General features: G+C 39.0%; 100 protein-coding genes, 4 tRNA genes, 3 pseudogenes and 1 riboswitch. Of the genes and pseudogenes, 62 read left to right on the top strand and 45 right to left on the bottom strand.

Going from position 1 to position 105,948, the window contains the following annotated elements:
• Positions 1-150: 150 nt before the first annotated feature.
• Complete coding sequence (gene cysK, locus KTI78_RS13305; protein ID WP_262446364.1) at positions 151-1,149, top strand: cysteine synthase A; 999 nt, start codon at positions 151-153, stop codon at positions 1,147-1,149.
• 56 nt (positions 1,150-1,205) lie between these two features.
• Here the strand turns inward: cysK and KTI78_RS13310 are convergent, their stop codons facing one another.
• The 4 genes from KTI78_RS13310 to KTI78_RS13325 all read right to left on the bottom strand — a co-directional run bounded on the left by KTI78_RS13310 (position 1,206) and on the right by KTI78_RS13325 (position 3,406).
• Positions 1,206-1,814, bottom strand: a complete 609-nt coding sequence (locus KTI78_RS13310; RefSeq protein ID WP_262446365.1) for a lytic transglycosylase domain-containing protein — start codon at positions 1,812-1,814, stop codon at positions 1,206-1,208.
• A gap of 282 nt (positions 1,815-2,096) precedes the next feature.
• Positions 2,097-2,330: a DUF2798 domain-containing protein gene (locus KTI78_RS13315; protein WP_262446366.1), complete on the bottom strand. Its 234-nt coding sequence runs from the start codon at positions 2,328-2,330 to the stop codon at positions 2,097-2,099.
• Positions 2,331-2,334: 4 nt separating this feature from the next.
• A complete protein-coding gene (locus KTI78_RS13320; protein ID WP_262446367.1) occupies positions 2,335-2,901 on the bottom strand; it encodes a flavodoxin family protein in 567 nt (188 codons plus the stop codon).
• A gap of 19 nt (positions 2,902-2,920) precedes the next feature.
• Entirely contained in the window at positions 2,921-3,406 is a 486-nt protein-coding gene (locus KTI78_RS13325; protein WP_262446368.1) for a DUF2938 domain-containing protein, read from the bottom strand.
• An 81-nt stretch (positions 3,407-3,487) separates the two neighbouring features.
• On the opposite strand from KTI78_RS13325, the gene KTI78_RS13330 reads away from it, so the two are divergent.
• The 4 genes from KTI78_RS13330 (at position 3,488) to KTI78_RS13345 (ending at position 8,706) form a co-directional block, all read left to right on the top strand.
• Positions 3,488-3,892 carry a helix-turn-helix domain-containing protein gene (locus KTI78_RS13330; protein ID WP_031999558.1) on the top strand — a complete coding sequence of 135 codons (405 nt, stop codon included), beginning with the start codon at positions 3,488-3,490 and terminating at the stop codon, positions 3,890-3,892.
• A gap of 147 nt (positions 3,893-4,039) precedes the next feature.
• Positions 4,040-5,299: an esterase-like activity of phytase family protein gene (locus KTI78_RS13335; RefSeq protein ID WP_262446369.1), complete on the top strand. Its 1,260-nt coding sequence runs from the start codon at positions 4,040-4,042 to the stop codon at positions 5,297-5,299.
• Positions 5,300-5,512: 213 nt separating this feature from the next.
• Complete coding sequence (locus KTI78_RS13340) at positions 5,513-7,891, top strand: YgiQ family radical SAM protein (protein ID WP_224993584.1); 2,379 nt, start codon at positions 5,513-5,515, stop codon at positions 7,889-7,891.
• Between the two features lie 314 nt (positions 7,892-8,205).
• The gene (locus KTI78_RS13345) at positions 8,206-8,706 is read left to right on the top strand and encodes a DUF2726 domain-containing protein (protein ID WP_262446370.1); all 501 of its coding nucleotides are present in this window, start codon (positions 8,206-8,208) and stop codon (positions 8,704-8,706) included.
• A 141-nt stretch (positions 8,707-8,847) separates the two neighbouring features.
• On the opposite strand, the gene KTI78_RS13350 is transcribed toward KTI78_RS13345, so the two are convergent.
• Positions 8,848-9,201: a RidA family protein gene (locus KTI78_RS13350; RefSeq protein WP_005065666.1), complete on the bottom strand. Its 354-nt coding sequence runs from the start codon at positions 9,199-9,201 to the stop codon at positions 8,848-8,850.
• A 194-nt stretch (positions 9,202-9,395) separates the two neighbouring features.
• Between KTI78_RS13350 and KTI78_RS13355 the strand changes: the two are divergent.
• Positions 9,396-9,512, top strand: a pseudogene (locus KTI78_RS13355) (hypothetical protein).
• A 4-nt stretch (positions 9,513-9,516) separates the two neighbouring features.
• Here KTI78_RS13355 and dinB read toward each other — a convergent pair.
• The 4 genes from dinB to KTI78_RS13375 form a co-directional block, all read right to left on the bottom strand.
• Positions 9,517-10,572: a DNA polymerase IV gene (gene dinB, locus KTI78_RS13360; RefSeq protein WP_262446371.1), complete on the bottom strand. Its 1,056-nt coding sequence runs from the start codon at positions 10,570-10,572 to the stop codon at positions 9,517-9,519.
• Between the two features lies 1 nt (position 10,573).
• Positions 10,574-11,332, bottom strand: coding sequence for a glycoside hydrolase family 25 protein (locus KTI78_RS13365; protein WP_262446372.1), 759 nt, complete (start codon positions 11,330-11,332; stop codon positions 10,574-10,576).
• Between the two features lie 77 nt (positions 11,333-11,409).
• The gene (mdtD, locus tag KTI78_RS13370; protein WP_262446373.1) at positions 11,410-12,801 is read right to left on the bottom strand and encodes a multidrug transporter subunit MdtD; all 1,392 of its coding nucleotides are present in this window, start codon (positions 12,799-12,801) and stop codon (positions 11,410-11,412) included.
• An 82-nt stretch (positions 12,802-12,883) separates the two neighbouring features.
• Positions 12,884-13,507 carry a TIGR00730 family Rossman fold protein gene (locus KTI78_RS13375; protein ID WP_016142476.1) on the bottom strand — a complete coding sequence of 208 codons (624 nt, stop codon included), beginning with the start codon at positions 13,505-13,507 and terminating at the stop codon, positions 12,884-12,886.
• 326 nt (positions 13,508-13,833) lie between these two features.
• On the opposite strand from KTI78_RS13375, the gene KTI78_RS13380 reads away from it, so the two are divergent.
• The 6 genes from KTI78_RS13380 to KTI78_RS13405 all read left to right on the top strand — a co-directional run bounded on the left by KTI78_RS13380 (position 13,834) and on the right by KTI78_RS13405 (position 22,406).
• Positions 13,834-15,426, top strand: a complete 1,593-nt coding sequence (locus KTI78_RS13380) for a TerC family protein (protein ID WP_262446374.1) — start codon at positions 13,834-13,836, stop codon at positions 15,424-15,426.
• Positions 15,427-15,497: 71 nt separating this feature from the next.
• Positions 15,498-15,965: a YchJ family protein gene (locus tag KTI78_RS13385; protein ID WP_016142474.1), complete on the top strand. Its 468-nt coding sequence runs from the start codon at positions 15,498-15,500 to the stop codon at positions 15,963-15,965.
• Positions 15,966-16,010: 45 nt separating this feature from the next.
• Entirely contained in the window at positions 16,011-16,655 is a 645-nt protein-coding gene (locus KTI78_RS13390; protein ID WP_002121256.1) for a trimeric intracellular cation channel family protein, read from the top strand.
• 82 nt (positions 16,656-16,737) lie between these two features.
• On the top strand, positions 16,738-18,057 hold the full coding sequence (locus KTI78_RS13395) for an MFS transporter (RefSeq protein WP_002121171.1): 1,320 nt from the start codon (positions 16,738-16,740) through the stop codon (positions 18,055-18,057).
• 152 nt (positions 18,058-18,209) lie between these two features.
• On the top strand, positions 18,210-20,429 hold the full coding sequence (gene parC, locus KTI78_RS13400) for a DNA topoisomerase IV subunit A (RefSeq protein ID WP_016142473.1): 2,220 nt from the start codon (positions 18,210-18,212) through the stop codon (positions 20,427-20,429).
• A 297-nt stretch (positions 20,430-20,726) separates the two neighbouring features.
• On the top strand, positions 20,727-22,406 hold the full coding sequence (locus KTI78_RS13405) for a long-chain-fatty-acid--CoA ligase (protein ID WP_016142472.1): 1,680 nt from the start codon (positions 20,727-20,729) through the stop codon (positions 22,404-22,406).
• A gap of 40 nt (positions 22,407-22,446) precedes the next feature.
• Here the strand turns inward: KTI78_RS13405 and KTI78_RS13410 are convergent, their stop codons facing one another.
• Entirely contained in the window at positions 22,447-22,836 is a 390-nt protein-coding gene (locus KTI78_RS13410) for a hypothetical protein (RefSeq protein WP_016142471.1), read from the bottom strand.
• Between the two features lie 106 nt (positions 22,837-22,942).
• On the opposite strand from KTI78_RS13410, the gene KTI78_RS13415 reads away from it, so the two are divergent.
• Together KTI78_RS13415 and ppa are read left to right on the top strand one after the other, a co-directional pair.
• Positions 22,943-23,341 (top strand): MAPEG family protein, encoded by a 399-nt coding sequence (locus KTI78_RS13415; protein ID WP_016142470.1) that lies wholly within the window; start codon positions 22,943-22,945, stop codon positions 23,339-23,341.
• 127 nt (positions 23,342-23,468) lie between these two features.
• Positions 23,469-23,993 carry an inorganic diphosphatase gene (ppa, locus tag KTI78_RS13420; RefSeq protein WP_002121243.1) on the top strand — a complete coding sequence of 175 codons (525 nt, stop codon included), beginning with the start codon at positions 23,469-23,471 and terminating at the stop codon, positions 23,991-23,993.
• Between the two features lie 106 nt (positions 23,994-24,099).
• On the opposite strand, the gene KTI78_RS13425 is transcribed toward ppa, so the two are convergent.
• Positions 24,100-25,389: an OprD family porin gene (locus KTI78_RS13425; RefSeq protein ID WP_262446376.1), complete on the bottom strand. Its 1,290-nt coding sequence runs from the start codon at positions 25,387-25,389 to the stop codon at positions 24,100-24,102.
• A gap of 961 nt (positions 25,390-26,350) precedes the next feature.
• On the opposite strand from KTI78_RS13425, the gene KTI78_RS13430 reads away from it, so the two are divergent.
• Positions 26,351-27,163, top strand: coding sequence for a TorF family putative porin (locus KTI78_RS13430; RefSeq protein ID WP_224993565.1), 813 nt, complete (start codon positions 26,351-26,353; stop codon positions 27,161-27,163).
• Between the two features lie 42 nt (positions 27,164-27,205).
• Here KTI78_RS13430 and KTI78_RS13435 read toward each other — a convergent pair whose 3' ends face one another.
• Together KTI78_RS13435 and KTI78_RS13440 are read right to left on the bottom strand one after the other, a co-directional pair.
• Positions 27,206-28,084: a dihydrodipicolinate synthase family protein gene (locus KTI78_RS13435; protein ID WP_262446377.1), complete on the bottom strand. Its 879-nt coding sequence runs from the start codon at positions 28,082-28,084 to the stop codon at positions 27,206-27,208.
• Between the two features lie 15 nt (positions 28,085-28,099).
• On the bottom strand, positions 28,100-28,876 hold the full coding sequence (locus KTI78_RS13440) for an aldolase (RefSeq protein WP_262446378.1): 777 nt from the start codon (positions 28,874-28,876) through the stop codon (positions 28,100-28,102).
• Between the two features lie 111 nt (positions 28,877-28,987).
• Here KTI78_RS13440 and KTI78_RS13445 point away from each other — a divergent pair, with 111 nt between their 5' ends.
• Entirely contained in the window at positions 28,988-30,421 is a 1,434-nt protein-coding gene (locus tag KTI78_RS13445) for a PLP-dependent aminotransferase family protein (RefSeq protein WP_262446379.1), read from the top strand.
• A 15-nt stretch (positions 30,422-30,436) separates the two neighbouring features.
• Here the strand turns inward: KTI78_RS13445 and KTI78_RS13450 are convergent.
• Positions 30,437-31,087: pseudogene (locus tag KTI78_RS13450) on the bottom strand (ATP-binding protein); the annotation flags it as partial.
• Positions 31,088-31,201: 114 nt separating this feature from the next.
• Here KTI78_RS13450 and KTI78_RS13455 point away from each other — a divergent pair.
• The 5 genes from KTI78_RS13455 (at position 31,202) to KTI78_RS13475 (ending at position 37,183) form a co-directional block, all read left to right on the top strand.
• Positions 31,202-31,891 (top strand): TnsA endonuclease N-terminal domain-containing protein, encoded by a 690-nt coding sequence (locus KTI78_RS13455; RefSeq protein ID WP_262446380.1) that lies wholly within the window; start codon positions 31,202-31,204, stop codon positions 31,889-31,891.
• 1 nt (position 31,892) lies between these two features.
• Complete coding sequence (locus KTI78_RS13460; protein WP_262446381.1) at positions 31,893-33,782, top strand: Mu transposase C-terminal domain-containing protein; 1,890 nt, start codon at positions 31,893-31,895, stop codon at positions 33,780-33,782.
• Positions 33,779-34,630, top strand: a complete 852-nt coding sequence (locus KTI78_RS13465) for a TniB family NTP-binding protein (RefSeq protein WP_262446382.1) — start codon at positions 33,779-33,781, stop codon at positions 34,628-34,630. Before KTI78_RS13460 ends, KTI78_RS13465 begins: the two co-directional genes overlap by 4 nt.
• 16 nt (positions 34,631-34,646) lie before the next feature.
• On the top strand, positions 34,647-35,732 hold the full coding sequence (locus KTI78_RS13470; RefSeq protein ID WP_262446383.1) for a TniQ family protein: 1,086 nt from the start codon (positions 34,647-34,649) through the stop codon (positions 35,730-35,732).
• 596 nt (positions 35,733-36,328) lie between these two features.
• Positions 36,329-37,183 (top strand): hypothetical protein, encoded by an 855-nt coding sequence (locus KTI78_RS13475; RefSeq protein WP_262446384.1) that lies wholly within the window; start codon positions 36,329-36,331, stop codon positions 37,181-37,183.
• A gap of 82 nt (positions 37,184-37,265) precedes the next feature.
• On the opposite strand, the gene KTI78_RS13480 is transcribed toward KTI78_RS13475, so the two are convergent.
• From KTI78_RS13480 to KTI78_RS13510, 7 genes are all read right to left on the bottom strand, one after another.
• A complete protein-coding gene (locus KTI78_RS13480; RefSeq protein ID WP_262446385.1) occupies positions 37,266-39,071 on the bottom strand; it encodes a hypothetical protein in 1,806 nt (601 codons plus the stop codon).
• 51 nt (positions 39,072-39,122) lie between these two features.
• Entirely contained in the window at positions 39,123-40,724 is a 1,602-nt protein-coding gene (locus tag KTI78_RS13485) for an SAVED domain-containing protein (RefSeq protein ID WP_262446386.1), read from the bottom strand.
• A gap of 2 nt (positions 40,725-40,726) precedes the next feature.
• Entirely contained in the window at positions 40,727-41,221 is a 495-nt protein-coding gene (locus tag KTI78_RS13490; protein WP_262446387.1) for a Mov34/MPN/PAD-1 family protein, read from the bottom strand.
• Positions 41,214-42,944, bottom strand: a complete 1,731-nt coding sequence (locus KTI78_RS13495) for a ThiF family adenylyltransferase (protein WP_262446388.1) — start codon at positions 42,942-42,944, stop codon at positions 41,214-41,216. The genes KTI78_RS13490 and KTI78_RS13495 overlap by 8 nt, the downstream gene beginning before the upstream one ends.
• Positions 42,941-43,981 carry a nucleotidyltransferase gene (locus KTI78_RS13500; protein WP_262446389.1) on the bottom strand — a complete coding sequence of 347 codons (1,041 nt, stop codon included), beginning with the start codon at positions 43,979-43,981 and terminating at the stop codon, positions 42,941-42,943. The genes KTI78_RS13495 and KTI78_RS13500 overlap by 4 nt, the downstream gene beginning before the upstream one ends.
• Positions 43,982-44,090: 109 nt before the next feature.
• Positions 44,091-44,219, bottom strand: coding sequence for a hypothetical protein (locus KTI78_RS13505; RefSeq protein ID WP_262446390.1), 129 nt, complete (start codon positions 44,217-44,219; stop codon positions 44,091-44,093).
• 239 nt (positions 44,220-44,458) lie between these two features.
• On the bottom strand, positions 44,459-45,529 hold the full coding sequence (locus KTI78_RS13510) for an XRE family transcriptional regulator (protein ID WP_262446391.1): 1,071 nt from the start codon (positions 45,527-45,529) through the stop codon (positions 44,459-44,461).
• A 311-nt stretch (positions 45,530-45,840) separates the two neighbouring features.
• On the opposite strand from KTI78_RS13510, the gene KTI78_RS13515 reads away from it, so the two are divergent.
• Positions 45,841-46,824: an Abi family protein gene (locus KTI78_RS13515; protein WP_262446392.1), complete on the top strand. Its 984-nt coding sequence runs from the start codon at positions 45,841-45,843 to the stop codon at positions 46,822-46,824.
• A gap of 10 nt (positions 46,825-46,834) precedes the next feature.
• On the opposite strand, the gene KTI78_RS13520 is transcribed toward KTI78_RS13515, so the two are convergent.
• From KTI78_RS13520 to KTI78_RS13530, 3 genes are all read right to left on the bottom strand, one after another.
• On the bottom strand, positions 46,835-47,539 hold the full coding sequence (locus KTI78_RS13520; protein ID WP_262446393.1) for a metallophosphoesterase: 705 nt from the start codon (positions 47,537-47,539) through the stop codon (positions 46,835-46,837).
• A gap of 60 nt (positions 47,540-47,599) precedes the next feature.
• Complete coding sequence (locus KTI78_RS13525) at positions 47,600-47,881, bottom strand: hypothetical protein (protein WP_262446394.1); 282 nt, start codon at positions 47,879-47,881, stop codon at positions 47,600-47,602.
• A gap of 171 nt (positions 47,882-48,052) precedes the next feature.
• Positions 48,053-48,535, bottom strand: a complete 483-nt coding sequence (locus KTI78_RS13530; protein WP_262446395.1) for a hypothetical protein — start codon at positions 48,533-48,535, stop codon at positions 48,053-48,055.
• 69 nt (positions 48,536-48,604) lie between these two features.
• On the opposite strand from KTI78_RS13530, the gene KTI78_RS13535 reads away from it, so the two are divergent.
• Complete coding sequence (locus KTI78_RS13535) at positions 48,605-48,853, top strand: helix-turn-helix domain-containing protein (RefSeq protein WP_262446396.1); 249 nt, start codon at positions 48,605-48,607, stop codon at positions 48,851-48,853.
• 130 nt (positions 48,854-48,983) lie between these two features.
• Here the strand turns inward: KTI78_RS13535 and KTI78_RS13540 are convergent.
• Positions 48,984-49,823: pseudogene (locus KTI78_RS13540) on the bottom strand (YifB family Mg chelatase-like AAA ATPase); the annotation flags it as partial.
• A gap of 65 nt (positions 49,824-49,888) precedes the next feature.
• Complete coding sequence (locus tag KTI78_RS13545) at positions 49,889-50,116, bottom strand: accessory factor UbiK family protein (protein WP_239968116.1); 228 nt, start codon at positions 50,114-50,116, stop codon at positions 49,889-49,891.
• A gap of 278 nt (positions 50,117-50,394) precedes the next feature.
• Here KTI78_RS13545 and glnK point away from each other — a divergent pair, with 278 nt between their 5' ends.
• From glnK to KTI78_RS13575, 6 genes are all read left to right on the top strand, one after another.
• A complete protein-coding gene (glnK, locus tag KTI78_RS13550; RefSeq protein WP_000780326.1) occupies positions 50,395-50,733 on the top strand; it encodes a P-II family nitrogen regulator in 339 nt (112 codons plus the stop codon).
• A 56-nt stretch (positions 50,734-50,789) separates the two neighbouring features.
• Positions 50,790-52,184, top strand: coding sequence for an ammonium transporter (locus tag KTI78_RS13555; protein ID WP_239968117.1), 1,395 nt, complete (start codon positions 50,790-50,792; stop codon positions 52,182-52,184).
• Between the two features lie 164 nt (positions 52,185-52,348).
• On the top strand, positions 52,349-52,807 hold the full coding sequence (gene nrdR, locus KTI78_RS13560) for a transcriptional regulator NrdR (protein ID WP_004795187.1): 459 nt from the start codon (positions 52,349-52,351) through the stop codon (positions 52,805-52,807).
• Positions 52,808-52,822: 15 nt separating this feature from the next.
• A complete protein-coding gene (ribD, locus tag KTI78_RS13565; RefSeq protein ID WP_262446397.1) occupies positions 52,823-53,908 on the top strand; it encodes a bifunctional diaminohydroxyphosphoribosylaminopyrimidine deaminase/5-amino-6-(5-phosphoribosylamino)uracil reductase RibD in 1,086 nt (361 codons plus the stop codon).
• Positions 53,905-55,197 (top strand): DNA adenine methylase, encoded by a 1,293-nt coding sequence (locus KTI78_RS13570; RefSeq protein WP_002121221.1) that lies wholly within the window; start codon positions 53,905-53,907, stop codon positions 55,195-55,197. The genes ribD and KTI78_RS13570 overlap by 4 nt, the downstream gene beginning before the upstream one ends.
• 43 nt (positions 55,198-55,240) lie before the next feature.
• Positions 55,241-55,900, top strand: coding sequence for a riboflavin synthase (locus KTI78_RS13575; RefSeq protein WP_002121149.1), 660 nt, complete (start codon positions 55,241-55,243; stop codon positions 55,898-55,900).
• A gap of 58 nt (positions 55,901-55,958) precedes the next feature.
• Here the strand turns inward: KTI78_RS13575 and KTI78_RS13580 are convergent, their stop codons facing one another.
• From KTI78_RS13580 to KTI78_RS13595, 4 genes are all read right to left on the bottom strand, one after another.
• Positions 55,959-56,177 carry a hypothetical protein gene (locus KTI78_RS13580; protein WP_016142459.1) on the bottom strand — a complete coding sequence of 73 codons (219 nt, stop codon included), beginning with the start codon at positions 56,175-56,177 and terminating at the stop codon, positions 55,959-55,961.
• Between the two features lie 132 nt (positions 56,178-56,309).
• Positions 56,310-56,948: a hypothetical protein gene (locus tag KTI78_RS13585; RefSeq protein WP_262446398.1), complete on the bottom strand. Its 639-nt coding sequence runs from the start codon at positions 56,946-56,948 to the stop codon at positions 56,310-56,312.
• A gap of 38 nt (positions 56,949-56,986) precedes the next feature.
• Positions 56,987-57,394 (bottom strand): DNA polymerase III subunit chi, encoded by a 408-nt coding sequence (locus KTI78_RS13590; protein ID WP_239968122.1) that lies wholly within the window; start codon positions 57,392-57,394, stop codon positions 56,987-56,989.
• Entirely contained in the window at positions 57,387-58,835 is a 1,449-nt protein-coding gene (locus KTI78_RS13595) for a leucyl aminopeptidase (RefSeq protein WP_262446399.1), read from the bottom strand. The genes KTI78_RS13590 and KTI78_RS13595 overlap by 8 nt, the downstream gene beginning before the upstream one ends.
• Positions 58,836-58,978: 143 nt before the next feature.
• Here KTI78_RS13595 and lptF point away from each other — a divergent pair, with 143 nt between their 5' ends.
• From lptF to KTI78_RS13615, 4 genes are all read left to right on the top strand, one after another.
• Positions 58,979-60,079, top strand: coding sequence for an LPS export ABC transporter permease LptF (gene lptF / locus KTI78_RS13600; RefSeq protein ID WP_002121169.1), 1,101 nt, complete (start codon positions 58,979-58,981; stop codon positions 60,077-60,079).
• Entirely contained in the window at positions 60,079-61,149 is a 1,071-nt protein-coding gene (gene lptG / locus KTI78_RS13605; protein WP_016142455.1) for an LPS export ABC transporter permease LptG, read from the top strand. The genes lptF and lptG overlap by 1 nt, the downstream gene beginning before the upstream one ends.
• 126 nt (positions 61,150-61,275) lie before the next feature.
• Positions 61,276-62,823: a 2,3-bisphosphoglycerate-independent phosphoglycerate mutase gene (gpmI, locus tag KTI78_RS13610; protein ID WP_017400161.1), complete on the top strand. Its 1,548-nt coding sequence runs from the start codon at positions 61,276-61,278 to the stop codon at positions 62,821-62,823.
• 15 nt (positions 62,824-62,838) lie between these two features.
• Positions 62,839-64,023: a S41 family peptidase gene (locus KTI78_RS13615; RefSeq protein ID WP_262446400.1), complete on the top strand. Its 1,185-nt coding sequence runs from the start codon at positions 62,839-62,841 to the stop codon at positions 64,021-64,023.
• A 3-nt stretch (positions 64,024-64,026) separates the two neighbouring features.
• On the opposite strand, the gene KTI78_RS13620 is transcribed toward KTI78_RS13615, so the two are convergent.
• The 3 genes from KTI78_RS13620 to KTI78_RS13630 are packed head-to-tail and all read right to left on the bottom strand — an operon-like array spanning position 64,027 to position 67,681.
• Positions 64,027-65,442: a sigma-54-dependent transcriptional regulator gene (locus KTI78_RS13620; protein WP_262446401.1), complete on the bottom strand. Its 1,416-nt coding sequence runs from the start codon at positions 65,440-65,442 to the stop codon at positions 64,027-64,029.
• Between the two features lie 24 nt (positions 65,443-65,466).
• The gene (locus tag KTI78_RS13625) at positions 65,467-67,035 is read right to left on the bottom strand and encodes a sensor histidine kinase (protein ID WP_262446402.1); all 1,569 of its coding nucleotides are present in this window, start codon (positions 67,033-67,035) and stop codon (positions 65,467-65,469) included.
• A 10-nt stretch (positions 67,036-67,045) separates the two neighbouring features.
• Positions 67,046-67,681, bottom strand: coding sequence for a response regulator (locus KTI78_RS13630; protein ID WP_002121174.1), 636 nt, complete (start codon positions 67,679-67,681; stop codon positions 67,046-67,048).
• Positions 67,682-67,893: 212 nt separating this feature from the next.
• Between KTI78_RS13630 and pbpG the strand changes: the two genes are divergently transcribed.
• Complete coding sequence (gene pbpG, locus KTI78_RS13635) at positions 67,894-68,940, top strand: D-alanyl-D-alanine endopeptidase PBP7/8 (protein WP_155237659.1); 1,047 nt, start codon at positions 67,894-67,896, stop codon at positions 68,938-68,940.
• Between the two features lie 106 nt (positions 68,941-69,046).
• Here pbpG and thrC read toward each other — a convergent pair whose 3' ends face one another.
• The 4 genes from thrC to xerD form a co-directional block, all read right to left on the bottom strand.
• Positions 69,047-70,186, bottom strand: a complete 1,140-nt coding sequence (gene thrC, locus KTI78_RS13640; RefSeq protein WP_262446404.1) for a threonine synthase — start codon at positions 70,184-70,186, stop codon at positions 69,047-69,049.
• Positions 70,187-70,240: 54 nt separating this feature from the next.
• Positions 70,241-71,542, bottom strand: coding sequence for a homoserine dehydrogenase (locus KTI78_RS13645; protein ID WP_016142448.1), 1,302 nt, complete (start codon positions 71,540-71,542; stop codon positions 70,241-70,243).
• A gap of 244 nt (positions 71,543-71,786) precedes the next feature.
• Positions 71,787-72,599: a DsbC family protein gene (locus KTI78_RS13650; RefSeq protein WP_262446405.1), complete on the bottom strand. Its 813-nt coding sequence runs from the start codon at positions 72,597-72,599 to the stop codon at positions 71,787-71,789.
• Between the two features lie 146 nt (positions 72,600-72,745).
• Complete coding sequence (gene xerD / locus KTI78_RS13655; protein ID WP_004795152.1) at positions 72,746-73,666, bottom strand: site-specific tyrosine recombinase XerD; 921 nt, start codon at positions 73,664-73,666, stop codon at positions 72,746-72,748.
• A gap of 143 nt (positions 73,667-73,809) precedes the next feature.
• Here xerD and KTI78_RS13660 point away from each other — a divergent pair, with 143 nt between their 5' ends.
• From KTI78_RS13660 to ftsW, 5 genes are all read left to right on the top strand, one after another.
• A complete protein-coding gene (locus tag KTI78_RS13660; protein ID WP_001991212.1) occupies positions 73,810-74,073 on the top strand; it encodes a ferrous iron transport protein A in 264 nt (87 codons plus the stop codon).
• Positions 74,070-75,923 carry a ferrous iron transporter B gene (locus KTI78_RS13665; protein WP_224993542.1) on the top strand — a complete coding sequence of 618 codons (1,854 nt, stop codon included), beginning with the start codon at positions 74,070-74,072 and terminating at the stop codon, positions 75,921-75,923. Before KTI78_RS13660 ends, KTI78_RS13665 begins: the two co-directional genes overlap by 4 nt.
• A gap of 20 nt (positions 75,924-75,943) precedes the next feature.
• Positions 75,944-76,195, top strand: a complete 252-nt coding sequence (locus KTI78_RS13670; RefSeq protein WP_224993540.1) for a DUF6587 family protein — start codon at positions 75,944-75,946, stop codon at positions 76,193-76,195.
• A gap of 160 nt (positions 76,196-76,355) precedes the next feature.
• Entirely contained in the window at positions 76,356-77,702 is a 1,347-nt protein-coding gene (murD, locus tag KTI78_RS13675) for a UDP-N-acetylmuramoyl-L-alanine--D-glutamate ligase (RefSeq protein ID WP_224993538.1), read from the top strand.
• A gap of 24 nt (positions 77,703-77,726) precedes the next feature.
• Complete coding sequence (gene ftsW, locus KTI78_RS13680) at positions 77,727-78,923, top strand: putative lipid II flippase FtsW (RefSeq protein ID WP_016142441.1); 1,197 nt, start codon at positions 77,727-77,729, stop codon at positions 78,921-78,923.
• Between the two features lie 54 nt (positions 78,924-78,977).
• Here ftsW and gluQRS read toward each other — a convergent pair whose 3' ends face one another.
• The 6 genes from gluQRS to KTI78_RS13710 all read right to left on the bottom strand — a co-directional run bounded on the left by gluQRS (position 78,978) and on the right by KTI78_RS13710 (position 85,365).
• A complete protein-coding gene (gene gluQRS, locus KTI78_RS13685) occupies positions 78,978-79,874 on the bottom strand; it encodes a tRNA glutamyl-Q(34) synthetase GluQRS (RefSeq protein ID WP_262446406.1) in 897 nt (298 codons plus the stop codon).
• Between the two features lies 1 nt (position 79,875).
• Positions 79,876-80,412, bottom strand: coding sequence for an RNA polymerase-binding protein DksA (gene dksA / locus KTI78_RS13690; RefSeq protein ID WP_002121205.1), 537 nt, complete (start codon positions 80,410-80,412; stop codon positions 79,876-79,878).
• Positions 80,413-80,623: 211 nt separating this feature from the next.
• Positions 80,624-81,436, bottom strand: a complete 813-nt coding sequence (gene cpdA, locus KTI78_RS13695; protein ID WP_016142439.1) for a 3',5'-cyclic-AMP phosphodiesterase — start codon at positions 81,434-81,436, stop codon at positions 80,624-80,626.
• Entirely contained in the window at positions 81,433-82,068 is a 636-nt protein-coding gene (locus KTI78_RS13700; RefSeq protein WP_262446407.1) for an NUDIX domain-containing protein, read from the bottom strand. Before KTI78_RS13700 ends, cpdA begins: the two co-directional genes overlap by 4 nt.
• Positions 82,069-82,143: 75 nt before the next feature.
• The gene (gene thiC / locus KTI78_RS13705; protein ID WP_016142437.1) at positions 82,144-84,021 is read right to left on the bottom strand and encodes a phosphomethylpyrimidine synthase ThiC; all 1,878 of its coding nucleotides are present in this window, start codon (positions 84,019-84,021) and stop codon (positions 82,144-82,146) included.
• 89 nt (positions 84,022-84,110) lie between these two features.
• Positions 84,111-84,245: riboswitch (TPP riboswitch) on the bottom strand.
• A 34-nt stretch (positions 84,246-84,279) separates the two neighbouring features.
• The gene (locus tag KTI78_RS13710) at positions 84,280-85,365 is read right to left on the bottom strand and encodes a hypothetical protein (protein WP_262446408.1); all 1,086 of its coding nucleotides are present in this window, start codon (positions 85,363-85,365) and stop codon (positions 84,280-84,282) included.
• 107 nt (positions 85,366-85,472) lie between these two features.
• Between KTI78_RS13710 and KTI78_RS13715 the strand changes: the two genes are divergently transcribed.
• The 4 genes from KTI78_RS13715 to phoU all read left to right on the top strand — a co-directional run bounded on the left by KTI78_RS13715 (position 85,473) and on the right by phoU (position 89,207).
• Positions 85,473-86,054 (top strand): TetR/AcrR family transcriptional regulator, encoded by a 582-nt coding sequence (locus KTI78_RS13715; RefSeq protein WP_239975921.1) that lies wholly within the window; start codon positions 85,473-85,475, stop codon positions 86,052-86,054.
• A complete protein-coding gene (locus KTI78_RS13720) occupies positions 86,047-86,952 on the top strand; it encodes a DMT family transporter (protein ID WP_262446409.1) in 906 nt (301 codons plus the stop codon). Before KTI78_RS13715 ends, KTI78_RS13720 begins: the two co-directional genes overlap by 8 nt.
• Before the next feature lie 95 nt (positions 86,953-87,047).
• Entirely contained in the window at positions 87,048-88,379 is a 1,332-nt protein-coding gene (locus tag KTI78_RS13730; protein WP_262446410.1) for a TolC family outer membrane protein, read from the top strand.
• Between the two features lie 105 nt (positions 88,380-88,484).
• Positions 88,485-89,207: a phosphate signaling complex protein PhoU gene (phoU, locus tag KTI78_RS13735; RefSeq protein WP_003654470.1), complete on the top strand. Its 723-nt coding sequence runs from the start codon at positions 88,485-88,487 to the stop codon at positions 89,205-89,207.
• 307 nt (positions 89,208-89,514) lie between these two features.
• Here phoU and KTI78_RS13740 read toward each other — a convergent pair whose 3' ends face one another.
• Positions 89,515-89,784, bottom strand: coding sequence for an oxidative damage protection protein (locus KTI78_RS13740; protein ID WP_000089995.1), 270 nt, complete (start codon positions 89,782-89,784; stop codon positions 89,515-89,517).
• 9 nt (positions 89,785-89,793) lie between these two features.
• Positions 89,794-91,227, bottom strand: a complete 1,434-nt coding sequence (gene argH, locus KTI78_RS13745) for an argininosuccinate lyase (protein WP_002121138.1) — start codon at positions 91,225-91,227, stop codon at positions 89,794-89,796.
• Here argH and KTI78_RS13750 point away from each other — a divergent pair.
• The 19 genes from KTI78_RS13750 to KTI78_RS13840 form a co-directional block, all read left to right on the top strand.
• On the top strand, positions 91,218-92,357 hold the full coding sequence (locus KTI78_RS13750) for a sensor histidine kinase (protein ID WP_224993529.1): 1,140 nt from the start codon (positions 91,218-91,220) through the stop codon (positions 92,355-92,357). The two genes, argH and KTI78_RS13750, sit on opposite strands and share 10 nt — an antisense overlap.
• Before the next feature lie 60 nt (positions 92,358-92,417).
• Positions 92,418-93,158: a LytR/AlgR family response regulator transcription factor gene (locus KTI78_RS13755; protein ID WP_262446411.1), complete on the top strand. Its 741-nt coding sequence runs from the start codon at positions 92,418-92,420 to the stop codon at positions 93,156-93,158.
• A gap of 100 nt (positions 93,159-93,258) precedes the next feature.
• Positions 93,259-94,176: a hydroxymethylbilane synthase gene (gene hemC, locus KTI78_RS13760; protein ID WP_262446422.1), complete on the top strand. Its 918-nt coding sequence runs from the start codon at positions 93,259-93,261 to the stop codon at positions 94,174-94,176.
• Positions 94,177-94,180: 4 nt separating this feature from the next.
• Positions 94,181-94,948 (top strand): uroporphyrinogen-III synthase, encoded by a 768-nt coding sequence (locus KTI78_RS13765; protein WP_262446412.1) that lies wholly within the window; start codon positions 94,181-94,183, stop codon positions 94,946-94,948.
• 8 nt (positions 94,949-94,956) lie between these two features.
• Complete coding sequence (locus KTI78_RS13770; protein ID WP_262446414.1) at positions 94,957-95,799, top strand: hypothetical protein; 843 nt, start codon at positions 94,957-94,959, stop codon at positions 95,797-95,799.
• Positions 95,800-95,808: 9 nt separating this feature from the next.
• Positions 95,809-97,002 carry a heme biosynthesis protein HemY gene (locus tag KTI78_RS13775; protein WP_262446416.1) on the top strand — a complete coding sequence of 398 codons (1,194 nt, stop codon included), beginning with the start codon at positions 95,809-95,811 and terminating at the stop codon, positions 97,000-97,002.
• Positions 97,003-97,009: 7 nt separating this feature from the next.
• Entirely contained in the window at positions 97,010-97,450 is a 441-nt protein-coding gene (locus tag KTI78_RS13780; RefSeq protein ID WP_016142425.1) for an acyl-CoA thioesterase, read from the top strand.
• Between the two features lie 194 nt (positions 97,451-97,644).
• The gene (locus tag KTI78_RS13785; RefSeq protein ID WP_000801427.1) at positions 97,645-97,971 is read left to right on the top strand and encodes an H-NS family nucleoid-associated regulatory protein; all 327 of its coding nucleotides are present in this window, start codon (positions 97,645-97,647) and stop codon (positions 97,969-97,971) included.
• 332 nt (positions 97,972-98,303) lie between these two features.
• The gene (gene gspN, locus KTI78_RS13790; RefSeq protein ID WP_239968156.1) at positions 98,304-99,047 is read left to right on the top strand and encodes a type II secretion system protein N; all 744 of its coding nucleotides are present in this window, start codon (positions 98,304-98,306) and stop codon (positions 99,045-99,047) included.
• Positions 99,047-99,883, top strand: coding sequence for a type II secretion system protein N (locus tag KTI78_RS13795; protein ID WP_262446417.1), 837 nt, complete (start codon positions 99,047-99,049; stop codon positions 99,881-99,883). Before gspN ends, KTI78_RS13795 begins: the two co-directional genes overlap by 1 nt.
• 41 nt (positions 99,884-99,924) lie before the next feature.
• A complete protein-coding gene (gspD, locus tag KTI78_RS13800) occupies positions 99,925-102,195 on the top strand; it encodes a type II secretion system secretin GspD (RefSeq protein ID WP_262446418.1) in 2,271 nt (756 codons plus the stop codon).
• Between the two features lie 40 nt (positions 102,196-102,235).
• A complete protein-coding gene (locus KTI78_RS13805) occupies positions 102,236-102,862 on the top strand; it encodes an FHA domain-containing protein (RefSeq protein ID WP_239968159.1) in 627 nt (208 codons plus the stop codon).
• A gap of 65 nt (positions 102,863-102,927) precedes the next feature.
• The gene (locus tag KTI78_RS13810) at positions 102,928-103,596 is read left to right on the top strand and encodes a phosphoglycolate phosphatase (RefSeq protein WP_262446419.1); all 669 of its coding nucleotides are present in this window, start codon (positions 102,928-102,930) and stop codon (positions 103,594-103,596) included.
• A gap of 109 nt (positions 103,597-103,705) precedes the next feature.
• The gene (gene trpE, locus KTI78_RS13815) at positions 103,706-105,199 is read left to right on the top strand and encodes an anthranilate synthase component I (protein WP_262446421.1); all 1,494 of its coding nucleotides are present in this window, start codon (positions 103,706-103,708) and stop codon (positions 105,197-105,199) included.
• Positions 105,200-105,297: 98 nt separating this feature from the next.
• Positions 105,298-105,373 (top strand) — tRNA-Thr (locus KTI78_RS13820).
• A 54-nt stretch (positions 105,374-105,427) separates the two neighbouring features.
• A tRNA-Tyr gene (locus KTI78_RS13825) sits at positions 105,428-105,511 on the top strand.
• A gap of 37 nt (positions 105,512-105,548) precedes the next feature.
• A tRNA-Gly gene (locus tag KTI78_RS13830) sits at positions 105,549-105,624 on the top strand.
• Between the two features lie 13 nt (positions 105,625-105,637).
• Positions 105,638-105,712, top strand: a tRNA-Thr gene (locus KTI78_RS13835).
• 147 nt (positions 105,713-105,859) lie between these two features.
• Positions 105,860-105,948, top strand: an 89-nt coding sequence (locus KTI78_RS13840; protein WP_072292276.1) for a GTP-binding protein, incomplete at its 3' end; no start/stop codon positions are given.

The raw sequence follows: 105,948 nt of genomic DNA on the forward strand, positions 1-105,948 counted from the left end.
TTACCCATGTGAGAGTAAGTCATCGCCAGCTCATTATTCTAAACACCCCCACAATTAGTGGGGGTGTTTTTTTATGCGCGGAATAATATATTCAATTCTTTATATGATTATAATGGAATAAATTCATATCAAATCTAATAAGGATATAACATGTCTACCGATCAGCAATTCCCAACACCCAATAATTTAGGTATCGCAGTTTATTCAAATAATGCAGAAGCTATTGGTAATACTCCTTTAGTTCGCATCAACCGATTAATTAAAACTAGCGCAACTGTATTAGCAAAAGTAGAAAGTCGTAATCCTGCCTTTTCTGTGAAATGTCGTATTGGAGCAGCACTTATTGCAGATGCAGAAAAACGTGATGTGTTAAAAAAAGGCATGCATATTGTTGAACCAACTAGCGGTAATACAGGGATTGCATTGGCTTTTGTTGCGGCAGCAAAGGGTTATCCAATTACTTTAACTATGCCAGCAAGCATGAGTCTTGAACGTAGAAAAGTATTAAAAGCTTTAGGTGCCAATTTAGTTTTAACTGAACCTGCGAAAGGGATGAAAGGTGCGGTTGATGAAGCTGTACGATTAGCAACTGAACAGCCCGATGTTTATTTCTTGCCACAACAATTTGAAAATCCAGCCAATCCACAAATTCATGTGGACACAACTGGTCCAGAAATTTGGCAAGCAACAGGTGGGCAAGTTGATATTTTAGTTGCTGGCGTAGGCACTGGCGGTACGATTACGGGTATTTCTCGTTATTTTGAACAAGTCCAAAATAAGCCATTATACTCAGTAGCTGTTGAACCTGCTGAGTCTCCAATTATTACTCAGACTAGAAATGGTGAGAACATTACTCCTGCACCTCATAAAATTCAGGGGATTGGTGCAAACTTTATTCCAAAAAACCTTGATTTAAATCTGGTTGATGAAGTCTTACCAGTGAGTAGTGAAGAAGCAATTCAGTGGGCGAGAAACTGTGCAACGCAGGAAGGTATTTTGGTAGGTATCTCAAGTGGAGCTGCCTTGGCTGCTGCTGCTAAAATTGCAGAGCGTCCTGAGAATGCTGGTAAAACAATAGTCGTTATTCTTCCTGATAGCGGGGAGCGTTATTTATCTTCTGTTTTATTTGAAGGTTTATTTGACGAATAAAATTAACTAGATAAAAAAAGCCCATTTATTAATGGGCTTTTTTATTTGATTTCAATTTATAAGGCACTTTTTAAATTTTTCTGATGCCGCTTCACAGATCGAGCATATTTTTTTGCTTTGTGACGTGTCCAGAAGCTTCGCTCATAACCAGTTGGTCCTACATTATAATAAGCTGTTGCCTTGAACCAACTATCAGCTGACTGATAATAGTGGTTTAAGATATAAGCACCACATTGGATATTAGTAGTTTCATCATATAAATTCCCTGTACAAGTTTGTTGCCAATAGCTCGGAATAATTTGAGTTAAACCGACTGCACCAGTAGGAGAGCGAGCATTACTATTGTAACTAGACTCTTGTCTAATCACTGCTGCAAGTAAAAGGGGGGGTACATTATATTGGTCAGCACTTTGAATAATCATGGGAGATAAACGATTGGCTGTGCTCGGCGGGACAGAATAAGCTTTTTGTAAGCCTGATGAGAGCTTATTAGAGCGCCAAGAAAAAGAGCCACTATTAGGTCCTAAGCTGGTGCACCCCGTCATTATTGTCATCAACGCAATAATAAAAAATTTGAGACTAAGGCGCTGTAATTGTGATGGTTCAAAATGATCTTGAGCTAAAGATGAGGTAAACAAAATACAAAACCAATAATCAAATTTCAAATGAAATGATGGTATTCAGCTGCACTTATTGGATCAATATAAGTTCTGTTGCTCCGCGCATCTAAAAAGTAAGATTTTTGTATTATTGAAATGAAAAAACCCCGACATCCTGTCGAGGTTTCTTCGTATTCAGCTTTATATGTAGTTAACTCCTGTCAACTACCGCTTCCTGCGTTCTTATTCTTCTTCAATGAGACATCCTGTCTCTCTATGTTTCATATATTATGAAAAAATACTAAAGATGAATATCCGCAAATCACCGCAAGCTTTGTACGTTTTAACTTACAGTCGGCTTTTTTCAACTTTCTTAAATACAATGTCGGCCAGTTTTTGAGCTAGAGGTGCACAAATCAATACACTTGGGAAAGCTAATATCCATGCAATAATCCAAGCTGATACCCATAATGAAACGAAGTGATGATTTAGTCCCACTATTTTAAAAGTTGAAATGCCTGAAATTATAAAAGACATCATTCCTGATAAAATTAAGAGGAATAAAAGTTTCTGTGCTTTCATAGTCTTATCTTCCTTGATAAGCATTTAAGGTCAATGCAAAATTTTCTCCAAATTGTTGAGCAGTTTTAATATCTCCTTCATCAAACCTATCGGCATTACTGCCATGTTCAGCTTGAACCATTAAGCCTGACCATGAACCGAGACGGTTAGCTGCTTTTGCATAAGCAACACCTTGATGTTGTTCTGGCAGAATTGGGTTGCCGACCCATAACATGCCGTGTTGCATGCAAAAGGTAAAAAGTGAAATTAGTGTCGATTGTTTATCACCTGCAGGAAGAGAGGAAACAGTAAACCCAGCTGCTAATTTTCCTTTAAAACTCTGTTTTTTCCATAAAGGGCCTGTTGCATCCATGAGTTGTTTTAACTTAGAAGATACACCCCCTAAATAAGTGGGAGATCCCCAAATTAATCCGTCATATTGGATAAGAATTCCTGGGCGCTCGATAAGATCCTCGGCATTGAGTAAATCTACTTTAATATTGTGATGGCTCAAGACGCCAATTTGAATTTGCTGAGCAATAAATTGAGTATGACCTTGGCGGCTATGGTAAATAATGGCAACAGTTTTCATGAGCAGTTTCCTCTTTTATTTAAATTTGAAATAGTTTTACAGTGAGATATAAGCCACAGCCAAAAACACTATGGTTCATTAAACTTTTTAGACAGTTCAAAAAAGGATGGGGTGTTTTTGATGAAGCAAAGCCATTACCCATGGCAGGTTGCATAATAAAAGAAGGAATGAGAACGGTGACCACACCAAACAGTAGAGCTGAGTAAAACTGAGGTTGAATCAGCCAAGTTGACCCAACAAAGAAAATAAAAATTAATGCGAAGATAATTCCAACACTGTAGTGTGCAATCCAGCCCAATAAATATTCACCCTTAATTTGAGGGCTTTGTGCAATAGTTTGATGGATGAGTTTCCCTTGAAATATCCAGCCGATCCAGCGTCCGAGAAAGGAAAAATTTAAGGTCGGAATTTTGAATATCTTTAATATTAACAGCCAGATATCCATAAAAATAGTTGCACCAACACCAAGAAATAAAGCTTGAAAGAATATTGTGGAGGTATTCATTTTTACACCTTGCTTTTATACGCCTAAAACGTGATAAATTTATTGTGCAAGTTCAAGTTCACTTGAAGTCAAGAGGTTGTTATGGATATTGGTGAAGTCGCTAAAAAAGCAAAAGTCACAACGGCCACGCTACGCTTTTATGAAGAGAAAGGATTAATTAAATCAATAGGGCGGCAGGGTTTACGGCGGCAATATGGCAAACAAGTACTTGATCAATTGGCACTCATTGCTTTAGGTCGTGCCGCAGGTTTTTCTTTAAATGAAATCGCCACAATGTTTGGACAAGATGGTAAACCAGAGCTCGATCGGCAAAAACTGAAAGATAAAGCTGAACAGTTAGAGCATATGGCAAAGCGACTGCATTTTATTAGTCAGGGATTACAACATGCGGCAGTATGTCCTGCTGAAAATCATATGGAATGTCCAACTTTCCAGAACTTTTTGAAAGCAGCAATTGCTGGAGAATATCAGCCAACGAAACTTTAATTATTTTTGATGAGGTCATTTAGTTTGTGTTGGTATTGAATAGTTGGGTTTGTCATATTTTCGCCATAAAGATTTCATCTTTTTGAAGTAAAAACTTCATATAAGCTTGATTAAATTTGCTTAATTTTTTACCAACTGTATAAAACTATGAGCAAAAAAACATTAGCGGCATTATTATGCTGCGCCAGTTTAGGATTGACGGCATGTAATGATGATAACGATCAAGAACAAACCACGCCTACTGAGAACGTTGCCGAACCAACCTTAATTTCTTTTGCCAAATCACCTGTAGAAACTTATTCTGCTGGCCCAGACTCTGGCGCATATGTAAAAGGTGCAAATGGAATTTATCCTCCATTTAAAGGTCAACCTGTACAGGGGTTTTCTGCTGCATTAAAAAATGAAGATGGCAGTTATATGGCAATGGCTGATAACGGTTTCGGAACTCAAGATAATTCAGCAGACTTTTTACTTCGTATTTATAAACTGAAGCCTGATTTCAAAACTAAAGCTAAAGGCACCGGTCAAGTGACTGTGCAAAACTTTATCCAGCTGCGTGATCCGAACAAATTAATTCCGTTTAATATCGTGAATGGTAATACAGCTGATCGATTATTAACGGGCGCTGATTTTGATCCAGAATCTATGCAACGTACTAATGATGGAACTTACTGGATTGGGGATGAGTTTGGGCCTTATTTACTTCATTTTTCAGCAGATGGCGTGTTATTAGATGCACCGATTGCTTTGCCAAATCCGTTAAACCCGACTCAAGAGCTACGTTCACCACAAAATCAGTTTAATAAAGCACAAATTAATTTTGTAGAACCTCTAGTTCAGCAAAGTGGTGGTTTTGAAGGAATGGCGATTTCGCCAGATGGGCAGTATCTTTATCCTCTTATAGAAAAGCCAATTAAATCAATTCGGGAAACGGAAAGACAATTGCTGATTTCGCAATTTGACCTGAAGAAAAAAGCGTATACAGGAAAATATTATTGGTTCCAGTTAGACAGCAAGGCAACTAATATTGGTGACTTCCAACTCTTTAATGATAAAGAAGGCATTATTATTGAGCGTGATGCGACTCAGAATAATTTAGGCGGATATAAAAAGTTAATTCGTATTAAATTAAATGAGTCAGGTCAGCTAGTAAGCCGTGAAGATTTAGTCGATTTAATTAAAATCGCTAACCCGAATTTGTTGTATAGCACAGCTAGAGCAGGGGATATTGGTACGGGACAGGTTTTTGCTTTTCCATTTGAGACGATTGAAGATGTGATCATTGAAAATGGCACAACGCTTACTGTTTTCAATGATAATAACTTCCCTGGGTCGACAGGGCGTAACGCAAAACTGGCTGATGATAATGAGATTATTCAGATTCGTTTGCCAAAAGCTTTGTTCTAAGCTTTACAAATAAAAAATTAAAAATGCGGCGGATTTTATTCTGCCGTATTTATTCCAAGAATAAAATATTGAGTAAACTTTAATCAAATTAATTTCTATATTATTGTTTTCGCATGTTTTATAAACAGGGAAAATGAATGAAATTCATGTTAAAATGATCGGCTTTCATCTTTAGATGTCTCTCCTCCATCTGCTAGCCGAGATTCGCAAGCTATGTCTACTGCCTACACCATGCAGACTGCGCCAAAAGCGCTGTTTGATTACGACAAATATTGGGCGTCGTGTTTTGAACCCGCACCATTTTTGCCGATGTCACGAGAAGAAATGGACCAACTCGGCTGGGATGCATGTGACTTTATTTTAGTCTGTGGCGATGCTTATATTGATCATCCATCGTTTGTATCGGGTGTGATTGGACGTGTACTTGAAGCACAAGGTTTCCGTGTCGGAATTATCGCGCAGCCAGACTGGACCAATGTTGAAAGCTTCCGCGTTTTAGGTAAGCCAACGATTGCTTGGGGTGTGACCGCAGGTAATATGGATTCGATGATTAACCGTTATACGGCAGATCGTAAAATCCGTTCTGATGATGCTTATTCTCCTAATAACGAACCGAACAAACGTCCTGACCGCGCAGCAACAGTTTATTGCCAACGTTGTCGTGAAGCCTTTCCAGACGTACCTGTATTATTAGGTGGTATTGAAGGTAGTTTACGTCGCATTGCGCACTACGATTATTGGTCGGATAAGGTTCGTCGTTCGATTTTGATGGACTCAAAAGCTGATTTGCTGATGTACGGTAATGGTGAGCGGGCCATTATTGATGTGATGCATCGTTTGGCCAAAGGTGAAAAAATCCACGAGATTACAGATGTTCGTGGTACAGCATTTATTATTAATAAACATAACAAAGCATCAAAAGCAAAGTTTGTTGAAGTTGCGAGTAATGATGTAGATACGGTTGGGCGTGTTGATCCAATTATTAACCCATATGTCATGACTGAAGATATTGATGGCTGTGAGGTTGAAAAAGAAAAGGGTAACTCTTTAGCTCAATATCAAAATTTCCAAAAAGAGATTGTTGCTAACCCGATTGTGCGTGAAGGCGATAAACTCGATGACGACACTCAAATCGTTCAATTAAAGCCAGCGCCATCAAAAGCGATTAAACACAAATTACCTCCACGAGAATTGGCGGTAATTCGTTTACCTTCTTTTGAAGAAGTAGCGAATGATCAAGTGCTTTACGCGCATGCAAACCGTATTTTGCACCTTGAAACCAACCCAGGTAATGCCCGCGCACTCGTTCAACGTCATGGTGAGCGTGATGTTTGGATTAACCCACCTCCAATTCCTCTAACGACTGAGGAAATGGACTATGTGTTTGATTTACCTTATGCACGCTTGCCACATCCTACTTATGGTGACGCTCGTTTCCCTGCATTTGATATGATCAAATTCTCGGTCAACATTATGCGTGGCTGTTTCGGTGGTTGTACATTCTGTTCAATTACAGAACATGAAGGGCGTATTATTCAAAACCGTTCGGAAGATTCGATTTTACGTGAGATTGAAAAAATCCGTGATACGGCACCAAACTTCACCGGCATTATCTCAGATTTAGGTGGCCCAACGGCAAACATGTACCGTTTGCATTGTAAAGATCCTGAAATTGAGAAGAACTGCCGTAAACCTTCTTGTGTATATCCGGGTGTTTGTCAAAACTTGCATACCGATCATGCCCCTTTAGTGCAGCTTTACCGTAAAGCACGTGCCATTAAAGGTGTGAAGAAGATTCTGATTGGTTCGGGTTTACGTTATGACCTTGCTGTACTCAACCCTGAATATGTCAAAGAGCTGGTACAACATCACGTTGGCGGTTATTTAAAAATTGCTCCAGAGCATACTGAACAAGGCCCGTTATCTAAGATGATGAAACCGGGTATTGGTACGTATGATCGTTTCAAACAAATGTTTGACCGTTTCAGTAAAGAAGCAGGAAAAGAGCAATATTTAATTCCTTACTTTATTGCAGCACATCCGGGTACTTCAGATTATGACATGATGCATCTTGCAATTTGGTTGAAAAAGAATGGCTTCCGTGCCGATCAGGTACAGACGTTCTATCCATCGCCAATGGCAACAGCAACGACCATGTATTATTCGGGCAAAAACCCGCTCGCTAAAGTAGCTCGTTATACTGAAAAAGTTGATATTGTAAAAGGTGAAAAGCGCCGTCGTTTGCATAAAGCATTCTTACGTTACCATGATCCAAATAACTGGCCATTACTTCGTGAAGCCTTAAAAGAAATGGGCCGTGCCGATTTAATTGGTAATTCGAAGCAGCATTTAATTCCAACTTATCAGCCAAAAGGCACAGAAGGGGAATACAAATCTGCACGTAAGAAAAATTCGACTACTGCAGGCGATTCAGTTAAACGAAATAACCAGCAAACGAATAATCATTCAAATCAGAAGCGTCCACAAAAGGGTCAGGTACTTACTCAGCATACAGGCTTACCTCCCCGTGAAACAGGCGAAAAGAGACCATTTGGTGGTAAAAGTAAACCAAAGTCGAAAGCTCGTGGATAATGATAAAACAGGCTCTTAAACAGAGCCTGTTTTGTTTTTAATGTGACGATTTAAATCGTATAATGAGATTTTTGAAGATTTAAAGTACAAAAAACGTAACGAATAATGATAAATACTAAAAATCTGACGAGCTGCACTTGATTGTTGAAGACTCTATGATTATAAATAATGTGAGGGTGGCTAAATTTAAGCCAAGCTTGATAACTACAAGTGAAATTACTAAGAGAACCTTTTAAAAAACGGCTGTGTCGTTATCAATTACAACAAAGTGTGATCTAGCAAAATCATTATAAAAAACCTAAAGGATTGGACCCATGTACTATTTAATCACGATCTTATTATTATTTCTGGCTGTTGTGATGGCCGTGAAAAGTCTTTCACGAAGGAATCAACACGATAGCGCTTTAAAGCGCCGTGCAGTCTTAACAAGTCATGAGCAAATGACCTTAACCCGACTACAAACAGTTCTACCCAAATTTACCGTGTTGGCCCATGTATCTTTTGATGCACTTTTAACTACAAAATATGCGCATACTCGCCGTAAATACCAAAATATGGCAGCTGATTTTGTTGTACTTGATCAAAATTATCAGGTAGTTGTAATCGTTGTTCTGGGGGAAAACGGTTTACGTCGAGCGCATCAACAATATGAACGTCGCCTATTACAATTGGCTGGTTATCGTGTGCTGCATTATAGCGATGTGCCTGATTATGATGATTTAAGAAGAGATTTATTAAGTCCTGAATCAGAGCTAGCAACTTTGCATGTAACGCCCCAGCTAGAAAGAATGTCAAATGCTTTTGTGAAGTCTTAAAAAATGAGTCACTATAGCAATTGATAGGAGAATTTATTAAAGAAGATCTTGGTAATATGCTGATATTAAAGATTTTAAAACCACTAAAAAAATGAGCAATATCAAAAAATATTGCTCATTTTTATTTAGATTTATATAAAACTATGGAAGTACCGCAACAACTGTCATTTCTACAAGTACATCTGGCGCATAGAGTTTTGATTCTACGCAAGTGCGTGCGGGTGGATGTCCTTCGCTAATCCATGCATCCCAAACGGCATTCATTGCTGCATAATCTTTTTCGATATCTTTTAGAAAAATCATGACAGAAAGAATATGAGTTTTATCAGTTCCTGCTTCTGCCAATAAACGATCAATATTGTCTAAAGTTTGTTGAGTCTGTCCTGTAACATCTGCGCTTGTATCGTCTGCGAGTTGTCCAGCTAAGTGAACCAAATTACCTGAAATCGCGACTTCGCAGTAGCGTGAAGTAACGTGTAAACGCTTTACCGTCATAAAAAATGCTCTAGAGTGACTTTATTTAATAGTTTTGATTTTATGAAGAGTTACTAGGTCGGTGCAAGCAAGTAAAAAGGAATTTCAGTAGATTATTGTGATGAGGGGATAGTTAAGCCATGTATCAGAAGAGCCCTGCAATATTCGGATTTGGTCGTCACGCCAATCACAGGACGATATGCCGAAAGTAAAGGTTGCTTTGGCATGTTGCAAATACATGGGTAATGAATATGCGTTGATTAGGTTACTCTAAAGTTTGGGTAAAAGGGAGCCTGTTTTGTTCAAAAGTTGTTCTTTTGGGTGAAAATTAATCAATTACCACAGGTTAAGCTGGAAGTCATCGGCTTGGGTCTGTAATTGATAAACCCCTATACCAATCAAGCGAAATTGGAAATGTTCAGGTATTTGCATTTCATTTAATAATAAAAATAAAACTTGGATTAAGTCCTGTAGCGACTGGATCGGTCTTTTAAAGCTTTTACTATGTTGTAATGTCTGAAAATTCTTAAGTTTAAGCTTAATATTTACACCACGTGCATTGAGTTGTTTTTTCTCTAGAGTTTGCCAGACTTTTTCAGCTAATCCCTGCCAATAGGGCTGGCATTGAGCCAAAGTAAAATCATTATCGAAGGTGGTCTCTTTGGAAATTTGTTGGCGAGCTCTTTCAGCTTGAACAGGCCTATGATCAATGCCTTGTGCATATAAATAAAGCTGTTGACCGTATTTGCCAAAATGATGAACTAAAACGGCTTCTTCAATTTTCTGTAAATCACCTAAAGTATGTAACTGAAGCTGTTGTAATTTTTCCTGAGTGACTTTACCCACCCCAGGAATCTTTTTTAGTGGGAGGTCTTGAATAAAAGTAGCAACTTGCGAAGGTTTAATTACACATAAACCATTCGGTTTGTTCCAGTCGGAAGCAATTTTTGCCAAAAATTTATTTGGTGCTACACCAGCCGATGCAGTAAGTCCCGTTAATCTAAAAATATCTTCCCGAATGTGCATAGCTACTTCAGTTGCACTTGCCATCTGTTTTAGGTTTTCAGTGACATCTAGATAAGCCTCATCTAAAGATAACGGTTCAATAAGCAGCGTATATTGCTGAAAGATCGAGTGAATTTGCGCGGAAACTGTACGGTATTTTTCAAAATTTGGCTCAATAATAACGACCTGAGGGCATAGTTTTCTTGCCTGAGTCATCGACATGGCTGAACGTAAACCAAATTCGCGGGCAGGATAGGATGCAGCAGCAATCACAGCTCGGGGATGATGAGATGAGATAACAACGGGTAGATGTCTTAATTCAGGACGTTCCCGTAATTCGACCGATGCATAAAAGGCATCCATATCGATATGAATGATTTTGCGCATATTATTGTGCTTTCACGATGCCTTGCTGCTGTAAAAATTGGTGCCATTCTTTGACTGAACCCTCATAAACATTTAAGTCTACTGGTTTTGTCATGCCTTCAATTTTACCCTGATTACTATGCTGCCAAAAGAGCCATTTTCTTTTGTCTTTCAACTCAGGTTTACCTTCGTAATCTCTGACCCAAAGCGGTGTATTGGGAAAATTACCTATTAATACAATGTGGTAAAAAGTTTTAGAAATATAAAAAATAGGCTGTTTGCCATAATGCTGTTTTAAGCGGTCATGCATGATGCCTATTTCTTTAAGTAATTGTTCTTTTGTATGCGCATTAATACAGTTGCCGTCATATTCCAGATCAATGACCGGAGGAAGAGCATCTAACTTTTTAGGTACAGTCGCAATAAAGTTATCTGCTTGTGTCTTTCCATCACGACACAGGCGATAAAAGTGGTAAGCCCCTACATGAAACCCATGTTCACGAGCTTTTAACCAGTTTTCTTGAAATTTTGGATCTTTATAATCCCCGCCTTCGGTCGCTTTTAAATAGACGAATTGGAACTTTTCAAGTGATATTTTTTTCCAGTTAATATCACCCTGATGGTGAGAAACGTCAAAGCCCTGAACTGCATAATCTTGTGCAACGGCTTTTTGTTGATAGAACAAACCAAAATAAGCCAAGACTCCCATAACACAAGCCAAGCCAATTCCAATTAAGGCATTGTGCCGTGCTGTGAAAAAGGGTTTAGCCAGTTTGGTCATGCAAAACTCATTAAAAATATGAAGTAAACATCATAGCGTGATTTATGAACGAGAAACTACGCTAAAAATACAACCGCTTAAACAGACGTATCCTTTGGAATTTGCCAGAAAATAAATGCAGTAATAACATTGATACAACCGAGACAAATGAGGGTGACATGAAACGCTGTTGTCACATGGTCTGTACCATAATAATGGGTAAAGATATTAATAAGGGTGCCTGCCAGCGCTACCCCAATACTCATTGAAAGCATCATAATCATCGACAAAAAACTATTACCGCTACTCGCATCTTGTTGAGGCAAATCTTTCAAGGTCAATGTGTTCATGCCAACAAATTGCAGGGAATTTAATGTGCCAAATAAGAAAAAGTGTAAGGCTCTAAACCAAGTTGGAGTGTCGACTGTCATGATGGCAAAAGAGGCAATACACAGCCCAACTAGTGTTGTGTTAATGAGTAAAAAACGTCGATAGCCAATTTTTTGAATAATAGGTCTGACAATTGGCTTTGAAAATAATGAACCCAAGACCAAGGGAATCATCATTAAACCTGCAATAAAGGGTTCAAAACCAAAAGCGACTTGTAGCATGAGTGGTAAAACAAAAGGAAGGGCATTACCACCAAAGCGTGCAAAGAAATTACCTAAAATACCAATCGCGTAAATCTTGTTTCTAAAGAGTCGGCTACGAAATAATGCATTTTGATGAGTATGTGAGTGATAGGCATACCAAAGTGTTGCGATTATGCCGACGACTAATAGCGAAATGCTGAACCATTTTGAATATTCAGGCGAGGCTAAATGTTCGATACCCAAAGACCAGCCAATCATGGCTACTACTAATAAAATGAAGCCGCCCAAATCAAAGTTTTTGACTGAGGGTTCTTTTACATTTGGCATGACTTTTAACGTCATTAATATACCTAGGATACCCATAGGAATATTAATCAGGAAAATCCAATGCCAAGTTGCAACTTCAACTAACCAACCGCCTAAGGTGGGGCCAGCCAAAGGCCCGAGTAAACCTGCAAGGCTCATTAGACTCATTGCAGCTAAAAATTGAGTTCGAGGAATAATTTTTAAAAGTGATAATCGGCCAACAGGAAGTAGCAAGGCTCCACCCACACCTTGGATGACGCGGAAAAATAAGAGTTCATTGAGACTCTGAGAAAGACCACATCCTAAAGATGCCAGAGTAAAAATTACAATTGCCGACAAGAAAATATTTCTGACACCAAAGCGGTCTGCTAACCATCCACTTAAAGGAATACAGGCAGCAACCGATAATACATAGGCCACCACTACGCTGTGCATGCGTAAAGGATCTTCATTGAGATGATGAGCCATTGCAGGAATAGCGGTATTTACAATCGTTGTGTCCAAGGCCTGCATAAAAAAGCCAATAGAAACCAAAAGAACGAGTAAGCGATATTCGGGTTGCAAGGCTTGGTGAGTGGGCGTGGCATTCATAACATTTAAAAATTAACGTTTTGATCTAGTGTAAAACAAAAAAAGCGGCAGAACCGCTTTTTTATAGAGTGTAGATAGACAACTAGACAACAAATCTTTTCGGCATTTTTAAATTTTTAATAACGTTATAAATTTGATCGACCTCTTCACATACAATTAATTTAGCTCGGTGCTGAAGGGGTAGAAAACCTTCTTGAACTGCATGGTCTAATTGGGCGATCAATGCATTATAAAAGCCATTTACGTTATATAAAATCATGGGCTTTTGATGTTGGTTGAGTTGGCCCCAAGTGGCTATTTCCAATATTTCTTCAAATGTTCCTAAACCACCTGGTAACGCAATAAATGCACTTGCACGTTCCGCCATCATGGCTTTACGTTCATGCATGGTTTCTACGACATGTAATTCAGTTAGTCCTGCATGTGCGACTTCATAATCAAGCATAAATTCAGGGATCACCCCGACAGCTTCTCCGCCGTTTGCGAGAACACTATCTGCGACTTGTCCCATTAAACCGATACTGGCACCGCCATAGACTAAACCAAAGCCTTGTTCAGCAATTCCATGAGCAAGTTCAATTGCTTTTTCTCGGTAGATTGGGTTATTTCCTGCACGTGAACCACAATATAATGCAATAAGAGGTTGTTTTGTTTTTACAGCTGTTATTGGTAAATCATTTACTGCCATTGTTAATACGCTATTCATTGCTTTATTTTCACCTTATCACGTTCACATTTCTTGTCTACACTAAGCAAAAGATATGACAACTTTATAAGCAGATTTATAAGAAAGATTCATGTTTTGTATGGGTTTGGTGAATGCTGGTTATGTACAAATAAAAATGATGAATTTATGTTAAATCTTGCCTATACTAAAAAATCGTTTAACAACATATGAACAAATATGGGTAGTGGTTGTAGTCGCTCCGTTTTAATTTCTTGTCCTAAAAAAACATTTTCCGCACTTTGTGTAGGCGCGCCTGTTGTGTTGCCAAATAAAGATAAAATTCAAACAACACAGGAGCAGGATCAATGATCTTTGAATGGATGTCTGATCCCTCTGCTTGGGTAGGCTTAGCGACCTTAATTGTTCTTGAAATTGTATTGGGGATCGATAACCTCGTTTTTATCGCTATTTTGGCTGAGAAATTGCCGCCGGAGCAACGAGCTAAAGCGCGTATAGTCGGTTTAGTGCTCGCCTTGGGAATGCGTCTTATACTCTTAGCCTCGATCGCTTGGGTTGTGACACTAACTGAACCACTTTTCCATATTTTTGATCATCCTTTCTCTGGTCGTGATCTGATTTTGTTATTCGGTGGTGTGTTCTTACTCTTTAAGGGCACCATGGAATTGCATGAACGAATGGAAGGAAAACAGCTTCATAAAGAAGATAATCCTGTTCATGCTGCGTTCTGGATGGTCATTGTTCAGATTGTCGTACTTGATGCGGTATTCTCACTAGACAGTGTGATTACAGCTGTAGGTATGGTGAAAGAGCTGTCAATCATGATGGTTGCGGTTGTAATTGCTGTCGGAATCATGTTGTGGGCATCTAAGCCACTCATGGACTTTGTCAATAAACATCCAACAGTTGTTATTCTGTGTCTTGGCTTCTTGATGATGATCGGTTTCTCTCTGGTCGTGGAAGGGTTTGGTTTCCATATTCCGAAGGGCTACTTATATGCTGCAATTGGTTTCTCGGTTTTGGTGGAAATTATCAATCAAAGCATGCGCCGCAATCAGGAAAAGATGGTTACAACCACAGATTTACGTTATCGCACAGCTTCTGCAGTTTTACGTATGTTAGGCAATAAAAATAGCGGTTCTAGTTCAGATGCCCAATCAGCTGATAAAGAAGATGTACTGGCTACACAAGCGTTTGCAGATGAAGTTTTTGACGAAGAAAACGGCGCTTATCACAGTGTGCTTGTACAAGGCGTACTTGGCTTATCAGAGCGTCCAGTAAAGTCTGTTATGACTCCACGTCCTGAATTAGAGTGGATTGACTTAGACGATGAACCTGAAGTTTTAAAAGAACGTTTAATGTCAATGACTCACTCTCGTTTGATCGTTGCACGTGGTGAGCTTGATAATATTGAAGGTATTGCGCTTACGCATAAAGTTTTAAATAACTTTATTGAAACAGGTGTGATTGATTTCCAAAAGCATTTACGTGAACCTGTGATTGTGCATGAAAATGCTCAAGTACTTATGGTTATGGAACAATTACGTCAAGCTCCTTTACAAATGGCCATCGTATTAAATGAATATGGTTCTATCGAAGGTATCGCAACGCCAATTGATATCTTAGAAGCAATTGCGGGTGAATTCCCGGATGAAGATGAATTAGATGCTGCTGCCGAAAGTTTGGCAGATGGTTCATTAATGCTTGAAGGTTCAACTGACATTCGTCACGTATCACTTTTATTAGGTCGTGATCTCGTTGATGAAAGCGAGCAGTATTCAACTTTATCGGGTTACTTGTTATTCCATTTAGGTCGTTTACCAGAAAATGGTGAAGCTGTTGAGGCAGACGGTTACCGCTTTGAAGTGATTACCATGGAAGGTCATAAAATCGAGAAAGTTCATATTGTTTCTATTGAGCAAGATGAACCAAAAGATTAAATAACGTTTTAAGTCTAGAAACATCATAAAATAGCTCAACTTTGAGCTATTTTTTATTTGAGAAGTACCAAATGACTCAACAAAATTGTCCATGTGGAAAAGGCAGCTATATAGAATGCTGTGAGCCTTTACATTTAGGTGCAGCAAAAGCACTAACAGCAGAGCAGCTTATGCGTTCACGTTATAGCGCTTTTGCATTACAGCAAATCGATTATATTGTGCAAACCACTGCTTTAGGTCAGCAAACAGCTCTTGATAAAGAGGCGATTGCTGAGTGGAGTAAACAAAATCAGTGGTTGGGTTTAGAGGTGGTTAACACCAACGAAAAATTAGATAAAACCCATGCACAGGTTGAGTTCAAGGCTCATTATCATGATGGACAAAAAGCCCAAATTCATCATGAGGTTTCACATTTTGTATTTCATCAGCAACAATGGTTTTTCCTTGATCCAACGGTCGATATGCATGTCACGATGAAGCAACCTTGTATATGCGGTTCTGGAAAAAAATTTAAGCAATGCTGTGCACAATACCTATAACTTTATCTTAAAATACGCCCACTGTTTGGCCTGAGGGAAAGGGCGATGTTACTCACCGTTATTTATATTATTGCGATTACTGCGGAAGCGATGACAGGCGCATTGTCTGCTGGGCGACGGAGTATGGACTGGTTCGGTGTCGTACTGATTGCCTGTGTAACTGCTTTAGGTGGTGGTTCGGTACGTGATGTATTGCTTGGTCACTATCCTTTAACTTGGGTGAAACATCCTGAATACTTGGTTCTGACTTGCTGTGCTGCCTTTGTCACAATCATTATTGCCAAATGGATGCGTCATTTACATAACATCTTTTTGGTACTCGACGCTTTAGGCCTAATTGGGTTTACCATTATTGGTTGTCAGATTGCCCTACAAATGGGGCACGGTTTTGTCGTATCGGCAGTAGCAGGGGTGTTAACTGGAGTATCTGGCGGTATTTTACGTGATATTTTATGTAACGATGTCCCATTCGTTTTCCGCCGCGAACTCTATGCGAGTATCTCTTTTGTGGCAGTCATCTGTTACTGGGTTTGTCAGGACTTAGGATTAAGTTTAGAGTTAACTGTCATTTCAACCCTAATTTTCGGCTTTACCTTGCGTCTGATTGCAATTTATTTCGGTTTAGAAATGCCTAAATTTATTTATAAAGATGATGATGCAGAATCGGCTTCTTCAACCGACGAACATTAATCATGCAGAATTCGATGTGAGCATGCTATAACAATAAAATATATTGTCTTGCTCACTTATTTTTTCCAGTAGAGTTTTTCCTATGGATCTGGTTTCACGTATACAAAATCTTCCAATTGGCAAATTCCACTACACACTATTGTGGGTGGTTGGGTTAGGTTGGATGTTTGATGCGATGGACACAGGGATCATTGCTTTTATCATGACAACGCTTGTTAAAGACTGGGCATTAACACCAGCCGAAAGCGGTTGGATTGTGAGTATCGGTTTTGTAGGAATGGCTATTGGAGCTGTTTGCTCGGGAGCTTTAGCAGACCGCTTTGGCCGAAAGACAATATTTGCAGTGACCATGGCGATCTATAGCATCGCAACTGCCTTATGTGCTTTTGCACCAGATCTAAAGTGGTTATTAATTTTCCGTTTTATTGTTGGTCTTGGACTTGGTGGACAGTTACCCGTTGCAGTGACATTGGTGAGTGAATATATCCCTGCACATGTTCGTGGCCGTTTTATTGTACTACTCGAAAGTTTTTGGGGTTTAGGCTGGTTAGTTGCCGCACTCATTTCTTATTTTATTATTCCTAAATTTGGTTGGCATATTGCCTTTCTTATGGGCGGCCTTCCACTGATTTATATTTTAGTGATTTGGAAAAAACTCCCTGAATCGATACCGTACCTGATTAACCGTGGACGTGTTGAAGAAGCACACGCATTAGTTCAAAAATTAGAAGCTCAAGCAGGTGTACAAATTGTTCACCATATTGAAGTTGTGCCTGTTGCCATGCGACAAAAAGTCTCTTTTAAACAACTTTGGAGTGGTCAATTTGCTCGCCGTAGTTTAATGCTCTGGCTCATCTGGTTTGGAATTGTGTATTCCTACTATGGCATCTTTACGTGGCTACCAAGTTTATTGGTGAAACAGGGCTATGACATCGTTAAATCTTTTGAATATGTTTTGTTGATGATTTTGGCGCAGCTACCTGGCTATTTAGCAGCGGCATGGTTTGTAGAGCGATTGGGTAGAAAAATTACACTTGCTGCATTTATCGGATTTTGTGCGTTGTCTGCATATTTCTTTGGACAAGCCGATAGTGTAAATAGCATTATGTTTTGGGGCTGTCTCATGTCCTTCTTTAATTTGGGTGCATGGGGTGTGTTATATACCTATACACCAGAGCAATATCCGGCCAACATTCGCGCTTTTGGTTCGGGCTGGGCATCTGCAATGGGCCGTCTGGGCGGAATTTTGGCGCCGATCGTCGTCACTCATATGATGGTTTCCAAAAATGGCTTTAGTCATGTTTTTATGATGTTCACTATTGTTTTACTCTTGGTTGCAGCTGTAATTTTAATATTAGGTGAAGAAACTCAAGGTAAAAGACTAGAGTCGATCGGTCTCTAGTTTTGCCTAACTTTATAGCAAGTAACTAAAAATATAGAGAGATGAGACATAATTTGACGCTCAGGTGACAGAGTCCCTCTTGTGTCTGTAACATAGCCCACTTAGCATAAGACTCACTTAAAATAACGACTGATTTGGAAGATAAGCTGACTATGACCAGCCTTGCGCATCAAGCGACAGAAAACCGCTCTGTAGCCGAATTTACTGAACAGGCTTACCTGAATTATGCCATGTACGTCATCATGGACCGTGCATTGCCACATATCAGTGATGGCTTAAAACCTGTACAGCGCCGTATTGTCTATGCCATGAGCGAGTTGGGCTTAAAAAGCAGTGGTAAGCCAAAAAAATCGGCCCGTACTGTGGGTGACGTACTCGGTAAATACCATCCACATGGCGACTCGGCATGTTATGAAGCTATGGTGTTAATGGCTCAGCCATTTAGTTATCGCTATCCTTTAATTGAAGGTCAAGGGAACTGGGGCTCACCAGATGACCCTAAATCGTTTGCTGCGATGCGTTACACCGAGGCAAAACTTTCTGCCTACAGTGAGTTATTACTAAGTGAGTTAGGACAAGGCACGAGTGAATGGCAAGATAACTTTGATGGTTCTTTAAAAGAGCCGATTACGTTGCCGGCACGAGTTCCTAATATTCTGCTTAATGGTACAACTGGTATTGCGGTTGGTATGGCGACCGATATTCCGCCACATAATTTGCGTGAAGTGATTAAAGGAACAATTGCTTTAATTCGTAATCCGCAAACATCAGATGAAAAATTGGCTGAATATATTCCAGCGCCAGATTTACCAACCAAAGCTGAAATTATTACGCCGCCAGAAGAATTACTCAAAATCCAGACGACTGGACGTGGTAGTTACCGCATGCGAGCGGTTTATACCATCGAAAAAAATGAAATCGTGATTACCGAATTGCCGTATCAAGTATCGGGTTCTAAGGTGATCACTCAAATTGCCGACCAAATGCAGGCCAAAAAACTGCCATTAGTCGTTGATATTCGTGACGAGTCGGATCATGAAAATCCAACACGACTCGTGATTGTACTGCGTTCTAACCGTATTGATGCAGAAGCGGTGATGAGCCACTTATTTGCGACTACCGATTTAGAATCGAGCTACCGTGTTAATTTAAACATGATTGGTGAGGATGGCCGTCCTCAAGTTAAATCGATTCGTCGTATCTTGCTTGAATGGATTGAGATCCGTAAAAAAACGGTAACTCGCCGCTTAGAATATCATTTAAACCGAATTGAAAAGCGCCTGCATATCTTGGCAGGTCTTTTAATTGCTTATCTTGATATTGATACAGTCATTCGTATTATTCGTGAAGAAGATCAGCCTAAACCTGTATTGATGGAACATTTCAAAATTGATGAGATACAAGCAGAAGCAATTTTAGAACTCAAGTTGCGTCATTTGGCAAAACTTGAAGAGATGGAAATCCGTCATGAACAAGATGAGCTTGCTGCAAAAGCTGCCATTATCCGTGAACAATTAGAAAATCCAGAATCTTTAAAGAGTCTGATTATTGGTGAATTAAAAGAAGACGCGAAAAAGTTTGGTGATGAACGCCGTTCTCCAATTGTCGCGCGTGCTGAAGCTGTTCAAATTAGAGAACAGGATTTAATGCCAGCTGAAGCAGTAACAGTGGTTTTATCCGAAGCGGGATGGATTCGTGCTGCAAAAGGTGCGGATGTTGATGCAGAGAATTTAAACTATCGCGCTGGCGACCAATATTTAAGTCATGCGGTAGGTAAAACCAACCAACGAATTTATTTCCTTGATGAGACGGGGCGTAGTTATGCCTTACCTATTAGTAGCTTGCCATCAGCAAGGGGATTAGGTGAGCCACTCAGTTCGAAATTGGCACCTGCAAGTGGAGTCGCGTTTATTCAGGTCTACTTAGATGATGAAGACTCAGAACTTATTGCTGCTAGCTCATCAGGTTATGGTTTTAAAACTCAAGTTAAACAGCTAGATACTAATGCCAAGGCCGGAAAAAGCTTCTTGTCGGTACCTGAAAAATCAAAAGCTCTACCATTAATCTCTGCCCAAAATATGACACATTTGGCTGTACTCAGCTCAGCAGGTCGACTCCTGATTATTGATTTGTCAGAACTGCCAAATTTAAATAAGGGTAAAGGTAATAAGTTGATACAACTTGAAGCGAAAGAGCAGATTTTATCCATGACAACCTTGAACTTAGATGAAATAATTCAGGTGGTTGCAGGTCAACAACATCTAAAATTAAAAGGTGATGATCTACAAAAATACATGGGTAAACGAGCTTCAAAAGGTCATCTCTTACCACGTGGATATCAAAAAGCAAATAAACTGTTGATTCAGAGATAAAGCTAGCGTCGGGCAACATAAATACGCTATATATGGCAACATGTTCAAGCAATGAACTGAACTTGTTGGTATTGGATAACGATTAAAAGGACAGCAATTTGGAGTACGTAATTTGTACTCCATGCAAAAAATTTGACAGGGTCAAATTGTCAAAACTTCTGTCTCATAATCTTGTTCGAAAGTGTCATGAATGTGCCAATAAGTTTTAAATATGTTCTGGCACCAAGAAGCTAAAGAATAGCTGGGGCATTGAATAACAGTTATTACTAAGGATTACGAATCGGAGATAATGGCATTATGGAAAAGATTTGGTTTGCAGAATACCAAAAAACAGGGATTCCAGAAACAGTAGCATTGCCTGCGGAAAATACTTCTCTTGTTGATATTTTTGAGAGTAATTTCCAAAAATTTGGTTCTCGTGATGCCTTTATCTTCATGGATAAGGCAATGTCATTTAACGAGTTAGAACTTGCAAGCCGTAAGTTCGCGACCTATTTGCAAAATTTGGGGTTAGCAAAGGGAACTCGTGTGGCAGTAATGATGCCGAACGTATTGCAATATCCTGTAGTTGCATTAGCTGTGTTACGTGCAGGTTTAGTGCTGGTGAATGTAAACCCGCTTTATACTGCACGTGAGCTTGAGCATCAATTAAATGACTCGGGTGCAGAAGTACTCGTGATTATTGAAAACTTTGCCAGTGTTTACCAAAGTATTTTAGGTAAAACTCCTGTGAAGCATGTTGTAGTTGCGACAGTAGGGGATATGCTTGGTACACTTAAAGGCACATTGGTAAATTTTGTATTACGTAAAGTACGTAAGCAAATTCCTGCTTGGAATATTCCTGGGCACGTTAAATTTAATACAGCATTAAATAAAGAAAGTCCGAGTAATTATAAGCGCCCGAACTTAACTTTAAGCGATACTGCCGTACTTCAATATACAGGTGGTACAACGGGTGTTTCAAAGGGTGCTGAGCTGACTCACCGCAATTTGGTTGCCAACCTTTTACAGTGTGATGGTATTTTCCAAAGTAAATTTGGTGCAAATGATGGGGCTAAAGGCGACCGTATTGTTTGTGCATTACCGCTTTATCATATTTTTGCGTTCATGGTTTGCGCAATGTACGGTATGTATAAAGGTCAAGCAAATATCTTGATTCCGAACCCACGTGATTTACCTGCTGTAATTAATGAATTACGTAAATATCAGCCATCATTCTTCCCAGCAGTAAATACATTATTTAATGCGTTAGTGAATAATGAAGAATTTAAACAGCTTGACCATAGCAATTTAAAAATGGCGATGGGCGGTGGTATGGCAGTATTACCTTCTACGGCAGAAGCTTGGAAGAAAATTACAGGCACAACCATTATTGAAGGTTATGGCTTATCTGAGACTTCTCCGGTAGCGACTGCAAATCCTCCTGCATCTACTGAATTTAGCGGCACAATTGGTATTCCATTACCTTTAACAGAAGTTGCTATTTTAGATGACGACGGTAAAGAAGTTGCTTTAGGTGAGCAAGGTGAAATCTCAATTCGCGGTCCTCAAGTCATGAAAGGCTATTGGAACCGTCCTGATGAGACAGCTAAAGTCATGACAGCGGACGGTTTCTTCCGTACGGGCGATATCGGTGTGATGGACAGCCGTGGTTATACAAAAATTGTAGACCGTAAAAAAGATATGATTTTGGTTTCTGGCTTTAACGTTTATCCAAGCGAAATCGAAGAAGTGATTGCTAAACATCCAAAAGTATTGGAAGTTGCTGCAATTGGTGTTCCAGATGAAAAATCAGGTGAAGTGCCGAAACTCTTTATCGTGAAAAAAGATCAAAGCTTAACGACTGAAGAAATTTTGAACTTTGCTAAAGAGAACTTAACAGGTTATAAACGCCCTCGTTATGTTGAGTTTATGGATGAGTTACCTAAATCAAACGTAGGTAAAATCTTACGTAAAGACTTACGTAAACCAGCTTAAAAAGTTAGTGAAAAAGCGCCTTAGGGCGCTTTTTTTGTTTTTATATTTTGTGACTTTTCATAAACCAGCGGTCTATGTAGGGACGGCCAATTCCTACCATTCCAACAAAAACAAGCATTGTGCCAAGTTGTAAGCGTAGATGAGTCAAATCAAGTTGACCATAACTTAAATAATTATCAACAAGGCAATATAGAGCAATCACAATTAACCAATGCCATAAAGGAAGCCGTTTAATACCGACCGCAATAAAGGTAATTGTTAAAATGACAAAGGTGCCTAGTGTCGATTGCCAATTCAAATTTGCACAAATCACACTCAATAAAAAAGCGACAATCGGAAGTACGATTTTTAATACACGATCTACCTGAAGTTGATTCTGTTTTTGCTTATCTAAGACTTCAAACAATTCTTTTTGATCAGGTTGTTGCATATATGGCCCTATTAATCAGTGATGACAAGTGATTGCATAAAATTTCAGGTAAAAACGCAATGTTATGATAGCATGATCAACAGTATTTTCAGTGATGGATGGCACTATGCAGGGCATCAGCGGCATTATCTATATTATTTTAGTGGCATGTTTGCTGCCATACGCATTTACCGTAATTGCAAAGTTTACGGGCGGTTTTCAGCCTAGTGACAATCAAAACCCGAGAGCCTTTCTTGCGAAAACAACAGGTCTTGCTGCTCGCGCTAATGCCGTACAACAAAATAGTTTTGAAAGCCTACCATTATTCTTAACAGCTATTTTAATGGCTGAATATATGGTTGTTCCGGAATATTTCATTCTAAGGTTAGGTTGGGCTTATATTATTTTAAGAGTTATTTATGGCATCTGCTATTTAAGTAACTGGGCAACTTTACGTTCGATTGTCTGGTTCTTATCTATATTGTGTCCAATCTTTTTATTAGTGGTCACGATAAAACTGACTTGAGTGTCATTCTGTCACCATTCATATCAACTTTCGCGTGTGCCCATTGTATAATCGGCATCATTTTGATGATATCCACGCTATAATCGAGTGGATTTTACATCTGACTTCATAACGAAAGAGTATTGATATGAGTTACAGCAATATCCCAGCAGGTAAAGATGCACCAAATGACATCTATGTCATCATTGAAATTCCTGCAAATGCAGCACCAATTAAATATGAAATCGACAAAGATTCTGATGCATTGTTTGTAGACCGTTTTATGGGTACAGCAATGTTTTACCCAGCGAACTATGGTTATGTTCCAAATACTTTGTCTGAAGATGGCGACCCGTTAGACGTACTTGTTGTAACTCCACATCCTGTTGCTGCTGGTTCTGTAATTCGTTGCCGTCCAGTGGGTAAATTAAACATGGAAGATGACGGTGGTATTGATGCGAAATTAATCGCTGTTCCACACGAAAAATTATCTCCACTTTACAAAGACGTGAAAGAATATACAGATCTTCCTCCGTTATTGATTAGCCAAGTTGAGCATTTCTTCAGTCACTATAAAGATTTAGAACCTGGTAAATGGGTAAAAATCAGTGGTTGGGAAGGTGCTGATGTTGCTAAAGCAGAAGTATTAAAAGCAATTGAAGCTGCTAAATAAGCTTTAATTTATAAGCTCAGAATTTCTCAGTTGATATTCTGAGCTTGATAAAAAACCTACATCTGTTGCCAGACGTAGGTTTTTTTATGCTTGATAGATGTGTGAATTAGAATAATTTCACAGGAATATCAAGGAATAAACGCCATTCGTTTGTATCGCCAATATAGGCTTTCGATTGGTAAGCATCACTCGCACGGTAGTAAGAGTTACGAATACGAAGGCTTGCATCTTTAGCAAAACCACTTTGAACTGTGTATTTCACTTGGTTAAAGAACTCACGTTCTTCAGCATCATCAGTTAAGCCTTTAACTTTGATGTCCCAACCGTATACAAATGCAGTGGTCCAGTTCAGACCAGGTAATACGCCTAACTTACCAAAATCAACATTGTACTGAATTTGTGCAGATTTTTCATCGTTACCGATGAAGTCTGACATGTAAGAGTTCGGTAAATAGATACTTTGGAAACCATCAGCATTTTGACCATAGTCATAACCGACATTACCACTGTTTTGTTGGTAAGCTAACATCACACTATGTGGGCCAGTTGCATAAGTTCCTGAAATTGCCCAAATATTGTTTTTACGGTTAGATTTGTCATCAGTAGTTTCTGAATATGTAATAGCATTTTCATCAAACTTAGTATGATAACCACTGAAATCATAAGTTAATGAACTGTCATTAGCCAATGGCTGTTTAAAGTTCACATTTATATAATGACGTTCAAGTGCATTTTTGCTGTCTAAACCATAGTAAGATGCATTTAAATTATCATCAAACTTGTATTTAGCACCCCAAACAATTGCACGATCAAGACCATTACCATTTACGTCAGCATCGGTATTGATTTGATCAGACATTTGGTCTTTAGTAAATTTACCAGCAACCAATTCAAGGTTTTTAATTTCATGGCTAGTTAATAAAGTACCTGTAAAGTATTCAGGAACCATACGTCCAGTATTACTTGCAAGAACAGGTAGATCGAGTACTTGAGTACCGTAACGTACTGTTGTATTCGAGAAACGTGCTTTAACGCTACCACCACCACGAGCCCAGTGATCATAAGCGGAGCCATCATTATGTAATGGGATCATTTGGTTACCGGCATTTTTATTTTCACCGATCTTAAATGAACCATCACCCACAGCGCCAACACCGAAACCAACAATACCAGGGGTAAAGCCAGAATCAATACTTACAATTGCTGATTGAGCAAATGAGCTAGTATCTTTTGCGCCCTGTTTTTTGTCACGGTTGATGTAACCTGTACGGAAGAGAATAGAACCGTTCGCATCTTCAACAAATCCTTTTGCCTCACTTTGCTCGCTTGCCTGAGCTGAGGAAATTATTGCCGCAGAAATGAGAACTGCTAATGTAAGTTTTTGTGCTTTTAGCATATTTAAAGAACCTCATAAAAACGATAAATCCTGTGCCTTGTTATTGTTCAGGGCCTAGGATTTCCATCAATTGTATAAGTAATCTATAAAAAAGATATATTTTTGTTCATTTTATTTTATATATGCTATGCAGGATTTAATTAATGTGTTAGGAGTTATCTAGTAGTTTTATAGCCAGATTTTTACACTTAATATATTGTTTAAAATAAAAAAAGTAATTTATTTTTTAGTGGATTTTTACCATTTATTTTTTATTAATAGACCAAAAAAAAGTTGATTTTTGTGTTCATTTTTTGCGCTTTTTTGTTGGATATGTTTACTTTTTAATCTTCTCTTAAGCAGCTTTTTTCACCAATTTATTTTAAAGTATAGCTAAATTGTTACTTTATAACATTATTTAAAAATAAAGGTGTATGAAAATAGATCACTATAGTAGGCCGACAGAATATCGTTGAGTTGGTCACATTTAGTGCGCTAGATTGCTTGGATTTTGTGCATTATTATTTTTTCTCAAAATATTGTTTAAAAAAGACCCAATATGGTTCATTGTTTTAAATTAGAAAATAAATAAAAAAATCTAACGAGTAGAAATGCTCACTCACAGACCATGTAAGCACTGTCTTTAAAAATTTACGGAGTTTTTATAGCTCGGCTCTAGGTTTAAATAGAGAATTTACATCTATCACATGAACACTTCTCATCTCGGTAATGAGTTTCCGATAAGGGGTTTTCTTATATTTATTATTTTTAATACCACAAGAATTTTATTTTTAATTTATTGTTTTTTATTAATATATTTTAATGAAAAATAAGCGAAAATTTAATTGTAGAATAAATCTGATCTCAAAATTAATGAAGTGCATCGATAGCAAATATGGAATTGGCACAGCAATTGCTAAAGCTTAACCAACACAATTTGTTAATTCATATAAATCGTGCATTCATTGTGGGGGAGATCAAAATGATGAAATTTGCACTTAAGGCCGTGAGTCTTAGTATTTTTGCAGCAAGTTCAACCATGGCTATGGCTGAAGATGCACCATCTTTTTATGGAATCACGGCAACGGGTAGTGTGGCAGCAACCACAGACTATCGCTTTCGTGGTGTGACACAATCATCAAATAACCCAGCCATTCAAGGTGGTTTTACTTTTTCTCATAAGTCAGGTGCTTATGTTGCGCTTTGGGGTTCAAGCGTTGACTTTAATACACCGGGTGTTTCAACTGAAACTGATATTTCTTTAGGTTATACCAACACCTTAAAATTGTCAGACACACTTGCGCCAACTTATGATGTTGGTGTGATCCGTTATGGTTACATTGGCTCTGACTCAAAATTTACTAACCCATACAATGGTGATACTGGTTTTGACTTTACCGAGTTTTATGGAAAATTAACGTTTGCAGACTCTTTATTTAAAGGTGATGCACTTAGTGTCGGTGTGAACTATTCTAACGATTACTGGGGCCACTCTGATGAGTTCTGGTATTTTAACGTTGGGTACTCAGCACCAATTGCAGACACAGGATTTACTGGACTTGCTTCAGTGGGTTATAACAAACTCAAAAACAAAGACTCTTTACTTGTCGTTGCGGGCGGACCAGGTGAAGACGATAGCTATATCGATTATAAAGTGGGCGTAAACTATAACATTTTGGGTATTGTTGCTGAGCTAGATGTAGTTGGTACAGATATTAGTACTTCTGGTATGACTGATGCTCAGAAAAAACCTTATGACACAGGTTTAGTATTTAGTTTGACTAAAACATTCTAAGTTTTGAGTTATAAAAAGCGGGTAAATAAACCCGCTTTTTTATTAGTTTTCTATTTCCGAAATTAGCTGTTTTAATTGGCTAACCTCAATATCCGCAGCTTTGGACAGAGGCTTGCGTGGTGCCCCCGCAGCGATACCTTTTAGTTGTAAACCTGCTTTAATCGTTTTGGGTAAACCACCAGTTACAATAAAGCGTAGTAGAGGAAGCTGCTGATAAAATGACTTCTGGGCTTGTTCTAATTCTCCATTTTTTACATATTCAATAAGCTGTTGAGGTCGTTTACCTAACAGGTTTGGTGCAGCCGTACACCAACCGCTTGCCCCAGCACATAGAGCTTCTAAAGCTAAAGGGTTACAGCCGTTATAAAACGGAAGTTCTCCTTTTGATAATTCATAAATTTTATGCATACGCTGAATATCGCCGCTACTTTCTTTCACCATCGTAATATTTGCAATGTTATTAAACATACGCACGATTAGTTCTGGAGACATATCAACACCACTCGTTGCAGGGTTGTTATAAATCATAATTGGTAAAGTCGTTGCTTGGGCAATCGCTTGGTAATATTCAAAAATTTCTTGATCTGTTAGCTTCCAATAAGATACAGGAATCACCATAAGTGCATCTGCACCATAGCTTTGCGCGATTTGCGCCTTTTTGATGGCTTGATCTGTCGTGAGTTCTGAAATCCCAATAATGACAGGTAAGCGTTTATTAATGCTTTCAATTGAAGTCTTAGCGACTAAACACCACTCATCCCATTCAAGATAAGCGCTTTCGCCAGTACTGCCTAGAGGCGCAATTGCATCGCAACCGTTTTCAATAAGCAAATCCAGCATTTGCTTTAGAACAGGAAGGTTAATGGTGTTGTCATCAGAAAATGGGGTAACCGGGTAGCCAATAATGCCGTTTAGTTTCATGGTCGAAATCTCTTTTTAAATACAGTCAGAATGTTTTTTCAAAGCTTTACGTGCGTAGTAAGCAAAGTTCACTTTGTTACGTTTATCGGTAGATACCCAGTCATGAGCTTCTATTGCTAAATCGTGTGGGATCGGCTGAATTTGCCCAGCAGACATGGCTAGTAGTTGCAGTTGAGCTGCGCGTTCAATTAAAAGAGCCAAGTTGCATGCTTCTTCAATAGTTTTTCCTGTGACTAGTTGACCATGGTGAGATAATAAAACAGCACGGTTTTTACCCAGAGCAGAAGAAATTAAAATGCCTTCTTCGTTACCTACAGGAACACCTGGCCAATGGCCTACAAAAGAGCAATCTTCATAGAGTGCACAAACATCCATTTGAGAAATCATGAGTGGAATCTGAAGCATCGACAGTGCAGCTACATGAGTCGGATGCGTATGGATAATGCAGTTCACCTCTGGGTGCTCTTTATAAATCCATGTGTGAAAACGGTTGGCTGGGTTGGCCATTCCTTCTTGATTGACGGGTTCTAAGTCTTGATTCACCTCAAGTAAGTTTGAAGCAGTAATTTCATCAAAACCTAAACCGAAACGTTGGGTAATAAAGGAATCTTTATTTTCACTACGGCAAGTAATTTGGCCTGCTAAACCAGCATCATGGCCATGGTCAAATAAAATACGACAAGTGAGTGCAAGCTTTTGACGATCAGTTAAGTCTGAGTCGCTAATCCACTTTTGCATGTCTTGTTGTGCGTATTGCATTAAGTCGTGTTTGTTTAAAGAAGCTGTCTTCATCTCTTCTCCAGTCCAGTTGACCAAATTAAGTAAGTGAAGGCAGAATAGAAAACAACTGGATGAATCAATACATCCAGTTTTTATAAGTTATATGGTCCAGATGGGGCAAATATGCTAAGGCCTTGGCAAGTACATCTCCGTATTGATGAAAGAGAAGAAAAGACGGTTTTTCTAAAACTGACCAACTTGATTAGTCAGGAAATTTTAAGTGGTCGTTTAGTGCAGGGGACTATGCTACCCGGGTCTCGTAGCCTTTCAAAAGAATTGGGAATTAATCGAAAAACGGTACAAGCAGTCTATGAAGAATTGGAAGCACAAGGTTGGCTTGTGACTCGGCCTCGAAAAGGCACATTTGTGGCAGATGTTTTACCGGAAAAAAAGCTTCAAATAAAATCAGGATCTGTTCGAAAAGTTAGTGATAAACCAATAATTCAACAAGTTGCCCAGCAGCCCCATAACGATGGTGTGCCAGATCCGAGGCTTATTCCCTATGAGTTATTTTCGAGGGCCTATCGGCACGCACTCATTAAAATTACGCAAAACCAATACATGGGTTATGGTGACCCACGAGGTATGGCTGAGTTAAGGCTGGCGTTACAACAAATGTTGTCGATGGAGCGTTTTATGAATGTTGCCGATGATGAGATTTGTATTGTACGTGGTAGCCAGATGGGAATTTTTCTAGCCTCACGTGCATTACCCAATCGGCAAGGCGTGATTGTTGTTGAAGAGTTATATTATCCATCTGCTTTTAAAGCTTTTCAGTCAAATGGCTTTCAAGTGGTTTCTGTCAAATTAGATGAACAGGGTATTGTCATTGACGATATGGAACGGATTTTACAAGAGCACTCAGTTGCTGCAATTTATACAACTCCGCATCATCAATATCCTACAACCGTTACCATGACAATGAACCGCCGTCTTCAACTCTTAGAGCTTTCAAAAAAATGGGGCTTTTATATTATTGAGGATGACTATGATCATGAATTCCACTATGACAGTCGGCCTATGCCACCCTTAGCGAGTTTGCCTCATTCTGAATTAGTCATTCATATTGGCTCATTGTCTAAAGTTTTTGCACCTGGTATTCGCTTGGGTTACATCGTGGCATCGTCATCAGTAATACAATCGATTACTGAAGATATTTTATTGATTGATCGACAAGGTAATAACATTACTGAACTTGCTTTAGCAGATTTAATGCAACGGGGTGAAATTAAAAGACACATCCGCAAAATGAAAAAGATTTATCAGTTACGCCGTGACCATGCATTAGCTGAGTTTCAAAGAGTTTTTGCTGAGAGTATTCAGATACAACCGCCTGCGGGTGGAATGGCTTTATGGGTAAAATTCCAGAAGCCATTTACTCAGGAACAGCTTATAAAATTAAAAGAACTCAACATTGATACAGAGCATAAGTTTAAACAAATCGAGTCTTCTAATCATTGTATCCGCTTTGGTTTTGCCGCTTTATCAGAGCAGGAAATTACTTCTTTAATCGAGGCCTTAAATGACGCTCTTAATAAAAGAACAGCGGACTTATAATCCGCTGTTTTATTTTTAAGAATGATTTCCTCTATAAGAGAGCGCCTCTGTAAGGTGTGGACTTTGAATGACCTCACTTTGAGCTAAATCTGCAATGGTCCGCGCTACTCGTAAAACACGATGATAAGCACGAGCTGATAGATTTAAACGTTGCTGAGCCATTTCAATCATTCGCTGTGAAGTACTATCGAGAGTCGCGTATTGCTCAAGTTGTTTTGGTGAGAGCGCCTGATTCAAACAATCCTGTCTTTGCATTTGTTGTTTATAAGCATAAATCACACGTTGGCGAACACTGCTTGAGTCTTCAGCAGGGGTTGGATCTTGCAGTTCTTGAGCTTTTAATGGCGGTACATCAATATGTAAATCGATACGGTCGAGTAACGGTCCCGATATACGGTTTTGATAACGTTTAATACTCTCAGGTGAACATTGGCAACGGCTGTCCTGATTAAATGCGTAGCCACATGGGCAGGGGTTCATCGCTGCAATGAGCTGAAAGTTTGCAGGGTAGGTAATTTGCCGAGCTGCTCGTGAAATAATGATTTCTTTTGACTCAAGTGGCTGGCGTAAGACTTCTAGCACTTTTCTGTCAAACTCAGGAAGTTCATCTAAAAACAAAACCCCTAAGTGAGATAAGGTAATTTCACCTGGTTTAGGATGAGATCCGCTGTCATTTACAAAGAACTATGCGACAATTTAAACAAGTGTCAATAACTTAGGCCCCTTTTTACAAAGAAATATGCGACAAATTTTATAAAGAACTATGAGACGGAACTAGGAATGTACAATCAATCATGCGACACAGTTAAGATAATACCTGCTAGAAGAAAGATTGGTAATACACGCATTAGTGTATCTGGCCTTTATCCTTTTAAAAAAGATTCTGCTGTTGCTTTTGAATCTACATTGGAACGAGATTTCCTCATTCGTTTAGAAGTTAACCCTAATGTCCTGGCCGTTGAATCTCAACCATTTACTATTGAATATTTTGAAGATGGGAAAAAACGGGTTTACACCCCTGATTTTCTTGTAACGTATAAACATGATAATTTTCTTCCATTTATTCCTCCAAAATTAGTTGAAGTAAAACCCATAGAAGAATTACGTATTAATTTGCATTTATGGAAAGCAAGATATCGTGCTGCTATGTTGATCTGTAAAGAAGAAGGTTGGAAATTTCATATCGCTCATGAAGGACGTATCCGAGATCAATTGTGGATGAATGCCATGTTTTTGGAAAAGTATCGAAAAATGGAGTTTACTTTAACTGATTCAAAGCACTTACTGGACTATGTACAAGATCGAGGCGCAGTAACTTTTGAGACCTTACTCTCTAGGCATTTTTTTGGTAAATGGGAAAGAGCAAATGGGATTAGTCAAATTTGGTATTTAGTTGCTCATGGCTTTTTAGCATGCGATTTAAGTCTGCCTTTACAGCCTTCTACTGAACTTTGGATAAGTGGGAATTAAGATGAATGATAGACGTGTGAATATCAAGATTGCTGCTGGTGAACCCGTTCAGGTAAAAGGTATTCCACATACAATTATTGAGATTATTGACCTTAAATCTGTCTTTGTTGAAAACAAGAATACGGGTAGAAAAAGTATTGCTGCTATTAGTGAATTACAGGCAGCATTGCCTAATGAAAAGTATGAAGATATAGATCTCATTCCTGATAAAGACTGGGCAGAGGCTGAAAGGCGTTTTAATATAATTCGCCCCTTCATTGAGGATGGCGTGAGTGGACGCAAAGAAGTGGAGCTACGTGCAAAGCAACATGATATAAACCCAGCAACTTTATACAGATGGTTAAAAATCTATAACGCATATGGAACTATTGATGGACTGAGACCTAGAAAAGAGGGATTGCCTCAAGGTCAAAAGATGATTAATAAGCATGCTGAAGCAATTATTGAAAAAGCGATTAAAGATCTATATCTGACTAATCAGAGAATAAGTGTTCAAAAAGTTGTACTTGAAGTAAAACGCTTATGTCATGAATATCATATTCTTGACGTCCCTCATGCAAATACGGTACGAAATCGTATAGCAGCAATTAGTCAAAGAGAAGTTCTTCGTAAAAGAGGACATAAAGAAAAGGCAAATAATAGATTTACTCCTGCTGCTGGAAAATTTCCTCATGCGGATTATCCACTTGCAGTTGTTCAGATTGACCATACTCCAGTGGACTTAATTTTGGTGGATGACTTCAATCGACAGCCTATTGGGCGCCCTTATCTAACCCTCGCAATTGATGTCTTTTCGCGGGTAGTTGTCGGCTATTACCTTTCTTTAGATGCGCCTTCGGTAATGTCTATTGCTATGTGTGTATCTCAAGCAGTATTACCCAAAGAGAAATGGCTGGCCTTACGCAAGATCCAGTCTGAGTGGCCTGTTTGGGGGATTATGAATACGATCCATGTAGATAATGGTCCTGAATTCCATTCAGAAACTTTCAGAAATGCTTGTATGGCACATGATATCCGTCTGGAATATCGACCTGTTAAAAAACCACGCTTTGGTGGGCATATTGAACGTTTGATGGGTACATTTGCTACAGATATTCATGCAGTACCAGGTACTACTTTTTCTAATATTATTCAGCGAAAAGACTATAACTCTGATACAGAAGCCGTTTTTACATTTACAGAGTTTGAGGATTGGCTGGTTGATTTTATTTGTAATGTTTACCATAAACGAAAACATTCAGCTTTAGATACATCACCTCTACATGCTTTTGAACTTGGTATTTTTGGTGATAAGAATAACTTAGGATCTGGGGCAGCTAGATTACCTGCAAACGATCATAATTTCTTTCTTGATTTTTTACCGAGTTTTGAGCGAACAATCCAAACTACAGGTGTAACTATTGATGGGCTTTCATATTATGCGGATGTATTGAGAGGCTGGATCAATTCAATTGAACCTGATAATCATAAAGAGAAGCGCAAGTTCATTTTTAGACGAGATCCAAGGAATATTAGTGAAATATGGTTCTTTGATCCTGAAATCAAAAACTATTTTAAGGTTCCTTTAGCAGATCAAAGTATTCCGTCCTTTAGTATTTGGGAATATAAAAAAATTCAGGAATTGAAAAAAGAAACTGGTGAATATTTAAAAGATCATGAACTTGGACAGGCTTTAGCTCAACTTCGTGAACGAGTACAAGAAGCGAGTATTAAAACTCGCCGTGCTCGCAGAGCATATCAGCGTAGTACTCAACATCAACAGAGAAGTAACCCTGCTTCAATTCAGGACAAAAAATCTCAACAAGAGAGCACAGTTATGGAGCAAAAACTTGAAAGTTTATATGGGTTATTACCTTTAGATGAGTTAGAAAATGATGAGGATATTTCATGAGTAATTATCCACATATTTTTCAAGAATTTCGCCCTATTGTTGATAAACCTAATGAGGAAAGACTCTATTTCCTTGAAGAGGATCGTTGGATCGGCTACCCAGCAGCGAATGATTTACTGGATCAATTAAAGGGCATGCTTACTCTGCCAAAACGAAGTCGTATGCCTAATTTACTGGTGTTAAGTAAACCTAATAATGGTAAGACATCAATCATTAACCAATTTTTTAAGCTCTATGGTGAGGGGTATACCAATGAGTTTAATAATGCAGTTAAGCCTGTGATTGTTGTTCAAGCACCTGTTTCTCCTGATGAGAAAGCTTTATATATGGCGATCTTAGATAGATTTTGGGAACCTTTTAGAGAAAGAGATCCAGTTGCTAAATTAAGGTATCAGGTTGTTCACTGTCTTAAACTTTACGAGGTAAAGTTACTCATTATTGATGAGATGAACTCTTTGTTATGTGGAACTCCTATTAAGCAGAGAACAGTCATGAATGCGATCAAATACTTGTGTAATGAAACTCAGATACCGATTGTTGGTTTTGGTACGGAAGAAGCTGTCCGGGTACTTTATACAGATCCACAGCATGTGAGCCGTTTTCGGGTTGTTAATTTACCGTTATGGCAGCTGGATAAAGACTTTCAAGTAATAGTCAATAAATTTGAAAAAGTTCTTCCTCTTAAACAACCTTCAAGATTAGCCGAACCAGCCACAGTAAAGTATTTGCATGACATTACAGAAGGAAATCTAGGTAATTTACGTAGTCTTTTAAGAGAAGCTGCTAAGAAAGCTATCATCACTGGTCAGGAATATATTGATCATCAGTTATTAGAAAGTTTGAAATAGCTTGTGAGATTCCAATATGGTATCTACCGTAGAGCCTTATTCTTGGGCAATCCGAACACCTTTATTTCAGGATGAGGCTTTATCCTCATGGTTGATTCGGGCTGCCCTCGGTTGCGGTTGTGATCCATTGAGTTTAACCGGAGTACTTTGGCCTGGATGGAGAGTATGGACTGTAGATATTGATAAAGGGCTTCATCAAAAGTATTCAAAAATATTGACCTCTAGGGCTGGTATTAGTCAGGATCAACTAGATGCCGCTACTTTTAAGAATTTATTCCTACAAAATAGTGAAGTAAAACTTAATTCATGGATTCTTGCGTTAGGAACAAGAAATCGTAAACATAAAGGTGGTTGGCAGTATTGTTCTGAATGTTTGCTGGAAGATCCTATCGCTTACTTTCGGTTGAGTTGGCGTTGCGTTTGGCAAGTGGGGTGTATCAAGCACACACAACGTTTACTGGATCAATGTCCTCATTGTTATAGCGCTATACAACCCCGATTATTAGAAGCGCCAGATCGAATAATATCTTGCTGTCCAGTCTGCAAAAAATATCTTTTTAATGTGAAAGTAAATGCCATAGATCAAAGTGCTTTGAAGTTTCAGAAAGATTTTGATCTGTTTTTAGCACAGGGATATGCAATATATGCAGATACTTTTATTTCTTTATCCGAGTGGTTGAACGTGGTTCAACTATTCAATCAATTCATTAGAAAAGTTTTAATAGGATCTCTAGAGAGTAAAGGATGGGCATTTTTGAATACTTTAGATATTCGTGTTCCTCATATTCCTCTCATATCAACCGGTTTAGTCCTTAATCAACTTTCAGTATTGGAAAGAGAACGTATTTTTTCTTGTATCTATCAACTTTTAAAAGTGTCTCGAGAAAAGTTTATTAAAACCGCCAATTCTTTAAATATGAATAGAGCTTCTTTTTGGGATAAGAGATACCAAATACCAAAAATTTTACAGCCTATTGAAAAGCATTTGGATAAAGTTTCTCGAAATTATCCTTTAATAAAAGCATTCCCAGATATTTCTAAACCTAGTAGTAAAGAAGCCGTATTGCGTAGAGTTATGAGATTGAAAAGAAAAATCGCATAGATTCTGGAGAGGTAGAAATGTCTCAATGTGATGAATGTGGTCGAAGCGTTGATAAAATCCATAGAGTTTATAAAAAGAACAACTTTTGCCATACATGCTATATAAGGGTTTTTAAAAAAAGGGAGTGCCCATCATGTGGGAAGTTAGCTCGTTTATATAAATATGATCCTTCGGCAATTTGCCAGAAGTGTGAAAATAACCGACCATGCATACGTTGCCAACGCATTGATTATCCTATAGGTAAAATTACTGAGCATGGGCCAGTTTGTAATAGCTGCTCAGTGTATTTTAGAAAGTTTCAAGCTTGTGAACGTTGTGGAGCTCTCTCCCAAAAACTATCTAGAATCAGTCGTTTTTCCGATAATTTGAAAATATGCCCTAAATGTGCAACCCGGGATCACAGAACTTGTCCGAGTTGTAGACGGTATCGATTACTTGAATTTGAGCCTCTTTCAGGCCAAATGTATTGCAAAAAATGTTTAACTTTTCCACCCCATCCTTGTCTGTCTTGTAAGCAGGAAATCTCTGCGGGACGTGGAAATTATTGTGAAATATGCTCGTGGCATCGGACTTTAGAACGAAAGACTACAAAATTAATGAGTGATTTAGAGGATTTTAATCTTCAGGCACATTTTAAAAAATATACTGAATGGCTAGAACAGAGATTAGGTTCACATAAATCAGCACTACTTATTAGTAAACATATTCATTTTTTTGAAGAAATAAGTGATCTTTTGATAAAACAGGCACTCAGTTATACAGTACTTTTACATAGATTAAGACCAAGTGGGATACGTAAATATCTTTTGCCTATGCAATGGTTGAGTACTGTACATAATCTTCAAATAGATATTCAAGCAAAGGAATATTGTTCTGAGATTGATCAGTTGAATAAACTGGTGAATAGCTGTTCAGAGTCCTTGTTTAGTTCTCAAATTCTTCAAGATTATTATAAGGTGCTCATTAAGAGAGTAGATGGCGGTAAAATAAGTATTCGCTCTGCACGATTAGCAATGAAACCAGCAGCAGCTTTGATGTTTCAAGTAAGTAAGTCAAGATTTGATATGCCACAAGTATGGCATATCAAACATTATTTATCTGAACATCCTGGTCAAGCTACTAGCCTTATTGGATTTATAGTTTTTTTGAAAAAGAGTTATGGTGTTAATTTAAGTTATTCATTTATAAAAAAATCTAATTTTTTAAAGGCAGCAAGAAATCATAAACTAGAAAGAGAGATCTTAAAGTTAATTAGTATCCCTGAGGAGAGTTTCGATTTATTACGATGGGTAAAAGTCTGTTTAAGGTATTTTCATAAATTAAATACAGTTCATTGTATGGAAATACAGCTAAGTATGATTAATGATATTGATGAGGGCTTAGTTATAAACTTCAGAAAAGAGAATTATTGGATACCTAAAAGAAGTATTTTTGTGGTTTATAAGGGATAGAATTCTTCTATCCCTAATCTTAAGACAAATTAGTATCTCCTTTCTAAATTGGAGAGATACTATCGGGACCAATGACATTAATTCAGTTTTTAAATGAAATTTTGTCTATGCCTATTTTTCTTAAAGCATTTAATAAAGTTGATTCACCCTCAGTTAATCCTTTTGTATGTGAATGTCTGAATAAAAATATTTGAGTGACTAATAGGCTTTGAAAAACTTCTTGTGGGTATGAGCCTTCATTGAGAGGGAGCAAATACATCAAATCAGATATGAATTGTTCCAGATTTTTTTCTTGTTTCATACGGAAAATTAAACCTGCATGTCCTCTTTCTTTTGTTAAGGTCTCGCCTTCTACAGTAGAGGTATATATTGCTGGTTGTATATCAAAAATATAAATCGGTTCTAACTGAGATACATTTAATCTGATAATTAATGCTCCTCTTATCTGAGTTTTGAATGAATTTGCATAGCACCACGTTTTGTGTGCCTGAACATCAGATTCTGTAAAAAAACCGATCAGCATGGGAAGTTCAGAAAAGTCAAAACCCTTTTCAAATGTATAATAGTTAACACCTTGTATTATATCGGGACTTATTTCATTTGCTTTAAGGCATGCTTTCCATAGTCCAATAATTCGGCCATCTTCAGGTGACAGGAATTCTTTTGAATCTTTGGTTGAAGGGACTATTTGGCCATTTAATACATCAGGTGAATTATCAGGGGCTCCAGTACTTATCGTTTGTGTTTCTATATATTTCTTTTTCCTTTTGGGGCGTTTAGTCTGTTTTTTACATTTATATTTACTTAACTCACTAGTAGGGCCTCCATCTATCCATTCGAAGTCATCCTCAATTAATTCATGATTAGAAGGTGGACGTCGACCACCTGGATTTGTAGAAACATTAATGTCACCACTACCCAATTGAGGTAAGGGTGGGTTGGGATGGTCGGTGTCTGTGGTGGTATTAATACGTTCAGTTACTTTAGGTATTATTCTAATATGGTCATTCTTTGGGGGTTTTATTCCTCTGATTCTTGTCACAACAAATGTTTTTGTCCCAGCTAAGCGGAATCCTGATACTCTGATTGGTAAGGTCTCATCATGCCAAGGGACAACTTTTGGATAGATATTGGCTTGTTTAAAATTAGAATTTTCTACAATACTACTAAATAAAATGCGTGTAGCATTTTTAGCCATTTCGGTATATTTATAATATGCAACAAAAACATGGTCTGCTCGAGTAATACCATCTCCTAGAAGTACAGTCCAGAGACCTTTCTCACCTATGTGGGGAGTGTATAATCGAGATTCTCTTTCACTTTCATTGTATGTAGTAAGCACTCGAATAAGCTCAGTTGATAAACCATAAGCTCTAGTGAGAAATTCTAGACATGGTATTAAAAGTTCATCGAACTCAGGATGATTCAATTTGAACGATATACAATTTTTTTTTCTTTTCGAATCTACTATTTCGCACCCTTCTCGCTTTTTGAGAAAGTTAATTTTCTTCTTCTCATCCACATTCTCATAGATTTTTAAAAATTTAAATTCGAAATCAGTATGATCGATAACAAATTCATAGATATCTTTGTTTACAAAATCTATTTTTCGTTGCTGATGCCAAATTGAATCAACTCGCCAAGATACAAGATCTGTAATGTTTGTCGTAATCTGAATAAAATTATCAGTGGGAGTGAAATCTTCTAAAACTTCTCTGAATAACACATGGACCTTTGGCTGATCTCTAGGGCTTTTTCCTTTTGCCATCCCTCCATACCACCAAACTTGTAAATATTTATCTTTATAGGGTTTAAGAATTTCCCATAATTTATTTACATTATTCTCATCAGAAGGATTTGTATTTTGATCAGTAGAAGTATTAGTCATAAGGTCTATCCCATTTTTAAAATATTAAAAATAAGTTTGTAAAATAATTATTTATGGAAGTTCTAAGTGATTACCACGGGAATCATTTCTAATGATTAGTTTAGGAAGCATAGTGTCTTGTGCAAAGTCATAGATAATGATATGTGGGTGATGTAAATCAATAGCTTGCCCTAAAGCTATACAGGCTGCATTTGGAGCTGCAATTAAAAGATGCACTCTCTTTACGTCATGTTTATCTTTTAATAGATGAAAAAGTTTCTGAAGTTCAGTAGTGAATTTTGAAATATTATGAGGATGTGGAACAGCTTTACTGCCTAAATATGCTTCAAGTGCATTAATTTCAATAATATCAGCGTTCAATTCAGTTTTTAGCTCAAGAGCTTTATTTTTAATTTTATCAATAATCGCCGTGAAATTTACGCATAAAACTACATCGGGACCTTTTCGAAGAGTTTCAATTCCAATAGTTTCATAAGATTGATCAGCAGCTGAAGCATTTGGCCATCCCCATCGATTCGCTTCTCTATCCCTTAACATTGGGAGAAACTTTCCTTTATTACCTAATAGGGCGCCTAAACCAATAAGTGCCGGCATAGGTCCGAATGCGAAGATTGCAGCACGATGTCCATTTAAACTTGTTTGTTGGATAATTTTGTCAGCTTCATTCTGGATAATCATGACGAGTTGTTGTGAAAACTGGTCAGGATTTTTCATATATACCGTATTACTATCACATAGCCTTTGAAGGTAGCCATCCATTCGATGTTGTAATGGTGATAAACATGAAGCAATCTCTTTAGGTTCTGGATGACCAACAGCATTACTATTCACGGACCATAAAATTGAATATACAGGGATTGGGCTGAATGCTAGGGCATCAAGTAAAGTATTTGCTAAATCACAATACGATTTTCTCATTTCACTTAGTTGCTGTGCTGAGTAATCACTTGCTGCAATTTTATCAATTAATCGGTGATGTTTATCACACAAGAGTAGTACATTTGAGGGGTCATCAGAAAGCAATTCCGAAAGGTACGGAATACCTCTTTCACCTCTTTCTGAAGAGGCTACATTATGAGCCAGATACCCTGTATTACCTTTTATGCCTGTAAGTTGTTCTATATCCAAACGATCTCCACATCCAGTGAACATGCAGCGTCCATGACTATCTTGCATCACTAGACGCTTTGTTTCAGCAGTAAACGGATTACCTCGTCCAGTCTTTTTTATTGGTTTAAAATAGCTTTTTATAAATTTTTTTATATCGTTTACTTTAATAAATTCTGTAGCTTGATAAGCGCTTTTATTATGCCAAATATGCTCAAGTTCTTTTAAATCGCTTAAATGAGAACAATTAATTGTATGACCTTGCCAAGCATGCAGAATAATTTTTTTAGCTTGTCTATTAGATAGCTCTAATATGAATTGAAGTAGATCAGCCTCATTTAAGTTAGCCCGTAGAGAACTAATTACTGCATCATTTTCTAATAATAAAATAACTAAGTTTTTACCACTTTCATCAATAAGTAGACCGACTGAATTCCAGGTAATGAAACCTTGAATTGTAGTTATAAATTCTTGTGCCGTCTTTAATAAGTCAAAGGGAGGATTTACCGTTTGTAAAAGCGTTTCTGTAAAATTAGCTTCAGCCATTCTTATAGTCCTTTAAGTATTTGAAGATCATTGATCTCTGTTTGAACCCAGCCCTGAAGGGGGTGAAAAAAGAAAATGCGTATAACTTTAAAACCTACAATTACAAAGAAAAGCTGCCGATCAGGGTTTCTAGATATACAACTTTCCCAATCTACATAATCAATATTTGATGGGGTTGGAATTGCTTGCGGATGACTATGCCATGTACCCAGATAGATAGAAGTTCCATTTGATTTGGAGAAGGCTAAATCAACTTTTTTCTGATGCCCTGGATCTTTTAATATGAACCTATGCGTAGACCGGCAATCTGTGGGCATAGGTTCAGTCACATCTTCAATCCAATATTGATTAGACACATTTTGATTGCCGATCAGAACACCACATGCCTCTAGATCCTTATGATCAAGTTGTCTATAGGCCATCCAAGTTTGAATAACTTTATATGAAATAAAGAGCTCAAACTGTTTAAGATGAATAGTGTAGTGATCTTCAATCATTGCAGAGGTCACATCCACTATTTAGAAGAGGTAGGACTTCTAAAGATTTTGAAAATGCTGAGTAACGATCAGTTAAATGAAGACCAGCTTGAATTACATCAAAATCACTACCTTTCCAACTCACTTTTGAAGAGCTATGTAATTGACCCATTAAAAATTTAGTAGCTAAACTAGATGCTATGAGAGCTGTTTGTAATGCACTTAAGTTACTATAAGGTAAGAAAGCATTTCCACAACCAGCTAAATTTTTTGTAAGCTTTTGATTTGGTTTTAAAAAGTTTAGATTAGAAGCTAGGCCTCGTGAAAAATTAAGGGGATCAACATAAGCACATCTTAGACATCCCTTTGAATCTGGAATATCTATTACAGCATGTCCTCCAATTCCATAACCTTCTACCCAAGTATTTATAACGGCAGTTTCAATCGAGTTCTTGACACAGTAATCATGGAAAATTCGTTCTTGTGTAGGTGAGCCGATTGCAATAATGATGAGATCAAAAGTATTTAATATATTTTCATATCTCAGACTTAAGAGTTCTGAAAACATAAATTCGACATTTAACCAAGGATATTTCTTGGTCAATTCTGATTTTAGGCCCCAAGTTTTCGGCCAGCTAATATAAGAAGCTGGGAGGCTATGACGATATAAATTATCTAGGGAAAATGAGTCAGAGTCTGAAAGGGTTAAATGACCAATACCTGTTGATGCAAGTTGATTAGCAATTTGGCTACCAACTGAACCGCAACCTATAAGCAAAACTTTTTTGTTTTGTAGTTCTTGAATAGCTCCACTTCTTGGCATTACTCGTTCTTTATTGAATAAACGTACATTCATTGCCTTGAGTTCCCAGAACTCTAAGTGCTTAGAATTAAGAGGTAGACCTTTTTTACTTTTAATACTGTTTTTTAAATGAAAATGAATGCCAAACCAAGTTATACCGGATGGTGTGTCAGCATTAAAAACAAGCCAAAAAGAATGGGCACGGGTTTGTCCGAGAGTACGATTTAAAGAATCGAATACATCGGGAGAAATAAAATTGAGTATTTGAAGATACCAATCTTTTAAATCTGCACTCTGCCATGGAGCAGGGATTAACTGTTGTAAAGGGACAATACAACCATGGCCGTTAGGTTTACCGCGATTAATAATGTGATCATTAATTACGGAAAACTCAGGCTTTTGTTCAAATTCTTGGGGAATACCGAAATGACAAGAGTTGAGTCCATATTTAATATCTTTTTGCGGAGGAAGAATATTAAGAAGTTCAAATTCTCCTTTATCAGATAAGCATAAGAAGTCCTCATATTTTTGGTCTTGAATATGATTCCATCCCGCTAAGAATTCACGTAATAACTCATCTTCATTCCATTTAGGATCAGATAAACAATTTTCTAATAGTGAAATATGTCTTTTTAGTGACTCTTCAAATACAAGTTCGGGTACTTCAAAATTGATTGAGACAGAATCTGGAACATTTACACATATTGAGGCCACATTAAAAGTTTTATCCTCAAGGGTATGGGCGATACGTCCATACTTATTGGGATGTTTTAGAAAAAATGAAGGCATGCCCGTAAGCTCTTCAATTTTTAGGTGGAGTAAGGTGATATCGTGACCTGCAATTGAGCACTCGACACTAATCATAGGAATTAGACAGAATTCAGTTACGGATACTTGGTATCCGCATGATTTCAGGTGGTCAATGATTGATGAGTAGTTCATGCGCCTTGAGAAGTCCCTACAGCACCAGCTGTGGCAAATTGTACTTTTTGGGTGTTCGATGCACTGTTAGTATTCACATTACTTGGGAAGTCATCGCCAAATACTTTGATTAATAATGAACACTGTTCAGTTTCATCTGATGTATCAATTACATCCTGTAATGTTGAGCGCAAATTAGATAATTGATTTCTAAATCTGGTGCCAGTATTTAGACTACTACCATGGAAAATATCTCTAGATGGATAAACGGGGAGTTCTACTTTTACTTTCCATTGATCATCAGAATGCCATTGGAAATATCCAGACCAATCAAGAATCGAATCAATTGTAGCTTTTAGTGCAAGTAAATCATTTGGAAATCCATCCTCATCAATACTTGGCTTAAAGTGTTGTTTGACCATTACTGTTAAGCCTATTGAATAGATCTTTCTACACACATCATTACTAAACTTAATATTTCTCCAGCGCTTGAGATATCGTACCAATCTACGGAACTGGTGTAACTTTTCAGTGGCATATACCCCATATAGAGAAGAGTTATTAACCCAATCTATGAGATCTTTGGGGGAGGATTCCGACCAAGATTTGTGTTCAGTTCCAGAGTCTTTTTTCCCAACGGCTAGTTCATATCCGCCCCAAGAGTTCTTTCTATACACTGGGATATCAATATGTAGATTCTTAAATTTATAATCAGCAGTAACACAGGGTTTTTTGATTTTAGCATTTTGAAATCCACGATCCTCCAAAATTTCTAAAATGACTTTTTTGGGAACCAATGGATCTGATGGAGATTCTTCATAATCAATGACAATGGCGCGGTCGATATCAAAATCTTTACCAGGTTCTTTAATTGTTGTATACGTAGCAAGTGAACCTTGAACAAAGTTATCAATAACTGGATAACCTTTTTCTTTAAACTTAGCCTTGATTGCAGCTGTAATACTATCGTCTTTTTCACGAGCATTTGAATACTCGGCATCATGACGAGTTAAATAGATTCGTTGATTAAACGTATTAAATTTATTTTGCAAACTCATGTGTTGCTCTCTCAAAAAATAAGTTAATTTGGTACCCAGCCCCCCTAAAAAAACTGGGTAGAGAACAATTACTTAAAATTTTAAAAGCCATTAGTTCAGTTAATTCAATCTAAGACTTTGACTTTTTTGAACGTTTCGGAAACTTATATAAACCACCTTTGGGGTGATAAATACGTTTGCCGTTTCTGGTAATGAATCGTGTATACACATATTCAATGCCATCGTCGTTTATAGACATAGGTCTATTCCTCACATAGGGCATAGTAATGTGAGTACGACTTAGGAGTAGACAGGGTTGTCCGTTGCGGAGGAGAGAGCTTTTACGTTAGAATCGAGACACCACATCACGAGGACTAACGTGAAAGACATCTATCCGTAATTATGGATAGCCAAGTCTTTTGTCCTGAAATCGCAGGGGCATATGCCCAAATCTGCCTTTCTCACGTTTACTAGCCGACCTTCGGGTCGGCTAAAATATTAGGAAGCCATAGAAAATCTCTCCATCTCTTCAAGATCAGCTTTATAAAGCTGAGTGAAATCTTCCGGATATAAGTTAAAGAAGGATGATAAATCTGGAATGACTTTTGATTTATCACCTTGGCAAAAATCCATCATTAATTTGGCAAAGCGTTGAGGGTGTTCTCTTTCTAAGGAATAAGGTTCAGTTTTGCGGTAACCATACATACTCATTTGGCGCCATAACGTTGCTGACTGTCTGTCACTTATGTCCCCAATATGTTTTGACTTCACAATTAGAGCAGCCATGGAAACTTTCCAGAACAACTTATGCGTCGCATAAGTCTTAAGATTAGTTGTTTGTAACTGGCCTTGCACAGCCTCAGTGGGAATTAAAAACTCTGCAGCAAATTCATTCGCTTCTTCTTCCATGTCTATTGATGGTGCATATTTATGAAGAATTAAATGTCCTAACTCATGTGCTAAGGTAAAGCGAATTCGGTCATTAGGTTGGTTTGCATTGAGGAAAATACATGGAGGGCTATTTTGAGTTTGTAAAGATACCCCATCAATATGATCTTCTTCAAAATTACAATAGAAAATAAAAACTCCAGCTTTTTCAATGAGTCCAGTTAAATCTTCAATAGGGTTTAGCCCCAAATTCCATTCCTTACGAAGCTTTAATGCAGCTTCAGAGGCAGAACTAACATTTATATGTATTTGATAGCTTGGTAATGATAAAGAGGTTTCTAACTGACAAAACAAATCAAGCTTATCTAGATTTGAAGTTTTAATTGTCATCTCAGCATTGATTTGATTTAGGATTTTAGCTGTAGTTGAAGCTTTTTTTCGGTATGCATGTAAACTAATTGGGGACACTTTAAAGTGGTCATCTTGGTGAAAGAACCTTTCTGGGAAATTAAGGGTCTTTGCAATATTAAACTTTGTTTCATCTGAAGGCTTAATGTCACCTTTCTCAATTTTAGATAAGGCAGCTTGAGTAATATTTCCCATTTTTTGGACAAGCTCAGTTTGGCTCATTCCTCTCAGGTCTCGAGCAATTCTTAACATGTCTGGATTAAATGTAGTCATATATCCTCCCTGAAACAAAAAAATCTTTTTGATTCATGGCTTAAGATAGTTAAAAAAATATGATCTGTCAAATATCATAAAAATTATAACCAATTTTAAAATTACTTCTACATATAGTGCTATGTTACCTTATTTTTTATTAATAGTGCTATATATTGTATTTTTTATGAAATATTTTTTCTTCTGTATGAAAAAGAGCTTGAATTAAATAACCTTTACAATTGAAAATTAATTTAGTATTCTAAATTTAGATACCGCTAAGCCTCTACAAGTATGCACACTAAGCGGTTTTTTTTTGGGGAAAATTTAGATTGCTTACTCCTTATACAAAACAACATCTCTCAACTGATCAACAAGTTGCTAAATTAAAACATTATGGTCTTATTGTTCATAATGAAAATTATGCTAAAAAATGCTTAATTCAATATAACTATTACAGACTTAGTGCCTATTGGCATATTTTTCGTTTACCAGACCCTTTAAATTCGCGTAAAAAGTTAAGTGTTTTTAAGCCTGATTGTACTTTTGAAAAAGTAATTCAATTATATGAGTTTGATAAAAATTTGCGGAATCTAATTTTTAAAGCTATTACAGAAATTGAAACTTTCCTTCGAACTCAAATTGCTTATCATTTGCCGTCAATAGCGAATAATGCATTTGCAGTCTACGATATTTCACTTTTCCAGAATAAGAAGTTCTGTAGACATGTAGATCTTATTAAAAGTATAGATGCTGATGTAGAGCGTGGTAGCAAAGAAGATTTCATTGAACATTATAAAAATACATATTCGGCAACATTGACTGTCAATCGTCAACCGCAGCTTCCATTATGGATGTTAACTGAAATATTAAGTTTCGGCACCTTAAGAAAGATTTATGCTGGTCTAAAACCCCTGCATAAAAAACAGATAGTGTCGTGTTTCAATATAAAAATTAGTACAACTCATAATCCATTGAATATATATCATGCTGTGGATTTTAAAGATCTTGATAGTTATTTATTCTTAATAAATAAATATCGAAATATTTGTGCCCATCATGGACGTTTATGGAATAGAAGAGTGGCAAATGTACTGAAAGCTAATGCAGCAAATAATTTAAATATTGCGGGCCATACACATGGTGGATTATATGCAATTCTTATAGTGATTGCTCGTTTAATGGAACCTACTGGTCATGCTAAAGAATGGAAGGATTCTATTTATACTTTAGTAAAGAATAACTTCCCTCTAGATGACATTTGTAAATATACAACATTACCTAATAATTGGTATGAACATACGATATGGAAATAAGGATCACAATTTAAAGTTTTTTTATGGTTAAGTGTCCTCCAAAAACAGCCCCTGTATCAATGAAAAAACAATTTTGATACTGGACTGGTTCTTTAACTACGGTATGACCGAAATAGATTTCATCAACCCCTGTTACAGTTCTATACTCAGAGTTGTATTTACTAAATCTAACTCGTCCTCGATGCCATAAAGCAACTTGTATGGCTGACTGCTCACCTGCCATGAAATAATCGTCGTTAAGAACTTTTTGCTTGAACTCTTTCCAATCATTAATATTTATATCTGCATGAACAAAACCATAAATCTTATGGTTATGATGAATTTCAAGAATTATGGGTAAATTTCGGCATTGTTCAACAATGCTTTGCTGTTGATGAGCAGGTAAATCGTATAGCCAGGCCCCACCATGATGGGTGTGCATGTCCTTCATTTCTTTATCAATTGTTGCTTCAATACACATCTGTTCATGATTCCCTCGGATTGCCTTAAACCATGGTTCATTAATAAGGTTTAGACATTCAATATTCTCATTGCCACGATCAACTAAGTCTCCAACAGATACTAATAAATCCTGCTGAAAATTGAATTTTATTTCTTTCAATTTATTCATAAGTAGGGTGTAACAACCATGAAGATCACCTACTACATAAAGGCGACCTTGGATAGGCTTGGAATAGTGTTCTATTAAATTATGTCCTAAATCAATTTTTTTCATAATTTTAATTCACTAGTTAAAAATAATGAGTTTACAAAATCAGGGATCATATGAATGATATCAATTTTGATTGCTAATGTAACTTAAGCCAAGATTATCTAATTGGTTAAAGTCAAAATTTTCGTCAAATAAGTGATTTAATTTTTTCTGATTTCTTAAATAAGAAAGTGTTCCTAAAAAGCAGGATTTACATAGGTGAACTTCATATTTATCTTCTTTATCATAGACATTCGAACTCCAATCTGCTTTCAGTACGCTATAATTAGATTGAGTTAGTTGATCACAGATATCGCATCTTATACATCCAATTGCTTCTATTGGTAGATTATTATTTTTGCTCAAATTTAATGCTCCAATATATTGATAATAAAGATATCTTTAGTTGACTAATTCCCATTTTGACACTTAAGAAGAGAACTGAATATTCTCTTGGTAAGTTTATATTTATTTAAACTTTTATTTCATATAAAAGATTTCCGGGATATGAATCTAGCAAATGGCATTACATATAGTTTAAAAAGTTTGTATTAACTCCTCTAATACATTTACTTTAGATTGAAGGGAAAATTGATAATCTTTCTTTTTTTGAATCAATAGTTCAATTTGAAATCTAATACTCGGAAACTCATCAAAACACTCGTTAAGACATTCAATTTCGAGCTCATTTTGCTGTAGTTCTTTATTAAGTTGATGAGTCTTTTCACAAATAGATTCATAAGGTTCTTGTAACTCTATGGGTAAACAAATCTTTTTTATTTGATATACATGGTATTTAGAAGTGTATTTTCGAGGAATACTTATAGTATCCACAATAAAGTACTCCTTTACTAAATGTTGAATAAAAAAGCTATGAACTACTTCAAAGTTTTCATCATTATTTAAATAGCTATTATGCCCTACAAATAAAGACCATATTTCTGTGAACGCCAATTTATGAAAAGAATTTTTCATAAGGAAACGTAAAAACAATCTTTGCAGAATTTGTCTTTTCGTCATGTCTACCATCAATTAACACTTAATATCCTGTTTTGGGATATTTTTTAAAATAGTACACCATCTTTGGTTATGAGCTCAATACATGACCCTAGATATATTGGTCTAATACAATGTTTAATATCTTTACGTGAGGAAAAAAATATAACTCAGGTACAAGTAGCTTCATTTCTAAAAAAACATCAGTCTTATGTTGCTAAAGTAGAAAATTTAGATCGTAGATTGGATGTAATTGAATTACATGATTGGCTAAAAGCTCTTGATATACAACTTTCAGAATTTATTAAAATTTCTAAATTAGAAAAAAATAATTTTAGTTAATAAGTCCTCATTCGCCTTCAAATTTAATATAGATCTCTCAAAATTAAGCTTTAAAGTTCAGGGAAATAGTATTACGGAGTAATTTGTCGCATAGTTGTTTGTAATGTCGCATAGTTGTTTGTAAATCACATCCGCCCCCAACAAGTGCAATCGCTGATGCTGTATGATGGGGCGCTCGAAATGGCCGTTGGCCAAACGTATGCGGTGTATTGGAAATAGAATAAATACTCGCAACTTCAAGTGTTTCTTGATTAGAAAGAGGTGGCAAAATCGAAGGGAGCCTTGAAGCGAGTAAAGTCTTACCTGTGCCTGGTGGTCCTTTAAAGAGCAACGAGTGTCCTCCTGCGGCGGCTATTTCTAGTGCACGACGTGGGCGTAACTGACCTTTTACATCTGCCAGATCAAATTTATAAGGCATTTGGTTTGAGGCAGTTGCAGGTTCAACCGAAGATAGAGATTTCGTGCCCAGAAAATGTTCACAAACTTCTTTTAAGTGACTCACTGGATAACATTCAAGATTCGGTAAATGGTTAATATCCTGACTATTATCGAGGGGTAAAAGCATTTTGTGCTTGGCCTGTTGGCATGCCATGGCCAAAGTTAACGTGCCTGACACTGGTCTTACGTGACCATCCAGCGCTAATTCACCAATTAATTCAAAATCTTCGGCACAGTTCTCTGGGAGCTGACCAGACGCAATTAAAATGCCTACGGCAATTGGTAAATCTAGACGTGAACCATCTTTGGGCAAATCTGCTGGCGCAAGATTAATGGTCAGTCGTTTAGTCGGAAATTGGAATCCACTATTAATAATGGCTGAGCGAACGCGGTCTTTACTTTCTCTTACTGCCGCCTCTGCTAGCCCGACAATGGTAAGAGAAGGTAAGCCTTGACTCACATGTACCTCAACCTCAATGAGAGGTGCATGTAAACCCAAAAGTCCCCGTGTATAAATTTTAGAAAAAGACATCTTATTGTTCCATTATGGTGCTTCATTTTTAATCGTTGTAAAGTATAAGTGCGCTACGGTGGTGCTTATTTTTTATTCTTTAAGGCTTCTTCTAATAGACTGACTTGTTTTTGTAGCTCTTCTAAACGTTGATTAGCCGATTGAAGTGCAGTCTTTTGACGGTCAATCTCTTGTTTAGAAACAAGGTCTAACTTTTCGACCGCTTCATTTAATAATGCACGTAAATTTTTTTCCAAATCTTTTTTAGGCTCATCAATTTGTTCCAAAATGGCCTGTAGTAATGTTTCTAACATAAAATATCCAAAGCTTTGTATTACCTTATAGTTTACAGTTTATCACTGCTTGAAGTCGGGATATAGGTTTCAATTCTTTTAGTGCAAATAGAACATTAAAACAGCACTCAACAATACTGAAAATTCATTTTATTTTTAATAGCTCATCTACATCTTGATCACTAAATAGGTTATAAAGAAAGTTCATGCAATAGATTCATTTCCCTCAACCTTTGAAATATTGGCATGAAAATTGAACATAAAACCTTACTGGTGAAAAGAAGCCGAAGGAAACAAACATGAAGCTTGTAACTGCAATTGTAAAACCGTTTAAATTAGATGATGTGCGTGAAGCGCTCTCTGACATTGGTGTACAAGGGATTACCGTAACTGAAGTTAAAGGTTTTGGTCGTCAAAAAGGACATACAGAACTCTACCGTGGTGCAGAGTATGTGGTTGATTTCTTACCTAAAGTAAAAATCGAGATTGCGATCAGTGATGAAATGGTTGACGCGGTAATTGAATCAATTACTCGTGTAGCGAGCACTGGAAAAATTGGCGATGGTAAGATTTTTGTGACTAACCTGGAACAAGTAATCCGTATCCGTACGGGTGAGACTGGACCGGATGCTGTCTAATTGGCACAAAGCTTGCTGAGTAGAAAATAACTCGCAAATGAGGTTGGGGGACACGAATGAAAAAAATACTTATGGCGCTCAGTCTATCAGGCGCTCTTTTGGGTGGTACTGCCTCTTGGGCAGAAGAAGCTGTAACAACGCCAACATCGGAAGTTGCGGCGGCATCAACATCACAAGCTACTGCAACCGCGGCAGAAGCACCAGTTGCTGAAACTCCGGCAGCTCCAGCACCGACACCCACTCTTGATACGGGTGACACCTCTTGGATTTTAGTTTCAACCGCATTAGTTTTATTAATGACCATTCCGGGATTAGCATTATTCTACGGTGGTATGGTACGTAAAAAAAATGTCTTAAGTACAATGATGTTCAGCCTTTCAGCTGCAATCTTAGTAAGTTTGCTGTGGGTGATTGCTGGGTATTCAATCGCGTTCTCTGGCACAGGGGCATTTTTTGGTGATTTGTCTAAAGCGATGCTCAACGGAGTGGCGTTTGATGCATTGAGTGGGACAATTCCCGAAAGTCTCTTTGTTATTTTCCAAATGACTTTTGCCATTATTACAGTTGCAATTCTTAGCGGTTCTATTGCAGACCGTATGAAGTATTCAGCTTTCATGGCATTTATTGCAATTTGGGTACTTGTTGTTTATGCACCAATTACTCACTGGGTTTGGGCAGCAGATGGCTGGTTATTCAAAGCAGGCGCATTAGATTTTGCTGGTGGTACGGTTGTACATATCAACTCAGGGGTTGCAGGTTTAGTTGCTGCTTATATGCTTGGCAAACGTATTGGCCTTGGCCGTGAATCTATGGCTCCTCATAACTTAACTTTAACTGTTATCGGTGCAAGTTTACTTTGGGTGGGTTGGTTTGGTTTCAACGGTGGTAGTGCGTTAGGCGCTGGTGCTCGTGCAAGTATGGCAATTTTAGTGACTCAAGTTGCTGCTGCCGCTGCTGCATTCTCTTGGTTAGTTGTTGAACGTATGATCCGTGGTAAAGCATCTGTATTAGGTGGTGCTTCTGGTGCGGTAGCCGGGTTGGTAGTGATTACCCCTGCTGCAGGTTTTGTCGGTGTAGGCGGTGCTTTAGTGATGGGCCTTATCGGTGGCGTAGTGTGCTTCTGGGGTATTACTGCACTTAAACGCTTACTTAAAGCCGACGATGCTTTGGATGCGTTTGGTTTACATGCTGTAGGTGGTATTGTCGGTGCGATTTTAACTGGCGTATTCTACAGTGACGAAATTATTAAAGCAGCTAACGTTACCTTAGCTCCAACATTCGCTGGCCAATTATGGGTACAAGTTGAAGGCGTATTGGCAACCATGGTTTACAGTGGTATCGCGACTTTCGTTATTCTTAAAGTGATTGATCTTGTGATTGGTATCCGTGTGAACGCTGATGATGAGCGCATGGGTCTGGATTTAAGCCAACATGGCGAACGTATTGAATAATCATCATTAATATATCTGCTGTCTTAAAAGAACAGTCTTGAGCTGTGATCAAAGCGATACTTTGATCTTGCTCAGGACTGTTTTTTTGTCTTATAGAATGCTGGTTCTGTAAGTGTAGAAATTTTGCTACACTAGGTCAAAGTAATCGACCCTATAAATCCGCTATGCATTGTCCATTTTGCAACGCCGCAGATAGTAAAGTCATCGATTCACGTTTAGCCGCCGAAGGCTGTCAGATTCGTCGACGTCGTGAGTGTGTAAGTTGCGGTGAACGTTTTACCACTTTTGAAAGCTATGAAGTGGTAATGCCCCGTGTGATCAAATCGAATGGAAAAAATGAACCTTTCGATGAGGCCAAATTACGTCGTTCGTTAATGCATGCTCTGCAAAAACGTCCGGTCACACAAGAGCAGATCGAAACAGTTTTAAGTGATATTCAGTTGCAGATTCGCCGTTTAGGTGAGCGTGACGTAAAATCTAGAACAATTGGTGAAATCGTCATGCAATCTCTATTTGCCCTTGACCATGTCGCTTATGTCCGATTTGCTTCTGTATATCAAGATTTTCAGGATGTTGAGGCGTTTCGTCGTCAAATTGAGCAAATGCAACAACGTGAACAATAACTATTTGAGATTTTTATGTCTGAGTTGAAACAAGATCAATATTGGATGCAGCAAGCCATTGAACTTGCCAAACGAGGTCTATATTCGACTAAGCCTAATCCAAATGTTGGTTGTGTCATTGTCAAAGATGATCAGTTAATTGGTGAAGGCTTCCATCCTAAAGCGGGTCAACCACACGCAGAGGTCTTTGCTTTACGTCAGGCAGCTGAACAAGCACAAGGTGCAACAGCCTATGTCACGCTTGAGCCATGTGCGCATTATGGAAGAACTCCTCCTTGTGCTGAAGCACTGGTTAAGGCTCAGGTTAAAAGGGTGGTTGTGGCATGTCCTGATCCAAATCCGCTCGTTGCGGGTAAGGGCGTTCAGATTTTGAAAAATGCCGGAATTGAAGTAGAAGTTGGCATTTGTGAAGATTTAGCAGAAAAATTAAATCAAGGTTTCTTAAAGGCAATGTCTACGGGCATGCCTTATGTACGCTTAAAAGTAGCTTCAAGTCTAGATGGACGTACGGCAATGGCATCTGGTGAATCGAAGTGGATTACGGGTTCTGCTGCCCGTCAAGATGTCCAGCATTGGCGTGCTATTTCAGGAGCGGTGATTACAGGTATTGAAACTGTGATTGCAGATGATTGTCAGCTTAATGTGCGTTCACTCGGTCATATTGATATTGAGACAGTTGCTCAACCAAAACGGGTTGTTTTAGATCGTCAGGGGCGTTTGCTACTTAATGCTAAAATTTTAGAAAACCCTGAAACTGTGATGGTCATGGGACCATATCGTGAAGAACTTGCCGATTTAGGCGTGATACAATTAGAAATTCAGCCTTTAAAAATGCTGTTACAGACCCTATCTAAGCAACATCAAATTTATGATGTATTGGTGGAAGCCGGTGCGACATTATCTACAGCCTTTTTACAAGAAGGTTTGGTAGATGAGTTGATCAGTTATATTGCTCCAACATTTTTGGGGAAAAGTGCAAGAGCCATGTTCAATGCAGAGTTTGAATATATGGCACAACAACTTCGTTTTACACTTCTTGATGTGACACAACTTGATCAAGATATACGCTTAAGGTTAATCCCTACGCAAGAGAAAGTATGAATTCAGAGCCTTCGGTTTATCACAAACGTCGTCATGCAGCCCGTACGACAGACGAATATCTTTTCCATCAGCTTGTGCCGTACTTGGGTAACAAGCGCCGATTGCTCCATCTAATTTTAGAAGCCCTTGAAATTACAGGGACGCTGAATAGTAAGAAAAAGAATCCACCGATTTTTGCCGATTTCTTTGCCGGCAGTGGCGTTGTATCTCGTTTAGCCCGTCAAAATGGTTACCGTGTGATTGCGAATGACTGGGAACCTTATAGCCATGCTTTAAATCATGCGATTTTAGCCTGTGTAGATGCGCCTGCTTTTAAAGAACTGGGCGGCTATCAAAAGGCAATCGATTATTTAAATCGCTTACCTGAAGTTAAAGGTTGGGTAACGCATAACCTTTGTCCACGTAACGATGATGTATACGATCCAACTCGTGACCGTTTATTCTTTAAACGTCGTAACGGTATGCGTATCGATGCAATTCGTCAGCAGATTGCAACATGGCAGGCACAAGGTGCAATTAATGATGTAGAGATGAGTGCTTTGCTTGCACCATTGCTCTATTCAGCCAGTTTTGTCAGTAATACGAGTGGCGTATTTAAAAGTTTCCATCAAGGGTGGGGCGGACGTACTCAAACTGCGTTAGAACGAATTGAGTCATTACTTTGGTTAACACCGAGCCGTTTTTGTGAGATTGGTGATCGTAAACGTCCGGCTGCTGAAATGTGGTGTGTAGATTCACAACATCTAGCAAATCAAATGAGTGGTTTTGAAGTCGATGTTGCTTATCTTGATCCACCCTATAACCAACATGCATATAGTAGTAATTATCACGTTTTAAATGCATTAACTTTATGGGATCAGGTCGATTTACCTTCACCGGATACCAAAGGTTATAAGAGTGGTATTGATAGAGCTTGGCGTAAAGAGCGTCCAAGTCCATATAACTCGTCTAAACATGCAAAAGATGCATATGAGAAATTACTTTCAACCATCAATGCGCGCTATATTCTGACCAGCTATTCAACTGATGGTAATATCGAGCCGAAAGATTTGCTTATGGCTAATCTAGAGCGGGGCAAAGTCACCTTGTTAACACAAGATGTTCCGCGTTATCGAGTGAGTAAACAACGACAGTCTGAACGTGCACGCGTGCTTGAGTTTATTGTGATTACTGATACTCATGCCAAGTCAGGACCACCATTACGTCAGTTATTAGGCCAGCTTTACCACTTCGCCGAGCTAGGTGGTGTAGATACCTCAGGTAATAGTACACAGCTCGCACTTTGGTAAGCGCTGCAACTTAAGCAGTGTAAAAAGATTTGGAGATTGAGCCATGTTTACAGGCATCATTGAAAGTTTAGGAAAAGTTGAAAGCCTGCAAAGTGTAGGTGGCGATGTACGTTTACGTATTCAGACTGATCTGGATATGTCAGATGTACATTTGGGTGACTCAATTGCAACCAACGGTATTTGTCTCACAGTGATTGAGTGGGGTGACAACTGGTACGCAGCTGATGTTTCTCGTGAAAGTTTAAACCGTACGACTTTGGGTAACTGGAAAGTTGGGCAACGTGTCAATGTTGAAAAGGCAATGTTACCGACAACGCGCTTTGGCGGGCATATTGTAAGTGGTCACGTTGATGGCGTAGGTGAAATTACTGTAGTACGTGAAGACGCTCGTTCCATTTATTATGAAGTGACAGCGCCGACAGAACTTGCTAAATATTTAGCGGAAAAAGGTTCTGTAACCGTTGACGGAATTAGCCTAACGATTAACCACTTACGTGGAAATATTTTAAGCTTGAATTTAATTCCACACACTGCGGAGCGTACTAATATTGGAACGTGGCAAGTAGGCAGTAAGGTCAACCTTGAAGTTGATGTTTTAGCACGTTATATCGAGCGTTTATTGCTGGGCGATAAAGCTGCTGAGCAAAAAACCGAGTCAAATATTAGTATGGCTTTTTTAGCTGAGAATGGCTTTTTAAAATAAAAGCTAGCTCATTAAAATAAAAACCGGACATATGTTCCGGTTTTTTATTTTTGAAACATTAATGCTTGGTTAGCGTGACCGAATCTGTACCCACCCAAGTTTTATGATGTTGGGTACGAGTAATCGTAAACTTACCTTTTTCAGACTCTCGTGTAAGTAAGATAGATAAAGAATTAAAGTCGTTATGACTCATATAAAATTCTTGTGCTGAAAATGTCCATTGTTCACCCTGATTAAGCTGATCAACTTGCTTTGAAATCTGATGCAGAATGTCCATTTCTTACCCTCATTAATTAGCTTAAAAACACTACTTTTTATTCATATAATCAATTGATCTATAAGAATAATATTTATGTCTATTTTGTGACATATAAGTGTCATTTTTATGACAGAGGAGGCTTTTAAAACTTCATTTTTCTATTTTTTCATCAGAAAACTTAGAATTTTTTAAAATGTATTCAATTTCTTCTTGAGCTGCTGAATTTAGCTTGGCTCGGAAAGCCGTTACAGACTGTTCAATTAAGCTCTCAGCTTCAAGTTCTAAACGAATGCGTAAACTTTCAAGCTCAGATAAGATTTGATCATCGGTAATACTAAGTTTTACGCCAGAAGAGTAATTGACTGCTGGCGTTTCAGGGTTTTTCTGATAACGAGCAGTTTGCTCTGCAACTTCTTGTTCTAACTGACTGCGGATGGCTTGAAGTGCTTCAGTCTGTTCACTAAATTTACGAACTTCATCGGCTTGCAATTCAGCCGCATAGGCCGCTTCTAACGCTCGTTTATCAGCAAGTGCTTTCTCTAAAGCAAGCTGACGACGAATACGTGCTTGCTCAATCAGCTCTGCCTTGAGGTCCGCGTAAGCTTTTTCAATTTTTTGCTGTGATTCTAGCTGTGCTTTTTCATCATTTAAAACCCAAAGCTGAATCGGAGTTTGAGGTTCTAATAAGTCGCATATACGTGCCAGATCTTGTTGATAGGCATGACGGACAGCTTCAGGCGCATTTAACCATCTTTTTTTAAAATCTTGCCCGACATTTAATGCCACCATGCTTCTCCTTTGTTTAACAGTATTTACATTTTAGCGCGTTATAATTTAAAGGTCCGCGGTTCTATACCCAAACGGCGATACATTTTAAATTTTTCTCGCCCAATTTGCTTGGCTGTTTCATTATTTTCAACAATTTCTATAATGTGGCTAAAATGCTCAACTTGTTCAAGTGCATGATTGTTAAAATTAAATACTAACCAGCCTTGTTCAAGTGGTTGTTTAGCCGAAATACATACAGCAGCCTCAGCTTGATCAACCCCATGTGTAATAAAGCTGACAGGGTCAAAATCCCATAATCTTTCATCAAGAGTCTGTTGTAGCTGCACATCTGGGCAATACCACCAGATTTTAGAATGCTTCTGTAAAATCTTTCGGCATAAACGGCAAGCACTATCGACTTGCCGTTCTTCACTGGTTTCAAACAGATAAAAACTAACTTTAGCCATTCGTATTTACACGATTCGCTAAAAATTGCATGAGTAATGGTACTGGACGCCCTGTTGCGCCCTTAGCTGGGCCAGATAACCATGCTGTTCCTGCTACATCTAAATGAGCCCAACGATACTCACGTGTAAAGCGTTCAAGGAAACATGCTGCCGTAATGGCACCGCCATATGGACCGCCAATATTTGCAATATCCGCAAATGGTGAATCAAGTAATTCTTGATAATCTTCAATGACTGGCATACGCCATACACGGTCAAATGATTGCTCACCCGCTTGTCGGAGTTCATCTGCTAAAGCATCATCTGGTGAGAACAAACCACTGAGCACTTTACCTAAAGCGACTACACATGCACCTGTTAAGGTTGCAATATCGACCACCACTGCTGGATTGAAGCGTTTGATATAGGTCAATGTGTCACACAGTACCAGACGGCCTTCCGCATCGGTATTTAAGATTTCAACAGTTTGACCGCTCATGGTTGTCACGATATCGCCCGGACGAGTTGCTTTGCCAGAAGGCATATTTTCTGCGGCTGCAATCGCTCCAACGACATGAATCGGAAGTTTTGCTTCGCATAGGGCACGAATAGTACCTAGTACAGAGGCTGCACCACACATATCGAACTTCATTTCATCCATGCCGAGGCCCGGTTTTAATGAAATGCCGCCTGTATCAAAAGTAACGCCTTTACCAACAAGTACAACAGGAGCTTGGTCGATTCCAGCTTGGTATTCGAGAGTTACAATACGGCCCGGACGTTCAGAACCTTTGCTGACTGCAAGAAAAGCATACATGCCTAAATCAGCCATTTGTTGCTCATTTAAGACAGTTACTTTGAGTAAATCAGGGAATTCTGCAGCTAAAGCTAACGCTTGTTCTGCCAAATATTCAGGGAAACAAATGTTACCTGGACGGTTTCCAAGGTCACGTGCATAAGACTGACCAGACTGTACTGCATGCACTAAAGCCAGTTGCTTTTCATCAAGGCTAGTCGTTGAACTAATTAAATCAACCTGTTGTAACACAAATTCATTTTTTTTCGATTTAAACTCATCATAACCATAAGCTGCTTGAGTTAAGCTTAAAGCGAATAAATAATGGTATTCGACAGGTAACGCAGCAATATCAATTGCGATATGCTTAAATTTATTTTGTGTCGATTTGATAATAGTTTGAGCAAGTTTAGCGAGCTTAACTGCCTGAAGTTCAGCTGTTTTTCCTAAGCCAAGTAATTGGCTATGAGGTTGATTTGAAACCTGGCCAAATAAAGGCAGAGTTTCGTTGAAGTTGCCTTTAAATTGGGTGGCAGTAAGAACGCTTTCTAGGTTATTGATTTGATATGTGTTGATATTGCTTTGTAGCTGTTCTGAATCAACTAAAACCCACAAAGATTCATTAGATGTCTGTTCGGGAAAAGTTGTATAAGTTGTAAATTTCATGGCTGCCGTGATTGCCTATAGAAAGTTATGATGGATTAAAACATTGAAACACTTTCAAGCATAGCGTTGCAATGTGCGGTTTTATATTTTTAACATTCGGGTAAACTAGCACTCGTCCCGATTAGCCTTTTGGAAGTATTACTTTGATTATTCGGCGTTATCTCGTCAAGCAAGTTGTCTCTACCTCATTGGTGGTCATTTCCTTATTGACCTTAATCATGATGGGTGGTCGTCTGATCAAATACTTTGGTGTGGCGGCGCAGGGGCGTTTAGATGCCAGTATCTTGTTTAGCATCATTGGATATCGATTACCTGAGTTTCTTACACTCATTTTACCACTAGGTTTTTTCATTGGTTTAATGTTGGTGTTTGGTCGTTTATATGTTGACCATGAAATGGCTGTATTAAATGGTAGTGGTGTAAGTCGTCATCAATTAGCGCGCTTACTCATTCCAATGACACTTGTTTATATGGTGTTTCAGTCTGTGCTTATGCTCTGGATGACGCCGTGGGGACTACGTGAATTTGAAAAGCTAACAACCACACAAGCTGTTCGGACAGGTTTCGATTTGGTTCGACCAAGAGAATTTATTTCTTCTGGGCCATATACGATCTATGCAGGTTCATTGTCAGAAGATCGAAAGAATTTGAAGGACATTTTCTTTTATCAGCGCGCTGCTAAAGAAGATAAGCCAGATGTCATGATTTTGGCAAAAGAAGCGACTCGTGTAGAAGTTGCAAATGACACTGCCAATGTCGTCGATCTGGTACAAGGTCGTCGCTATGAAATATTCCCGGGACAACCAAAATATACACAAGCAGAGTTTCAGTCTTATCGTCTACGTTTAGAAAATGACAAAGATGTTAAGTTTGAGAGTGGCGATGTAGAAGCCCTATCAACAACAAAACTGTTTTCAAAAACGAATGATCCAGTCATTAGAAGTGAGTTGGGATGGCGTTTATTTGGGCCATTTACCATTGTTATTGCGTTAATGTTATCAGTGGCATTGTCTGAGGTGAGTCCACGACAAGGCCGTTATTACCGTCTTATTCCGGCGATTTTTATTTTTTCCAGTCTGATCGTATTAATGATTGCAATCAAGACTCGTATCAGTAAAGAAGAACTCGATATTTGGGCTTATCCTGCCGTATTAGTTGTTTATGGCGTTGCAGCTGCCTTATTCTCACGTAAGCAGAAGTTGGGACCAAAAATCAAGAAACAGATCAAGCGAGTGAAATTATAATGTTAGCACGTCGAATAGTCGCCAAATATGTGACGAAAACCACTGCGCTTGCGATGTTTGGCACCACAGTTGTTTTGTCCATTCTACAAGTCTTATTTACATATCTTGGCGAGTTGGGTGAGCTCAAACCAGGCTATAACGCATGGCAAGCTCTCGTCTATGTCTTGTGGGGCGCTCCTCGTTATCTATATGAAATTTTACCTATTTCTGCCTTGATTGGTGCCGTGATTGGTCTGGGTTCATTGGCAACGAGTAGTGAACTCATCGTCATGCGTTCAGTGGGCATTAGTTTGTGGCGTATTGTCGGTTGGGTGATGCGCTCAGCTTTACTGCTTATTATTTTGTCATTTGCTTTGAGTGAATGGGTTATTCCTTATACCAATGAAAAAGCACAAAGTGTTAAAAGCCATCGCTCTGTAGCTGCATTAGGTGAAGTTAAAGGTTATTGGTCACGTGAAGGGCAGCGATTTATCTATATCGACTATGCTAACTCTCAGGGTAATTTAAGAGATATTCAAGTGGTCGACTTTGACCAGAACTATTACTTGCAATCATTAATTAATGCTCAGCAAGGACAGTTTATTAAAAATGGTCAATGGGCTTTGAAAAAAGCTGAACAAATGGACATTTTGGCGGCAGGAAATGCCATCAAAACTGATCATGAAGAGCAATCGCTTTCGTTAGCATTACAGCCTAAATATGTGCACATGGTGACTTTAGATCCTGAAGATTTATCACCAAGCCAACTGATTAGTTTTATGCGTTATATGGATGAATATAGTCAGGTACCAAAGACTTATCAATTGGCTTTCTGGCAAAAAGTTGCTTCGCCATTTTCACTCATCGCATTAGTACTCGTAGCGTGTTCTTTTATTTTTGGACCATTACGCCAACAATCGATGGGTTTCCGTTTGGTGATCGCATTATTTATTGGTTTGAGTTTCTATTATTTACAGGACTTCTTGGGCTATGCGAGCTTGGTTTATTCTCCATCTCCAGCATGGTTTGTACTTGTACCTATCTTATTAATGTTTGGTGCCGGAAGTTATTTGCTTTACCGCGCTCGCTAGTAATAATTGAGATTTATGGTTTTCATCAATGACGGATATTGGTGAAAGCCATAGGAATAAATAGAGTCTTGACCGAAAATTCGGTAAGATATTGTGACGAAATTCTAGACAAAAGAGAAATTGATTATGACGGATGCAACTGCTGGCAAGATCCCTCACGTTCTGGTCATTATGGATGGTGTTGGACACCGTGAAGCGATTGAAGATAATGCTTTTCTTGCAGCAAAAACACCAAATTTGGCGGCAATGAAAGCCAAGCATCCGAATAGTCTAATTTCTGGTTCAGGTGAAGATGTTGGATTACCTGATGGTCAAATGGGGAACTCTGAAGTTGGCCACATGAATCTTGGTGCTGGCCGTGTGTTATATCAAGACTTTACCCGCATTACTAAAGATATCCGTACTGGCGACTTCTTTAAACATGAAGTGTTGATCGATGCTGTTGAAAAAGCCAAAGCTGCTGGTGGTGCTGTCCATATTATGGGACTACTTTCAGAAGGTGGCGTCCATTCCCATGAAGATCATATTGTGGCGATGTGTGAACTTGCATTAAAACGCGGTGCAAAAGTTTACTTACACGCTTTTCTAGATGGTCGTGATACACCTCCACGCAGTGCTCAACCATCTTTAGAAAAATTAGATGCGTTATTTGCTCAATATCCAGGCCAAGGCCGTATTGCAACCATGATTGGTCGCTACTTTGCAATGGACCGTGACAACCGTTGGGATCGCGTTGAGCAAGCTTATCGCTTATTAACCGAAGGTGAAGCACTTCGTACTGCACAAACCGCAGTTGAAGGGTTAGAGCTAGCTTATGCAGCCAATGAAAATGATGAGTTTGTAAAAGCGACTCGTATTGGTGATATCGCTAAAGTTCAAGACGGTGATAGCGTTGTATTTATGAATTTCCGTGCTGACCGAGCTCGTGAAATTACTCGCGCATTTGTAGAAAAAGACTTTGCTGGTTTTGAACGTAAAGTTGTACCAAACCTTTCTAAATTTGTGATGTTAACGCGTTATCAGGCAAGCATTGATGCACCAGTTGCATACATGCCAGAAGCCCTCAAAAATTCATTGGGTGAGTATTTATCTTCTTTAGGTAAAACCCAGTTACGTATTGCCGAAACTGAAAAGTATGCGCATGTAACATTCTTCTTTAGTGGTGGCCGTGAAGATGAATATCCAGGTGAAAAACGGATTTTAATTCCATCTCCAAACGTTGCGACATATGACCTTAAGCCTGAAATGAGTGCTTACGAAGTCACTGATGAGTTGGTTAAAGCGATTAATTCGGGTGAATACGACTTATTGGTTGTGAACTATGCAAATGGTGACATGGTCGGTCATACAGGTGTGTTCGACGCTGCGGTTAAAGCAGTTGAAGCGGTAGATACTTGTTTAGGTCGTGTCTATGAAGCAGTTATGGCGAAAAAAGGCCATATGCTCATTACTGCTGACCATGGTAACGTTGAACAAATGCAAGATTACGAAAGTGGGCAAGTGCATACTCAACATACAACCGAGCTTGTGCCGTTTATCTATGTTGGCCCAACACAAGCAACAATTGCAGAAGGTGGTGTGCTTGCAGACGTAGCACCAACAATTCTCAATTTAATGCAGATTCCTGTTCCTGCTGAAATGCAAGGGCGTAATCTGATTACACTATCTGCATAAGTTATAGGTGATTGGATGCTGCAACACATTAAATATAAAAAACTTATTTTAAGTATGTTGCTGTGTTGCAGCCAATTTGCTTTTGCAGCGCCAGTTGTAAAAGAAAAATTGTCACCTTTACACTCTGATTCGGAAGAGCCAGAGCATAGCTATGCAGAGGTGCCGATTGAGTCGATTCAACAGTTTGTACAAATCTATGGAATTGTTCGAGATAACTATGTTGATGTGAAGTCCGATGACGCCTTATTTCAGCAAGCCATAAAAGGGTTGGTGAGTGGGTTAGATCGTTATTCGCGTTATTTGTCGGCAGAAGAATATCGTCAATTGATTCAATACACTGAAGGTGATCTTGCGTCAGTTGATTTTGCATTAAGCCCTGAATCTCATGTTCGTAAATGGATAATTCGTGATCTTAAAACAGGTTCAGACTCCTATAAATTAGGGTTGAGAAATGGTCAGACGATTCTCAAGATTGATAACCAAGATTTAAAAAATTTAAACCAAGATCAGGTGCTCGGTCTACTTTATGGCTCTATTGGAAGTACACTTCAAGTACAAGCAGAAGAGTTAAATGGAAACATTAACTTAGTCCGTAATAAAAAAATAGAAACCGATATAGAACCTGTAATGTTACATAATCAGGTACTCGTACTCAAAATTAGAGTATTCCAGCAAGACACTGCTAATGAAATTAAAAGATTAATTGAAGAAAATAACTCCCCACGTTTAAAGGCTGTTTTAATCGATTTGCGAAACAATCCGGGTGGGTTGTTATCGGCAGCAGTTGAGTCGGCAGATTTATTTTTAAATAACGGAATTATTGTTTCAACCAAAAGTCGTTCGGAAGGTAACCAGCAATTTCAGGCACTACCTGGCAATGAATTTCAGAATATAAAACTAGGTATATTAATTAATCACCGCTCTGCATCGGCAGCAGAAGTTTTTACTGCGGCCATGAAAGAACACCAGCGTGCTTGGGTGATGGGTGAAAAAAGTTATGGAAAAGGTGTAGTGCAAAAGCTATTTCCTTTGCCAAGTGGAGCAGCTCTACAGATGACTGTCTCACACTACTACACGCCCAATGGCAATATGATTGAAGGGCAGGGTATTCAGCCTAACCAGACCTATCCATTGCCCGCAGAAATGAAAGAAGACGTATATTTAGAGCGCGTTGCAGATTTATTCTTAAAGAGGAAGTAACTTTTATACTTCCTCTCCCATTTCGGTATCTAAGCCAAACTTTTTGAGTCGGTAGCGCAAAGAGCGGAAAGTCATTCCTAACTTTTTAGCCGCCAAAGTTCGATTCCAATGCGTCATGTTTAGCGCATTCAATAAAATATCTTTTTCGATATTTTCTAAATAACGTTCTAAACCTTCTATTGGAAATTTTGGATGAGTCGTCTGAACAGTCGATGTTTGATCTAGTTGTTGCATTACGATTTGCGGACTCACACTACTGCCTCTAAGAGGAGGTGCTAAGTGTGTCAAATCAATGCACTCATCATCACTTAAAGTAATAGCTCGTTCCATCATATTTCTTAATTCACGAACATTACCCGGGAAGTCTTGCTGCAATAAGTAGGTTTCAGCACTCGCCGTTAATTGTTTGCTTGGAATTTCCCATTCCGTACAAACCTTTTGAATAAAATGAGTGGCCAAGAGCAGAATGTCTCCACCACGTTCACGTAATGGCGGCAACATAATATCCATAACATGGATACGGAAGAATAAGTCCTGCCGGAATTTACCTTGTTGAACCAATAAATCCAAGTCTTGATGGCTGGCGCTAATCACTCGAAAATCAACATCAATTTCCTGATCGGAACCTACAGGACGTATCTTTTTCTCTTGCACAGCCCGCAGCAATTTAACCTGCATAGTTAACGGCAATTCGGCAATTTCATCTAAAAATAAACTGCCGCCGTGTGCCGATAAAATCAGTCCTTGTTTGTCTTGAGTCGCACCAGTAAAACTACCTTTTTTATGCCCGAAAAGTTCACTTTCCATGAGCTCGGTTGGGATAGCTCCACAGTTAATCGCAATAAACGGACCTTCGCTGCGATTACTCAAGCGGTGAATAAGATTAGCAACCACCTCTTTACCTGTACCAGACTCACCTGTAACAAACACAGGAGCTTGGGAGCGGGCTATTTTTTTTATAGCTGTCCGTAAGTTTTCTATAGGGGGTGAACGCCCGATTAGTAGGTCATTTTCTAAAGTTGTTTCACTAAACTCATGCTCTGGTTTTGGTTGGTTAAGCGCTTTTTTTAATAGCTGATCTAAATGAATTTGGTTAATCGGTTTACTAACAAAATCAAAAGCTCCCGCTTTTAATGCAGCAATTGCAATATCCATATTGCCGTATGCGGTTAAAACTGCGATGGGTGTGTGCGGGTAAGTTTGAGAAACATGTTTAACCAATTCTAATCCACTACCGTCGGGTAGATTTAAATCGGTCAAGCATGCATCGTAATGAAACTGAGTAAAGAGTTGTTTGGCCTGTTCAACCCGATAAGCAAGATGTGTCTTAATCCCCATTCGTGCAAGAGTCATTTGCATTAAAAGGCACAAATCTTCCTCATCGTCTACAAGCAAAACGAGTGGTTGCTGTTCTGCCATTTCCCCAAAAACCTAATAAAAAAATCAATATATTATTGGGCACGCTATTCGGAAGCATGCCCCTTGTTTTTGCTCTATATAAGTGAGCTTTGCATGGTTTGCCTCACAAAAACTATGAGACAAATATAATCCTAAACCAGTTCCATTAATTTCGGTACTAAAAAATGGTTTAAATAATTGAGATATATCACGTTTTGAAACCCCTTCACCGTAATCGATCACATCAATATAAATTTTATTTGTCTGTGAATGAATATTGATCAAGATATGTGGTGAGTCGGGTGCATTATGTCGTAAAGCATTCCTAACAAGATTAATCAGCACTTGTCTGAGCTGTTTTTCATCAAATAAGAGTTTTAAGGATGAGTCAGAAATTTTAAGCTGGATGGTATGTTTAATATCAGATAAATCTTCATCTAATAACGTTTTTATGAAGTCGTTTAATTTAATCTGGATTGGGTAGGTTCTTTCACCACGGGCAAGTCCTAATGTATCTTGAACAATACTATCGATGCGTTTGGTTTGCTTGCCAATCATATTGCGTAAAGTATTTTGCTGTTCAATATCACTATCTTTAAGCAGTTCATTTGCTTGCACAATTGCTGCAAGAGGATTACGGATTTCATGTGCAATACTTGCTGAGAGTTGCCCTAAAGCGGCAAGTTTGAGTTGTTGAGCTTGCTGATTAATCTGCTGTGCATCTTGTAAGATAAGTAGCGTCAATGCTTGTTGTGGTACTAAAAGATGCTGCACTTTAATATTAATAGAGTAGGCCGAAAGCCGAGACTCAAAAATAAACCGATCACCTTCTTTTAGGTTATCAAACTTAAGAATTTCAAATAAGTCAGCATGCCATTTAGCTAGGGGGTGTTTTTCACTGGCAAATTGAGGTGGAATCCCTAAAAGTGAACATGCTGCTGGGTTACTTAAAACGATGTCGTAGTTTTCATCTAGAACTAAATAACCTTCTTCAATTTGTTCCAAAATATAGCGGTTAATATTTTGTAGTTGATAGAGTTCTATTGATTGGTGGAAAGTCAGTGCTTCAAGTAGTTTAAAGCGTTGTACCGCAATTTGCCCAATACCATGCACCACAAAAAATAAGAAGGCTAATAAGGCACTATTACCAATCGTATTTAGATTATTGTAGTCAAATAAACTACCAACAAAACGTTGGTAAATCACGGCAATGACAGCAAGTAATGTAATGAGTAAAGACATTCTTGCGCTGAGTAAAATTGCCGAGGTAAATATAGCAATAACATACAGCAAGCTGAGTTGTAGATTTGGTTCGCCTACAGAAAATGTAAGTAAACTCAGGCAGATAATATCAACTACAAAAAATAAAATAAGCTGCTTGGTTGCCTGAGTTGCAACAAACTTAAAACACAAAAGCTGAAGAAGGCTTAATATTGAATAGCCGAGTAGTGTGTAAGAATATAAAGCGGGTTGTTGTAGACTAGTGTCGATTTGAGCATCGGTTAAAACCAAAATAATATTCAGGCTAACCGCAATAATAAGGCGATATAAACCATACCACGTGCCCAAACGAAAAATCGTATGGGACAAGGATGAGTTTATGGGAAATTGCATGTATGTCTGATTAAGGTTTGATCAGACCGTAACGAATCGCAAGGTGAGTTAATTTAACATCACTATCAATGGCTAGCTTTTCAAAAATACGGTAACGGTAAGTGTTTACTGTTTTGACACTTACAAAAAGTTTGTCAGCAATTTCTTGAGCGCTAATACAATTTACAACCATCATTGCAACTTGCATTTCTCGTTCAGAGAGAGAATCGAAAGGTGATTGCTGTGTATCGGATAAATATGAGCTCGCTAACTGCTCAGCAATATCGGCACTAAAGTATTTGCCACCTTGCATCACTTTATTAATTGCGCGAACCATTTCTGTAATTGGAGCACCTTTGGTGATGTAGCCTTTCGCTCCTGCTTTAAGCAAAAGAGAAGGGTAAGGTTCTTCTGCTAAACCACTGACTGCAATCACTTTTGTATCTGGTGCAGTTTGCAGTAAACGGCGAGTTGTTTCTACGCCCCCGATGCCAGGCATATTGACATCAAGTAGCACAACTTGAGGATGTTTCTGACGAACAATAGCAATTGCTTCTTCACCCGATTCGGCTTGTCCAATGACCTCTACATCGGCATGATCTTCTAACATACGGCAAATGCCCGTACGTACAAGTTCATGGTCATCCACAACTAAAACTGTAATCAAGAAGACCTCCTTTCTTTCAAAAAACAAGTTTTTTGTTACATAAAGCAAAATTAGCTTGCAATGGAATGACAAAATTAGCAATCCTATTCTTATATAGTGAGCGAATAGTTGTGCACAATTGTGTCGGTAAAAGCGTTATACCTTATACCTCAAATGTAAGGCATAATTATAGTAAGCGCAAATGTGTATCACCCTGAGTCGAGTATTGTGCCGTGAAAAATTCTAAAAAGTCTTTAATGCATGTGCTAAGCATGTCTATTTTGCTTGGTTTGAGTTCAACAAGCTTTGCAGAACTCGTCAATAACCCGTCCTCAGGGAGTAGTGGTACTGCAAGCTTAAATTGGTCTTCAGCCGATGCTAGCCAATTTTTAAATGATGAAGATGATGAACCTACTCCGCAAGGTTCAACATCGGTAACCACAACATTGCGTGGTGGTAGTGCACCGAAAATTGTAGCATCTGCACCGAAGATTGCTCCAATCCGTGATACGACAGGTTACAATGCCCAGCCGAGTGTAAGCGCTCGAGCTGCACTTGTGATGGACGCGCAAACTGGTGAAGTGCTCTACAGTAAAAATACGAATGCTTCAGTGCCAATTGCATCTATTACTAAATTGATGACAGCAGTTGTAACGGCAGATGCTCGTTTAAACATGTCAGAAGAAATTACACTTGAGCAAATTGATTTTGCTGGTGCAAACGGTAAAAACTCAAGTTCAACACTCCGTGTTGGTGACAAGATGAACCGTGCAGAAGTTCTTCTATTTGCTCTAATGAAATCTGAAAACCCAGCAGCGGCAGCTTTAGCACGTACTTATCCGGGTGGTCGTCCAGCATTCGTAGCTGCAATGAACTCTAAAGCACGTGCTTTAGGCATGAACGCAACTCACTACTATGAGTCAACTGGTTTAGATCCGCGTAATGTATCTTCTGCGCGTGACTTAGGGATTTTGGCAAGTACAGCTTCTCAATATGGTTTGATCCGTCAATTCTCAACTACACCGACTTATGACTTTAACTTGGGTTATCGTGTGTTGAAATCTAACAATACTAATGCGCTAGTGCGTAATGGTGGTTGGAATATCAACTTGTCTAAAACTGGTTATATTAATGAAGCAGGTCGCTGTGTTGTGATGCATACCACTGTAAATTCACGTCCGGCAGTGATTGTATTACTGGGTGAACCAAGTACACAGGCACGTAATAACGATGCAACTAACTTGCTTGGCTGGTTGAGCAATTTACCAAAACGTATTTAATTTAAATATTCAAGAAAACGCTTCTATCAAGAAGCGTTTTTTTATGGCTATAAAAAAGACATAAAAAAACGGCTGTGTTGAACAGCCGTTTTTGAAAAATCAGATCTTACATATTAGATAAAATCGAATCTTTTACTTGATCCATTGTTGCATCAATTGACAACATAACTGCATCAGCACATTGTTTGATTGCAGTATCAGGATCTTTCAAGCCATTACCTGTTACTGTACATACAATGACAGAACCTTCGGTAATCTTACCAGCTTTAATATCGCGAATCGCACCACCAATAGAAGCAGCAGATGCAGGCTCAACAAATACGCCTTCATACATAGAAAGTAAGCGTTGAGCTTCTAAAATTTCGCTGTCTTGAAGTTCATCAAACCAGCCCTTAGAGTCGCGTACTACAGCTTTTGCATGGTTCCAGCTTTGTGGGTTACCAATACGGATTGCAGTTGCAACAGTTTCAGGGTTCTCAACTGGAGCACCACGTAAGAATGGAGCAGCACCAGAAGCTTGATAACCTACCATTGTTGGTAAACCTTCAGGTTTTGGACCAGTGAATTGATCAGTAGAAGCATCGTAAACAACTTGTTCAAACTGATCAGCAGGTTGGTTTGCCACTGCTTCGGTATAACCCATCCAGTGAGCTGTAATGTTGCCTGCGTTACCTACAGGTAAGCAGTGATAATCAGGTGCACGGCCTAGAGCTTCAACGATTTCATAAGCAATGGTTTTTTGACCTTGCAAACGGTAAGGGTTGATTGAGTTTACAATCGTTACAGGCGCTTGGTCAGCGACTTCTTTTACAAGACGCATACCATCATCGAAGTTGCCACGAATTTGCATCGTGATCGCACCATACATCATCGCTTGTGCCATTTTACCCATCGCAATTTTGCCTTCTGGAATCAAAACAAATGCTTTGATACCTGCACGTGCAGCATAGGCAGCAGCAGCAGCAGAAGTGTTACCAGTAGAGGCACAGATAATCGCTTTAGAGCCTTCTTCAACCGCTTTGGTTACAGCCATGGTCATACCACGGTCTTTAAATGAACCAGTTGGGTTTAAACCCTCATATTTCACATAAATTTCAACATCTTTGCCAATAATGCGTGGAATATTCTCAAGTTTAATGAGTGGGGTGTTGCCTTCACCCAAAGAGATAGCACGAGTAGTTGCCGAAACTGGCAAACGGTCACGATAACGATCTACAAGACCAGTATAACGATTGGCATTAGACATGATGGTGTTCCAATTAGAGGTGAAGCGGGAGAGGGAATCTTTCCCTCAACCTGATTAACTATCGAGCGATTCTAAACGAATTCTTACGATTTCGCCACGAATTGCAGGTAATGCTTGGATTTGTGCAAGAGCATCATCCATTTTAGATTCAACGATTGGATCGGTCAGAATCACGATTGGAATAAGGTCTTTTAAACGAGATTGTTGCATGATCGCATCAATACTAATTCCAGCGCGACTTAAGATGGTCGTCACATCTGCAAGTACGCCAGTTTGGTCTTCTGCATTTAAGCGGATGTAATAACCTGTAGTCATTTCTTCACGGCTTAAAATTGGCACGTTTGTTAATGCTTCAAAAGCCAACTGAGGAATTGTTCCTGCACCATCTTCGGTATAAGAGATGTCACGAACAATATCAATAACGTCGGCAACAACCGCAGAAGCTGTTGGACCTGCACCTGCACCCGCGCCGTAATAGAGTGTTGGACCTACGGCATTGGCTTGAACTAAAACAGCATTTTTAACGCCGTTTACATTCGCAATAAGTTGTTCATCTGGAATAAGTGTTGGGTGAACACGTAACTCAATACCTTTTTCAGCACGACGTGCAATACCAAGATGTTTAATGCGGAAACCAAGATCTTCGGCATATTTCACATCTTGGGCAGTGATTTTGCTGATACCTTCGGTATAAACCTTATCAAACTGAAGAGGAATACCAAACGCACAAGACGCTAAAATTGTAAGTTTATGCGCAGCATCAATACCTTCAACGTCAAAAGTTGGGTCTGCTTCTGCATACCCGAGTTCTTGAGCTTCTTTTAATACATCATCAAATGCACGACCTTTCTCACGCATTTCAGTCAGAATAAAGTTACCTGTACCATTAATAATGCCAGCCAACCATTCGATATGGTTTGCAGCAAGGCCTTCACGAATCACTTTAATAATTGGAATACCGCCAGCAACCGCTGCTTCATAAGCAATTTGTACAGCATTGTCTTCGGCAGCTTTAAATAATTCATTGCCATGTTCAGCGAGTAAAGCTTTATTGGCAGTCACGACTTGTTTGCCGTGTTTGATCGCTTCCATGATAATTTCGTAAGCAGGGTGGATCCCACCCATGACTTCTACAACGACATCTACATCGGGTTGACGAACGATATCAAGTAAATCTGCGCTTTGTTTAATCCCTTCCAGTTCGAGATCTGGACGAGGGCGACGTGTTCCAACGTGGGTAATTTGAATTTCTCGACCGGTGCGACGTTTAATTTCAGCGGCATTTTCTTGTAGTAGTTTAAGGGCTCCTCCACCTACGGTTCCTAAACCGAGTATTGCCAGGCGAACTGGTTTCACGTCACACTCCATATCATCATTTAATCATTTAGTTGAAGCTAGATCATAGCTAAAAAAAACGCCAGACTCTAGCGCTTTTAGTGCTTGTTCAATGAATTAGATTGCGATGTTTGGAAAAGAAGAGTAGATCAGTCTTTAAACAGAGGTCGATTAAACATTAATTATTTAAAAAACAAAGCGCTGCAATAATAGCAGCGCTTTTCTTAATAGATAGATGATTAATCATTCATCAACTTAAAGGGGGTTATTTATCCAGACGTTTAATTAATTCATCCGGTGTTAGGTATCCACCTAAGTACTCACCATCCACATTGTAAATTGCCGGTGTTCCATTTACACCCATGTTTAAACCAAGTTGATATTGTTCTCGAACAGGGTTTTTACATTGTGCAGGCGGAATAGCAATGCCTTGTACGGCTTGGTTGAAGGCAGCTTTACGGTCTGTACTACACCATACCGCTTCCATGGTTGGCATAAATTGCTCACCACGTGGCCAAGCGATATAGCGTACTTCAATACCCTTTTCATTAATTTCAGGAATGTGCTCATGTAGTTTATGGCAATAAGGACAACTTGCATCGGTAAACACATAAATCACATGTTTAGCCTTACCTTTTGCAGGGTAGACGATGAGATCTTCATTTTTTAACGCAGCAAGATGCTTTTTATTTTCTGAAGCTTGAAGATTATCTCCAATATTATGAAGCTCTTTGCCTCCTAATCGGATGACATCACCCTGAATTAAATATTTTCCATCACTGGTGGTATAAATTGATGTCATCCCTTCGAGATTTACCCAATACAAATTAGGAACTTCTGTCGGTTTGATATCTAAAATTTTGGCGTTGATATTTGCATTCTTAAATTGTTTCTGCAAAGTTTCGATCAAACGCTGCTTATCATTACGTTCGATAATGGTTGAAGCTTCCCCAGTAGCAGGTGCAGTCGCTGTGAGCGCATCTTCTTTTTGTGGTTTGTTTTCTTTAGAACAAGCACTGAACAAAAGGCTAGATGCCAGAGCGCAGGCAAGAAAAATTTGAGAGCGGGTAAAAGACATAGATAACCCTTATTTCATCAGTATTTATAGTCAGAAGCTGCTAAGCATAACAAAAAATCTAATGTGTATTGTTAAAACTTTCTTAACCTTTGTGAACGAAATCAAACGATTGATATGAAATATTTACTTTGAGCTTCACAGCTTTATCATCCTCTAGGGTGATGTTTTTCATGTAATTGTTGCATTCGTACTTGTGCAACATGTGTATAGATTTGTGTTGTAGATAAATCGCTATGACCCAGTAACATTTGTACTACGCGTAAATCAGCGCCGTGATTGAGCAAGTGTGTCGCAAAGGCGTGACGTAAGGTGTGAGGTGAGAGTTCAGCTTGAATATTGGCTTGAAGCGCGTAGCGTTTAATAGCATACCAAAAGTTCTGCCGGCTCATAATTCCGCCATGTTGGGTCAAAAAAAGATAGTCAGTCGAGCTTTTGTAGAGCTGAGGCCGAGCATTACTCAAATAGCGTTCTACCCATTCACAAGCGAATTGTCCTAACGGAACCAAACGTTCTTTATTGCCTTTGCCTGTAACACGTAAATAGCCTTGTTTTAAATTAATAAGCTCTAATCGCAAGTTAAGTAATTCTGAAACACGTAAACCACAAGCGTAAAGGACTTCAAACATTGCGCGGTCACGTAAGCCAAGTGCTGTATTGATATCGGGTGCTTGAATCAGTGCTTCAACATCTTCTTCAGATAGATCTTTGGGTAAGGCTCGTCCAATTTTTGGAGAATGATGAGTTGCTACAGGATTATCGCTTCGTAATTTCTGTTCACGTAAAAATTTGTAAAACTGGCGTAGAGCAGATAAGCAGCGAGCAATCGAGCGGGGGCTTTTCCCGACTTTGGTCAACTCAATCAGAACATCAGCAATATCATCACTTGTCCACTCTGGAAGAGCTGATTTTTTATGAAGTTCACTGCATTGAATGAGGTCAGATAAATAAGCATTTCGTGTATGAGGACTCACTGTCTGTGCAACTAAATAGTCTCGAAAACCTTGTAAAAAGCTTAAATGTTCAGGAATTTGAACTGGGCTTGGAATACGCGGTTTTTTATTCAACATACACTAGATCCTCTAAACCTCTGTACTTTAAAAGAAACTTTAAGATTTGTCGATTAAACTGAATAAGAAGTGAAATTTAACCTTATTTGGTAATTATTCTCATTTATATGTATACTAGAAAAAAAGGTTTAGGATCGGATGCGGTGCGTTTATCAGCTTTAAAAGTGAAGCAAGCGGCGACCATCACCAAAGTGAATCGGATAGAAGTAGAGTCCGAGCAGCAAGATTTGGTCGCAATTCGTTTGGAAAGTCTGGGCTTTGTACCGGGCACACGAGTGGAAGTGATTACCAAGGGTGTTTTTGGTGGTGATCCGATCTTGATCCAAATTGGCTTTACTCGCTTCGCTTTACGTAAAGCAGAAGCGGAAAAAATTGAAATTCAAGTAGAAGAAGGAGTACCCGCATGAGTGATGCGTTACGTATTGCCCTTGTGGGAAACCCAAACTGTGGTAAAACCTCTCTCTTTAACCATTTAACTGGAACTCGACAAAAAGTTGCGAACTATGCGGGCGTAACGGTCGAGCGTAAGGTTGGTCATTTTCAGTTGCCTTCAGGTCGAGCAGTACGTGTACTCGATTTGCCAGGGACCTATAGTCTTAATGCGACCAGTCCTGATGAAGCCATTACCCGTGACGTTTGCTTGGGTAAAATTGCCGAAGAAGGTCAGCAAGATGCCTTTTTATGTGTAGTTGATGCCACTAACTTAAAATTGCATTTAGGCCTCGTGCTCGAAATGATCGAGCTAGGTCGTCCGATTTTACTAGTACTGAATATGATGGATGAAGCGCGTCGTCGTGGCATCCAAATTAATACTCAAAAGCTGTCCCAGCGTTTGGGCGTACCCGTTGTTGAAACAGTTGCTGTCCGTAATGCAGGTATTGAAAATTTATTACATGCCCTTGATCAAGAAAAATACAGTGTCCCACAAACTGAACTTAGTGGTTTAACTGGGACGCATCATCAAAAAATCGATATGATTTTTAAAGATGTGGTTCATTATGTTGATCAGGAAGATAAGCGTACTGATTTTCTAGATCGCATTTTCTTACATCCAGTTTTAGGCCTACTTAGCCTTGCTCTCATGATGTTTATTGTATTCCAAGCAGTTTTTGCTTGGGCAGCTCCATTCATGGATGGCATTGAAGGCTTCTTTGGTTGGCTAGGTGAAATCATAGGAAGTGTGATTACCCAGCCGCTACTGCATAGTTTGGTGGTTGACGGTATTATCGCGGGTGCTGGTGGTGTAGTGGTGTTCTTGCCACAAATTTTGATCTTATTCTTCTTCATTTTAGTATTAGAAGAATCAGGTTATTTACCTCGCGCAGCATTTTTGCTTGATAAATTAATGTTTCAAGCTGGTTTAAGCGGCCGTGCCTTCATTCCTTTACTTTCAAGCTTCGCCTGTGCAGTACCGGGAATTATGGCAACGCGTAGTATTAGTGACCCTCGTGATCGCTTTACGACCATTATGGTTGCGCCGTTAATGACCTGTTCAGCACGTTTACCTGTATATGCCTTGCTGATTGCTGCATTTATTCCAGAGAAAATGGTCTGGGGTATTTTCAACCTCCAAGGTCTGGTACTTTTCGGCCTGTATATGGCTGGTATTGTAAGTGCACTTTGTGTTTCATTTTTAATGAAATTCTTCCAAAAAGATAAGTCTCAACATGCTTTATTGCTAGAGCTGCCAAGTTATCGTTTCCCTGATTTAAAAAGTGTGGGAATCGGTTTGTTGGATCGTGCAAAGATCTTCTTGAAGCGTGTCGGTGGAATTATTTTTGCGCTCTCTATTTTGCTATGGTTTTTGTGTACTTTCCCACAACCACCAGAAGGAGCGACATTACCTGCTATAGATTATAGTTTTGCGGGTATGCTTGGGCATCTTATCCAGCCTTTATTTGCTCCAATTGGTTTTAACTGGCAAATCTGTATTGCGTTAATTCCAGCTATGGCAGCTCGTGAAGTTGTGGTGGCTGCCTTAGGTACGGTGTATGCATTATCTGCAACAAGTGATGATGCAGTGGCGCAAGGTTTGTCACACCTGATTAGTGCAGATGGAACAGGTTGGTCTTTGGCAACAGGTTTATCGCTTTTAGTGTGGTTCATTTATGCTCCACATTGTTTGGCAACATTAGCAACGGTACGCCGTGAAACAGGTTCATGGAAACATGTTGCAGCTATGACTGCATATCTGTTTGGTTTAGCTTATTTGGCATCGTTTGTTACCTATCAAATTGCTTCCCATTATTGGGGGTAAGGCAAGAAAGGAGGTTGTATATGGTTCAATATCTGATCATTGCGATATTAGTGATTTGGAGTGCTGTCGTTGTTTTTAAGAAAGTATTTCCAAAAACAGCAAATTCAGTATTTTCTTCACTCTCTATATTTTGCGAAAAGCAGGGTTGGACAACTTTGGCAAAATGGCTTAAACCAAAAATGACCTTTGGTTGTGCTGGTGGCTGTGGCTGTTCAAGTGAAGATAAACCTACCAATCCCGTTCAAGAAATTAAGCCGATTAAATGGCAGTAAATTCACTATTTCTTGTTTCGTTTAAAAAGCCATCATATTGATGGCTTTTTTACGCACTGACACAAAAAAAGATGAATAAAGTTCAAACTGAAAAAGCATTCAAAACAGCAAAGTGCTAACATTTTTGCCATTCTGTCGATTGATAAATTGTGGGGCAAAAATGTTAATACAACGTGGTGGGTTAAAAGTTGTCGCAGGCTTGGGAATCTCAGGCGTTTCGGCTGTAAATTTCCTGCATGAACAAGGCTACCAAGTTGCAGTAACAGACTCTCGCCCCACGCCGCCGGGGCATGATCAGATTCCGGCAGGAGTAAAGACAAGTTTTGGTCAACTTGATCAAGAATTATTATTACAAGCAGAAGAAATTATTTTAAGCCCAGGCCTTGCACCACAATTACCAGAAATTCAGGCAGCTATTGCTCAGGGGATATCGGTAGTAGGGGATATTCAATTATTACGCCGTGCAACTGATGTGCCTATTGTTGCGATCACTGGCTCTAATGCGAAAAGTACAGTAACGACCTTAATTGGCTTAATGGCTAAAGATGCAGGTAAGAAAGTTGCTGTGGGTGGCAATCTTGGACGCCCGGCTCTAGATTTATTAAAAGATCAACCTGAACTGCTTGTGCTTGAATTATCAAGTTTTCAGTTGGAAACCACATCTCATTTAAATGCTGAAGTTGCTGTGGTTCTGAATATGAGTGAAGACCACTTAGATCGCCACGGCAATATGTTAGGTTACCATCAAGCAAAACACCGTATTTTCCAAGGTGTTAAAAAAGTAGTATTTAACCGTGATGATGCTTTAAGCCGTCCTCTTGTTCCAGATACAACACCAATGCAAAGCTTTGGTTTAAATGCGCCTGATTTAAATCAATATGGTGTTTTAAGAGATGGTGATGGTTCGCTTTGGCTTGCGCGTGGTTTGCAGCGTTTAATTAAAAGCTCGGATTTATATATTCAAGGCATGCACAACGTAGCCAATGCTTTAGCTTGTTTAGCTTTAGGTGAAGCAATTGGTCTGCCTATGGAATCGATGCTTGAGACTTTAAAACAATTTAAAGGATTAGAGCACCGCTGTGAATATGTAAAGACTGTGCATGATGTACGCTATTACAATGACTCTAAAGGCACCAACGTGGGTGCTACGCTTGCAGCGATTGATGGTTTAGGCGCTGCAATTGAGGTTAAAAAAGGTAAGGTTGCCTTGATTTTAGGTGGACAAGGTAAAGGTCAAGATTTTGCTCCATTACGTTCTTCTATCGAAAAATATGCCAAAGTTGTGGTATTGATTGGTGAGGATGCACCTGTCATCGAACAGGCTATTCAAGGCGCAACTAAAATTTTACATGCAGCAACGCTTAAAGAAGCTGTAGAGCTGTGTCAACGTGAAACGCAAGCTGAAGATGTGGTGTTGTTATCACCAGCATGTGCAAGTTTTGATATGTTTAAAAGTTATAATGATCGTGGTCAGCAGTTTGTTGCCTGCGTCAATGCGTTGGTTTAAAGAAAACATGATTAGGAATGTAGTATGGCAGGCTTAGCTCAGACCACAATCCAGAAAATCAATCATTGGTATGAACGGATATTGCCTAAATGGCCAGCGGAAGTGACGCCACGTAATATCCTGATTTTCTGTGTCGTTGCATTATTGTGTATCGGTTCAGTGATGGTTGCATCTGCTTCGATGCCCTATGCTGAATATATGCATGAAAACCCGTTTCACTATGTGATTCGTCATGGTATTTCGATTGTCGCTGCGGGTGTGGTGGCTTATTTGACCTATCGGATATCACTTAATACGTGGTTTAAAAATACCTTTCCGCTGTGGCTATTAACCATGGTTCTGTTGCTTGCTGCTTTGGTGGTGGGTTCGGAAGTCAACGGTTCTACACGTTGGATTAAAATTGGTGGCTTTACCTTGCAGCCAACCGAAGTTGCCAAAGTCATGATGGCAATTTTTACCGCAGACTACGTTGTACGCCGTGCCAAAGAGGTTCGTACTCATTGGAAAGGCTTGCTACGTTTAAGTGGGGTAATGGCAATCACAGTCGGTTTGATTATTGCTGAGCCTGACTTAGGGGCAACGGTCGTTATTGTCATGATGATGGTCGGGGTGTTCTTTTTGGCTGGTGCGCCGCCAACACAGTTCTTAATCATGCTTGGTGCGATTGTCACAGGTATTGTGTTTTTGATCTTATTTGAACCCTACCGTTTCCAACGTTTGATTTCATTTACCGACCCATGGGCAGACCCGTTGGGCGTGGGGTATCAGTTATCAAACGCATTAATGGCTTTTGGTCGTGGTGAGTGGTTTGGTACAGGCTTAGGGCACAGTGTACAAAAACTGTCTTATTTACCTGAAGCACATACTGACTTTATGTTGGCAGTGCTAGGTGAAGAATTTGGCTTCGTGGGTATTTCGATTGTTATTGGCTTGTCTTTCTTGATGCTCGCATGCTGTATCAAAATCGGTCACCGTGCTTTGAAACATCATTACCTGCGTGCTGGCTATTTAGCTTACGGTATTAGCATTATTTTCTTGCTTCAGATTTTGGTAAATGCGGGCATGAATATGGGCTTGATGCCAACCAAAGGTTTGACTTTGCCATTCATTAGTTATGGTGGTACATCTTTAATGATGTGTGCTGCGATGATTAGCTTGATCTTAAAGATTGATGCTTCAACACAAGAAGTAAACCCAGAACGAGAAGAGTCAAACTTCTAATTGAGTATTTAGAACTTTAGAAAAGCCCGATTTGATATCGGGCTTTTTTATTATTTAGAGATATGTTCCGCTGAGCTCTTGTCCATGGGGTATTAAATCGACATTCCACTGCGCTACAGCCTGCCTTAGCATTACTCTAGGCTGATCTAAATCAACCTTAGGTTGACCTAAGGCTTGGATTGCTTTTTGGAGTAATTCAGGAGCTTTTGATAAATCGAGTGCTTGAGCAAGATTTTGTTTAGAGAGCTTTTGTCCTTGGTCATTCATGGCAAGGGGAAGGTGCATATAGCTCAATTTAGGATAACCTAGAAGCTGTCCCAGCCAGATCTGACGTTCAGTGTTATCTAGTAGATCTGCGCCTCGAACGACATGAGTAATACCCTGTAGATAATCATCTACGACGACAGCAAGTTGATAGTTAATAATCCCATCACGGCGCTTAAGGACGAAGTCCCCGAGATCCTGTTGTAGATTGGAGCAATGACGTCCTTGAAGCCGGTCATCGAAACAGATCTGCTGATCTTGAACTTTTACCCGTATCGCTTGACCTTGAAAATCAAGATTGAGATCACGGCAAGTACCCGCATAGATTGCATTTGAACCCAACATTTTACGCGTACATTGACATGCATAAATAAGACCTTCTGTCTTAAGTTGGTCTAATACGCTTTCATAAATGTCTAAACGGTTTTTTTGAAAGATGATTTCGGCATCGGGTTCAAACTGGAAGGCTTCCAGTGAGGTGAGAATATGCTCTTCACTACCGGGATAAATACGAGGGATATCTGTGTCTTCGACACGAACCAACCATTTGCCTTGATGGGCTTTTGCATCGCAATAGCTGGCAACGGCAGTAATGAGTGATCCAAAATGCAAAGGGCCGGTTGGCGAGGGCGCAAACCGGCCTGAGTATGAAAAGCTAGGCTTCTCTTGAGTAGCTACAGCGGTCATATTAACCGTTATTTTGCTTCTCTTTAATTTCTGCCAAAGTTTTGCAATCAATACATAAAGTTGCAGTTGGACGCGCTTCTAAACGACGTAAGCCGATTTCAATACCACAAGTTTCACAGAAACCGTAGTCTTCATTCTTAATTGCTTCCATAGATTGTTCGATTTTACGAATTAACTTACGTTCACGGTCACGTGTACGTAATTCAATTGCAAATTCTTCTTCTTGGGTAGCACGGTCGTTTACATCTGGCAGTGCAGTTGATTCGTCTTGCATCGTATTTAAAGTACGATCAACTTCAGACATTAATTCAGCTTTCCATGCTTGCAGAATTTGTCGGAAATGCTCGAGCTGTCCTTCAGACATGTACTCTTCATTTTTCTTAGGTTGATAAGGTGCAATACCAAATAAACTTGCAGTTGTGCCTATGTCAGAAGTTTTAGGTTTCACTTTACGTGCACGTTTTGCAGAAGCTTTGTCACCTTCCACTACAACTTCTGTATGTTCATCCAAAACTTGGTTGTGGTTGTCATTCGCCATAATAGGGCATTCCTCATCATACACGTATTATCTATACGCAAAAAATATGGTGATATGCAAGTGTTTTTATAGAAAACCATCGATGGGATTTTCCCATCGGGTCGTCATCATATAGATTTTTCCTGCAAGATGATAGTCATTCCGACCCGTAAATATTTTCAAAACGTGTTTACCCCAGTCATAATTATATATAAGCATATAAGAAATAGGGCTAATAGCCTGAAATATCAGTGTTTATATGTCCTTGAAAATTTTCAAGACGGAAGACTTCTGTTTCAAAACTACCGTCGTTTTTTAGACGAATGTAACGGTAGCCAGGAGCATTTTGATCTAAAGCAAAATCATTACTAAATGGTTTAAACTGAACACTTGTCGATGGAGTCGAGAAAAATTCGACCCCTTGCCAAATGTTTATGGAGTCCTGATGGACATGGCCACAGACTAATGCTTTTACATTTTTAAACGGCGTTAATGCTGTAAGCAAAGCATTAGAATTTTGTAGTTTGTGATGATCAATCCATTTCGATTTCATGGCAAAAGGATGGTGATGACAAGCTAGCAAAATCGGGTTGTCTGCAAACTCTTTGAGTAAAGCCGTTAAGTTCTCTAGCTGTTCTTCTGATAGATGCCCATCAATATGACCTTTTACCGCACTATTTAATAAAATAACGCGCCAGTTTCCTAAGCCAATCACCACCGGTTCCTGATGGTTCTCTTTATGCAATGGAAAATGGTCAACATTGTCATGATTACCTAAGGTCTGAAAAAAAGGTAGACCAAGCGTTTGCATATATTGAATATAGCGTTTGTAGGTAATAGGTGTTGGTGCCTGAGCCAGATCACCCGTATGGACGATAGCATCAATTTCAGGATGTTTATTTCGTATTTGCTGAATAATGGCATGAAAACTTTCTTCAGGATTCATACCCACAAATTCTAAATGTGGATACTCCAATAGGTGGGTATCGGTAATTTGTATAATGACATGGTCTTTTTGTGAAAGTGTTGAGACTTGAAAAGTCACCGTCCTACCTCGTCGGATTTTATTATCGTTGTGATGTGTTGAGATAACCATTGTAACGCCATAATGACAGGAGCATTTCTTAAACGTCCACTGTCGAGTAGGGGCTGGATGTCACTATAATTAAATAAATGGAGTTGAATATTTTCACCCTCATCATCTACGCCAAATATTCCACCTTCAGTGGGTAATTCAGTTTCGGCAGCATACAAATGAAAAAATTCGGAACACGCCCCGGCAGAGGGATAAAAACTAAATAGATGCTTTAAGTCCTGAATTTCACATCCAGACTCTTCGAGACTCTCTCGTCGAATACAAGTTTCGGGAGATTCGTCTCCATCTAATACGCCTGCAATTATTTCCAGCTGCCATGGAGATTGAGAGTCGTCTAAAGCCCCAACACGAAACTGTTCAATCAATGCAAACTGTTGCTTTTGATCGTTATAAAGTAGAACGCCAGCCGCTTCAGGCCGATGAACGAGTTCACGTTGCAATACATGAGTATATTTAGTTTGATTAAATAGACGATGTCGAAGGCTGACTTTTTCAACTTGAATAAAACCCCGGAATAGAGATTCACGTGATGTTACTTCGACATCTTTAGATGTATAACTTGGACGTTCAACAATACTCATGATTCGGTCAGGACGAAATCTATTTATTTCATCCTAACCGAGAATCATGGCTAGGCAAGTGTTTTTTTTGAATATTTACACTTTATGATACAGTTTTTGTCCTTGTTCTTGATAAACCTCTTTCATCGCTTTGAGGCCTTCTTCAACCTCTGAATCACTATTGGTGAGATTGTTGGCATAGTCACGGACATTCTGAGTGATTTTCATCGAACAGAACTTTGGACCACACATTGAGCAGAAGTGAGCAGATTTATGCGCCTCTTTTGGTAAGGTTTCATCGTGCATGCTACGTGCTGTATCAGGGTCCAGACTTAGGTTGAACTGATCATCCCAACGGAATTCAAAACGTGCTTTTGATAAGGCATTATCGCGTACCTGTGCACCCGGATGTCCTTTAGCAAGATCGGCAGCATGTGCCGCAAGCTTGTAGGTAATAATGCCGTCTTTAACATCTTTTTTGTTTGGTAAACCCAAATGCTCTTTTGGTGTCACATAACAAAGCATCGCTGTACCGTACCAGCCAATCATGGCAGCGCCAATTGCAGAGGTAATGTGGTCATAACCCGGAGCGATATCTGTCGTTAATGGTCCAAGTGTATAGAATGGTGCTTCTTTACACACTTCTAGCTGAAGGTCCATGTTTTCTTTAATCATGTGCATTGGTACATGACCAGGGCCTTCAATCATGACTTGAACATCGTGTTCCCATGCACGGTGAGTCAGTTCACCTAATGTTTTAAGTTCGCTGAACTGTGCTTCGTCATTTGCATCTTGAATACAGCCCGGACGTAAGCCATCACCTAAGCTAAATGAAACGTCATAGGCTTTCATGATTTCACAGATTTCATCGAAATGAGTGTATAGGAAGTTTTCTTCATGATGTGCTAGACACCACTGCGCCATGATGGAACCGCCACGCGACACAATACCTGTTAAACGGTTTGCGGTAAGTGGTACATAGCGAAGTAGTACACCTGCGTGAATTGTGAAGTAGTCAACGCCTTGTTCGGCTTGTTCAATCAGTGTGTCTTTAAAGATTTCCCAAGTCAGGTCTTCTGCAACACCATCAACTTTTTCAAGTGCTTGATAAATTGGTACAGTGCCGATTGGAACAGGTGAGTTACGAATAATCCATTCACGTGTTTCATGAATGTTTTTACCTGTCGATAAGTCCATAATGGTGTCGGCACCCCAACGGGTTGCCCAAGTCATTTTGGCAACTTCCTCATCAATTGAAGAGCCAAGCGCTGAGTTACCAATGTTGGCATTAATTTTAACCAAAAAGTTACGACCAATAATCATTGGTTCAAGTTCTGGATGGTTAATGTTGGCAGGAATGATCGCACGACCTTCAGCAACTTCTTGACGAACAAATTCAGGTGTAATTTCTTTTAAATTTTTTGCACCAAAGTTCTGTCCAGCATGCTGACGCATATCAACGCCTTCACGTTGGCGCTGATTTTCACGAATTGCAATATATTCCATTTCAGGTGTGATAATACCTTGCTTGGCATAGTGCATTTGAGTGACATTTTTGCCCGCTTTAGCACGGCGCGGATTTTGAATATGAGCAAAACGAATGTCAGCGGTGCGAATGTCTTTTAAACGTTCCTGACCAAATTTTGAGGTCAAGCCAGATAGTACGTCGGTATCGTTACGTTCTTCAATCCAGTTTTGGCGAACTGAAGGTAAACCTTTGTCTAAATCAATTTGAATATTTGGGTCGGTATAAACACCTGAAGTGTCATAAACCATAATAGGAGGATTATGTTCACCACCAAGACCGGTAGGGGTGTCGGTTAAAGAAATTTCTCGCATTGGAACCTGAATATCAGGGCGAGAGCCTTCAATATAAACTTTTTTAGAAGCGGGTAAGATGCGAGTTAAATCTTTAGCATCTTGTTCATGTTGTGCTGAAATTTCAGCAGAAGAGAGATTCGTTAACTGGTTCATCACATGATCCTTATGAATAACATCAACGAATCAAGCACGACCAAAAACGATGGCGGATTTATCTTTATGAGATAAATTTAAGGCTTTAAGTTTTCAGATGGCTTGATTCCTACGCAGGTCTTAACCTGATCAGGTTCAACGGTACTTGTGATCAAACTGGTGTTGCGATAACACGGAATTTACACAATCTCAGCGAGCTATTACTCGCGCTCCGTCAAGCGATTTAAAGACTAACATGTTTTAGGTTGGCTGGCATTGTCAATTTGTATCTATACAAACCGCATCCATATGGCAGTCACGATAGACTTCAGTGTTCCATGGCGAATCAAATTTCAATAACTGCTCAAGTTGTTCATGCGTAATCTGATAATTTGATTTTTTATCGCCATTCTTATCAGTTAAATCTATTTTAAATTGTTTATTGCGTTCCTCTACAGGCGTGGCAATAAACTTAAGAAACAGTTGAGCAGGTTTGGCTAAACTCGATTCATTTTGTGTAGAGAGAAACCGAATTTGCTGAAGCGCATCTTTATCAAACCATGTGTTCGGCGCATATTCATCTGACACAGGGGTGTTATCTAAGCCAAAGAAAATAAAATAGCGATATTCGTTAAAGAGTAATTTGGCATCACCAATAAAGTGGCTTTTTGGATACTTTTGAATAAATTTTTCCCAAAACAATGCACGTTCATTGAGCTCTTTCCAAGAAATAGCCAACGCACCGTCATTATAGAAAATATTTTGATTGTCTTTCGCCATACGAGTTAAGAACTCTTTTTGATCAACGGGTAAGGCTTTAGAAAAAATATCAACTAAATAGTTTGGCTGACGTCGATAGGTAAACATGCCTTCACCTTGATAAAGCAGCTCAATATAGGCTTGGCCTTCATGTTGAAGTAAATATTGATCACGCGGGCTCAGTTGAGCGAAGAGCTTTTTCTGAGTTTGGATGACCTTTTTAAGGTCTTGTTGTTTATGTTCTAAAACAGCATAGCCAAAAGCTTCAAACGCTCGGCCTGTTTTTTCAGTGTAGTCTTGTTTAAGAAAACGTTGATACATAGTTGTTGATGCATCAATTAGCTTAAGCTGTTCCTCATTTTTTAACGAAGGAATACAGATTTTAAGCTTTTCATTAATTTGATTTAAATCTTCTATTTTACTGTTCTGATTAATCGTGTGCATGGCTACCATAATTTGTAAGCAACCGCTGTCTTGTTTTTGAGAAGCCTTTTGTTCAGTTGGTTTTTGCTCTTTAGATATGACCTGATCTTGCTCTGATGTTTTACTACATCCAGCTAAAAGTAGTGCACTGCACATACTCATCAATAGAACTTTTTTCATCATTGTACTTTTATAAAAATTAATATTGCTCAAATTATAACGCTTAAAAAGATTGCATCATTGTTAGAAATCTTTATTATTAGGTAGGTCGGTCTACTTAATTGAAAGCTATGAATGATAAAACAGCAAGACAGAAAATTCTCGATGCCGCGGCAACCTTGTTTTATAACGATGGCATTACTGCAACAGGCATTAACTCGGTTACGGCTAAAGCGGATGTTGCGAAGATGTCGCTTTATAATAATTTTTCTTCAAAAGGAGATCTTGTTGATGCCTACATTGCTGCACGACATCAAGAATGGCTCGACCTCTATCAAACACGTTTAGAAAAAACAGAAACAGCGAAACAAGCGATTTTAGCTGTATTTGATGCCTATCAAGACCATGCGGAATTTGCCTATGAAAAAGGCTTTCGTGGTTGTGGATTATTGAATGCTGCGGCTGAGTTTCCGGCAAATAGTGCAGGGCGAAGCTCGGTAAGGCAGCATAAAGAAGAAGTTGAGGCTATTGTTGCTGAGCATTTAAAGAAATTAATACCCGACTCACAGCGTATTAGCTATGTGGCTACACAGCTTTCTTTTCTTTTAGAAGGTTCTATGGCGCGAGCAGGGTTGGAAGGTAACAGTCGTCAACTCCTCTTGGCAAAACAAATGGCAGAAGACATTTTAAATAGAGAATGCCCACATGATTAGCCTCATTAAAAATAGTAGCTATGGAGGCACAATCGCAATTTTAGTTGCCTCTGTTCTGTGGGGAACAACAGGTACTGCGGCCGCATTTGCTCCGACACTTGGCCCACTTGCTATTGGCGCTGTAGCGATGGGTGGAGGAGGTCTTTTACAGGCTTTGGTCGCTTCACGAGCCATTCGGGAAAACCGACAATTCATAAGAGAAAATCTTTCAATACTTCTTTTAGGCGTAGCGGCAGTTGGTATTTATCCTTTGGCCTTTTATTCCTCAATGCATTATGCGGGCATTACGATTGGTACTGTGGTTTCAATTGGTACTGCTCCATTGATCGCAGCAATTTTAGAACGATTTTTTGACCGCAAAGCTTTATCGGCTATCTGGTTTCTAAGTTTTGTGTGCGGTGTGCTTGGTGTAAGTATGTTGTCGATGGGCGAAAGTCATGTGGTTCAAGAGAGTACAAATCAATGGAATAAATTCTTCGGTATTTTCCTTGGGCTGGTCGCTGCTACAACTTATTCGCTTTATTCATGGGCTGCAAAAAGATTAATAGATCGGGGCGTTGCTGCTAAAGCTGCAATGGGCATGATTATGGGTGGTGGAGCAGTTATTTTATTGCCTACTTTATTGATTACAGGTGGAGGGTTACTGCAAAGCTCAACCAATCTACTTGTGGCTGGCTATATGATGCTGATTCCTATGTTTTTGGGTTATTTACTTTTCGGTTTTGGTCTAAAAACAGTAAATGCTAGCAAAGCGACCACCCTAACTTTATTCGAACCTTTAGTTGCTGCGATTTTTGCGATTGTCTTGGTTGGTGAGCATATTTCATGGGTCGGTTGGATAGGCATGTTTTTGATTTTTATTTGTATTTTAATCTTGTCAAAAACTAAGGACGCTTAAAAAACTAAAACTTTTAATGGCTTGAGTTTGATTAGAATTTTTCTTAGTCTTAAGAGCAAGTTTTATCGTTGATTTGAACAATGAAAATAAAATTAATGGTCGCTGTGGGCCTTTGGAGTTTTGCATCTTCGAGCTTTGCTCTAGATTTGGTTGAAGCTTATGAGCGCGCAAAACAAAATGATCCGACATGGCAAGCCAATCAACAACAATATGAAGCAGATCAACTTAATTTAGGCTTGGCAACGGGGGCGTTATTACCGACCGTCACATTGTCTGGGAACATTACTCGTAATCGACAAACTGTAAAACGTTCAAACTTTCCGGGTGTTGACCAAGAAGGCCTGTCAGATGCTTTGGTAAGTAACACGTCAACGACTCGACAAGCGACTCTCACCGCACGTCAGCCATTATTTCGAATGGATGCCTGGGAAGGTTATAAGCAAGTTAAAACTTCGGTTGCCTTAAGTGAAATTACTTTAAGACTGCAAAAACAAGATCATGTTTTAAATGTAGCAGAAGCCTATTTTAATGTGTTGCGTCAGCAGGCGTTGAGTGTTGCATACTTACAAGAAGAAAAGGCTTTGCTTGAACAGCTCAATATGATGAATGCTAAACTCAAAGAAGGGTTGGTGGCGCGTAGTGATGTGAGTGAAGCAAATGCCCAATATCAAAATGCCAGAGCCAATCGTATTTCAACCAATGTTCAATTACTTTTAGCCCAAGAGCAGCTTTCTGAATATATTGGTTCTTATCAAGATAAACTCGCTGTACTGCGAAATGATTTTAATTTTCAAAAGCCTTATCCAGCAGAGCTTAATAACTGGCTTTCTTTGGCGCAGCAAAAAAACTTAAAAATTCAGCAAGCCCGCTTACAGCAAAAATATAGTGAGGACCAGCGCCGTGTAGAAAAGGCAGCGCTTTATCCCCAAATAGATGCTGTGGCAAGCTATGGCTATACCAAACAAACACCAGAGACGCTCATTTCGACTGACGGAAAATTTGATCAGGTTGGGGTAGAAATGAACTGGAATTTATTTAATGGCGGACGGACCCGAACATCAATTAAAAAGGCGACTGTAGAAGCCAGTAAAGCGCAGGCGCAACTTGATGCAGCGATTCGCCGTGCCAATGTCGATGTGAAAAGTGCCTTTATGCAGGTCGATACCGATCAAGCCAAACTTGAAGCAAGAAAGGCCGCAATGGATTCATCTTCTTTGGTTTCTCAAGCCTCGAAAGCAAGTTATAACGAAGGCCTAAAAAGTATGGTTGATGTTTTATTAGCGCAGCGTAATGCTTTTTCTGCAAAACAGGATTATCTTAATGCTCAGTATGACTATTTATTGAATGTACTTCGTTTAAAAGCTGCGGTAGGCCAATTAGGTGAAAAAGATCTGGTTGAGCTCAATAGCTGGTTAACGTATCAGTAATAAAATGCTTTTATCTGAAATTTAATTTTGTCATAAAAACTTAATGATTGCTGTGTTTTAATGCTCAATCATTTTATTCCTGCGCCATCATGTTGGAGGCTTCCCTTGAGTCCGAGTAATCCGGTGTTAAGCCATCATATTTCTTCTCAATTTAATGAAGATTTGCAAGATGTAAACACAAAGTTTATGACCATGGGGGGCTTGGTCGAACAACAGGTTGCCAATGCAATTCATGCTTTACTTGATACAGATGCAAATTTAGCGATTGATGTTCAATTTAAAGATAATGCCGTTAACCAATATGAACGTGATATTGATGAAGGTCTGACGTTGATTTTGGCACGACGTCATCCAGCAGCGATTGACTTGCGTATGGTTATTGCCATGAGCAAAGCCAATACTGACCTTGAGCGCATTGGTGATGAGGCTGCAAAAATTGCCCGTATTGCACAAAACCTCTGTGAAGAGGGGGGATCACCTCGTGGCTACATGGAAACACGTCATATTGGTAACCAAGTTCGTGTCATGATTCATGATGCCCTTGATGCTTTTGCGCGTTTAGATGCAGATCAAGCTTTACGTGTACTTTTAGCCGATGCTGACATCGACCGTGAATATCAATCGGCAACGCGCACATTAATGACTTATATGATTGAAGATCCGCGACATATTGCTCGTGTGATTAATGTCATGTGGGTTTTACGTTCATTAGAGCGTATTGGCGATCATGCTCGTAACATTGCTGAGCAAGTTATTTATATGGCGAAAGGCTTTGATGCTCGTCATACTAAAATTGAAGAAATTGAAGCCAAAGTTCACGAAAAGTAATCTTGAGCTGAAATATTTAAAGGCCTTGTTTCAAGCAAGGCTTTTTTTATTTTTTAAAAATAATAGATAAAAAAATGTCCCGAACTTTGGGGGGAAGTTCAGGACAGAAAATCAAGTGCATAAACACGACAGGGATCGTGTTCTTCCTGCTATAGAGTAATATTAAGTTCTTCGCTTTTTGATGTCATGTAGAGTCCTGTGCTCTCTATGTAAGGCTTTTTATGTTTGTGTAAGTTTCACGTAAAAAAAGGCGGATCTATGTATATAGATCCGCCTTTTTAATGATGAAAAAGCTAAAAGGAACCGATTATTCTGGTTTCCAGCCCTCAGCTTTTTCTACGCTTTCATCATTATTGAAGAATTTTTCACGTTGTTCTTCAAGAAACTTTTTCGCTTCTGGTTCAAACACGTTTAAACGCTTTTCATTAATGAGTGTAGTTTGATGCTGTAACCATTCTTGCCATGCTTGCTTAGAAACATTTTCAAAAAAATCTTGGCCTTTAGCACCTGGGAAAGGAGCGAAGTCTAAACCTTCCATTTCCTTTTGATATTTACGGCAAAATACTTGGCGACTCATGTTTTATCCTTAAGCGTATAACTGTTCTAAACGTGTATGGGCACGCGCAATCGCAGCTTCAACCTGTTTTGGTGAAGTTCCACCAATATGATCACGTGCATTTACAGAAGCTTCTAGTGTTAAGGCTTTATCAAACACATCTGCTGTAATTAAGTCAGAGAATTGTTGTAATTGCTCAAGTGTGAGCTCAGATAAATCTTTTTCTTCAGCAACACCTAATGCGACTGCTTTACCTACAATTTCATGCGCATCACGGAAAGCAACGCCTTTTTTCACTAAATAGTCAGCAAGATCGGTTGCAGTCGAGAAACCACGAAGTGCAGCTTCACGCATGATTTCAATATTTGGAACCAATGCAGGAATCATGTCTGCGAAAGCCATAAGAGAACCACGAACCGTATCGATTGCATCAAATAATGGTTCTTTGTCTTCTTGGTTGTCTTTGTTATATGCCAATGGTTGACCTTTCATGAGCGTAAGTAAGCTAATTAAGTCACCAAATACACGGCCAGATTTACCACGAATAAGTTCTGGAACATCCGGGTTTTTCTTCTGTGGCATGATTGATGAGCCAGTACAGAAACGGTCAGGAATATTCACAAATTTGAACTGTGCAGAAGTCCAAAGAATCAGTTCTTCTGACATACGTGATAAATGCATCATGATCAGTGCAGCAGCAGCATTAAATTCGATGGCAAAGTCACGGTCAGATACAGCATCAAGAGAGTTTTCAGATACAGCTTCAAAACCTAAAAGTTCTGCTGTATAAGCACGGTCAATCGGATAAGTTGTACCAGCAAGAGCAGCTGAACCAAGTGGCATGCGGTTAACGCGCTTACGACAATCTTGAAGACGTTCGGTATCACGCACTAACATTTCAAACCATGCTAACAAGTGATGACCAAAAGTCACAGGCTGAGCAGTTTGTAGGTGTGTAAAGCCCGGCATAATTGTATTTACATTTTTGGCAGCCAAGCCTAATAAGCCTTTTTGTAAACGTTCTAATAATTTTAAAATATCATCAATTTCGTCGCGCAGGTAAAGACGAATATCAGTTGCAACCTGATCGTTACGGCTACGGCCAGTGTGTAATTTTTTACCTGTAATACCAATACGTTGAGTCAAACGTGATTCAATGTTCATGTGAACATCTTCAAGATCGATGCGCCACTCAAAGTTTCCAGCCTCAATTTCTGAGCGAATGGTGCTTAAACCTTCAATAATGTCATCGCGTTCTGCTTCTGTGAGTACGCCAACTTTCGCAAGCATGGTAGCATGCGCAATCGAACCAGCGATGTCTTGTTTATAAAAACGTTGGTCAAACTGAACAGAGGCGGTAAATTCGGCTACAAAAGCGTCCGTCGCTTCAGAAAAACGACCACCCCACATACCTGAGGTTTGGTCTGGGGTTACTGAATTAGGGGGATTTGAAGATGTGGTCATGGTGGCTCAGTAAAATAAAAAAGAGTATATCACTTGCCGAAGCTCAACAAACAAAGTTGTTTCCTACAGCATACCGAAATCAAAATTCTTCCTATTTTTTTACGAAAAATGGGCGTTGGCAACACTTATTCGAATTAATTATCGCAAGTAATGTTTTGGCACTGGTCTTGGCATTGGCTGAAGCGCAGTCTTGGCAAGCCTTGAGCGGGGGGAGACTTTTACAATACATCGTTTTTATTAATTGGGTAATTTTATCCTTTTTTGCTTTAGTTGAACGCTTTCAAGGTTTTTTTAGCAGCTTACGTCAAGAGTTTGCTTTAGCTATTGGCTTTGTCATGCTGCAAGTTATTGTTGTCTTGACCACCTTAATAAGTAATTTTTTTCAGTTTGGTCTTTTCAATAAACATGCTTATCTAACACAGGGCTGGAGCATTTATTTTACCAATGTACCTCTATATCTAAGCTATGGAATATTGTTGGGAGCTTTCTGCTTACGTTATTTATATGTCAGGGAGCAGTGGCTGCATCAACAATATGCAGAATTAAATGCTCGTATTCAGGCCATGCAAGCGAGAATTCACCCTCACTTTTTATTTAATAGTCTGAATAATGTGGTGAGTTTAATTGCGATAGATCCAGATAAAGCAGAAAGTATGCTCATTAGCCTATCGCGTTTATTTCGAGCGAGTTTCCAAGAATTAAAGTTGGTGAGTCTGCATGAAGAAATTGAGCTCAGTAAACAATATTTAATGATTGAGCAGGTGCGGTTGGGGGAGCGTTTAAAAGTAGATTGGAAAATTGAGCTTTCACCTGTGCAATTAAAACAGATCACTATTCCTTTATTGACATTACAGCCTTTGTTAGAGAATAGTATTTTTCATGGGGTAGAACCAATGATGGGTAAAGCAACCATAGGGGTATTGGTTGAAATATTGCAAAATCAAGTCAGTATAGTCATTACCAACCCATATACAGACGATACAATAAATTCACGGAAAGGGCATGGAATCGCCCTTGAAAATGTAAAACAACGCCTGAAAGCATATTACGGGAACACTGTTAGATTTCAGGTTTATAAAGGTGAAGCCTTATATACCACTATTATGAGCTATCAATATCAAACAAAATAATAAGTCAGTCAGAGTTAACCATAAAAAAATGGATCAAGTTAACGGTGACAAGGAGGATGAATGAAGGTGCTAATTTGTGATGACGAACCACTTGCAGTGGAACGATTGTCACGTTTAGTTTCAAAGATGGGACATGAAGTTGTATCAACGGCTCATCATGGACAAGAGGCCTTGGAACAGGCACGGCTTCATCAACCGGATGTAATTTTACTTGATATTCAAATGCCAGGTATGAATGGTCTTGTCTGTGCAGAACAGTTAAGCCAGTTCAATCCTCGACCTGCGATTGTGTTTTGTACCGCCTACGATCAGCATGCATTGGAAGCTTTTAAATCTCAAGCTCAGGCATATCTTCTTAAGCCGATTGACCCAATAGAGCTTGAGCAAGCTTTAGGTCAATTGACACAGCTTACACAAGCACAGCTCAACGCTTTGCCACAACATGAATTTTTACAGGATCTAAAAACACAGCGTCATCAAATTGCCGCAAAAACCTACCGTGGCGTTGAACTGATTCCTGTTGAAAATATCTATTATTTTTTAGCTGATCAGAAATACGTTACGGTGCGTCATAAAAATGGCAGTGTATTAATAGATGAAACATTAAAAGAACTTGAAACCGAATTTGCAGATCAATTTATTCGTATTCATCGAAATGCGTTGGTGGCAGTTGCATATTTAGATGGGCTGGAGCTGGTTAGTTCGGGGCAATATCAAGTTAGGCTGCGAGGTCTTGATGAAAGACTTTCAGTGAGCCGTCGACATTTGTCTACACTTAGAGAGCGAATTCATCAGCTCTAAATTTAAAAGAGTGATCTTGGACTTGCGAGATTTTACTTGCAATTTTAAGGGATCAAGTTAAGTTTAGGGTGTATTGTTTGACCAGCCCATGCTTGAATTTATGAAAACCTTGAAAATTGCTACACGACAAAGCCCACTTGCTCTTTGGCAGGCAGAACATATTCGTGCCCGTTTACAGGAGCTTCACCCTGATTTAACAGTGGAATTGGTTAAATTTGTCACGCAGGGCGATAAAATTTTAGATACACCTTTAGCAAAAATTGGGGGCAAAGGGCTGTTTGTTAAAGAGTTAGAAGCAGCACTTTTAGATGGGCGTGCAGACTTAGCTGTACATTCAATGAAAGATGTACCAATGGCTTTGCCGGAGGGATTAACTTTGGCAGTGATTTGTGAGCGAGAAGACCCATTCGATGCTTTCGTTTCAAATCAATTTGAAAAATTTGCTGACTTGCCGCAAGGTGCAAAAGTTGGTACTTCAAGTTTACGTCGTAAATCTCAAATTTTAAAACAACGCCCAGATCTACAAATTATTGACTTACGTGGAAATGTGGGGACACGTTTAGCTAAATTAGATGAAGGTCAATATGATGCGATTATTCTAGCCAGTGCTGGTTTAAAACGTTTAGGGTTGTCAGAACGTATTCGTCATTGCTTAACACCAGATATTAGTTTGCCTGCGGTGGGTCAAGGTGCATTGGGTTTAGAATGCCGTGCAGCTGACCAAGATGTACTAGCTTTAATTCAACCGCTATTACACCAAGAAACAGATGTTTGTGTTCGTGCTGAGCGTGCTTTTAATGCTTACCTTGAAGGCGGTTGTCAGGTCCCAATTGCAGGTTATGCCACACTTCAAAATGGACAAATTCATATTGAAGGTCGTGTAGGAAGCGCTGATGGGCAAACATTATTGCGTGCTGAGCTTACAGACGAAGCCAATAATGCTCAGCAATTGGGTGAAAACCTTGCTCGAAACTTACTTGATCAAGGTGCTGGCGAGTTATTGAAGGCTCTCTATTAAAACTATGTTGTTTATTAATACTCGACCTGATTCGCGTGCAACTGAATTAACAGAAGCTTTGCAAAATAAGGGATATCAGGTTGAGTCTTTACCTCTTTTAGAACTTGTTGCCAAACCCTTTTCGGAACAATTACTTGAGCTTTACCAGCAATTAAGTAAAGCGCAAGCGATTGTTGTGGTCAGCCCAACTGCTGTTGAGGTGGGCATGAAGTATTTAGAAAAAAGCGGTCTAAAGCTCAGTGATTTAAAACATATTCAGTGGATTGCGGTAGGACAGGCAACAGCCAATCGTCTAAATGAATATGGAATAGAAGCACATATTCCCGATGTCGAAACTTCTGAAGGGATGCTCAATCTGCCTATTCTGCATAATATGCAACAGACGGAGAGTGTGGCTTTCTGGCGGGGAGAGGGCGGACGCCAATTTATGATGGAGACCTTGCAACAACAAGGAATTCAGATCTTAAATTTCGTTTTATATCATCGGCAGTGTCCAGAAGCTTCATATTCGACATTCAAACATCTGACACAGAATTCAAATTATAATTTAAATAAATGGCTCGTCTTAATTACCAGTGAAGCGAGCTGGAAGTATTGGTTAGAACTTTGTTCAAAAAATAATGCACAACCTGATTGTGTATATCTAGTTTTAGGACCTCGTCTTTTTCAAATTGTTAAAGAGTATCGTGATCAGCAACTGGCTCATTTTCACATTATTCAACTTGAAAATTTATCGCCTTCGGGGATGATTCATCACATTCAGGCATTATAAGGATTCATATGAGAAAACTTGTTTCTATCATCATTTTGCTGGGCATAGCTTGGTTGGCTAAGCTCAGCTACGATATGTGGCAAATTTCTCGTACTGTTCCCGAGCTTAAACAAAGCCTGCTGCAATCAGAACAGCACTATGCCAGTTTAAATGATCAATTGGTTGCTTTACAGCGGCAGTTGCAGAGCCAGCCTGTAAATACAGGAAATAAACTCAGTTCAGTGGCTCAACCAGATGATTCTCCGACAGGTATTGCGCCTACAGTTTTAATTAAACAAAAGTTGGATTTAATTCAATTTGCAATTGATCAGCAGCAATTGATTTATGCAGTTGATCAATTAAATCAGTTACAACAATCTCTTGTGCACTATGAAATTGCCCCTGCATTACAACATAGCTTGAATCAATCACTTGAGCAGGATAAGCAGGCAGTTCAACAATTCACTTTGGCTCAAAATCAACGTCATCAACTAATCGACGACTTATTGCAGAGTATTGATAAAAATATTCAACAAGCCTTAGCTCAACCTAAACTTGAAATGGATCAATCCGAGAGTGTGTCTTGGTGGAAAAAATGGTTCCGTATAGAAAAAGTAGAAACCCCTTCTATTAATTTAATGAATCGAAGTGTCGTGCTCAAAGAAGTGCAATTAAGATTGTTAATTGCCGAACAGGCACTTAATCAAGGGAAAATGACTGAGTATCAAAATGAGTTGCAATCTGTGATGCAAAAGTTAGATGAGATGCCTGATGCAGCAAGTCAGCAGTTAAAAAAACGTATTGCTAAAGTGGCGCATTTATCTGTTGTGCCGGTTCCGAAACTCTCTACACTTGGGCTCATTGGCTCATAAGGAGGATATATGAAACACCTCCTGTGGGTTTATTTCGTCATCAGCTTAATACTTTTCGCAGCCTTAGCTTTATTGAGTTACGGTTATGGAATGGGATACGTCTATATTTACTGGCGACAATTGCAGTTGCAAACAAATGTCTGGGGGTTAACCCTTACTTTTGTGGTAATGAGCTTTATTGCTCAACTTATATGGCTGTGGGTTAAGCGTTATTCATCTCGTGAGCAAAGAAAAAGTGAAAACATCTTTCAGTTTAAAAACCTTCATCCCTATGAACAATTAGGTATTGTCTGGTTATTAGAGGCTGCCGAAGATCAACGAGTATTTATTGAGCGCGTTTTTACTCAATCAGGGCTTTTAAAAAATATTATTGATGCCAAGTTTCTGGTTTTAAATGGTGACTATCCAAAAGCCCTGGCTGCTCTTGATCAATCACCACCTATGGCATTTGAATTGGCTGAGTTACAGCGAATTGAAATCTTTTTAGCCGAAAATGAAGCCGACCGCGCATTAACTCATCTTGAATTCTTATATCAACATCAATTATCGCCTTGGCTTGAAGAAATAGAAACTGCCTATCAGCAAAAATTAACTGCATTATGGGGGCAATTAGCGCTGCAACATCCATGGGTATATTTACGATCCATGAAATATGGCTTATTAGATGCAGAGCATCGTGATTTATGGCTGCAACAACTTCTTCAGCAATTCGATCAGGCTTCTGTTGATGACTTACATGCCTTACAGCAACGTTATTTAGATTTAGAGTCTGAAATTCAAACTCGACCTTATAGCAGTAAGTTGTTATGGCTAAAACTATTAGCACGTATGCCTGATATGAGCATGCAACATGCGGATTTAACCCTTCACTTGTTAAAAGAGCAGTTTGATCCAGAAGTATTTTATTTATGGTTTCAGCAACAGTTACTTAAACAGGTTCCTGACTATGCTGATGTCGAAGAAAAAATCATTCAGTTCGAAAATCAATATATGAATTTGCCTGTTTTAACCTTTGCAAAATGGCATGTCTATATGGCAACTGGACGTCAAGCAGAAGCTGAAACATTATTATCATTATATCCAGATAATATTTTAATGAGCTATTTACGTATTAAGTCTACACTTAAAGAAGATGAAGTGTTAATCAAACAGTTAAATCTAATCTTTGAAAATGATGCAAATTTTTTAAAGTTTAAAATATGAGGTAAAAATGAAAGAACTGTCTGTCTACCCGATAATATATGAACAGAAAGTTGCATGGGGAGATATGGACGCTTTTGGTCATGTCAATAATGTACAATATTATCGATATATTGAAAGCTCACGTATTTTATATATGGAAGCAATAAATATATTAACCCCTCAAATATATCCCGTTGTAGCTTCAAGTCAGTGTAAATATTTAAGACCTGTTTTTTATCCCGATGTATTGAAAGTAGGGGTTCGCGTGGAAGAGATTCGTAATAGCGCATTCCGTATGGCTTATATATTGTGGAGTGAAACCCAACAACAAATCGTGGCGACTGCTGAGGCTGTTCTGGTATGTATGGATAAATTAACAGAACGAAAATGTGAAATACCTCAGGAGATAAAACAAAAAATGATTGAACTAGAAAAATCAGTAGGACATGACTTAATACATTTATCTTAAATAAATATTAATAAAATATATTTCATTTATAATTGATAATGTAATTAAAAGGTAATTTTTTTGGTTATTCTGATGAACACGGCTTTCAAACTATTGCTTATTGAATAGATTATAAATAATATTGGTCTTGATTTTATGTTTTTAAATTTTGTCTGTATTATTTTGAATTGTCTGTAAGACTGGAGTATTTATTAATGAAGCCGGATATCAGTGAATTATCTGTTGAAGAGTTAAAACGCTTACAAGAAGAAGCAGAAGCTTTAATTGCAAGTAAAAAAGATCAAGCAATCGAAGATGCTTATAATCAAATTATCGAGATTGCTGAAAATGTAGGTTTCAGTGTTGAACAACTTCTTGAGTTTGGTGCTCAAAAACGTAAGAAAACAACTCGTAAATCTGTTGAGCCTCGTTACCGTAACAAAAACAATGCTGAAGAGACTTGGACTGGTCGCGGTAAACAACCACGCTGGTTAGTTGCTGAAATTGAAAAAGGCGCAAAACTAGAAGATTTCTTAATCTAATCGTAGTGCCGATTTAAAAAGCCAAGCAAATTTGCTTGGCTTTTTTATTTATAAAAATATCTCAAAATTTTGCTGTAAATATTATTTTAAAATGAGTGCTTAAATTCTTCTTTAAATGAATTGTTGAGATCAAATGTGCATTTAGTTCATTGAGTGTCAAGTTTTCATGATTTTGTCATACGTTCAACTTATAGTCTTAATATCGAAGCCAAGCCTGATTGCTTGGTTTTTTTATATGAAGTGAATTGGCGATGTTGAAAAAGTATGCATAATGTCAGACTAGGGAGCTACTCTCAAAATAAGGACGATAATTTGCATGTTGGTAAGGCTGAATGAAGAAAAAGTCTAAGCAATGGAAGTGGTGGTTTTTTGCCCTCATTGCATTTTTAATTTTTATAATTTTACAGATCCCAGCGACGTGGCTTATTTCTAAATTTTCAAAGAATAATCAAACTCTACACAATGTAAGCGGAAATATCTGGCAAGGCCAAGCAGATTGGCGGCGTGGTACGTTGAGAGGCTCGATTCATTGGAAAACTAGACCTCTAGACCTATTTTTATTACGGTTCGCTGCTGACGTAGATATCCATAGTGGAAATACCCAATTATCTGGGGTAATGGGTTATGGTGTGGGGAAAAAAGTAATTGTAAAGACTATGAATGGTCAGGTTGCGCCTGAAACATTAAAACAAATTGTAAATTGGCAATGGCCTACGAACAGTATTCAGCTTAAAGATATTGAGTTTAATTATAAAAAAGAGCAGGGTTTTGCCGCAGTTGATGGCCAATTGCATTGGGGTGGTGGTGCTTTAATTTATAATATTGGTGATCGTCAAGACCGTATGAATATGCCTTCTTTAAATGGGCAATTAACGGATCAAAATGGACAGTTGCAAGTTGATATACGTGATCAACGCAGTCAAAAAATGGCAAATCTTTTATTAGATGCCAACATGATGCTTGATGTGCAACTCACGCAAAGATTATTACTTAATATTCCATCTTATGATGGAAAAGCTGGTTTAGATACATTTGTCATTAGTTCTCGTCAACCCTTAATACAAGGGGGTAGCTAATGAAAGTATGGATTGAGAAATTACAGCAACTACAATGGCAAAAATTAGACCGGTTAAGTGTGGTTGTATTTGCCTTTTTGATTTTATGGTTGTGTTGGAAGTTAGCTTCATTATTTTGGTGGGTGATTGCACCTCCTCAAATGATGCAGTTTGATAGAGTGGAGTTGGGGTCACAGCAACCGCAAATTCCTAACATTAGTACTTTTTCGCTTTTTAATGAACCTTCAGCCAATGCAGCTCAGGAAAATATCAACCTAGAATTGCAAGGTGTGATGCTCGGTTATCCGAACCGTTTTTCCTCGGCTGTTATTAAGCTGGATAATACTGCTGACCGGTATCGGGTGGGAGAAACAATAGGCTCTACATCTTATCAGTTGGCAGAAGTTTATTGGGATCACGTGATATTGCGTCAAGGTAATGGAAGCACGCGTGAACTCCAATTTAAAGGTTTGCCAAATGGTTTGTATCAGCCTATGACACCAGATGCTTCACAATCTGCTGCTACTGCGCCTCAGCCCTCAACACCTGTTAATACGGCTCAAGAGGCATTAGGGCAGGTTATTCAGCAAATGCAAGGCAACCGTGAACAATATCTGCGTGACATGGGGGTTAGTGGGAACTCCAGTGAAGGTTTTGAAGTTACAGAACGTACACCCACTGCGCTTCGAAATAAGTTAGGTTTAAGGCCGGGTGATCGGATTGTTTCTTTAAACGGTCAAACGATTGGGCAGGGACAAACGGATGTGCAGTTACTTGAGCAGGCTCGTCGAGCTGGACAAGTGAAAATAGAAATAAAACGTGGTGATCAAGTGATGACCATACAACAAAATTTTTAGTGATAACACGTCACCATAAGAGTTAGGAATTATCGCAAGTTATGGCTTTATTGAATCATCAACGTCCACTTTGGGCATTACTTGCAGCAGCCCCATTGATTGCGACAGTGAGCAGCAGTGTCTATGCCCAAACATGGAAGATCAATTTACGTGATGCTGACTTAACTGCATTTATTAATGAAGTAGCGGACATCACGGGTAAAAACTTTGCAGTAGATCCACGAGTGCGTGGCAACGTCACAGTAATATCGAATAAGCCCCTCAATAAAAATGAAGTTTACGATCTGTTTCTTGGGGTCTTAAACGTAAATGGAGTGGTGGCAATTCCTTCAGGTAACACCATTAAATTAGTACCTGATAGCAATGTTAAGAACTCGGGAATTCCTTACGACTCCCGAAATAAATTGCGTGGGGATCAGATTGTTACCCGCGTTATTTGGCTTGAAAATACTAATCCGAACGACTTAATTCCAGCACTTCGCCCTTTAATGCCACAATTTGCGCATATGGCTGCGATTGCAGGGACTAATGCGCTGATTGTTTCGGACCGTGCAGCAAATATTTATCAACTTGAAAATATTATTCGTAATCTGGATGGCACTGGACAGAATGATATTGAGGCAATAGGCCTTCAATCGAGCCAAGCTGAAGAAATCATTACCCAGCTGGAGGCAATGAGTGCTACGGGAGCATCTAAAGATTTTAATGGTGCACGTATCCGTATTATTGCAGACAACCGTACCAATCGTATTTTAGTAAAGGGCGATCCTGAAACGCGTAAGCGCATTCGCCATATGATTGAAATGCTGGATGTACCTTCGGCAGACCGTTTAGGTGGTTTAAAAGTTTTTCGCTTGAAATATGCAAGTGCAAAAAATTTATCTGAAATTTTACAAGGTCTTGTGACGGGGCAGGCTGTTTCTTCATCAAATAGTAATAACAGTTCCTCTAATACATCGAATCCGATCAATAATTTGATGGGTAATAACCAGAATTCCAGTTCAAATACCTCTGGTTCAAATGGTAGCTCAATTTCTACGCCATCTATTAATCTAAATGGTAATTCAAATAATAGTAATCAAAACAGTATCTCTAGCTTTAGCCAAAATGGTGTGAGCATTATTGCGGATAATGCCCAAAACTCGTTAGTGGTTAAGGCAGACCCTCAATTAATGCGTGAAATTGAATCTGCTATTCAGCAGCTCGATGTTCGCCGTCAGCAAGTCCTTATTGAAGCTGCAATTATTGAAGTCTCAGGTAAAGATGCTGATCAATTAGGGGTGCAATGGGCACTCGGTGATATTAATAGTGGCATAGGACTAATTAACTTTACTAATGCAGGTTCTAGCTTGGCTTCACTGGCAGCTGGTTATCTAACAGGTGGCGCAGCTGGTCTGGGCAGTGCAATTGGGGCTGGTAGTTCAATAGCATTAGGAAAATATAAAGAAGGTGCAGACGGTTCTCGCCAGCTTTATGGAGCTTTGATTCAAGCTCTAAAAGAGAATACAGCTTCTAATTTATTATCTACACCCTCTATTGTGACGATGGATAATGAAGAAGCATATATTGTTGTCGGCCAGAATGTTCCATTTGTAACAGGATCAGTTACTACAAACAGTACTGGGATCAATCCATACACAACAGTTGAGCGAAAAGATGTCGGTGTAACATTAAAAGTTATACCTCACATTGGTGAAAATGGCACAGTTCGACTTGAGATTGAACAAGAAGTTTCAAATGTTCAGGCAAGTAAAGGCCAGGCTGCCGACTTAATTACCAACAAACGTGCTATTAAAACGGCTGTATTAGCAGAACATGGACAGACAGTTGTTTTAGGTGGTTTGGTATCTGATGATGTTGAGTTTAACCGTCAAGGTATTCCTGGGTTGAGCAGTATCCCCTATGTGGGGCGATTGTTCCGATCAGATAATAGAAGCAATGTAAAACGTAACCTTCTTGTTTTTATCCACCCAACAATTGTGGGTGATGCAAATGATGTGCGTCGCTTGTCTCAGCAGCGCTATAGTCAACTTTATAGCTTGCAATTAGCTATGGATAAAAATGGCAATTTTGCAAAACTGCCTGAACAGGTTGATGATGTCTATAATCAAAAAATGACACCGCCTAGTATTGCTTCTCAACCGAAAAACTATCAACAGGTTCCGTCGGGTGGAAAAACTTCGACAGTAACCACACCTGTGGCAGTAGAGCCAGCGGTTCAAAAGCAAACCTTGCAGTTGCCTGACCCTGAAATTAATCGTACTAAAAATACAGTAACAACAACGACACTGCGCCCAAGCACAGCACAGTAGTAGCATGTTATGATTAATAAAAAATGAATGGGACATACGTATGACTTGGAAACTACAAGCAATTACTGGTGAAATTACAGGCCAAGAAATTAGTGTTGATCGTGATATGTTAGTAGGGCGTCATCAAGATGCCGATGTGTTATTACAAGCTGCTGAGATTTCACGTCGCCACGCGGCATTGCTTTTAAAAGATCAGGCGCTATGGGTGCAAGACCTTAATTCATCGAATGGCACATTTGTAAACGATATTCGTATTGAGCAAGAAAAGCAGCTACATGATGGTGATATTGTTCAGTTCGCTAGTTTTAAATTTTCTGTATTAGCACCTGCACAGACAATCACGGAATTACCTGAAATTGAAGCCGAGCCTGTAAATACAACATCATCTCCAGATTTAAGCGATCAAGGAATGCCAAGCCTTGCAGAGCGCGCTGCAGAAGTCGAAGTTCGTCGCGATGGTATGCCGCAGAATATTTCTATTCCAAAGCCTGCACCTATTCCAGAAGGTGTGGATATCAATGCACAACAGCAAACGCCTATTGCTTTTGATGAGCCAGTTTCTCGTGTTGCAGAAGAAAAAGAGCAACAGAAGAATGCATCCGTTGGTTTAATCACAATTATTATTTTAGTAATTTTAGCTGTATTAGCATGGTTGTTCTTTAAATAATCCATTGCTGCTTTTACAATCAAGGCATGCTAAACGCATGCCTTTTTAATTTTGAGTAGAAAAAGATGTCTGTTGCACAACTAAGTAAGCGCGATTTAATTTTATTTGATCTAGATGGAACGCTAGTTGATTCTGCTGCTGATTTGTATCGGGCGATGAATTTAAGTTTAGAGGCGCTAAGTTGGCCAAAGGTAACAGAAGCCCAAATACGAGAATGGGTAGGCAAAGGAGCTTCAAAACTCTGTGAAAGCGTTCTAATTCATATTTTTGGAAAATTAGATCCTGAACAACATAAAGTTTTATTACAGAAGTTTATTGATATATATAGTGTAGAGCTTTGTGTAAATACTCAAATTTATCCTGGGGTAACCGAGTTTTTAAAATATTGTAAAACTTTAAATATACAAATGGCATGCGTGACCAATAAGCCTGTACAACTTGCCCAAGGGTTGCTTGATGCTTTGGAGCTCTCTCCATATTTCCAAGTCGTACTTGGTGGGGATAGCTTACCTGAGAGAAAGCCCCATCCATTGCCATTATTACATTGTATGCAAAGCTTAAAAATATCGGCTTCACAATCATTAATGATTGGTGATTCAAGTAATGATATTGAGGCTGCACGTCGCGCGGGAATTGATTGTATTGTAGTTAGCTATGGCTATAATCATGGAGAAAATATCTATGATTGCCAACCTCAGCAAGTTGTTGATAGTTTGGCTGAGTTAATTATCTAATGAATGAAATGGAGATCAGCATGAATAAGCGTATGGTTTTTCGATGGCGTGTCTAAATCGAATCTAGAAAAACACCCTTTTAAATCGAAACCATATTAGAGAAGAATTCATGACTACATTAGCGCAATTTGAACAACTTAAGGCTTCAGGCTACAACACGATTCCAGTCTATCGCCAACGCTTAGCAGACACAGAAACCCCTTTATCTGTTTTTGCTCGTTTTAAAGACCAGACACAGGCTTATTTATTTGAGTCCGTCGAAGGCGGTGAAAATTGGGCGCGCTATTCTATGATTGGATTAGGCGAGTCGACGGTATTCTCATGTAATGCTGGTATTCTATCTATACAGCACGCTGATGGTTCGGTCACACAACAAGATTGCCAAGATCCATTTCAATATATTCGTGAATTCCAGAAGCAGTTTAAAGTGCCTTCTGCTGAACTGTTGCCAAACTTACCGAGCTTTACGGGCGGATTAGTGGGGTATTTGGGCTATGATGCGGTTCGCTACATAGAACCACGTTTAAAAAATGTCCCAGCGGCTGATCCAATTACATTGCCAGATTTATGGTTGATGCTATCGAAGACGGTTGTTGTCTTTGACAATCTTAAAGATACTTTATTCTTAATTGTTCATGCCGACACTACCCAGCCAAATGCCTATGAAGATGCTCAAGAAAAGTTAGATCAGTTAGAGCAATTGTTGGCTACACCAGTAAGTTTGCAAGCTAAGCCACATACACCTCCACATTTTGAATCAATTACCGGCAAAGAAAAATTCCTTGAGACCATAGAAAAGGTTAAAGAATACATCCGTGCGGGGGATGTGATGCAGGTTGTTCCGGGCCAGCGTATGGTTTCTGATTTTGATGGTGAAGCTTTACAGGTCTATCGTGCTTTGCGTCATTTAAATCCTTCTCCTTATTTATTTTTGGTACAAGGACAAACTATTACAGATAAAAAGCCATTTCATATTGTAGGGTCATCACCAGAAATTCTTTCTCGCCTCGAAAATGGTATTGCGACAGTACGTCCGCTTGCAGGTACCAGACCTCGTGGAAAAACTAAAGAAGAAGATATTGCTTTAGAAAAAGACTTACTTTCTGATGAAAAAGAAATCGCAGAGCATTTAATGCTGATTGACCTTGGTCGAAATGATGTCGGGCGAGTGTCCAAAATTGGAAAGGTCCAAGTGACTGATCAAATGGTGATTGAGCGCTATTCGCATGTCATGCACATTGTTTCAAATGTACAAGGCGAAGTTCGTGATGATATCGATGCGCTAGATGTATTTAAGGCGACTTTCCCTGCAGGTACTTTGTCAGGTGCACCAAAAATTCGTGCAATGGAAATTATTGATGAAGTTGAGCCTGTAAAAAGAGGTGTCTTTGGTGGGGCAGTAGGTTATTTAGGATGGCATGGTGAAATGGATATGTCGATTGCAATCCGTACTTGTGTTATCCGAGATAAAAAAGTCTATGTACAGGCTGGAGCAGGTCTGGTTGCGGACTCAAATCCTGAATCTGAATGGAATGAAACGCAAATAAAAGCTCGCGCAGTGATCAAAGCGGTTGAATTATCATCAAACGGATTGATTTTATGAGTTTTTAGCGGTTTTTTTTAAAAAATCGCTTGCATCGTTTGGAAGTTTTGCTAAACTGCACACCGTTCCGATACGAAACGTACGAAACACTAAGAAGAGCCGGCATAGCTCAGTTGGTAGAGCAACTGACTTGTAATCAGTAGGTCCACAGTTCGAATCCGTGTGCCGGCACCATCTTAAAGGTGTGTAGTTGTGAAGTAAAGAACAACACTGAAATAAGTGTGATATGGTGAGATTCCCGAGCGGTCAAAGGGGGCGGACTGTAACTCCGCTACGAAAGTTTCGAAGGTTCGAATCCTTCTCTCACCACCATTAACTTCGATTGAAGTGGTATATATACCAACACAGTGCGGGAGTAGCTCAGTTGGTAGAGCGGCAGCCTTCCAAGCTGCATGTCGCGAGTTCGATCCTCGTCTCCCGCTCCATCGAAGGATAATCGCTCTTATAGCTCAGTGGTAGAGCACTCCCTTGGTAAGGGAGAGGTCTCGAGTTCAAATCTCGATAAGAGCTCCAGATACAGTTTAGTAGATTTTCTACAAAGATTTAAAAAGCAGGCTTATTAGTCTGCTTTTCAAGTATTGGGTGTTTGATTTTTTTGGCGATATGTCGATGCTGGGTGTTTGCTCAGAATTGTGTTCGACGTAAACGAGGACTATAAACATGGCTAAGGCTAAGTTTGAACGTAATAAGCCACACGTAAACGTGGGCACAATCGGTCACGTTGACCATGGTAAAACAACTTTAACTGC

Origin of the sequence: Acinetobacter sp. WU_MDCI_Abxe161 (genome assembly GCF_025514355.1) — a bacterium.
GTDB lineage: Bacteria > Pseudomonadota > Gammaproteobacteria > Pseudomonadales > Moraxellaceae > Acinetobacter > Acinetobacter pittii_E.

What these genes read in the sequence shown, in the direction of transcription:
- cysK (WP_262446364.1), top strand. Translation starts at nt 151, where the DNA reads ATGTCTACCGATCAGCAATTCCCAACACCCAATAATTTAGGTATCGCA.
- KTI78_RS13315 (WP_262446366.1), bottom strand. Translation starts at nt 2,330, where the DNA reads ATGAAAGCACAGAAACTTTTATTCCTCTTAATTTTATCAGGAATGATG.
- KTI78_RS13320 (WP_262446367.1), bottom strand. Translation starts at nt 2,901, where the DNA reads ATGAAAACTGTTGCCATTATTTACCATAGCCGCCAAGGTCATACTCAA.
- KTI78_RS13325 (WP_262446368.1), bottom strand. Translation starts at nt 3,406, where the DNA reads ATGAATACCTCCACAATATTCTTTCAAGCTTTATTTCTTGGTGTTGGT.
- KTI78_RS13330 (WP_031999558.1), top strand. Translation starts at nt 3,488, where the DNA reads ATGGATATTGGTGAAGTCGCTAAAAAAGCAAAAGTCACAACGGCCACG.
- KTI78_RS13335 (WP_262446369.1), top strand. Translation starts at nt 4,040, where the DNA reads ATGAGCAAAAAAACATTAGCGGCATTATTATGCTGCGCCAGTTTAGGA.
- KTI78_RS13340 (WP_224993584.1), top strand. Translation starts at nt 5,513, where the DNA reads ATGTCTACTGCCTACACCATGCAGACTGCGCCAAAAGCGCTGTTTGAT.
- KTI78_RS13345 (WP_262446370.1), top strand. Translation starts at nt 8,206, where the DNA reads ATGTACTATTTAATCACGATCTTATTATTATTTCTGGCTGTTGTGATG.
- KTI78_RS13350 (WP_005065666.1), bottom strand. Translation starts at nt 9,201, where the DNA reads ATGACGGTAAAGCGTTTACACGTTACTTCACGCTACTGCGAAGTCGCG.
- dinB (WP_262446371.1), bottom strand. Translation starts at nt 10,572, where the DNA reads ATGCGCAAAATCATTCATATCGATATGGATGCCTTTTATGCATCGGTC.
- KTI78_RS13365 (WP_262446372.1), bottom strand. Translation starts at nt 11,332, where the DNA reads ATGACCAAACTGGCTAAACCCTTTTTCACAGCACGGCACAATGCCTTA.
- mdtD (WP_262446373.1), bottom strand. Translation starts at nt 12,801, where the DNA reads ATGAATGCCACGCCCACTCACCAAGCCTTGCAACCCGAATATCGCTTA.
- KTI78_RS13375 (WP_016142476.1), bottom strand. Translation starts at nt 13,507, where the DNA reads ATGAATAGCGTATTAACAATGGCAGTAAATGATTTACCAATAACAGCT.
- KTI78_RS13380 (WP_262446374.1), top strand. Translation starts at nt 13,834, where the DNA reads ATGATCTTTGAATGGATGTCTGATCCCTCTGCTTGGGTAGGCTTAGCG.
- KTI78_RS13385 (WP_016142474.1), top strand. Translation starts at nt 15,498, where the DNA reads ATGACTCAACAAAATTGTCCATGTGGAAAAGGCAGCTATATAGAATGC.
- KTI78_RS13390 (WP_002121256.1), top strand. Translation starts at nt 16,011, where the DNA reads ATGTTACTCACCGTTATTTATATTATTGCGATTACTGCGGAAGCGATG.
- KTI78_RS13395 (WP_002121171.1), top strand. Translation starts at nt 16,738, where the DNA reads ATGGATCTGGTTTCACGTATACAAAATCTTCCAATTGGCAAATTCCAC.
- parC (WP_016142473.1), top strand. Translation starts at nt 18,210, where the DNA reads ATGACCAGCCTTGCGCATCAAGCGACAGAAAACCGCTCTGTAGCCGAA.
- KTI78_RS13405 (WP_016142472.1), top strand. Translation starts at nt 20,727, where the DNA reads ATGGAAAAGATTTGGTTTGCAGAATACCAAAAAACAGGGATTCCAGAA.
- KTI78_RS13410 (WP_016142471.1), bottom strand. Translation starts at nt 22,836, where the DNA reads ATGCAACAACCTGATCAAAAAGAATTGTTTGAAGTCTTAGATAAGCAA.
- KTI78_RS13415 (WP_016142470.1), top strand. Translation starts at nt 22,943, where the DNA reads ATGCAGGGCATCAGCGGCATTATCTATATTATTTTAGTGGCATGTTTG.
- ppa (WP_002121243.1), top strand. Translation starts at nt 23,469, where the DNA reads ATGAGTTACAGCAATATCCCAGCAGGTAAAGATGCACCAAATGACATC.
- KTI78_RS13425 (WP_262446376.1), bottom strand. Translation starts at nt 25,389, where the DNA reads ATGCTAAAAGCACAAAAACTTACATTAGCAGTTCTCATTTCTGCGGCA.
- KTI78_RS13430 (WP_224993565.1), top strand. Translation starts at nt 26,351, where the DNA reads ATGATGAAATTTGCACTTAAGGCCGTGAGTCTTAGTATTTTTGCAGCA.
- KTI78_RS13435 (WP_262446377.1), bottom strand. Translation starts at nt 28,084, where the DNA reads ATGAAACTAAACGGCATTATTGGCTACCCGGTTACCCCATTTTCTGAT.
- KTI78_RS13440 (WP_262446378.1), bottom strand. Translation starts at nt 28,876, where the DNA reads ATGAAGACAGCTTCTTTAAACAAACACGACTTAATGCAATACGCACAA.
- KTI78_RS13445 (WP_262446379.1), top strand. Translation starts at nt 28,988, where the DNA reads ATGCTAAGGCCTTGGCAAGTACATCTCCGTATTGATGAAAGAGAAGAA.
- KTI78_RS13455 (WP_262446380.1), top strand. Translation starts at nt 31,202, where the DNA reads ATGTACAATCAATCATGCGACACAGTTAAGATAATACCTGCTAGAAGA.
- KTI78_RS13460 (WP_262446381.1), top strand. Translation starts at nt 31,893, where the DNA reads ATGAATGATAGACGTGTGAATATCAAGATTGCTGCTGGTGAACCCGTT.
- KTI78_RS13465 (WP_262446382.1), top strand. Translation starts at nt 33,779, where the DNA reads ATGAGTAATTATCCACATATTTTTCAAGAATTTCGCCCTATTGTTGAT.
- KTI78_RS13470 (WP_262446383.1), top strand. Translation starts at nt 34,647, where the DNA reads ATGGTATCTACCGTAGAGCCTTATTCTTGGGCAATCCGAACACCTTTA.
- KTI78_RS13475 (WP_262446384.1), top strand. Translation starts at nt 36,329, where the DNA reads ATGAGTGATTTAGAGGATTTTAATCTTCAGGCACATTTTAAAAAATAT.
- KTI78_RS13480 (WP_262446385.1), bottom strand. Translation starts at nt 39,071, where the DNA reads ATGACTAATACTTCTACTGATCAAAATACAAATCCTTCTGATGAGAAT.
- KTI78_RS13485 (WP_262446386.1), bottom strand. Translation starts at nt 40,724, where the DNA reads ATGGCTGAAGCTAATTTTACAGAAACGCTTTTACAAACGGTAAATCCT.
- KTI78_RS13490 (WP_262446387.1), bottom strand. Translation starts at nt 41,221, where the DNA reads ATGATTGAAGATCACTACACTATTCATCTTAAACAGTTTGAGCTCTTT.
- KTI78_RS13495 (WP_262446388.1), bottom strand. Translation starts at nt 42,944, where the DNA reads ATGAACTACTCATCAATCATTGACCACCTGAAATCATGCGGATACCAA.
- KTI78_RS13500 (WP_262446389.1), bottom strand. Translation starts at nt 43,981, where the DNA reads ATGAGTTTGCAAAATAAATTTAATACGTTTAATCAACGAATCTATTTA.
- KTI78_RS13505 (WP_262446390.1), bottom strand. Translation starts at nt 44,219, where the DNA reads ATGTCTATAAACGACGATGGCATTGAATATGTGTATACACGATTCATT.
- KTI78_RS13510 (WP_262446391.1), bottom strand. Translation starts at nt 45,529, where the DNA reads ATGACTACATTTAATCCAGACATGTTAAGAATTGCTCGAGACCTGAGA.
- KTI78_RS13520 (WP_262446393.1), bottom strand. Translation starts at nt 47,539, where the DNA reads ATGAAAAAAATTGATTTAGGACATAATTTAATAGAACACTATTCCAAG.
- KTI78_RS13530 (WP_262446395.1), bottom strand. Translation starts at nt 48,535, where the DNA reads ATGACGAAAAGACAAATTCTGCAAAGATTGTTTTTACGTTTCCTTATG.
- KTI78_RS13535 (WP_262446396.1), top strand. Translation starts at nt 48,605, where the DNA reads ATGAGCTCAATACATGACCCTAGATATATTGGTCTAATACAATGTTTA.
- KTI78_RS13545 (WP_239968116.1), bottom strand. Translation starts at nt 50,116, where the DNA reads ATGTTAGAAACATTACTACAGGCCATTTTGGAACAAATTGATGAGCCT.
- glnK (WP_000780326.1), top strand. Translation starts at nt 50,395, where the DNA reads ATGAAGCTTGTAACTGCAATTGTAAAACCGTTTAAATTAGATGATGTG.
- KTI78_RS13555 (WP_239968117.1), top strand. Translation starts at nt 50,790, where the DNA reads ATGAAAAAAATACTTATGGCGCTCAGTCTATCAGGCGCTCTTTTGGGT.
- nrdR (WP_004795187.1), top strand. Translation starts at nt 52,349, where the DNA reads ATGCATTGTCCATTTTGCAACGCCGCAGATAGTAAAGTCATCGATTCA.
- ribD (WP_262446397.1), top strand. Translation starts at nt 52,823, where the DNA reads ATGTCTGAGTTGAAACAAGATCAATATTGGATGCAGCAAGCCATTGAA.
- KTI78_RS13570 (WP_002121221.1), top strand. Translation starts at nt 53,905, where the DNA reads ATGAATTCAGAGCCTTCGGTTTATCACAAACGTCGTCATGCAGCCCGT.
- KTI78_RS13575 (WP_002121149.1), top strand. Translation starts at nt 55,241, where the DNA reads ATGTTTACAGGCATCATTGAAAGTTTAGGAAAAGTTGAAAGCCTGCAA.
- KTI78_RS13580 (WP_016142459.1), bottom strand. Translation starts at nt 56,177, where the DNA reads ATGGACATTCTGCATCAGATTTCAAAGCAAGTTGATCAGCTTAATCAG.
- KTI78_RS13585 (WP_262446398.1), bottom strand. Translation starts at nt 56,948, where the DNA reads ATGGTGGCATTAAATGTCGGGCAAGATTTTAAAAAAAGATGGTTAAAT.
- KTI78_RS13590 (WP_239968122.1), bottom strand. Translation starts at nt 57,394, where the DNA reads ATGGCTAAAGTTAGTTTTTATCTGTTTGAAACCAGTGAAGAACGGCAA.
- KTI78_RS13595 (WP_262446399.1), bottom strand. Translation starts at nt 58,835, where the DNA reads ATGAAATTTACAACTTATACAACTTTTCCCGAACAGACATCTAATGAA.
- lptG (WP_016142455.1), top strand. Translation starts at nt 60,079, where the DNA reads ATGTTAGCACGTCGAATAGTCGCCAAATATGTGACGAAAACCACTGCG.
- gpmI (WP_017400161.1), top strand. Translation starts at nt 61,276, where the DNA reads ATGACGGATGCAACTGCTGGCAAGATCCCTCACGTTCTGGTCATTATG.
- KTI78_RS13615 (WP_262446400.1), top strand. Translation starts at nt 62,839, where the DNA reads ATGCTGCAACACATTAAATATAAAAAACTTATTTTAAGTATGTTGCTG.
- KTI78_RS13620 (WP_262446401.1), bottom strand. Translation starts at nt 65,442, where the DNA reads ATGGCAGAACAGCAACCACTCGTTTTGCTTGTAGACGATGAGGAAGAT.
- KTI78_RS13625 (WP_262446402.1), bottom strand. Translation starts at nt 67,035, where the DNA reads ATGCAATTTCCCATAAACTCATCCTTGTCCCATACGATTTTTCGTTTG.
- thrC (WP_262446404.1), bottom strand. Translation starts at nt 70,186, where the DNA reads ATGTCTAATGCCAATCGTTATACTGGTCTTGTAGATCGTTATCGTGAC.
- KTI78_RS13650 (WP_262446405.1), bottom strand. Translation starts at nt 72,599, where the DNA reads ATGTCTTTTACCCGCTCTCAAATTTTTCTTGCCTGCGCTCTGGCATCT.
- xerD (WP_004795152.1), bottom strand. Translation starts at nt 73,666, where the DNA reads ATGTTGAATAAAAAACCGCGTATTCCAAGCCCAGTTCAAATTCCTGAA.
- KTI78_RS13665 (WP_224993542.1), top strand. Translation starts at nt 74,070, where the DNA reads ATGAGTGATGCGTTACGTATTGCCCTTGTGGGAAACCCAAACTGTGGT.
- KTI78_RS13670 (WP_224993540.1), top strand. Translation starts at nt 75,944, where the DNA reads ATGGTTCAATATCTGATCATTGCGATATTAGTGATTTGGAGTGCTGTC.
- murD (WP_224993538.1), top strand. Translation starts at nt 76,356, where the DNA reads ATGTTAATACAACGTGGTGGGTTAAAAGTTGTCGCAGGCTTGGGAATC.
- ftsW (WP_016142441.1), top strand. Translation starts at nt 77,727, where the DNA reads ATGGCAGGCTTAGCTCAGACCACAATCCAGAAAATCAATCATTGGTAT.
- gluQRS (WP_262446406.1), bottom strand. Translation starts at nt 79,874, where the DNA reads ATGACCGCTGTAGCTACTCAAGAGAAGCCTAGCTTTTCATACTCAGGC.
- dksA (WP_002121205.1), bottom strand. Translation starts at nt 80,412, where the DNA reads ATGGCGAATGACAACCACAACCAAGTTTTGGATGAACATACAGAAGTT.
- KTI78_RS13700 (WP_262446407.1), bottom strand. Translation starts at nt 82,068, where the DNA reads ATGAGTATTGTTGAACGTCCAAGTTATACATCTAAAGATGTCGAAGTA.
- thiC (WP_016142437.1), bottom strand. Translation starts at nt 84,021, where the DNA reads ATGAACCAGTTAACGAATCTCTCTTCTGCTGAAATTTCAGCACAACAT.
- KTI78_RS13710 (WP_262446408.1), bottom strand. Translation starts at nt 85,365, where the DNA reads ATGATGAAAAAAGTTCTATTGATGAGTATGTGCAGTGCACTACTTTTA.
- KTI78_RS13715 (WP_239975921.1), top strand. Translation starts at nt 85,473, where the DNA reads ATGAATGATAAAACAGCAAGACAGAAAATTCTCGATGCCGCGGCAACC.
- KTI78_RS13720 (WP_262446409.1), top strand. Translation starts at nt 86,047, where the DNA reads ATGATTAGCCTCATTAAAAATAGTAGCTATGGAGGCACAATCGCAATT.
- KTI78_RS13730 (WP_262446410.1), top strand. Translation starts at nt 87,048, where the DNA reads ATGGTCGCTGTGGGCCTTTGGAGTTTTGCATCTTCGAGCTTTGCTCTA.
- KTI78_RS13740 (WP_000089995.1), bottom strand. Translation starts at nt 89,784, where the DNA reads ATGAGTCGCCAAGTATTTTGCCGTAAATATCAAAAGGAAATGGAAGGT.
- KTI78_RS13750 (WP_224993529.1), top strand. Translation starts at nt 91,218, where the DNA reads ATGTGGTCATGGTGGCTCAGTAAAATAAAAAAGAGTATATCACTTGCC.
- argH (WP_002121138.1), bottom strand. Translation starts at nt 91,227, where the DNA reads ATGACCACATCTTCAAATCCCCCTAATTCAGTAACCCCAGACCAAACC.
- KTI78_RS13755 (WP_262446411.1), top strand. Translation starts at nt 92,418, where the DNA reads ATGAAGGTGCTAATTTGTGATGACGAACCACTTGCAGTGGAACGATTG.
- hemC (WP_262446422.1), top strand. Translation starts at nt 93,259, where the DNA reads ATGAAAACCTTGAAAATTGCTACACGACAAAGCCCACTTGCTCTTTGG.
- KTI78_RS13765 (WP_262446412.1), top strand. Translation starts at nt 94,181, where the DNA reads ATGTTGTTTATTAATACTCGACCTGATTCGCGTGCAACTGAATTAACA.
- KTI78_RS13770 (WP_262446414.1), top strand. Translation starts at nt 94,957, where the DNA reads ATGAGAAAACTTGTTTCTATCATCATTTTGCTGGGCATAGCTTGGTTG.
- KTI78_RS13775 (WP_262446416.1), top strand. Translation starts at nt 95,809, where the DNA reads ATGAAACACCTCCTGTGGGTTTATTTCGTCATCAGCTTAATACTTTTC.
- KTI78_RS13780 (WP_016142425.1), top strand. Translation starts at nt 97,010, where the DNA reads ATGAAAGAACTGTCTGTCTACCCGATAATATATGAACAGAAAGTTGCA.
- KTI78_RS13785 (WP_000801427.1), top strand. Translation starts at nt 97,645, where the DNA reads ATGAAGCCGGATATCAGTGAATTATCTGTTGAAGAGTTAAAACGCTTA.
- gspN (WP_239968156.1), top strand. Translation starts at nt 98,304, where the DNA reads ATGAAGAAAAAGTCTAAGCAATGGAAGTGGTGGTTTTTTGCCCTCATT.
- KTI78_RS13795 (WP_262446417.1), top strand. Translation starts at nt 99,047, where the DNA reads ATGAAAGTATGGATTGAGAAATTACAGCAACTACAATGGCAAAAATTA.
- gspD (WP_262446418.1), top strand. Translation starts at nt 99,925, where the DNA reads ATGGCTTTATTGAATCATCAACGTCCACTTTGGGCATTACTTGCAGCA.
- KTI78_RS13805 (WP_239968159.1), top strand. Translation starts at nt 102,236, where the DNA reads ATGACTTGGAAACTACAAGCAATTACTGGTGAAATTACAGGCCAAGAA.
- KTI78_RS13810 (WP_262446419.1), top strand. Translation starts at nt 102,928, where the DNA reads ATGTCTGTTGCACAACTAAGTAAGCGCGATTTAATTTTATTTGATCTA.
- trpE (WP_262446421.1), top strand. Translation starts at nt 103,706, where the DNA reads ATGACTACATTAGCGCAATTTGAACAACTTAAGGCTTCAGGCTACAAC.